The sequence below is a fragment of the Cytobacillus sp. genome (assembly GCF_964223445.1).
Lineage (GTDB): Bacteria > Bacillota > Bacilli > Bacillales > Cytobacillaceae > Cytobacillus.
The window spans coordinates 1-100,354 of record NZ_CAXQGS010000049.1 but is presented as its reverse complement, the minus strand read 5'-3'; the positions used below and the strand labels follow the sequence as shown (position 1 = coordinate 100,354).

Genomic DNA, 100,354 nt, shown 5'->3' with positions numbered 1-100,354 from the left:
GGCAGCCCTGCTTTTGTGACTCTTCCCACACCGATCCCGCCATCTAAATGGATGCCTTCTTTTTTTGCATATGTGACCGTACTTTGAATTCGTGCCTGATGTGTGGCGTCCGGGTCGTCCCCTGCATCCTTGATCGTTTCGCACATGACCCGTCCATCTGACCGATCAAAAGCCGTCACTTTAAAAGTGGCATACTGGCCAACCGGCAGATAAATCGTTACTTCATTGGGCACCTCTCCGGTCACAAGCGCCTGCAGTGCTGCCTTTGTCATGGCTGCGGCACAGGCACCTGTCGTATAGCCGTGCCGCATTTGGGAAGGATCTTTTTTATTTCGCTGCTTTTGCCCGTTCATCCGCCATAATCGAAATGGCATTCAGCGCAGCGACCGTCACTGTACTGCCACCCTTTCTCCCTGCATTCGTTATAAATGGGATTCCTTCAAGCACGGCCAGCTCGGCTTTGGACTCTGCCGCTGATACAAAGCCGACTGGCATGCCAATAATCAAGTCAGGTTTGGCGAGCCCTTCTTTCACTAAACGAATCAATTCCAGGAGCGCTGTTGGCGCATTGCCGATGGCATAGATTCCTCCTTGATGCAGACTCGTTGCTTTTTGCATGGAAATGATCGCACGTGTTGTTCCCTGGGCCTTTGCTTCTTTAGAAACATCTTCATCCGCAATATAACAATGCAGGTCCCCGCCATGCTTTTGGAATCGCTTGCGTCCTGACCCGCTTTCAATCATCTGTACATCTGCCACGACATGACGGCCAGCTAAAATCGATTGAACCCCTGCTTCAATGGCATCTGAAGTAAAAATCATGCTGCGCCCCAGCTCGAAATCAGCCGAGGCATGGATGACGCGCCTAACCACCAGCCACTGCTCATCTGTAAATGGATGCTCGCCCATCTCCTCTTTAATAATCGCGAAGCTGTGGTCATAAATTTTATCCGGATCTACCGTTAATGGTACAAATGTGGTATTAAAGTTCATGTTTGCCATGTGTAAAGTCCTCCCAATTTTTGAGTCACTTCTTCAAAAGAAGTGCAGAAGTTTTCATATACAAGCGGCGGCCGCTTAATCAAAATAACAGGAATCCCCAATTCCAGGGCAGCGGTCATTTTTTCATCCACCGATCCCACTTTGCCGCTTTCTTTTGTAATCATCAGGGTCACTTCATACTGCTCACAAAGAGCTTTGTTTAATGATTCGGAAAAAGGTCCCTGGATCGCAATAATGTCCTTTTGTTTAACGCCAAGCTTTTGGCATTTTTCCATGTTTCCCATGTTTGGAAGCATCCTGCAAACAAGCCGGATCTCATCCCGCATCAGATATTTTGTGAAGATTTCGAGCGTTTTGCTGCCGGTTGTCAGCATGATTGTCCCTTTATGCGATTGAGCCAATTTTGCTGCTTCCTCATAGCTTTCAGCTTCAGTGATGAGCGGTGAGGCAAACTGTTCATTTGGCCTTTCGTAACGTATGTAAGGAATGCTGCAAGCTTTAGCTGCTGACATGGCCGTTTTTGATGCTTCTTCCGCATAGGGATGACTGGCATCAATTACAGTGGTCATCTCCTGCATCTGAATTAATTCAATCATGTCATTTTCAGACAGCCGCCCCACTTTATAAGAAATGCCTTCAGCTTTCAAGCTGTCCGCTGCCGATTCTGTAACAACGGTTGCCAATAAAGGAAAACCTTGATTTTTCAATTGAATGGCTAATGCTCTCGCATCACTTGTGCCTGCTAAAAATAAAATCATGAGATCCTCCTAATCCCCGCATGGAGCCGGCTCTACTTCGATCCTGGAGCTCATATCCTGATAGGTAAAATACTGAATTTTTTTCACGCGCTTAAAATATTTAAAAAGCCGTTCATTTGGATGCGCATTTTCCTTGTATTCTTCGATAATCTCCTTTAATAACGGCACCAGCTGATCGGGCTCAATTCCCTCTGCCACCGGCTGGGCAGCATGGGCGGTCCGGCCAACCGGCTTTGCCCCGATAAATAAATCAAACTTCTTCTTTCGGTAAACAATGCCGATATCATCAAATACGGCCCGATAACAGGCCATACCGCAGCCATTAAAGCCAATATGCAGTTCCTTTGGAAGCTTTAAGCCTCCGAGTTCAGCTGCAATTTCCTCTGCATACGGAATGGATTCTGCCTTCTCCCCGTAGCAAAAATCGCACGCTTTTACATTTAGAACATCACCCACCGGCATGACTGTCAGATCGTGCTGTTTGAGTTTTTCCACAATCGACTGTGGCCGCCCGGTTGGAAGCTTGATTAAGAATCGGTGATCCGGTGTATATTCCATGGTGCCTTTCTCGCCAACAGCTTCTGCCAGTACACGCATTTGGTCAGCTGTAATAAATTTATTGGCAACCCCAGGCGAAACCGCAAATTCAAAAATATCTTCGATTGGCTGCTGCACCAAATGTGTTTGGTCAATCTCCGATTTCGTCACCATCGATAATGCCTTAAAAGCCATATCCAGTGAGCTGTCTGCTTGTTTTTTGCTTTCAATCTGCTCGTAGCCGGCCTGGGCTTCCCCGGTTTCCTGATTTAATGCCCATGGCTCCGCTTCCTTTTTTAAACGCTGATGCGGCTTTAAGGTTTGCTTCTCTTCCCCAAGCGTGTACTTGCGCTGATAGCCTCTCGGCGTAATGATTTTGTTGTCATAAAAGAAAGTGGAGGAATTCCCGATCACAACTGTTGTCAGCATGCCTATATCGTGATCAAGCATTTCCGCCAGTGTCGTCAGAATGACATTCTGATTTTCACGGTAAGCACTTTTCACCAGCCCCACTGGTGTATCAGGAGAACGATATTTTAATAGAATCCTTTGTGCCTCGACAATCTGGCGTGTCCTTCTGCCGCTTTTCGGGTTATATAAAGCAATGACAAAATCCGCCATCCCGGCTGCTTCAATGCGCTTTTCGATCACCGTCCAGGGTGTTAAATGATCGCTCAGACTGATGGTGCAGGAGTCATGCATGACAGGTGCACCCAGTAAGCTCGCACATGAATTAATTGCAGAGATGCCAGGAACAATTTCCACTTCGATTCCTTCTTCTTCCTTCCAGCCCATTTCGATCAGCACTTCATACACTAGGCCGGCCATGCCGTATACACCCGAATCACCGCTCGAAATCACGGAAACAATTTGGCCGGCTTCCGCCCGTTTCACTGCATCCTGCGCACGGGATACCTCTTCAGTCATCCCTGTGCTGACAATGGAACTTGCTGTTACGAATGGCATGATCAGATCAACGTATGTTTTGTAGCCAATAATGCAATCACTCTGCTGCAGCGCATCCACAGCCCGTTTGGTTATATGCTCACGATCGCCCGGACCAAAGCCGACAACAAAGATTTTTCCCTTCTTCATAGACTAGCCTCCAATTAAGAAATGCACATGCGCCTTGCCTGCTGCCGTACTGCTCGAGCAGGAACTCTGCGCCAGACCATTCTCAAAGTTCAATGCTTCTTGCCAAATAAAAAATGCCTGCACTCCTTTTCAAAGGAATACAGGCATATGAAATGACAGTATAAAAATTAGCATACTGAAACTCAAAAACAATTGATCATAATTGTCCCGCCTATACTTCTCCCTCCGAAAAGCAAGTGTCGTTTAAATAAGCAGGTTTCCTGACTTAAGCTTCTTCTTACTCTTACACCTTCCCGATTTCTCAGTGGCATTGTAATTTCATCAGCTCTTACAGTAGCGGGGGCTGTACCAGACTTTCACTGGTTTCCCTTTTACCTCACCAATAGTGAGCACTTATTCAAATTGATATATTAATTTTTTACTAATATAACATATAATGACCAAATTTGACATATTATTTTTTTCTTAATTTTTTAAATGCTATGTTAATGCCTTTGACTTTTAGATATAGGAATTGGTAAAAAGAACTTATATCTGCTATTCAGGAGTTAATTTTTGCTGGGATATAATTCACAAAGTTAGACCAAATAGATGTTGTTTAATTTATTTAAAATGACCGATTGTCCCTTTGACATTATTAAAATCATGCCGTTTATACTGGACCATAGATACAATGCCAAGAATTGGTCCAACCGCTAAACAGGCAAAGACCCATTCCCAGCCAACTAACCTCTGTATAATAGGGATTAAATTTATAGAAAATATAGTGATCAGGAAACCAATGCACATTTGAAAAGTCAGGGCTGTTCCTACATACTCAACTTCTGCAACTTCTGAAACTGCGGCAGAAAACTGTGCAGAATCAGCGATGACAGACATTCCCCAAATGATAGAAAGGAGTAGAGTTAACCAAATATATTGACCAAAAGTAAAGCCAATCAAGATACAGCAAATGGCACTGATACACATAGAAATAATCGTTAGATTTGCTCTTCCAATTTTATCTGAGACTAGCCCGCCTGCTACACAGCCAATCCCCCCTGCAATTCCGATAATAATAAAAGAGGACAATGCAATGAACCAGGGAGGAATCCCTGGAGAATAGCTTGTAAAACTAGCAGTCAAAAAGATAGGAATCCACGTCCACATCGCATACAATTCCCACATATGCCCAAAATAACCGTAGTTCGCAAGCATTACTGGTTTATTCGAAACTACCTTTTTTATTAATTTAAAAGAGAAAGGTAGTTTTTTCGTTGTTACTGGAGCATCTGTTAAAACCCAATTGACAATTACAGCTGCCAGGAGAGCCAATATTGAACTGCAAATAATCACTAATTGCCAATTTAAAGAAGAAGAGAATATAACAATAAAATGTGGCAAAGAGGACCCTAGAGTTAAGGCGGCTATTAAGATACCAACAGCAAGCCCGCGTTTTTTCGGAAACCATTGAGATAATATTTTAACAGCTGTCGGGTATACACCAGCGAGTGATACACCGGTTAATATCCTAAGCATAATACCGAAAAAAGCCTGATCTGCCAATAAAAGCAAGGCATTCAATAGCGCACCCAGAAACGCTGAAACGGCAAGAACCTTTCGGGGATTAAAACGATCTGCTATCCCAAAATATGAACTAACTAATGCACCCATTACAAAGCCAATTGGGACAGAAGCAGACAGCCATGCTTCTGAGCTGGAGCTAAGATTCCATACTTGAATCAGTTCAGGGGCTATAACAGAAGCACTAAACCACAAGCTTAATGCGCATAATTCAGCTAATCCAATCCATCCTAACGCTCTCCATGAACCTGGAATCATAATATCCCTCTTTCAAATAAAGCATAGTATTGGAGCTATATTGAAAATCTGAAACATAACTTTTTTATCCTCTCAACAATATTAAACTGCGTTATACCTGCTCTGTATAGGACGTCACAAAGTCAGCATCTCTTAAATAAATCCATACATTGTCAACCTATTTTATGAAGGTTTTTATATTTTCCTTCCCCCAATCGTACATCATTAAAATAACCGGCATTAAGCTTTGCCCTAATTCTGTTAATGAATATTCCACTCTAGGCGGGACTTCCGGGAAAACTTTCCGATGAACAATCCCATCTTCCTCTAATTCTCTAATCTGAGTTGTCAATACCTTGTGGGTGATTTTTGGAAACAGACGCTTAATTTCACTGAATCGTAAAGTCCCGTCAGTTCCTAAATAGTATATAATCGTTATTTTCCACTTGCCGCTAATAAGGGATAATGTCAATTCTTTTTCACAATTAAATTCTCTATTTTCAATTTTCTTCCTCACTTCGCTCCGCAAGTCATCCATAAAATTCCCTCCACTTCCCTGCAGTCTAAAAGTATCCTTTTAGTAACCTTCTCACAAAAAAGTGCGTTCTTCCATAAAAAAGGATTATTTTTTAGAATATATTCAAGATAGAGAAAATTGAGATTTTGGTTTTTTATAAAATTAGGGTGGAGCATCCTAAAAAACACTCTATCTATACGATAACCAAATCACTATTTAAATAGAATGGAGGATGCAAGAATGGCAGGAAACAGAGCAGTAATCTACAGGGGTGCAGGACGGGTAGCCGTGGAAGATATTAGCTATCCGGATTTGATCCTAAGAGACGGACCCGGAGTAAATCCTTTAAATGTCGGCCGTAAGTGTGAACATGGGGTAATTCTAAAAGTCATTACGACCAATATTTGCGGAAGCGATCAGCATATGGTTCGCGGCCGGACGACTGCTCCTGAGGGACTCGTTCTCGGCCATGAGATCACGGGTGAAGTCATTGAGGTTGGACGGGATGTTGAATTTATCAAAAAAGGAGATCTTGTATCCGTTCCATTTAATATTGCTTGTGGCCGCTGCCGCAGTTGTAAAGAACGCAACACGCATATTTGTGAGAATGTTAACCCGGATCGTCCAGGATCCGCTTATGGTTATGTAGATATGGGCGGATGGGTTGGAGGCCAATCCGAGTATGTAATGGTACCCTATGCAGACTTCCAATTACTGAAATTTCCAGATAAAGAACAAGCCATGGAGAAAATTCTTGACTTAACGATGCTTTCCGATATCTTTCCAACTGGTTATCATGGTGCGGTAAGCGCTGGCGTGAAGCCCGGTTCTACAGTATATGTTGCTGGAGCTGGACCAGTAGGCTTGGCTGCTGCCCATTCTGCTCAACTTCTTGGTGCCTCTGTCGTTATCGTTGGTGACTTGAATAGCGAGCGACTTGCCCAAGCCAGAAGTTTCGGCTGTGAAACGGTTAACCTAAAAGAACATCCAAATCTGGGGGAACAAATTGAACAAATTTTAGGAATTCCAGAAGTGGATTGCGCAATTGACTGTGTAGGCTTTGAAGCCCACGGACATGGTGCTGGAGCAGGTGAAGCTCCAGCAGCTGTATTAAACTCGATAATGGAAGTAACACGTGCCGGAGGACGGCTGGGTATACCAGGTCTATATGTTACTGGTGATCCGGGGGCGATCGATAACGATGCGAAAAGCGGAACATTGAAGGTCCGTTTGGGGCTCGGCTGGGCAAAAGCACATACCTTTGTGACTGGTCAAACACCCGTTATGAACTATCACCGTGACTTAATGATGGCTATTCTAAACGAAAAAGCACAAATCGCCAAAGCTGTAAATGCAACGTTGATTTCATTAGACCAGGCACCAGCAGCATATACCGAATTTGATCAGGGTGCTTCCAAGAAATTTGTTATTGACCCTCACGGGATATTTAATAAATAAAGTCTGTCAGAAGCATTCACTAAAAAATATGAGTGAGCAAATTTTGAGGCAAAAAGTATTCTGTATGTGAATGATCCCGGTAATCTAACCATAAAAGATTAGGAGGTTCATTAAGATGAGCAAAATCACATTAGATTTAGCTAAGCAAATTATTGCAGGTGCTGAAGAAGAAGCAGAAAGAATTGGGGTTTCCATGGTTATCTCCGTAGTGGATGAGGGTGGAAATCTAATTGCTGTTCACCGAATGGATAATGCCTGGTTAGCCAGCATCGAAATTGCCCAAAATAAAGCCTGGACGTCAGTTGCCTTAAAAATGCCTTCTGCAAACTTAGCCGATGCAACGGTTCCTGCAGCTGAGCTTTATGGTTTGAATACAACTAACAATGGACGCCTTGTCGTTTTTGGCGGAGGAATCCCTCTGGTCAATGATGGAAAAGTGGCAGGCGCCGTGGGAGTCAGCGGCAGTACAGTTCCCCATGATATCCAGGTTGCTGAGGCTGCTGTTCAAGTATTTAACAACAAGTTTTCTCAATAATAATTTTCTGGTTAATTGTTATTTCTGTTATCTTTTTGACAAATTAATTTCAAGCATTTAATGGGAATAAGTTATACCACATGTTTTTTAGCCAAATGAACATGTGGTATTTACTTTTTACAGCAAATTCTCATTATCAGATGAGTGCTATGAAATCAACTCGTTTGAAAGTAAGTGTTTATTCGAATAGGTAATTATGAAAACTACAATATCCCTCTATAATTCTAATTAACCGGACAGCCATCATGGCCATCCGGTTAATCCAGGTTTATAGTCACACCGAAACATACAAATGTCTGCGATTGCTCTCATGCACCTATTTCATTATTTGAACTAACTTTATCAGTTTTCCGATTTTTGAAGTAATAGAATAGATAGCTGACAAGCAGGAATCCTATTCCGATAAGCAGTCCTGCCAGCTGAGTTGGGTCAAAGGCCAGGAATACCAGGATAGAGACACAGAATATAATACAAATCAGCGGGATGATTGGGTAGAATGGGACTTTGTATTTTAGATCCTCTGCCTTTCCGCCTGCTTTTAAATATTTACGCCGGAACATGAATTGAGAGAGCGCGATTCCCATCCATGAGATGGTGACAGAAATACCAGCAATGGACATTAATAATACAAACACGGTTTCAGCTGCAAACACGCTTGTGAGTAATGATAAAAGGGAAAATATCATGGTGAATACTAGAGCAGTGAACGGAACCTTCCGTTTTGAGAGTTTTCCAAAAACTCTTGGTGCCATTCCATCATGGGCCATCGCCCAAAGTAAGCGGGTCGAAGCATAAATACAAGAGTTTCCTACTGATAAAATAGCTGTTAAGATAACAAAATTCATGATATCAGGGGCAAATGGAATTCCAGCCAGGTCCATTAAGGTTACAAACGGGCTTTCTAATATCCCGAGCTCCTGTGTTGGAAAAATGGCGGATAATATAATAATAGAAGCAATATAAAAAATGATGATTCTAAAAAGGACATTTCGAATCGCACGAGGAATATTCTTTTGAGGCTCCTCGCTTTCACCGGCCGCAATTCCGATTAATTCTGATCCCTGATAGGAAAAGATGACATTCATCATCGTTACAAACACGATGGCAATTCCAGCAGGGAAAAGGCCTTTAGGAGCTAAATGTTCCATGTATGGCGCCGGCCTGTCCGCCAGTGGTATAATGCCCAGGATGGCACTGAAGCCAATAATAATAAAGAAGATCACAGCTACCACTTTAATGCCGGAAAACCAATATTCCGCTTCAGCAAAGCCTCTTGTTGTTAAGGCATTGAGTGCGAACAAAAGAAGGATGAATATGGCACACCACACCCATACGGAGATATCCGGAAACCAGCGTTTCATCAAAATTCCGGCAGCCGTAAATTCTACTCCAGCTGTTGTGGCTGAACCAATGAAATACATCCAGCCTAACGAGAAACCAGCCGAAGGACTAATGAATTTACTGGCATAAGTCTGGAACGATCCCGTAACAGGCATGTACACAGCAAGCTCCCCCAGGCAAACCATGACAAGATACAAAATGACTCCACCGAATAAATACCCGATTAAAGCCCCTCCTGCACCCGCTTGATTGATCGTGTAGCCGGCATTTAAAAACAATCCGGTCCCGATTACTCCTCCCAAAGAAAGCATAAACAAATGACGGCGCTTCATCGACCGGTTTAATTGATTCTTCTGACCCTCTTGCTCTACCATCTAGATCACATCCCTTAATTAAATTGGCATCAGGCACATTTGGCTTGCGCGAATTGTCCACGTTGAATGGACAAGATCACCATTTTGTCAACTAGCTGCGCCTGACACCATTAGGTCCTTTTTTGCCAGCATTTTGACCATCCCTTCTACAAGGGCAGGTACTTCTTCGAAGGCGCTTTTGATGTGGAGGCGTTCGGTTCGTTTGTGAGCGTCTTTTCCGAATGGGCCTACGTTTAGTACCGGTGCCTGAAGCTGTGTCATTTCATCGAATGGAATGCTGTAGCTGCTGCCCCAAACCGGCGTGTTTTCTTTAAATACGATCCAGCCGTCACCCGTATCCTGATAATTGACATAGCTTAAATCGCTAATTCCATTAAAATAATGAACTTGGTTAACAGGGAGTCCAAACTTTTCAAAGCCTTTTTGTTTTACATATTCAATGCATTCTGTGACCAGCTTATCCTCAGAGGAATTGACTGCCGGATAATAAGGCGGTGCATAAAGCAGAACGATTGCCGGTGTCAGCTCCTGGCACTGAATGATTAAGGCATCAGCAATTCGGATAGATTTCTCCCGGTCATCCCATTCCGCTTTTTTCTGTACCAAGTCTTTGATGCCCGCAACAAAATCTGCACCAAATTTTCGAACGGCATGCTTTTCCAGTTCTTCATAACGCAGCACCCGCACTTCTCCGATGGGAGATACATTCCGTTCACTGCAGATTTCTTTATAGGCTTCGTTGCAGGCGTGAGCGGCATTTAGCGCTACCTTTTCGAATATATCCATGATTTCCCCGGCATTCCGTTTCATTAAAAATACATTGTACAAAGCCGCTGAACGATAAGGTGTTTGTGCGGAATACTCCAGACGAAGATCCTTTTGCTGCAGTGTCACCGGAAGCGGGGTTTGCTCTCCCATTTCCGTTTCCTGCAGTGTTAAATTCCACTCCATTCTTTGTGTTAGAAATGAGGCAATATAAGGCGCTGTAATGCCGCTAAGCGGTTCCCCCACATGCGTTTCTTTTCCATAAAAAAGAGCGGCAGGCATGATTTTGCCAATAGAGCCTGAATACACATAATAGTTCCTGTCACCCGGTTCCTGCGTAAATACCGGCTCCCCGTTCAAGAAAAGCTTATAGGTGAGCTGATGTTTTTCCTTCAATTCTAAAAGTTTCTGAACCGCTGCACGCATACCGGAAGAGTTAACTTCTTCATCCGGAACCGTCAGCAAAATAAGATTAATAGGCCAATGTTCAACAGCAGCTTTTTCTAATAATCCCATATGCATGACAAGCCCCATTTTCATATCCATCGTGCCCCTGCCAAATAAGAACTCTCCCGAGAGAAGATCCTGCCTGGCTTCTTCCGGCAGCTCATCTGCCCTGGAGTGAAGCAATTTCGTCAATTCCTCCGGGAGATGCGCGTACTCCTGAAGATCACCATATTCTTCGGTATTTACTGTATCAAAATGGCTGATTAACACGATCGTTTCCGTGGCATCAGGATGTTTATATAAAGCGGTAACAAACCGACGGCCAAAATCGGCATCATGGAGCCCCAAGTGATCAGGATTCTCCCGAAAATAGGTTAACTCCTTGAGCTTCGCTGTCACTTTAAAAGGAAATTTACGCTCTCCATCCGTAAGTGTCATACTTTTCCAGCTTACTACTTCGCACAATAACCTGCGCAATGCATCTGGGGTTCCCCACCTTAGCTGTGTCATAACTAAACGCTCCTTCTATGCAAAATAAAACGACCCTTTTTCAACTAGTATTAAAAACGAAGTGACAAACAGCTTAATCCCCCATCAAGTTTACGGAACTCAGATGTATCAAGTTCAATCGTCTGGAAGCCGGCTTCATTAATTTTTTGCTTTGTTTGCGGGTATCCGGACGGGATGATGATATAGTCATTGACGCGAATACAGTTTGCTGCATATTCCTCTTCCGGAGGAACAACAATTTTTTGATAGGAATTAAAATCCGGGTGGTCTACAAATTCTCCAGCAACGACAATCGTTTGATTGCCTATATATGCTATTCCGGTTTTCAGGTGGAAGAATTTTTGTAATGGAACGATGGTTGCATTATAGCCTTCGGATTCTAAAATTTGCTTAAGCTGTTCGGCGCCTCCCTGGTTTGTCCGGGCAGAGATCCCAATGTAAAAATGATCTTCGATTTGTAAAATATCGCCGCCATCAAGTGTGCCAGGCGCTTTAATATAGTAGATCTTATCAAAGAAGGATTTGATTGCCGGCTCTATTTCGTGAATTTCGCCATTTCTTTTTTCCGCACCAGGGTTAGAAATAATTGCAAAATCTGCAGTTAAAACAGCTGTATCTTCTACAAAGGTAGAGTCCGGAAATTGATCATTGCTTTGAAGGACAGTTACTTCTGTACCGCATGCTTTAAGTGCTTCAATATAGGCATCATGCTGCTCTAATGCTTTTTCTAAAATAGGTATTCCAAGGTCAGAAGTTGTTAATCCATTGATAAAAGTTGAGCCGGGTCTTTTTACAATTGTGTTATTAAACATTTTTGCAGCTTGTGCTGATTTTGTTGCTGATTCTCTTAACATGTGTTATTCCTCCATCATTTTTCTGATTTGTAAGCTTCGGTTAAATACGTTCTACTGGGCATGTGAGGCATGTTGGTCCTCCAGTGCCTAAATAAGAAATTTCATTACCTTCGTATTCATAGACGGTCGCCCCTGCATCCAATAGTCCCTGTTTGGTTTGAGGATTTCCGGAAACCATGACACAAATGCGCGGTGCAACAGCCAGCACATTACAGCCGAGCCGCCGGTATTCATCGTCCGGTACTTCAACCAGGTGGAAACCGCGTTTCAGAAGCATCTGTCTTAGAAATACGGGCATAAGCCGTGAATACACCACAGCAAGATTTTCATCTACGATGCTTATAAAAGACATAAGGTGAAGACATTCCTCTTCTCCCTGATCATGCGGGAGCGGGACAACTATACATTCATCAACTATCTCTTTTGTCATTTCTTTCATTTGGCGAATCGCCTCATCGTTTGTTCGATAACCGCGTCCAATTAATAAAGTGCGGTCATCCAGCCAAACAAGATCTCCCCCGTCAGCTACAGCATCACCAGTTAATTCTCCCAGAATCGGGATATTTTTTTCCTGTAAAAATTCTTTATAAATTTCTGCTTCAGGCTGACGTAATTTTTTCCCTGATTTTAAAATCATTGCGCCTTTTTTCGTAAATTTAACGGGATCATGGGCATAAAGCGAATCCAGCCCCGCCTTTTCTGAAACCGGCAGAAATTTAATATGGCCGACATGCTTCTTGATTATGGATAGAAACTGTTCGTATTCCTGCTGGGCTTTCAAATAATCCGGCTCGCTGATATAGTTAAACTTTTTCCACTCACTTCTTAAATGCTCCTGACTGATAAAGGCTTCTTTTGGATGCTTTAAAATGACAGTGTTTAGCTTTTTGTACATTGAAGTCACCAATTGGCTTAACCTCCTTTTTCCACATATCGGAATAGGTTTCCTTTGACAGGAAAACTTATAATATGATATTATAGTGATAGATTCTTCATGTCAATATATTTTGAATTTACTGACTAATTTATTTCAATACACTTATGTAAATTAAAAGGAATGGAAGGATAAAAGATGCAGACAATCGATCGCGCCATGCAGGTAATCAAGGTTTTGTCTAAAAATGATACAAGAATGTGGATTTCCATTACAGATTTATCAAAGGAATGCGACTTGCCTGTCAGCACACTTCATCGCCTCCTGCAATCCATGAAGCAGCACGGGCTTATTCAGCAGGACCCAGATTTGAAATTGTATTCCATGGGTAACACCTGGTTAGAATATGGACTTAAAATGTATGACACCTTTGATTTTGTTGGACTGATTCGCCCAGAGATGGAAAAATTAATGCATGAGGTGGAGGAGAGTGTGTATTTCAGCAAGCCTATTGGATTAGAATCACTTGTAGTTGAAAGAATTGATTGTCTCAACAATCCGATTCGAATCAATGATCAGCTGGGGATTCGTATCCCGCTGAATATTGGGGCAGCCAACAAAGTGCTGTTAGCTAATATGCCAAACTCCGAGTCTGTTAAAGTTATTAATTCCTTAGTGCCATCTGAGGAAAGAGATTCGTTTATAAAACTATTGAGCAAAGTTAGAAGGCAGGGCTATGGGGAGAGTCATGGCGAACAAACGCCTGGAACCTCATCTGTCGCTGCGCCTATTTTCGATCACGCCAATGAACTCCTGGGAGCCATAAGCATCGGATATGTTAATTTCAATATCACAGAAGAAAGACAAAACTGCTTAATTGAAAAAGTAATCGAGTACGGTATGCGAATCTGCAATAAATTAGGCAGTAAAAACTGAGGTAATTAAAAAAGAGTGCATTTTAACAACAAGGATTAGGAAGAAAATTGTCCTTAAGTCTAAATAACAATAAAAAAAACGCAAGGTTAAAAATTGCCTTGCGTTTGAAATGTATATTAACCAGCAAATTAGTTACCTGTTCAACCCAAAAACACTTAAGAAAACCATTTCATAGATTCAGACTTTAAATAGTTAGAAATGAAAAAATGCATCCTTCACACTGTACCTTTCTAGTCTCTTGCATATATACTAGTATCCGTTCTGCTATTAAATCCTTTCTCTTTAGAATTCCTTCTAACTCGTACCCTAACTTTTACCTCCCTGCAATTAGTAATCTATATACCATTCCATTGTATAAATAGTTTTTGATGCTACACGAAATGCTCCTTCATATCCTTTTTCCGTTTTACTTACCCTGGTCATATGCATTTTTTGTAAAAAAGTATGGAAAAATATTTATTGTGTCTTCATTGACCTTTGTAATGACAGTTTAATCCTTTCCTGATCAGACAAATTGGATAAAAATTTAATATTAATAAGTAATTGAGGTGACAGTACTTGCCAATGATAAATATGAACAGTGCCAGCCTGTATTATAATGTAAAAGGAAGCGGAACTCCGATTGTTTTTATCCACCCGCCTGTATTGACTTCAGTAAACTTCAAATATCAATTAGAAGAACTCTCAAAAAATTTTCAGATAATTACTTTTGATATACGCGGACACGGAAAAAGCCCATACTCCCCAGAACCAATAACCTATCCACTAATTATTGAGGATATCATTCGACTATTGGACCACCTTAATATAAATAAAGCATTTTTATGCGGATATTCTACTGGCGGATCTATTGTTTTAGAATTCATGCTGACGTTTCCTGAAAGAGCTTTGGGGGGAATATCAATTGGGGCAATGGCCGATGTAAATGACGATTACTTGAGAAAGAAGATTTCTTTAGGAATCAAGCTTTCAAGCAAAGGGGCTATTAACTTATTAGCCTGGTCCATCTCCTGGAATAATTCAAATAATATCAAGCTGTTTAAAAATATGTTTTCAGAAGCAAAAAAAGGGGATTACCGCAACATTGAGCAATATTACCGCTATAGTCTAAAATACAATTGTGTCAATCAGCTTAATGAGATTAAATTGCCTACCTTATTGGTTTATGGTAAGAAGGATAAGCCCTTTCATTCCTATGCAAGGCAATTGCATGAGAAATTGCCACAAAACGAATTATACTTTATCGAGAATGTTGACCACCGTATCCCCACCAAGGCTGCAAAAGAACTTAACCGGCTAATTTTTCAATTTGTAAACGCAAAATGACAGGTATCTATAGATACCTGTCACCATTAACTATTTATTGATAAATATCTCGGGCTTCTCTTTATTTGGCTATCTTTTCATGAGCACGTTCAATAATTACTTCATCTTCCCCACTTCTGAATATATAACAACAAAACCCCCAATTGTAGGACTCCCATAAAAGGCTCTATTCCAACCATCATCTGTATTTATTTTGCTATTATCTATATCATCGTTCTCCTTATTCATTAAATCCCTTCCACCTAGATATTTTCCTTTTTTAAACTAATATTCAACCTTGTTATCAATTATCCTTTTTCAACTCCCTCAATAAAAGAAGTGAAAACGGCTGCCCCGTTTGTAGAGTATGTAACGTGAGACAGACCCCATATATAAATATCTAGTTTCAAAACCAGATTACTTTCTACCCGTTTATGCAAAAGCAACATTTTCTTTTGGATGAATATGGTAAACTGTTATTAAAGGAGGATGGCATGAAGAAGTTTGCTTCTACCTTAATAATAGTTGCTGTGCTATTTGTATTTGATTTGATTGTAAATAAAGATGATGTTCCCATTAACGAGGAAGATAAGAGCAGCCAGATCATGTCTGTTCTAGATTTAGTGAATGATGAATTTGGTTTATTTGGCTATTCAGTAAGTCATGAAGAATCAATTATTTATATTTTTATGGATGCAGCAAAGAGTGAAAAAGAACTAATGGAATATCTAACAAAGCAAGTTGCTAAAGAAGATCTGGCGCAATATAGTTATGACATCGAAAAAAAACCTCTGGAGAAAGTAGAGGCAGAGAATAACTTAGTTAATCTAGAAACTGTTCTATTTGAATATATAGAAAGAAAAAAATATAAAGATATTCAAAAAGTAATTAGTTTTATCGACCCAGAACCAACTGTACAAATTGATATAGCAGAAACGAGTGAAAGATCTATTGAGGAATTTGAAACTGAAATAAAAAATTTTTTAGCCTCTTATGATACCAATACTCCTAAAAATTTTAAATTTAGAATACAAATTGAAAAAGCAGATAATGTGAAAATCCTTCTTTCTAGACAGAAACAATAGCCCTTTTAGCTGCCGCAAGCCAAAATCCCTTTAGGGAAAATCTCTAACAAAGCCATACTTTAAGCACCGAATGCTGCCCTTCCAGTTGAACAAAGTGTGCCGCCTTGTTATACACCATTCATTGTTAAATAGTATCCATAAACTGAACTTAGACAGTGAATTTAGCCTTCAGCCAGCTACTTAAAGGTGCCTAAGAAAGGTGCCTTTTACTATTGTGAGCGCATTTTTTAGAAATGCGCCCTTTTACTGAACATGTAGTGAACTAATTTTTGCTGATGTTATTGAACTATATAACTCGTATATTTCATTGATGCCCCTTTTCATCCTCTAATCATCTTGCCTATACACGTATCCTTCGATTTACATACAATAAAATAGTTTACTAAGGAGGTGACCAATTTGGAGAAATTTATCGCAAAGCTCAGAGGTAAAAACGAAGTGCCTCCTGTAAAAACAGAAGCTTTTGGAGTGGCTAAATTTATCTCTAACAAGCATTGTACAAAAATTAAATTCCATCTAGAAGTAAATGATATTGAAAATTTCGTTCAAGCACATATTCACTTTGGTGCACGTGGTGTCAATGGACCCGTTCTCGTTTTCCTATTTGGGGCTGATTTAATGACTTTAGAAGAACAAAATGGGATAAGCACTCGCCGAGGAATAATTACTGGAATTATTACAGATAAGGATATCGTCGAAAATAATGTAGGTGTTGATGATGTCAATGACTTACTAGAACTTATGCAAAAAGAACAAACGTATGTAAACGCTCATACTGAACAAAATCCTGACGGAGAAATTAGGGGTCAAATTTTCCCTGTTACTTACTAACTGTATGTTTTTTTTAGGCTTTTAATATATGTATTAAAGGTAATGAATATATTAGAAAAAAAGAAGATGATCATCCTGCCTAAAAGATGGATTCTTCATCTTCTTTTCACTTTCAATTTTCTTATTAAGTATAATTTAAGAAAATTGTCCAAATATAAAATAGACCGAACACCTTTAGATAATCGCGCCCTACGCAGCAGTTAGAGTCCCAATAGGCACCCCAAATGCTAGGGATATAGTAAAACCTGTAGTAACTTTGGCCATCGCTTTACCTTTTTTGCCAGGACTTCAGGTTGCACATTAAGCTTTTTTAATGCTAATTCACTTGAATAAAAAAAAGCTGCCACAACGACAGCCCTGATCTTCAACTCTTGCACATTTTACGTGAAGTAATTTACTATACATGCAGAACAAACACTCTGCACATTTTATTCAAGTAATATTGCCTCATCCCCAACACTTACCTCACCACATTGTTCCACCTTTGCCCAAACACCAAACATTGCAGCATGATTAGTTACCAAGGTTTTCAATATTCGAGCATCCTGTTTTAGTTCCTCTTGAGGATTGTTGACCATAATGCACCTTTGAAGTGGGGCAACAATTTTCAGAGTAACACTTTTTCCTATTTGAATTTGTCGATCCACCCATTCATCCTCAAGACAGCCTGTTGCTTCTGTTTCGATTAACAAGTTTGCTCGGAATCGACGAGGGTCTACTATTTCTCCTAAATCCTTACTTAACATTTTTAACGCAGAGGTTGTGATGATACTTATTGGCCCTTCATCGAAATGTGATATTAACTCTTCCTTTGCCAATGTTACTGGAAACCCTAACAACTCACTTAATTCTTTGTTTACCCCATCCTGATCACCTCGATATTCTGTTCCATCGGGCATAGTTAATAGAGGAGTGTTCCCCTCATATCTTGCTTTATAGTTAAATAAACTTTCCATCTGTTGAAAGCGTCGTGTAGTCTTACCACTGCCAAATTTTCCATTCTCATTTTTTATTGCCCATAAACGGTCTCCAAGTATGCCTCGGCTATCAACTAGGGCAGAGGATAAAGACTCCCCCAAAATTGATTTCACAGGAAACCTATTGATTTCTTTGACTCTTCCTATACGATCTTTCTTTTGATTCAAAGTTTATCCCCCTATACTTGACCAAACTGCACGTTAGTATGATTAACTCTCCTGCATTTTATTTTGTATCTCCTTAAACTATTCCTTGTCCTTCACCAACTAACCTGCCCCGTTTGTTCATTGAAAAATGCTGCATCAGCAATACCTAAAAAAATTTCTTATATAACTCACGTCTAAGATGTCCACCCAGGTACGAAAGACTCTGGTGGTTTCACTTTTTTCGAGTCCCATTAACCAAATACTACATCGAGTATTAAAATACACTTCTCTTTCTTTTTTTCCTTTTCCAAACCCGATAACGGATTGTTCTGCCATATTAATTGAGTGCTTATCTAAGTTTACAACTTCTCCTATCCATTGAAACTTCAAATAATAGCCCCTTAAATTCCTTTGTTATCACGTAATTCCACGATGGTTCCTTCTAGTGCTTTTAACTTACATAAGTGACCATTTTCTATATAATTAATGATCTCGTCATTTTTCAAAACAAAATGGGTGTTCAATTCTTTTAATCGTTCAACCTCTTGCTGAAGGTTTTCTACCCATAAACAGAAATGAACAAGTCCTTCACTATTCCTCCACAATCTGGCCCTTAACATAAAGAAAAAGCACAATTCTTGCTTTAGAATCGCGCCTTTAAGGAAGATCGTTTCCTGCTGTACTGGCAGCCACACTCACACCTGAAGTTAAACCTGTAGTATTTCTGCAGCAAAACCATCCGTTTTTTTCTGTCATCTCTTTTTCTAATAGAATTTACACGGCTGAATCGAAAAAGAGGTTGGCATAGGAAATAGAAGCCTTGCCTATCTTTTCTATTATTCTCCCTCATTGTAAATCCATTTTTCTTTTAATCGGCCAAATTCTCCATTGAGCTCCATCTCCTCCATCCATAGATTGACCCAGTTCTGAAATACCGCATCCCCGCGATGCATAAGGTAGCCTTTCTGGCTTTTCGTGAACGTATTGTCCGTCAGAGCCGCATACAGCCTGGAATCCTGGCTTGCGTAGTAGATGGCCTCAATACTGTCGGTAATCATCACGTCTACTTTTCCCTCAGCAACCATGTTAGGAATATCCAGATTGTTTTCGATTACGACAACCTTCGCCTGTGTAATGTTGGCATCCACGAATTTTTGGTTGGTTCCCCCCGGGTTAACTCCGATGGTGACATCTGGCTGGTCAATTGCTTCCAAGCTTGTATATTTCTCTTTATCTTCCTGTCGGATTAAAGGAGCCTTTCCGTCATTAATATAAGGATGTGTTAAGTGTGCTGTTTTTTGCCGATCGGTATTGCGGCTTATCCCGCCAACCGCTAAATCAAACTTATTTTTATGGAGGTCCTCCATTAAGGTTGGCCAGGAAGTTTTAACGAAAGTGATCTTGACCCCAAGGTCTGCTGCCATTAATTTAGCCGCTTCGATATCATAGCCTTCAAACTCTTTTGTTTTCGGATTAAAGTACGTATATGGCTTATAGTCACCAGTTGTACCTACCCGAATCACACCTTTCTTTAAAATACGGTCGAGTCTTGAGCTAATGACGAATGTATTGGCCTTTTTATCTACATACCCTCCTGCAGCCTCGGCCACCTGTTTCACTGATACATAAGGTTTTTCATTTACAGTAACCGTGCTTAACGTTTTTCCGTTTAACTCTAGCTGCTCGGTTTGGCTGTCGGCAAGCGACAGGCTTGTCCCTCCGGTAATCAATAATGCAACAAGTGCAAACACGATGAGTACTTTTTTTTGCAAACTGTTTCCCTCCTATTCAATTGGTTATGTCTATTATCTTTAGGAAGGTACATAAAGTAAATTTATTTTCTGAATTTTCGATAAAACAGTTCGTTTATACGAGGAAAATAGCCCCTATATTTCTTAAACACAAGAACGTTGAAGCCATTGATCCTTTCTTGTGGGTATCATGCTTATGTATTGAGGTCTCGTTCTTCGTTAGGTTAATCGTATTGTGGCCTTGCCGCGAAATTCCTAAGTTATTACGCTGGTCATTATTGTCTCCTGCGACATTTCTCACAGTGGCCAGACCTGGATTTTCAGCAAGCTTTCGCTTCAACGATGGGACATCACCAGAATGGATCGCCTTGACATCTTCGACGACCAGCTCCTCATCTTCAAAAATAAAGTCCCTGTCTAACTCCCCTCGCAAATAATAATATTAAACAGGATTGCTGGCTCTTAACATAAAGAAGGAGCACAATTCTTTTGCTGCAGAATTGCGCTCCTTTTCTGGTATAATCACAAAACGCTAACATTCAAAAAGAAAATATACATAATCCGTAGGTACGCCTCGTTCACCTTGCTGATGCAGCATCGCTGTCACATTTCCGCGATGGTAGGTTCCATGATTCACTACATGGTGAATGAGATCGGCAAGTATGAACTCACAGCGACCATATTTCGGGTGCTCTGTAATGATGATACGTTCTGGATCCTGATTCTCTGCAAAAAAATGGTAAAATTCATTTGAAAGCGAATCATAGAACACTTTAAGTTCATCTATAGACGCTCTTGATGCTTCTGTTTTTCGACGATCAACTTCCCTAACAGTATCGTGGAAGCTGCTTCCTTTCATCGTCTCCAACCAAGTAATGTCTGTTGCATATAGGTGAATCAGCACCTCTGATATCGATGAAAAAACACTATTAACTGTCTCGTTATAAATCCTATCAGGCAGCTGTTTCAAGTGCTGGATCAATTTTTGGTTAGCCCAGACGTGGTAATCGTACATTTTCTTTGCGCGATTATTTTCCATTAGCTCACTCCACCCTCTTCTTAAAATTGAAAATAGTTTTAGAACGATCAGAAAAAATTTAATTTGTTTTCTTTTGATCCGCTTGCTTCCAAATCTACATTACACAATATTCTATATATCCTGATTGAATCCACATTATAACGCCTGAGCAGGAAGTGTCATTTTTTTCACCGCTCCTGGAATCAGTGGCGTATTCAATTGGCTGATCCAGATACCCCAGTCTTAGGTGAGGCCCAGCTCAAGAGGGCACAATTCCAAACCAAGATGATTCGCCCTATTAAAAATCTGAATCGAAGTAGCCCCTTCTGGCAAGCCTAGGTCACGTACAGATAGATCAACGGTCTTCAAAGTAAACGGCATATTTATTGCACTATGTAGGTTTTCCCGTTAGCAGATTTATTTTGATTTATATGAAATAGAACATGTTTATTTAAAGGACTGTCTTTCTTAACTTTCGGGTGATTGAATGTTTTAATAAAATTCATTCCGATTTTTATCATTACGTTTTTCGAAGGCTTATTAACATCGGCAGTAAAACTAAAAACATCTCTAAAACCCAATTCGTTAAATCCATATTGTAAACAGGCTGACGCTCCCTCAGATGCGTATCCTTTTCCCCAAGCCTCTTTTTTCAGTCGCCAGCCAATTTCTATACACGGTGTAAAATCAGCTTTAAATGTTGCTCTATGAAATCCTATAAATCCTATAAACTCTTTATTTTCCTTTACTTCCACGGCATATAATCCAAATCCGCATTCTTTAAATTCAGATACAATTGATTTATAGAACACATTTGTTTCTTCGGCTGATAAGGTTTTAGGAAAATACTTCATAACCTTTTCATCTGCATTTAGTCGACTAAATGGCTCTATGTCTTCTTCCTCCCAGTCGCGTAATTGCAATCTCCATGTTTCTAAATATATCATTATACACCTCCCGAAAGTTTAATTGGTTTAGTTTATTAAATTAGTTGAACTATGCATTAAGAAACTTTTGTTCCAGTTCACACTTCTGACGCAAGTGATGGCGAAAATGCATTCCTACAAGATCGAACCACTCTCTCGCGTTCAGCCAGCCAAAACCTTCATGTTTAATTTTATAATTGAGATTTATAGTATCTACTTTAGATTCCCATTGTCTCAGCCTCTGCATTATCAGATCTAGCCTATTCGTAAGGTCTTCTTTACTATCTGAATTGCTTGGCGGGGTATTTAGTTCGTCCGGTAATTTGATTTTAATTGGCGGGAAATCTCCAATTTTATATAAATGCTCACCAAACTCCGTTTTCCCGAGCTTTTGCTCTTCCTTTGATGCCGCACATGTTTCCACATTGTCAAGATACTCCATAGCAACAAGAATCACATGGTCGTACATTTGACCAATGGACCAAACCCCTTCAGCTGTTATATATCTTAGTTGATCAAGTGAATAGTTTTGCAAATCGTGTTTGTATGTTTCAATTAGTTTTAAATTACTCATTTAATCACTCCTTTACCGCTGTGCTGCCATTAATGTTTTGAAAAAAAGCTTCATAAGCTTTTCGGGGATTCGCAAACCATTCTGCAACTTCATCTGCAATCTTTTGATTTTCTGCGCCCGCTAACAGGATTTGAACAACATGCTGAGGCAATGCCTGAGTCATGGCATTTGTCCATTCTGTTACTTCTTTTACAACTGTTTTTGTTCGATCCCAATATGTCTCGCCAATTCGGATGTCCCAGATTGAATTTTTATATTGAATCAACGTTTCGTACAACTGTTCAGCACAAAAAGAAGAAAGATTACATCCCTGACCAGTAATTGGGTCATTAAGAAAAACACTATCTCCACAACCAATTACTATTTTATTTTTAAAGATTACGTATGGTTTTCTAATTACAGGTTTAATGGCAACATTTAGGAAGGCTTTATCATCGGAAAGAGCAAAGATATCTTGCTGGATACGTTCGTGGATGTCTTGGAAATATTTTTGTGTAATATTTTTCATTTGATTTGTAAATTCTTTTACGTCCTTTATTTCTTTAAATACATCTAACTCTCCGCCTGGAACTGCCATAATGAACAATATGGTAACTGGCCCTTGTTCTGTCATTGCAGGAATCTCAAACATTTCACCTGTCTCAGGCAGAACGGTTACGCTTATACCTGGAGGATCATTTGGCTTTATCCCCAAAAAATAACCAACGATACATTTTCGTTGAGGCACTTGGATAGGAGAAAGCTGCTTTTCAATAGGAAATGGAAAGAGAGGGCCCGATTTTCCAGAACAATCAATCGTTAAATCAAACTCATCTGCCAAACTTTCTATCTGATCTTTATTTACTCTTAAAAGTCGAAAAGAGACACCCTGGTTTTCAAGATCCTTCAAACAGTGTGAAAAGCAGAAACGCTGGTCAACGGATAATGCTGGTTCTTTCAGCTTGCCAACAAATAGTTTTTGATTACCGATCGTCATGTGAATACTTTTAAGAAGAGTTTTATCCTCCCATTTTGGCATTTTAAAGCGATTTTCTCGGGTTCTCGTTGAACCAAAATGTACTTGGGTAGACATAATTCGTCCATTTCGGATCTTTTCCGAAGAATTTGAGTGAATAACAGTCACATCAAATTCTTCTTTCAGAGAATAAGCCAGCTGTAAACCTGCTGTGCCGCTGCCTATAATACAAATTTTCTTCCTCAAGGTTCTCTCCCCTTTGTTATCTGGTAGCCGCGAAGATATTATAATAACATTGGTAATTTTCCGCCTTTTCAGTCTAAAGAATACACATGGTGATGTAAATACGACGATTTATTTATTTTCCATATTATTGATGTCTAAGCAAGTCAAACGATCCCTTTTCCATAATCAGGTCATATTCACAAGGAAAGAGCATATTTCTTGCTCCTGATTGGCCCCAGATTATGGAATAACTCATTACAATAATGCTGATCTAAAAATTAAAAAAGAGCACTTCCTGTTCAAGGTAAGTGCCTGTTTCTTTCATATCTATAATTGAGAATTCTGCACATGATTCTGGTTGAACAAAGCCATTTATTCCCACATATATCCATCTGGGTCTTTTACAAAAACCTGAATACCGTGATCACCGTTTCACTTTGTAAAACTGATGATGAAGCTGGCGAACTTGTTCCGCGAGCTCAGGAACAGGACCGTCAATTGTAGTATCACGAATGACTTCGTGGATCCGAAGGCTGCGAACGCGCGATGCAGCAACCCCCATCTCTTCCAGCCATTGACCTAGCTGTACAGAGGAACTTGCAAAAACGATCCGACCTAATCCAACCCATCCATGGGCCGCAGCACACATAGGGCAATGTTCGCCTGAGGTATATACTGTCGCCTTGCTTTTTTCTTCAGCTGACATGTTCTCGGCTGCCCAACGCGCCAGCGCAAATTCCGGATGTTGGGTATGGTCACCATTTGCAACATGGTTGTGGTCTTCTGCAAGAACCTCACCGCTGGCTGAGACAAGGACGGAGCCAAATGGCTCGTCGCCCTTTTCCAGAGCAATCCTTGCAAGTTCAATACAGCGTCGTAAATGCTTCAAGTCTGTTTCATTTAACATGATTGAATCCTCCTTGTATGCAGCGCAACTCTCCAGTTTTTTAATGTGAATATATGCTCCTGAATGGAAAAGAAGAGCACCCGTCATATTTGTGAGGGGGGCATTAGTCCTTATTCCATTTAAAAGTACACGACACTAATCCATTTCATAATAGCTCATCTCAGCAAGCATTTTCTTTTTAGCGAGAGCCCATGCCTTTTCGTTTTGCTCTGATTTGATATAATACCGAAAAAGCTTAACTTCAAAGTGCTGGATTAGATCCTCGTTTCCGGACTGAATGAAATATGGAAGCACCTTATTTTCAACATAGCCATAATAGGAATCTTCCTCCCCGTTCAGTAATAAAACATGCAGATGAAAAAATAAATAACTTTGGTCGTTTCGTTTTTGGGCGAGGTGCAAACCTTTTTTTGCATCGGATAATAGGTCTTCTTTCGATTTTAAGTTTCCCTTATAACAAATGTCTATGTATAAATCTAACATGGTTAGATATAAGAAATCTTCTTCTTTCAGTAAGGTCAACCCTTTATCAAAATACTCTTTTGCCTCTCGGAAATGTTTTCTTCTAAACAGCTCTTGTCCAAGATTAAAATAGAGTTTAGTTAACCTATCTGCAGATTGAATCTTTTTTGCAGATTGGATTAATTTATCATAATAGCTGCGGGTCTCTTTTAGGCTAAATTGCGATTTGGCGTTTAATTGAAGGATAATAAGCGACTCTGTATCGAGTATGCGTGTGAAATTTAATGTTTCTTGAAAATAGCGCAAAGCTTTTTGAGCATAATAGTAAGCTAAAGTGTTGTCATGAACTGCATGATAGGAAATAGCCAGGTGGTAGTAATATTCTTCGCTCGAATAACTGGAATCAATTTTCTTTAGGACTTCAATTGAATCCTTGTAGTTTCCGATACTAAAATAACAGATTCCCTGGACATGTTTATATAGATTGCTCTCATAAGGTGAAAGGCTGATGTCCAGTTTCTTGATCTTTTGCATCACTTTATGACATTTTTCATTTTCATAAAGAATGAGATAATGACGGGCTAAAAGCAGTGAGTAGTGTACTTGAAAGTCGGGAAAATCCTTTAATAGATTAGCGTCAAGTTCTGCTTTTTTTACTTTCATGTTTTCGGTATCTAACATAACAATAGCATTTTTCCATTCTTCTAATGTTTCTTTAAACCTATTGAAATCCCTTACTTCGTCTTGAAAATTTTTGTTTAATTTTTTAGAAAGAAGTGTAATAATTTCCCCAGAATATTCTGTTATGCCTCGCTCAATTTTACTTAAATGAGTGACAGAACAAACCCCTCTTGAAAGCTGTTCCTGTGTGTATCCTTGTTTTTCTCTGTAGTATTTTAGAAATTTCCCTTCGATCATTTTTTCTCCCCCCTACTGATAGTATAAATAACGAACATAAAGGATGGAATAGTTTATAAGAGGATGAAGAAAGATGGTTATTAAGATCCTTATAATTCTTATAAAAAAAGTAGAGAGACTGAAAAATCAATCAAGTATTCGTCTCGATTTGCTTTCTCAATATTGCACCTAACAAAACAATAGTTTATTGTTGTATTCAGCAATATGGTTTATCAACTTAAACCATTAAACCGATTAATGGAGGTATTTTACTCTAATGAATAAACAGGACCAGCTAAATATGATCAAAGAGGATTTTATTAACTGTCAAAAGGTACTAATGGCAATTGGTGATGAAACACGTCAATCGATCTTGTTAGTTCTAATGGGGACGGATTGTCAAACAGGATTACGTGTGGGTGAAATAACAGAACAAACACATCTTTCTCGACCAGCTGTGTCCCATCATCTTAAGGTTTTACGAGACGCAGGTGTTATTTTAATGCGTAAGGAAGGGACAAAAAACTTTTATTATATTAATGTACGTACAGAATTAGGTTTGTTAAGAACGCTTGTGTTGGATATTGATAAGTTCATGAAGAACTTTTATTGAATTGATGGAATTTATTTGGAGGTATAGGCTATGAGAGCAATGGTCATTGACACGTATGGGAAGGCTCCAATGCGTTTGGCAGAAATACCCGCACCTGAAATTGGTGAATATGAGGTACTCGCAGAAATTCATGCAGCAAGCATCAATCCTGTTGATTTTAAGATACGCGATGGGAAAGTGAAAATGTTAATAAAATATAAAATGCCACTTATCTTAGGGAATGACTTTTCTGGTGTCATTGCAAAGGTTGGCGCAAAAGTGACTCGTTTTAAAGCTGGTGACGAAATTTATGCACGACCACGTAAGAGTAAAATCGGTACTTTTGCTGAATATATCGCTATTCATGAAGATGACATCGCCTTAAAGCCAAAAAATTTAAGCTTTGAAGAAGCAGCATCGATCCCGCTGGTTGGGTTAACCTCCTATCAGGCACTGACAGACATTTTGCAATTACAAAGGGGACAAAAGATTTTAATTCAAGCTGGCGCTGGTGGTGTAGGTACATTTGCTATTCAACTGGCCAAATTAATGGGCGCCACTGTTGCAACGACTGCAAGTGCTGCTGGTGCAGATTTAGTGAAATCTCTTGGTGCAGATGAAATAATAAATTACAAGACAGAAAAGTTTGAAAAGATATTGAAAAACTATGATGCCGTCTTTGATACACTTGGGGGCGAGATACTCGAAAAATCATTCGAAGTGATAAAGAGCGGAGGAAAAATTGTTTCCGTTTCAGGATTACCGAATGCCCGTTTTGGTAAAGAATATGGTTCCGGTTTTTTTAAAACGCTGTTGTTTTCAGCAGCAAGTCATAAACTTACTGCGCTTGAAAAAAAACATAATGTTGAATATACGTTTTTGTTTATGAAGCCAAGTGGAGAGCAATTACGTAAAATCGCAAACCATATCGAGAATGGTAAAATTAAACCTATAATTGATAGAGTCTTTCCTTTTGAAGATGCTCAAAAAGCGATGGAATATGCGGAGTCAGGAAGGGCGAAAGGAAAAATAATAGTAAAAATCAGATAGTTGGCAAACGAAGCCAAAAATATATCCTAACTTTTCCTTTTTTCTTTATAATGATAGTGTAAAAGCTTATTGGCACAGGCTATTATTGCTTGTGTAAATAAGCTCTTACACTGGATATTTTCACTTTAAAAAAACAAAACGACTTTCCAGGATCTAGCTTAAAAGTTGTTATTGAAATAGATTGATAAACTATTTGCTGGTAATTCCAAGAAAAAAAGAGCTGCCAATAATACACTAAAAAAGCTAATCGATTAACGCGGATTAGCTTTTTTTACTGATTGGCATTTCCCTTTTTGAAATATTTTCAGCCTTTTATACAGGGACCTCTAAAGCAGGTAAGGCCTCTTCCAATTCCTCCCTCTTCGATTCCAGCCAGGAAGGCAGCATAAGCCTGCTGCCGAGCTCCTTTAGTGGTTCGTCAACCGTAAATCCTGGAGGGTCTGTCGCGATCTCGAACAAAATGCCGCCTTCTTCATGAAAGTAAAGTGCTTTGAAGTAATTGCGGTCGAGAATTTCAGTTGGATAATAGCCCTTCTCCTGAAGAAGGTTTCTCCACCTCATATGATCCTTTTCATCTTTCGCTCTCCAGGCAATATGATGAACTGTACCTGCACCCATCAGCCCGCGAACAGAAGGGGTAAGTTTTATATCGATCGTATTTCCAAGTTCGGCTTCTGATTTAAATCTTAAGAACCCTTCTTCTTGGCCGATGCCTTCAAGCCCTAATACATTCTCAAGTACTTCAGCCGTTTTATTTGGCTTTGCAGAAATCAGGGTTGCTCCTCCAAATCCTTTAATGGCAGCCTCTGGATGAACGTCTTTCAAAGCCCATGTGTTCAAAGGTCCCTCAGACCGCTCTACCAATTCGATTTCAAGGCCGTCCGGATCCTGGAATTGCAGGTAGGTTTCACCGTAGCGAACCGTTTGTATAAACTTAACGCCAAATTTACTCAGCCGTTTTTTCCAAAATTCAACTGAATGTTCAGGGATCACATAACTGGTCACCCCGACCTGGCCCGTTCCAATCCGTCCTTTTAGCTGCTTCTCCCACGGGAAGAAGGTCATAACCGTCCCAGGATCACCATTTTCATTTCCGAAATACAGATGATAGACTTCCGGCCGGTCAAAATTAATCGTTTTCTTTACCAGCCTAAGTCCCAGTACCCCTGCATAAAAGTCGATATTTCGCTGGGCATCGTTAACCATTGCCGTAATATGATGGATACCTGAAGTGATTTGCAAAATCATTCCCTCCACTTCTTTAAGAGTGACTTAATTCTACTTTGGTCTCTCGATGGAAAACATCTCGCCAACCTTTGCATAATTAATGCCCGCCAAACGGCTCACTGCAGCGAGTCCTCTTGGATCAGGAGGAAGAGCTGCTGCTGTCTTATTTATTGTTTCTACATTCTCCTCATCGACAATATGAACAACAAATTCCTTTGTGCTGATAATATTTCTGGCCGTATCCTTCTGTGTTCCTGCATTTCTTTGAATCGCCAAGGAAATCATTGGGGGATTTGATGTTACGATATTGAAATAACTGAATGGCGCCCCATTCAACACGCCTTCATTTGATATAGTGGTTACAAAAGCAATAGGCCTTGGTATGATGCTTCCTATTAAAAATTTATAATTTTCTCTTTCTCTATTGTCCGCTGGGTCAATTGAAAGCATAGCGGGTCATCACCTCTTTTAAATTTAATCCAATTCCCTGACTGTAAACGGAAGCAGAACACTTTCTATCTTATCCCGTTGCGGCTCATATTGTTCAGGCAGCATTAATTTCCCGCCCATTGTCTCCTGGGATTCATCACGGGCAAACCCCGGAGGATCAGTAGCAATCTCAAATAATATTTCCCCATGCTCCCTAAAATAGATCGCATTAAAGTAGTTTCGATCCCGAACTGGTGTAACCCCATATCCATTATCGGCAACATATTTTTGCCAATCTAATTGGTCCTGATCGTCAATAGCCCTCCAGGCAATATGATGGACGGTTCCCACACCCATTCGCCCCCGTCCAATTGGAGTTAATTTAAGATCGATGATGTTTCCAATATCAGCAGAAGAACGATATCGGATAAAATCTCCTTCCTGACCTAAAACTTCAAGTCCCATAATGTTTTCCAGCAGCTCAGCCGTCTTCTCTGGCTGAGCTGATAAGAGAGTTGCTCCACCGAAGCCTTTTATAGCTGCTTCAGGGGTAACCTCCCCGTAAGTCCAGGAATTTAGTTCCCCTTCTTCTCTTTCAACAATCTCCAAATGAAGTCCATGAGGATCATCAAATTCCAAATATCGCTCTCCGAACCGTTCCATTTTAGTAAAAGGCACCTTGAATTTTTCAAGCCTTTCTTCCCAAAACTTCATGGCACCTGCCGGAACGACATACGAAGTGACTCCAACCTGGCCATCGCCAATTACCCCTTGACGGGCACCTGCCCAAGGAAAGAAAGTAATGATTGTTCCTGGCTTGCCTCCCTCATTTCCAAAGTAAAGGTGATAGGTGCCTGGATCATCAAAATTGACCGTTTGCTTGACTAAACGCAATCCTAACACTCCAGCATAAAAATCTACATTCTCCTGAGGATGGCCAACAATTGCAGTTATATGATGAATCCCCATTGTTTTTTTACCCATATCTTCCACACTCCTTTTAAACTTGGATTTTAATTATATTCTGTAATTAGGACATGCCCTGCTATCAATTCAGTTAATCAATTTATATACAAGCTGGAAAGGAACAAAAATTTTCGAAAGCTTTATTTGAGGTATTTCTAATTCGGGATAGTTTAGAATAAAAAGAAATCCAATGCATATCGGCCAGGGCCAATTAATGCGAGGCCAATGGCAACAGAGAGTAACGTTAAGTTATATTCATATCCATTAGATGTTGCCCATAAACCATTTGGACCATGCACCTTAACGATAGCCATGATCATAGTTCCTGCAATCATTAGTGCTGCAAGAGGAGTTAAAAATCCTAATGCAAACAAGATTCCCCCTATAAGTTCTGCTAATCCTGCAAAAAGAGCCATCATTACTCCCGGCTTCATCCCAATGGATTCAAACCAGCCTCCGGTTCCCTTTAATCCATGACCCCCAAACCATCCAAACAATTTTTGAGCTCCGTGACCAATGAATAATACGCCAATTACAAGCCTAATAATTAATAAACCTAAGTCCATCATTTTTATTTCCTCCTAATTTTTATTATCTCGAATTCGAGATAATATTTTAAAATTTTTTTGCTTTTTCTTATCTTATCGAGAAATTGAACTAATGCCTCAGTTTCTCTGCATTTTATAATCTTACCTTAAATTAATGTTTTTTGTGGTTCCCTTAGTAACTGCTGCGCGCTTTCTGGATAATATATGATTTACCATATGGGCTTTACTTTATGTCTTGCCTGGGCTCTCTTTAATTTTTCTGGAGTTACATCATCTCCTATTGGATCAACGATGGTTGTGTTTAATAGCAGCTCGTCCATTGATCCGCGAAATTCTTGAATATATTGACTGCGCAAATTGATTATTTCTGCATTTTCAATTTGTGTTAAGCCTTCCTTCTTTCTTTTTGCTGCGAGTTCATTTATTCTTTTTAGAATCTCATGCATAAGACTTACTCCTTTCAAGTAATAATCGGAATATATCTCTAAATCAAATATCTTGAATTAAAGATAATATATTTTATTAAATATGTCAACACTCTTCTCTTGATTATTCAGATGGAAATTTATCATCTTTGCGATATTTTGCGTGTTTTTTAATTTAATCTAACGCACTCTTCAATGAGTGCTGGTTTTTATCCCTCCTCTTTTAATGCACATTTTAGGCGAACACTATGAACTTCCATGGTTCCCCGCCTTCCTGATTTGCGCACAATTCCTTCTGCATTAAATTCATTTAAAAGTGCTGTCACTGTTTCACGGATACTGCCCATCATCGATGCTAATTCTTGATGAGTTATGTAAATATTAAGTGCAACCCATTCTTCCGCACTGCCGCTTGACAATCTATCCCCAAACTTCTCTGTAAGTTTATTTAGCAGGAATAAAAGCCGTTTTCTTGTACTGCTATATGCCATATACTCCAGTAACTCTTCGACTTCCTTTAGACGGCTGGAGATTATTTCAAGAAGCTTTAAAGAAATACTTGGATTTTCACGTATTATTTTTTCAAACTGAACTCTATCTATTCTGCAAATAACAGAATCCTCCCATGCCTCAGCATATAAATTTTCAGAACCGGTTGTAAAAGTACCAATCTCTCCAAACACATGCCCCGTTTCTAAAACATCAACTGTAAGCTCTTTGCCGCTTTCAGTTAATCTATACAAACGAACTTGACCCGATTTGATTAAATACAATAACTTTTGATCCATATGAGGAGAACAAAAAACGGTACCTTTCTCCACAACTTTCATAGGTGTGGCCGGTTCATATTTCTTTAATTCCTCCAAGTCCAAATCCTCAAAAATCTGTATTCTCGATAAATACTTAATTTTATCCATATGGCCCTCCCCAAATTCTGCCGAATGTAGTCCAGACTACATACTCACTAAACTTACAAGCCTAGAATGTATATATAGCAGCTACGTCTATTATACAAAAGGAGGAAACTGTGTGGATGTTGTAACTATGATCATTCAAATTATTTTAATTTTTATTTTCGCCATATCCGTTTCAATGAAAGCAGCACGTACCAAGTCAATGGTTAAGCACTGGGGAGAATATCGCTACCCCCTATGGTTCATGCAATTTATTGCATTCCTGGAAATATTGAGCGCAGGCGGATTGATCATTGGATTTTGGCTTCCTGAATTTATCTTGCTTTCAGGATCCCTCATTACTATGCTTATGCTAGGTGCCCTGCACGCTCACTTCTTTCGAGCCAGACATAGACCCATAATGGCATTAAATGCCTTAACCATGCTCATTTTAGCTATTGTAATTACCTTTTTTCAAATTAATAAGTAGTCAAAAATAACCCAGTTTACATTGTCCGGTATCCAGTTTGAAGACTTGAGAACTTAGCACATACCGTTACCATTCCGGGAAGCCTGCTATCCCAAAAATCCATTCTTATAAAACTCCAAACACCGCTGTCCCCTTCTAATTCTAGACGGGGGTCATAAACCTTTAAAAGGAATTTGTGGGGATAATCCTAATGTTCTTTTATAACCCTATAAGCAGAGGCATAGAAACTCCGCCAAAACTGCTGATCGGTCTTAGGCTACTTTTTAGTAGCGGTTACATTCTTGCGGTTCAACTCAAGCTTTTGCTGCATTTTCGGCACCATGTGTTTATTTCTGCAAAGGTTATCTTCTGTAAATTCACTCCGGAAAGGATTGAGGTAAAGATAAATCACCACTTGTCTATATACAAGTTAGTTCAGTGAGATTATCTTACTAACTAATTAGTAAGTTGAAACTACCCTCAGGAACACAGACAATTTTAATTAAAATTAACTATATGGGAAAACTGTAACCATTATTACATTAGGAGTGATTACTGTGAATGCTTTATTGGCATTGAGTCCGTTTATAGATAAATTTCTATTATGGTTTTTACCGTTACCACTAGTATTGGGAGTCCTTTATGGTATGTTAAAATTAGTCTTTCGGAAGTCACTGTGACCTATCATATAGAAGCCTTATCAAATAGTTATTAATAAGAGCAAATTTCAATATTGCATTCATCCTAGCTCCCTCAATAAAAACCCCCTAGCGCTGTCCAAATATATCCTTTTGAATTAATATTACCACCCTTTAAATTATTTCCCTGCAGGTAAATAACTATGAATTTCTAAGAATACACAAGCAATACGGCGTATTCTCTAATGCAGCCTGTATTGGCAATTTTTTAGAAGGCTCCTCGTTAATAGAATACAAGAATAGTTCGTTGACAATTGGTATTGTTAATCTTATACTTCTATATGACTTGAATAATAAAACCTATTTAGGACGTGGATTTTTCTAGAGTAAGCTCTATTTTCGCCACACAACTGTCATCTGACAATTGTGTGGCTTTTTTATGTGAAGAAAGGGGTAAAATAAATGAAAACTTGGCAATATGCACTAATGATTTTTTTAGGTGGATGCTGCTATGGGGCGTTGTCTACATTTGTTAAGCTTGCTTATGCAGCAGGTTATTCGGTGACAGAGGTAACTGGTGGCCAATATCTATTTGGGGCATTCCTTACCTGGGTGCTGGTTCTGTTTACAAAAAAGGGAAAAACAACTTTAAATCAAATTCTCAAACTACTATTATCCGGAATTCCGTTTGGTTTGACTGGTGTGTTTTATTATCAAGCGCTGCAGACGCTAAACGCTTCACTAGCAATCATTTTTTTATTTCAATTTGTATGGATTGGTACGCTTTTCGAGTGGGTCTTTAATAAGAAAAAACCATCGAAAGGGAAAATTACCTCCATTGGTATTCTGATTATCGGCTCGATCCTAGCTGCCGGCTTAATTACAAAGAGTGAAGCTGCTCTATCTTTTCAAGGGTCTGCCTGGGGACTGCTTTCGGCTTTGACGTTTACTACTTTTATATTTCTCAGCAGTTCTGTCGGAAAAGATACTCCCCCTGTCCTGAAAAGTGCTTTTTTATCTACCGGTGGATTAATTGTCGTACTTTTAGTATATCCGCCAATGTTCCTATTTGATTTGCCTGTCTTAATGGGGGTAGCACCGTATGGCTTATTACTCGGCTTGTTTGGTGTTGCTTTACCGCCACTTTTATTTTCAATTGGAATGCCCCATATCGGACCCGGACTTGGCACGATCTTAACTGCTTCGGAGCTTCCAGTAGCTGTAACATTATCTGCCCTTATCTTAGCTGAATTTGTAAGTTTTTCACAATGGCTGGGAGTTGTCATCATATTAATTGGGATAGCAGCCGGCAATTTAAAACCAAAAGATAAAATAGAATCCCTGTCTATACAAACCAAATCCGCTTCGTGATGGGCAGCACCAGCAAGAAGTCTTGTTGGTACTGCCTTGGTTTTATCTTTAGAAAATCCTAGGCTAGACGACCTAGGGGTCCCCTATTCCTTCAAACCTTTCTTTTTTTTATTGCCTCCATTCATAAATTTTCCAAAAACCGGCGACAATAAGCGTAATGCCGAAGATAAACAAATGTGCACTTTGGGCTTACCTTATTAGCCACTTTAATTGATGAAAATATGATCCAGATGGTATTCTCTCATATCTTCTGGAAGGACGAATTCCAAGAATCGCGGACATTAAACAGCTTGTACCTGCTGTAGATGTGCAGATTTGTGATAACCCTTCATTAATCAAACAAAAAGTTTTAAATGGTTACTTCATGCTGACGATTGAGCCAGAACTTAAGCATCTATATCCACAGATATGAAAGATGTATTTAACAGGCTTCCATTACAAATGCAATCCAAGAGGCCGCTCTTTTTGTAAACTAAAAATCCTATCCCCTTTAGCAAGAAAAAAACACAAGAGACAAAGGAATTGAATAACGCGGGAGCAGGAACCCAGTTTTACAGCAGCCAGTTACTAACCGTGAAACGGAGGTGAATCAGATACAGGAGCAGCCAATACCAGACAGATTGAAGATATCCCCATTTCTAGTTTTTTATTTAATTATGTCCATGCAAATTGGCATTGGGGTTCTTGGCTATCAGAGAGTCATCGCAAAGGATGCAGGCTATGATGCCTGGATTTCCATCCTGCTTGCCGGGGGATGCATACATGTCATCATTTGGATGATTTATAAAATTTCCGAAACGGTTGATGGAGATTTTGTGACAGCCCATAAGTACCTTACAGGCAATTTGATCGGCAAGGCAATCAGCTTCCTTTTCATAGGCTACTTTTTTTTGTACGTCTTAGCTATAGTACGAACATTTATCGAGGTCATTCAAGTCTGGATGTTTCCGGAGCTTAGCACATTCTGGTTCTCCTTTGGATTCATGATTCTTTGTACTTATATCATTTTTGGAGGATTCAGAACGGTAGTCGGTACGGCCTTTTTCGGCCTTGTATTGCCGGCTTATCTCCTTCTGACATTTGGCTGGGCCATTAAGTTCTCAAATTTCTATAATCTCCTCCCTATTTGGGATCATTCAGTTAAGGAACTTCTCATCGGTTCCTACAATATGTCGCTTACCTTCATCGGTTTTGAGATTATTCCGTTCTTTTATCCTTTTATAAAAGAACCAAAGAAATCCAAAAAGTGGGCTCACCTTGCTGTTTTCACCACTACCTTGATATATACGATTTTAGCAGTCATTACGTTTGCCTATTATTCAGAAGATCTGCTTGCTAAACAGGTCTGGCCCACTTTGACCATGTGGAAAATTGTTGAAATGCCTTTTGTGGAACGTTTCGAATATATCGGAATTGCAAACTGGAACTTAATTATGCTTCCGAATGTGTGTATTGCCATTTGGATTTGTTCGAGACTTATCAAAAGAATCTTTAATATTAGACAAAAAATCGGAGTTTTTTTTATAGTGGGTGCTTTATTATTATTGATTAACTTTATTAATACGCGCGAAGAGATTAGTCAGCTTAATGAATATTTTGGGAAAGCAGGGTTTGCCTTTACATTCATTTATATCCCCTTGCTCTTTGCCGCCATCATGATTGCCAAGAGGGTAAAAAAGAAGGTAAAAAAGAAATGAAAAGGCTTATCTTAATATGTATGGTTCTGCTGCTTGCCGGATGTATTTTCTTTTGGCTTTAACCGGCAAGCATAATAAATCGCTGAATATATTTGTATTCGCTTAAGCACCTTACTTTTGCAAATATATTTAGTTATTTCGAAATAACAATAGATATTCTTAACTTTATACTTGTGCGTCAGGAAATTTATCCGAAACAAGATTCAAAATGATGTTATGCTCAAGAAGTGCTTTTAAACCACACAGAACAATCGTAAAGCCGCCAGTTGAATCTATCACTTGATTAATTATTTCATCTGGATTTCCTTTAAAACCTGCGTTAATAATGGTGACAAAAGTTCCTTCCGTCCGGGGTGTAAAAATCCACTCCACCGTAGTATCATCATCAAATTTGATGAGAATTCTATTGTTTTGTTCCAATTCTATTACGTCAAGTTCAGCAGAAACTCCATACATCTCCCAATCCCAGCGGAGTCGTTTTCCCGTTTCTAATCTTCCGCTGCTTTTGGTAAACCAGAATTTAGTAGTAATCGAAGGGTCAATAAAAGCATCGAATACCTCCTTAACAGGTTTTCTGATAAGCATTTCTACTTTTGAAATGGATACTTCTTTTAGGTTCGTCATTATGTATACTCCTTTCCAATTGTTCAAATATAAAAAAGTTTACCCAATCAAATCTCAATTTACAAGAAATCTTAAATAGGGGTAATGTTGATATGTTGACATGAGATAAACGAGTCATAAAAAAACGGCCTTGACATTTTCTCAAAGCCGTTTTTCTCCTATACCGTATGTACTAACCTTGATGTCCTTTAGTATAAATTTGAAAGGTTACATCAAATTTATCTTTAATGACCCCGTAAGCAGGACTAAAACTTGTTTCGGATATCGGCATTAGAACTTGTCCGCCATCCTGTAAGGCTTCAGAAACTTGTCGCGCTTTGTCTGCATGGTCAAACGTAATACAAATGGTCACCAGGTTTCCCTCTTGAGCTGGCTGACCTGGGAATGTATCTGAAAACATAATAGCTGACTCTCCAACCCTTATCGTACCGTGTGCTACAAGGTCCTTTGCATCCTCTGGTAAAGGAAAATTCGGGTCAGCAGGCATTTCACCAAAAGTGATCACTCCTAAATTTTCGGCACCAAATACCTTTTCGTAAAATTCAATCGCTTCTCTTGCATTTCCGTTCAGCTGTAAATAAGGTATAAATTGCATGACTTCAGCTCCTCTAATTTTATTGGATATGCACTCCAAATATTATTATAACCAACAAGCTCGTGAATCACACTAAAATTCTGATAATTATAATTATTTAGCAACGTATATTTACAAAGTTTTGTTTCAAATAAGGCCAATCAAAAACATTTACTAAGCGAAAACTGAATAAATCTACACGTTTTACTTTTCCTAATTCAACCAAAACCTTTATCATTTTTTGTGCTACAATGAAGATAAAAATTTTTTGAACCAAAGAAAGAATTAGACTCTAAGCGTCTTAATCCTTTAATCTCAGACATTTACTGTTTTTGAGGCTCCCATAAAAAGCAGTTTGATGACCATGATAATGATAGTAAGTATAATTGATGATCAGCTTTTTCTTCTAGTGTAATTGAAGGAGCGTGGGCGGAAAACATGTACACTGTTCTTACCTATTTTGTTTCCCTTTTTGTCATTGTAATATCAGTATTTACTACACTTTTTATCAAAAATGAACTAGAGCGAATGTTCCGGGAAAAAAATAAAATGATCCCTTTTCATATATGTAATGTGCTTCTCACCTTAATGGTTTCTTTTGCAGCACATGCTGTATTGACGATTTATATCATTGGAGATAAATTCAATTGGTTACGGCAATTGGTAATTCTCATATTCATTATCTTACCAATTTATATTTTAGGGCACTTGGCATTCGAAAAATATAAATCTGTGTATAAAAAATACATACCCGCTGAAAGCGGGAAGATTTTAGTACTTAATGAAAAGTACTTAAAGAAGAAAAAGTGGCCTTCTAAGTTCAAAAATTATAATGACTTTTCTAAGGAAAAATAAGTTAAGGAATTTAAAAAATAGGAGTCTTCCTTCAGTTAAGCAAACTTAAGGAACTTTTTTGGTATTTATTTATGCAGGGATTGGAGCATTTAAAATGAAGAATGAGCATTATTGGGTTTCAAAGCTTGGATTAACTCCTCATCCAGAAGGAGGATATTATAAAAGAACGTTTCAATCAGAGGAATGTACTTCTGATCAAGAATTATCTGTGAATTTTGTGGGAACACGTAATCTCTATACAAGCATTTATTTTTTATTAACGTCCAACGATGTGTCCCACTTTCATCGATTGAAATCAGATGAATTATGGTATTTTCACGCTGGAAGTCCATTAACCATACACATCATCAATGAAAATGGTGAATATGAAGAAATTAAATTAGGAATAAACCTTGATAATGGAGAAGTACCTCAAGCTTTAGTGCCGAAAAATTCAATCTTTGGTTCGTCTGTTATGGAGGCAGATACATTCTCACTAGTAGGCTGCATGGTTTCTCCAGGCTTTGATTTTCAGGATTTTGAACTGTTCACACAAGCAGACCTTATATCCAAATACCCTCAATATAAGGAAATTATTTTAAAATTAGCATATGAAAAGATTCCTGAATAGAGAAATTTGTTTTCTTCCGGTTTACTGCTGCTTGTCTTAATCGGCCATGCTTCCCATCCTTATCAAGACAAGCTCACCAATTATTCTCGAAAATCACCATATTTACATAAAAAAAGAGGGGTATCTCCCCTATTTTTAGTTTTCTTATTTGAGATCTTTTTCGTTATCCTCGTTTAAATCATTTCTAAGGATATTCAAATCCTGCATTGCTTATAGGAATTTAAATTTGCTTCTCTTCAAACTTTAAAAGGGCAAATGGCTCTTTTGACCGAGCTCTATTTCAAGAAGTTTCTTATAAAACTTTCTCACCTTACCATGCAGAATGACTGAATTTGTCCGAATTATATGAGCATATTTTCCGAACCAAGAGAACACTTACTAAAGAAAAAGGACGCTTTCTATACTCAGGAAAAGCGCCCGCTTACTGAATTAGTATAAAGGATCTTAAAAGTCTCTAACGAAATGTTAGTTGCTGAATAGGCGGATTAAAAAACCATTTTCTTCAGCATGAGGCATAAAAAAGGTGATTCCATAACTTGAGGCTACAGCCATAATTACTGTCCAAAGGAATAAACTGGTCAGCATCCAGCCGGTTACCCTCTTTCTTGTCGAACCAAAGCTCATTCCCATAAAAGCGGAAATATGAGATCCAACGAAAAAAGGGCCAATAATAGCTAAGCCAGGTAAGCCATACTTATCAAAAAGTGCCCGTGCGCGTTTGCCTTTTTTCGACTCTTCCATACCTGCAGCTTCAGCTTGCGTCGCCGCAACTTCTTCCACATGCATAATATCTTGCATACGTTTTTTTTGTTTTCGCTTTCTCATCCATTTCTTCACTTGATCCACAAAAACAATTAGCAGAACCACTGTCAGAGCATTCCCTAAAAAGGCAAATATCGCTGTCAGTACTGGAGATAGACCTCCGATGATAGCCAATGGAATCACAGCAACAAGTTCAAATAACGGAATCGCTGCCAGAAGAAATACAAATAGATACGATAAAAGCATATCCTTCATCCTCCCCTTTATTCATATAGTTTTTTTACTTCCGACCAAAAAATAAAATACTGCCCAATGCCAAGTACAGTCAAAGCGATGACAGGGAGCAACTCGACTTCTCTAAACAGGGCAACCGCAACAATGGCTGCCGGAATGGCAAAGTAGTAGTAAATATATACTTTTCGACAAGCCCGATACGTAATATATTGATGCCCTTCATCTTCTTCTTTGAGCTCATAAGGGATGAAGGTAAGAATACGAATCTTCCGGTCTGGGTATTTACGGTTAAAACAAACCATTGTTCCGAAATAGATGATGACAAAAATAGCATAAGCAATAAAAATAATAGTCGTCATGTCATTCCGCTGCTCCAATACGATACTCACCGAATAAATTACCGCAAGCCCAATAAGAAACACACTCATTGTAAAAGGTGAACGCAAAAACCTTTCCATGTTCACTCATCCTCTCCTTCTATCCAAAACACTTCCTCTAAATTGACACGTAATGCTTTAGCAATTTTCAATGCTAACAGCACAGACGGAGCATAGTCACCTTTTTCAATCATGCCAATGGTTTGGCGAGTGGCTCCAACCAATTTACCTAAATCAGATTGAGTAAAATTATGCCTCGCTCTTAATTCCTTCACTTTATTTCTCAGCATATTTAACATCCCCTATTACCGTTTCCTGCTTCTTCATTGTAAAGAATACTTAACATTAGGTCAAGAATATTTGTCATTTTGCCAAGAATTCATACCATTTAACTTAGTTGCTCATAATCCAAAGCCTGTGGTTATGATAGATTCTCAAAAAATTGAGGACTTAAATGTGATTTTCGATGCTATTGGCTTCGTGGATTCTCGACAACATTTTCATTAATCTCCTTTAACCAAACGAAATGATCCATGAAAAGCAAAAAAAAAGAACCTCCAAATTTGTAATGGAAGCCCTCTTGCTCATGATTGTGTTTAAAGTTTCTGTGGAATATAAGGTTTTTAATTCGATGACTTCGCCAACTTGCAACTGTCGGTACATGTTTTCATCAATTATTTATTGAGGCTTATCTAAATATAGGCAGCAAACTGATTAAAGATGTTCGACATGTGATAAGGGATTATTTTTGCTTCTCACCTATTGGTAATTAAACAATAAATTAACGATCCTATTCTTATGCTATTTCTTTTACTGCCTTCGATGCTTCTATCACTTCTGTGCCGGTCCAACTATCGGTAAAGGTTCTCTTTCCTTTTGAAAGAAGGAACATGATCCCATCCATACATAGATAGATTATGTAAATAAAAATAGGTAAATAGAGGTTCTTGTAGTCCATGTCATTTGCTATATGATAAGCAAATAAGAATATAAATAGACCTGCTATTCCGTTTCTTATAAAGCACCATATAAACAATTTAAATTTATTGCTATTTTTTACTATTAAACCGTTAAATCTGTAGCCCCATGGTAAGGTCATTTGGAAATTAGATCCTAGTGATGTGATCATAAACACCAAAACACCCAACAGCAGTATGCCATTCATTATTCGAGTCAGCAATGGATTCCATGTATCTCCGTCACTTGCAACGAAAGGCAAAAAGAGTAAAGAGATGATTGCTGCAATAATAAAAGTTAGGATTGAAAGAATTATAGGGATAATGATTGAAAGAAATAAATCAATTACATACCCAAGTAGCCGTTTTCTTATCTTCACTTTTTCACCTCCCTTTCATATTTTACGATAAGACTCTTTTAAATAAAAAACTTTTCTTTAAAAATGTTATTCAACAATATGGCAAGTTTGTTGGATAAAAGTCATGACGATTTTTCCACTCCCCTTAGGTTCTTAACGTTAATTATGATATAGAAAAAAGTGCCTAACCCCTTATATACCAAGAGATTAGACACATTTAAAACAGGTTTATAAAAGCGTTAAATTTCTCTAGCAGTTGGGGCATGGCCTGCCAGATAACGTGTTAATGCGAGGATCAATGTTTCCTGAGCATATCCAGCGTTGGTTCTTACCAACTCCTTTATTTTGGCTGTCAGGGGACGTATTCTTATTCAACAAAAGCAATTACTTTAAGTACAGGATTTCACAATCATTTTTTACACCCTCGTACATGCAAAAAGACGCCTTCTTATTTAAGAAAAGCGCCCGACTGTTGAACAATGAAACATGCGAAAGATCGCTCTGCAAATACGTTCAAATTTATTTGACTAACACACCCGTTCTGCCATCCATAAGCAGGAAAACACCCGCTTCACCATAGAGAATGAAAAGGGCTTCACACCGTCAATACTGCTTCTGCGGCTGGGCGTGGAAGTCACTGAATTATGGTGCTTTAGGACCAATCAACGCCACCCCAAGAGGATTGCAGCTTTCGCAAGAGAACAATTTGACCGAGATGATACGTATCGTGCATCATGATATTGCTGAGTAAACGCTCAATAGAGTACCTGTTAGCTGCATAGGGAGCTTTTAACTTTTCATCGTCGAGGTCTGCAATGACCGTCTTTAATTTATTCATAACTTCATTAAGACGCTCCACTGTCTGGGCCCACCCAATTTCGTCTTCTGGATCCCCCGGATTTCCAAAGGTTTCTTCATTGTCTTCTGCCTTATGCGGATTCTCAGTTCCCTTAATTCGATGGATTACGTCTTCATTCCAAAATATCAAGTGGTTGACAATCTGCCAAATCGAATTGCTGATTCCCGAACTTGTCCATGCTGCCTCAGCTGCGATGACTCCATGAAGTGCCTGATCCATGGATGCAAACCAATCATTCTCATGGCAATGCATGTCGAGCTGTTCTAAAAACATTTTGGTTACAACCTGCATACAACCAATCTCCTCACTGTTTAGTGTAATCTGTCAAAGTTAAAAGACAAGAAATAATTTGACTATAGTATAAATTCCTCTATTGGGTACATTGGATCATCAACTCACAAACTTTTCCGTTATAGAACAGTTAACGGACGATGCTTTATTAAAACATTGCCTCCTCATAAAATTATCTATTTGGAAATGAGATATTTTTCTTTGAAGATTGGACTAAGCTCACTCCATACATCAAATTTATTACCATCTAAATCATAAAAAACAAAATTTCTTCCTGTGTGTCCTCTATCCTCAATCTCTCCAACTCTAATTTCAATTTGCTTAAAGTCTTTATGAATTGCTTCTAATGCATTTAATCCATTTACTTCGAATGTTAACGAAAAACGCTCATTTCCGTAAATATCGAAGAAATTAGAGCTTTGATTTTCATTAGACTTCACAAGAAAAATGCTTTGATTAGCAAAGTTTAAAATTGCTTTATCTTGATCTTTGTAGCTTAACTCTGCTCCTAATTTATTTACATACCAATCAGAAGAAAGGTCTACATTGGTTACTGGTATATATGTTGTACCAACTCTTAATAATTTCTCGCCCATTTTTTATCTCCTCCCAAATTCCGAAATATTCTAAATTTAATCATTCAACAAAAAACCCTTACTTCCTGCATTAAGTAAGGATTTTATACTGATTTATGCAACTGTTATTCAGCTAACTTCTCAATCGTTAAATAAGAAAGAAACCCAGGGCTGCCATTATGAACAGCACGAAGAGTTATTAATTTCAATTTTGACTGGTTGGGGTGTGCAGCAGGATGAATCAGTCTTCATTGACTCCACATCAGCTTTAGTATAGAAAAATTCCCATTCGTTTCCGTCAGGATCCGTCACCCAAAATTTATCCTGCGTTGCATAGCAGCAAGTAACATCCATTTCTTCACGGGCAAAGAAACCGAGTTTCTCTAATCGTTCTTTGTGCAGGAAAACTTCTTCCCGATTCTCGACCTGAAAACCAAAATGCCCCACCTGGTTTCCTGAAACCTCATCCTTTAAATTTAAGGTGAAATTAAGACCTGGATCTTCCAATAAAAACTTTGCATAATCTTCTTTTAATTTCACTGGTTCAGTATTAAATACCTTTGAGTAGAATTCAATTGATTGATTTAAGTCCATTACATTAATTCCTACATGTACCTTCATACTAATCCCTCCTTTAGGTCCTTATGATTTTTTTATATTAGCAGCAAGAGGACTGTTGTTCATCAGATGTGCCGCAGCAGGAAGGCTGTAAATTGGAAGTGCCGCAGCAGTAGTCTTCCTGTGTCGTTGCCTCCTTGATTTCATTATCACAGCCAGATGACTTTGAAGGTTTGCCAGTAAACTTGTTAATAATTTTCATTTTTAACAGCTCCCTTATTTAGTTTTGACTATAAATCAATTTTTTTTGATTTATAATTAAAGTATATTAGCAATTTTTTCTAAATGCAACCAATTTATCAAAATAATTTGATTAATTCTTTTAAGTGGTTTTTATCAATGGATTCAAATCTAATTAATGAAAGTCCCCACCTTGAATTAAAATTAACATTATGATAATTATCTATTTTACATATTAATCAAACTATTTTGATTTTACCGATTGACATATGAAAATTTTGGATATATGATTAACTCATCAAGAATTTTTGATTAAAGAAAGAGTGATTGCAATGAAATCAGAAATGACAAATCAAAATCAATCGACAGACCAGCTTTTTGAGCATTATGAGGGAAAGTTTAAAGCCATCGCAGATAAAAAGCGGCTTCAAATTATGAATATACTAACCCAGAATGGCTCCATGTGCGTGTGTGATCTCGCTCCACTAATGGAAATGAGCCAATCCAAACTGTCCTATCATTTAAAGATCTTACTGGATGCCAATATCATAAAAAAAGAAACAAAAGGCACCTGGAGTTTTTACGAGCTGAATCAAAAAGAATTAAATCACTTATTATCCTCAGAGTTATGCTGCTTGTTTAAACCTACTTGCTGCTAAATTTTTTTAAAGTATATATCAATTTTTTTTGATTAATAAGGAGGAGTTAAAGATGGATTATTACAATTATGAATTGATCATTAAAACAAAACAGCAGGAAATTGAAAGAATGTCTAATGAGGCATGGAAATTTGCAAACTCAAACGGAGAATCCTTTTTTAGAAAACTTGGCACAAGATTCTCTTCAGTAAAAGAAGTCTCAGAACAAAGCAAACAAAATCAATGTGTTTGCATTTGCGAATGCTAGGATGAATAAGCAAAATGGGCTAATTTAAGGATAAAAAAGTAAAGGAGCTGGTTTTTCACCAAGCTCCTTTACTACAACTAACAGCAGTATCTAATCCAACGTTAATGGCCAGAAATGCCTGAGCTTCACATTCCCCTTTGGCCACATCCATGCCAACTACTGGATTCAATGATTGTCTCTCCCTTTGTTATACTCGCCAATTATATAATTCGAGTGAATTTTTAGGTGGAAATAAGCTATTTAGTTATGTGTATGCTTTTCCCTACATTAAGTTATTACTAACGAACATCCCTAAAAGCCAACCAACGAGTCCGCTTATTAAACCTAAAATAATCATTGCTGACCCTTGCTTATCCCCCTGGTAATCTCGCCTTATTACAACTCCTATGGATATCGGAAAAAACAAGAGCATAGGCGGTATTATATTAAAAGATAATAAAACAACAGATAACCACCCGATTGTTAGGAGTATAGCTTTACCATTTTTTTGTTCATCTTTCATCAACATACCTTATTTCACATCCTGAATTTTACATTTATACCGAATTCCATCATATAGATAGCTTAATAATTATTGTTCTTTGTTTACTTTATTACCTTCTGGAATTAAGAAGTTTTTAATATCCGTTCTTTATTTGCTTCCAAATGACTGATAATTTCTTGAATTTGAGGATCATAGCTGCGAATAGTTTCTTCATTCGATGTGAGGTTTTTCTGAACAAATTCTTTCCATTCCATTTCAAGCTGCTCTACTTTTTTCCCATAGATCTTATCTATTTCATCAGTCAAATTGGGGCGATCATATATTTTCAGAAATTCTCCAATACCATATTGATTAATAAGATAGTTTGAGAATGAAGCAGATTCTATATACCCCAGCCACCTTAAAGAATAGGAGTCTTTATTTAAATTTGAATGGGTGAAAATTTTATCCTTACTCAGCAGCGTTTCCAGAGGAATACTGATTTCTTGGGTCATTAAATATTTCATAATATCGTGAACATCTCCCTGATAATTGGGAAACACTCTTCTATCCGAATAGAAATCCTGCATAAAGATTGCAAGACCTTCCAGTGTGGCATGCCCTTCAGTAGAGCCAAAAAAAACATGGGTAAGTTCGTGAATAAGAGGATAATTTCCTTCTTTTACCCAGTAAAGATGGATGGTGTTACCGTTCGTATAGCTTACCTTCTTATCATCATACAGGTGTAAATATATTATAGAAGGAGAAGACATTGGTGCATTTTCTTTTTGAAGAGCATTGTAAAAACTAAGAGTTTCCTCTTTAATTTGCTTTATGGTAGCTTCAGAAAAACTGCCATTATTGAAAATATTTATTTCAATTTCCCCATCTTGCGTTTTAAATTTCCGAAAATCATTCTCTTGTGAAGAAAGTTCTTTATCGGATACTGGTGAATCTGTTTTATGGCCGCTGCAGCCAGCAAGAACTAACAATATCAAAAATACAAAAGAACCAAGTGTAATATACCTGCTCAACATTCTCCCACCTTCTTTAGAAAAGATAGTTATATGAAATTTCAATCCTAATAATCCCTTATGTAAAAATTCTTTTGTAACTATTTAAACGAACCCTCTTTATTACTTATATTACGGTTTAACTGTTAAATGGTTTCAATATTCCCATAATTCAATTTATTCTTTACCTGCATTCACCCTTTTTACCTGCCCCATGAGTACATTCCTTCGTAAAGAAGAAAGCCGATTATCCTACTTAGAAAAAGGAAAATCGGCTATTTCTTTATAAAATAAGTCTGTTTGTAAAACTTGATAATCGCCTTGGCAAGCCTGGCTGGTGGCAGCCTTTTTGATAATCTGGGCATTCTGAACAGCCTATTTCTTGGCCATGCAAATTAGTCATCTTCAAATAATTTTTCTCCTCGGTGGAGGCGCATGGCAATTTGTGCTGTATGCGGCATTTCTCTAGCAGTTGGGGCATGGCCTGCCAGATAACGTGTTAATGCGAGGATCAATGTTTCCTGTGCATATCCAGCAAACTCGGAATCCTCTTTTTCCCAATGATCATGTTCGACCATTGCTGCTTCATACATTTGAAATGAATGAAACTCTGCATCTTCTCTTAGTAAAGCATGCCCGAGCGTATTGAAGAGTTCACTTTTATCACCGCCGCGTGCCAGGTAATTTACTACCCATCTTGCTGATTCTGCAACCTGTTGTTGTTGATTCATCATCTCCAATAATTCTGAAGGATTCTGCGGTTCAGTTTCCACATCCTTTGGTTGCGGTCTTCTTGCAGACGGTGTATTGAGAAAACGATCAAGATACACACTCATTGCACCATGGAAAACAGCTCGGGTCAATTCAGGTGTAGTAGAGCGGCGTAACGATTCATGTACCGCATGTGCATGTGTAAAAGTATGAAGTACAGTAATCCAATCCCTGAAATCATTTTGTACATGGAAACGGGAAATCCGGTCAGCAGCCGCTAAAGCTACGAGCTGGGCCAAACGGGAAGGAGTGACGCCATTTTTAAGTGCATCCAACATCGTATTTATCGTTTTTATAGGGTCATCTGATAAAATTTGTTCAACCAATACTGTTTCATCGATATCAGCATCGCTTCGTGATGAGACATTAGCAAGGATATCAGGTAATTTCCGGAACGCCTCCATTAATGGTTTGACCAAGTTCACAGGTGATTGCCAGCTATGGGATTCTTCACTGCGGGATATATCACCGATACCAGGTAACAATGATGACAATACATAAGGTCGATGCTCAAAACCGATCTGATTTAAGATCTCGAATGCTTTATTATGAAAATCAAGAGTATGACCTGTATTTACATAAAAATGATCGGTGACCGCTGTCATCATCATGTCAGCAAGCTGTTCGTTCGAGAATCCCAATTCGATCGCGGTCAATAGCACCCGCTCAGCTCCCTGTGAATCGTGCACCTCGACACAATGACGATACCATTCTGATAATTGTTCGAATGATTGGGTATTCTTTTCATTTGATACAGGCAGGGATCCAATTAAAAAACGTGTTCCCATTCCGGAACTTTCCCGTGCAACGTGAACCAGGCCTTGGAACAGCGCTAAAACCTGCCCAGTTTTATCCAATATTGGCAATACATTTGTCATGGCTGTTAAAATCGTTAATCCCGATCCCCATCCGAGCCTCCGATGTGCAGTTCCGAATTCGACGCCGATTTTTGCAATCTCAGTCGCTGGAAAACCAGCTTCCATCAATCCGACAACCGATTTTGCTATGACAAGACTAATATTTTGCTCAAGGCAGTCACGTAATCGCTGCCTCAATTTTTCGATTGTCACCTTACTAAAAGGAACCGGGTGAACCCAAACCTCACCTTCCTTAATCTCGACAGGATAAGTAGGGACATCATCTGCCCATGGATCCAGGGTTCCTCCGCTTTTTATATCAAAGCGGGCATGATGCCAGTGACACGTCAATATCCCATCACATAGGCTTCCTGTATGGAGGGGAAAGCCCATATGCGGACAACGGTTATCCACCGCATAAACTTGTTTTTCGTAAACAAATACGGCAATTGCATGACTTCCACCTTTAATTACCTTTGCACCTTCATCTTCAAGCGTCTTTAATGAACCTGCATAAATCAATTCTGACAATGGTATCACTCTCCCTAATGAATTCATAGAGGATTAACAATAATTGTTATCTATTATTTTATATTATTGATGGAATACAGGAATCCTTCATAGGTGTGGACTTTTTTCATCCAAAAGTCTGAGAATCGACCCAAAGACAAAGGTCTAACTTCGATATGCTCTCGCTTCCAATAGCCATTCATGTATTGATAATCTTATGAATCTGAATCGCTTCCATGTTATTTCAGCTGTTCCCTTTTTTGAGGAAGGGATAAATTTTTGATTTGCCTCCTCTCACAACGACTATGACTGGTAACCTTCAATTCTGAATTTATTACACAGATTATAAGCAATTGTGTAATCTGATATTTTCTTAAAGTAACCTGCCCCGTTAGCTAAAGAAGAGAATTACTTTACTTCTATGGCAAATGCATAATTAGCATCTCCATTAGATGTGTTCTCTTTCTTTTCATCCATCCACCATGCGCCATATGAATAGTAATAAATCCCTTTTTGTGCAGGCGCTGTGAAATGATTGTTACTTATTTTAACTTCCGATTCTTCAGCGTTGCTTATTTGCAGAACATGAATTTTATTTGGTTTTGGTTCATATTCCATAATAAAAGTTACAATATCACCAGGACTTACTTCAATTGGTTCACTGCCTTCCAAAAGCTCGATTGGTCCAGCTTTATCCACACATTCAGCTTGACCTTTCGACGACCAGCAATAAGTTCCAAGTATAGTTTCGAACCTTTCGTTATCCACCTCTATAAAGGCTTTAGGTGGCTTAGGCTCTTCTTGAGTCACACCTTTATTTGTACACCCAGTGATGATTAAACCCAAGAGAACTATAATAAGGTACCTTTTCTTCATGATTGTCTCCTCCTAAAAAAAGAATGCACCAATATCTAAGCAGGCATCTGTTTATCTATTTAGACGATGTTCGTTATGTATTGTTGCATCCAAAACGAATGAATATATAAAAACGCAAACTAAAAGGGCAATTATCCTTTTGAGGACCAATGCCCAATTATCATAATAGGATTGTTTTGTTGGACAAACCTGCCCTTTCGTATTATAAGGTCAACTAGAAATGAAAATATTTCTGGTTGACCATTTTTTATATCGATATATGATCTAACGGCTCCGTTAACCAGAAAAAGTAAAGTGGGGACATAATAAAATAAAAATTATATAAAATTTTGAGCCACTCTTATTGGGAAAAATAGCCATTAATAATATAACCAATTTTCCACATCCTATTTAAATAACAAATATTTGGAGGTATTATCATGGCACAATTAAAAGATATCATGACATCAAATGTTGTTACAGTGAACGAAACACAGAGCGTACAAGAAGCTGCGGCATTAATGAGCCAATATAATATCGGAGCTATCCCTGTAGTAAATAACAGCAAGCAAATAGTTGGGATTGTAACAGATCGTGATATTACCCTTCGTACGACTGCTCAAGGAGAAAATCCTCATACACCGGTCTCTCAAGTTATGACTGCACAGCAAATCGTACAAGGGACACCTGATATGGATGTTCATCAAGCATCAAATTTAATGGCACAGCAGCAAATTCGCCGATTGCCGGTAGTTGAAAATGGACAAATAGTGGGGATGGTAGCTTTAGGGGATTTAGCCGTACAAAATCAATATGCAAACGAAGCAGAACAGGCGTTGCAAAGCATTTCAACTCCTTCTGCACCACAAGAATAGTAAGGAGTTCGTTTGATTTTACGAAATAATATAGCACAGACCTCCACTAGGTCTGTGCTATTAGGTTATATTCAAAACAAAACAAAGAAACTGAGAACTTCCGATAACAGCCGACATCTTCGTTAAGCGCAGGGCCGAGTTATCTTCCCCTTTAAAGAGGAGAAATTATTAACATCTACTTGTAAAATATTGTTTTTATCTACTTCTAGACGTGAATTTCCGTAAATAGTTACCTTTTATACGGACAACGGCATCATGAAAAATTTGGTCATTATACCTAAAATTAAAAACTAATTTAACCATAGTTTTAACAGTTTCAGTTCTATAAGTATTCTGAATCCTCAATTAACGGGAGTATAATACATCGCTTCCTCTGCCTTTCCGTCTTGAAAAATTAAAAGCGGTGTACCATTTGAAATTTTTATCCACCCTGATTAACCTTTATAACTGATATATCCAGTTTCAACTAGTTCTTTAAGTCCCATAAACATTAAGTTCCAACCATGTTCAGACTGATCATGATACTCGCCTAGAACCCTTTCAAGATCTGCTTTTGTCCAGCTTTCTTCTGGAGCAACGTGGATGAGCTGGTTAAAAGTCATTTCACAACCTGTAGGAATTTCTTTTATCTCAACAGTAATTATATCTTCTAACTCACTAAATTGAGGCATCTTAAAAGTAAATACCAATTTTTTTGGAGGATCAATTTCAAGATACTCTCCAACTGCTCGGTAGTCATTTCCCCCTCTATGGTCCACGATCTCCCAACCCCCTCCTACTTTGGGTTCATTCTGTGTGACCTTGTTCGTCCCTTCTAACGTAAATAACCACTTTTTCATCATTAAGGGATTCAACCATGCGTCAAAAACTCTTTCAGGTTTTACATTAAATTCTCTTTTCATTGTTAAAGTTTTAGTTGAGATGTTATTCATAAAATTCTCCTTACTTTGGTTTAGTGTTCTTTCTTTTTGGCTTTCAATAACTCACTTTCCAGAAAATCAAAACGATTGCTCCAATATTTTTCATAAAAATGAAGCCATTCCGTTGCTTCAGATAAGGATTCAGTATTTAAGCGACAAATGTGAGTTCTTCCATTTACACTCCTTTCTACTAAATTTGCTCCCTCAAGAACCTTAATATGCTTTGAAATCCCAGCAAGGGACATATCAAAAGGCTCTGCTAATTCAGAAACTGTCCTTTCTTTTTGCGCCATCATATGAACCATTTCTCTTCTTGTTGAATCAGCTAAAGCATGAAATATTTTATTTAAATTATCATTATTATGGTTAACCATGTAGTTAAATATAGCAGATATAATATTCACATTCAACCATTTGGTTAAATATAAAATCTTTCAACTTATTTTTTCCATAATATAGCCCGATTGTTGAATAATAGTTAAGACGATTCCTTCACTAACCCTTTAATGAATAAAAAAGGCAGCATCAAAAGGGAACTTTGCTCATCGGTTGCAGCTAAATTAAAGGATGCATTAGATTGTTATTAAAATACTTGTAATCCCCATAAAGATAACAGAGGGAGAAAGAAATACTAAAAAGCGTTAATTCATAAAACAAGCGTTAATCCTTCTAGGATCAACGCCTGGTTAATTTATAAATTTTCAGCCAATCTTACCTTCTGTATGTTAAATTTCGTTATTTGATCTCGTTTAAATGTTCTTCCAGACGATTCCAAGTATCTGTAATGCCCTGCAGCATACCCATTTCCATTACGGACTGGAGCGCCTCTGCGGATACATATTCACCACGGTTAATTAATTTTGTTTTGCCGTCGACATCCACAAATTCCAGAGTCACTTCTGTAGATGGCATTTCCTCATTAATAGTCCCTTCAGCATCGGAAAAGTAGTCAGTATAGCTGATGCTCTCCGGCTCGCTAATTTCTTTGTATATCCCCTTGCCCCAGGATTCCATGCCATAGAATTGTCCCTGATTCCGGTCAACACACTTCATGCAATAATGCCATACTCCACCAGGTCTGAAGTCAACGCTGCAAACTGGGAGCTCCCAGCCTCTCGGACCCCACCAATGTTTCAGGTGTTCCGGCTCTTTAAACATTTTAAAGACAAGCTCGCGCGGTGCATCGAATACGCGCTCCAATACCAGCACTCGTTCATCTTCAACTCTTGAAAGCATTGCATTATTTGACATTGTTACTCCTCCATTAGAAGCTGTATTTTTAAAACCGTCTGTAACTCAAGAGACAGATCTTGTTGAGCTTACTCCATTTTTATGTCATCAATTCAAAGGTTTTTTGCCCTGCAATACGTTAAGGTAATCATCCAGCCTATCCATCCTGCCTTCCCATAATCGACGATAGGAATCAAGCCACCTATCCAGTTCTTGAAACGGTTCAGGCCTGATTTTATAAATCCTGCGGTTGGCGATCGGCTGAACCTCCACAAGGCCAGCGTCACAAAGAACGCGAAGATGCTTGGAAGTTTGGGGCTGGTTCAACTCAAGTTTTTTTGCGATATCCCCCACCGGAAGCGCTCCTTCCAGCAGCAGGTCAATGATATCCAGGCGGTTGGGCTCAGCCAGTGCACTGAAAATTTGCCCGTTCATGTTGAATCATCTCCCAGAGTGATTGTGTTCACTTTTCCCATTTCAATAGTAGATCCCACCCCCGCTTCCTTATTGTAACTTTCCTTAAGAATAATATACACCATCAGGAATATTCCTGTAAAGGAATATTATAAAAAATTTTAAAAATAGGCTATAGGGACCCGCCTTCTTCATCAGCAAAAAAAACAATCAGAAAAGCAGGATTATAGTCTTGAATATTTCTTCCTGGAATAGTATGAATAGACATCTTAAATGGTATTCATGTGTTACCTGAATAATTAGGAGGGATTCTTTCTGAAAGCAATCGTGTATCAAAAATATGGTTCTCCAGAAAATCTTAGATTGACAGATATAGAAACACCGGTACCCAAGGATCAAGAGGTACTCGTCAAGGTTCACGCATCGTCTGTGAATTATGGAAACCTTGTCCTTTTAAAAGGAAAACCATTCCTGGCACGCTTTGCCTACGGTCTTCTAAAACCAAAGCACACGATACCAGGTGGTGACATTGCAGGACAAGTGGAAGCAGTGGGAAAAGAAGTCACACAGTTTCATCCAGGCGATAAAGTGTTCGGAGATCTCTCAGGCTGCGGGTGGGGCGGTTTTGCTGAATATGTATCTGTCCCTGAAAAGGCCCTTGCTTTAAAACCAGCTAATATTTCCTTTGAGGAAGCAGCCGCAGTACCTATGGCAGGAGTCACGGCATTACAGGCCCTAAGGGATAAAGGTAATATTCAGGCAGGCCAGAAGGTCTTGATTTATGGGGCCTCAGGCGGTGTGGGAACTTTCGCCGTACAAATTGCCAAATCATTTGGTGCAGAGGTTACCGGCTTATGCAGTACAAGAAATTTAGACATTTTAAATACGCTTGGAGCGGACCATGCCATCGATTATAAAAAGGTGGATTTCACCAAAAGGACAGAGAAATATGACCTTATTCTGGCTGTTAACGGCTATCAGCCAATTTCTGTATATAAGCGTGCTTTAAGATCTAATGGAACTTATGTGCTTGCCGGAGGTTCAGGAGCACAATTTACACAGGCAATGGTCCTGGGTCCGTGGATTTCTTTAACAGGAAATAAAAAAATGAGCAGCATGCTGCAGAGGCAAAACCAGAAAGACCTGATTTATTTGAAAGAACTACTTGAAGCCGGCAAAGTAAGGCCAGTCATTGATCGATCTTTTAAATTAGGTGAAGTGGATAAAGCTTTCAAATACTTTGAAGAAGGTCACGCTCAAGGAAAAGTGATCATTACGATTGCAGAAGCCTAATTGAGAATAATGGCGGGCAAGCTTTAATTTCATCCCTTGAGGCTAACTCCACTAAAGCTTAAAAGTCAAAAATAGCTGCACCCTCTAAAAACCATTCCTGCTTTCCCCATTTTAGATAGTGTGAATAAATGAAAAAAGATGCTTTAAACCTTTCTACCCCGGACTGAAGCACTTGTTTGAGAAAATATTCCCACATATAAATTCCAATAATAAACAAAATAAATAAATCCGAAATAAAAACAGACATTATTCAATCGAAATGGGGTCTGACATTATGGAGATGGAGCATCTGATCCTTGCAGCCATGTGGATTTTTGGCTTTTTAGGCTTCATTATGTTTATTCCGCGAAAAAACTTGCGCCATGGATTGCTGGCATATTTGATGTTTCAGGCGATCATCTGGCTTTGTGATATGCCTGCTTTTGAATTTGGTTTATTAAGTGCGCCAATTCGGGAGTTTCCAAAAGCAACAGATCTCGCTATTACAATCAATTACTTTTTTTATCCTGTACTGTTCTCCATCTACTACGTTAAAAAAAGAGTAAATGGTTCCATGCGGTACCGAGTTTCATACTTTTTGATTTGGGTTTCAGCGGTTACTTTGTACGACATGATCATCGAGTCATATACAGACCTATTAGAATACGGTTCCTTGACCTGGTATGGGATGTGGATGTATATTGCTTTCCTCTTTTTTATAAGTGAAGTTTGCTGTAATTGGTTTTATAAAGACAAAGCTCTGTTTCAGGCAGAACGGCGGGAGACCTCATGAGGATTGAATGGTGGATATTAGTAATGGTATATATGGCAGCGACTGCCATTCTCTTCTTCATTCCGAAAAACAAAATTCGGCTTGCGGTTATGGCTGCCTTATTTAAGCAGTTTATTACGTTTCTGGCAGGTCTGGCTGTCGTGGAGATGGGAATGCTTGAATATCCGATTCGGCTATTCCCTTCCATCAGCCGGACAAGCTTTACGTATGAGTATTATGCCTTTCCGGTTATTTGTGCCGCATTTAATGTATGGTATCCGAATGAACGGAGCCATGTTCTTCAATTCAGTTATTTTGCAGGTTTTGCATCTGTATTGACCTTTATTGAAGTCCTGATCGAAAAATACACCGATCTCATTAACTATATACATTGGGAATGGTATATTACCTGGTTTTCATTATGTCTTTCCTTCTATATCAGCCGCTTATTTTGTAATTGGTTTTTTCAAAAAGCGAATGCTTAATATTTTTGTCATTCTGGCTTACAAAATGGTTATTAAGGGGCTTGTTCTGATATGCAAACATCGTTTGTTGTCTTTTTTATCATGGTTAGCTTATTGTTTGGTGCCTGGAAACGGCTGAATGAATTTTATCCCACCTTATTATTTTGGATTATAGGCGACCTGCTATATGCTTCGCTGCTTCATGACTTCAGGGTTTGGGAATTCCGTCCTGTATGGATTGATCACTATATACTTCCCACACACACCATTATTGCAACAGCCATAGCATTTCTAATCTATCCATCTGTTATTGTGGTGTACTTGGGAAGATTTCCTAAAACCATTTTCAGAAGAATAGGCTGGGTTGTTTTCTGGACTCTGATTTTCGAGGGTATCGAATTAATTGCTTATTTTAATAAAAGCATCATTCATCAGTATGGATGGACACTTGCCTATTCCTTTCTTTTTAACCTTGTGACTTTTTCCTTGCTGCCCATCCATAAATGGAAGCCATGGGCTGCCTGGGTTTTAGCATTTTTAAGCATTCTTCTTTTATGGATCATCTTTCATCCCCCGCTTCCTCACTAAATGAATCCGGCCCGCTGCCCCGGACACATAGGACGCGGGTCCGGATTAAAAGGATGGCGGAGTCACAGAGAAAAGGATAGCAGCTTTTCCATCAAAATTATTTTCCCACTTATGCTTCATATAAGCTGGTATTTTGACACTGTCACCAGCTTCTAGGATGTATTCAGCTTCATCCAGGTACACCTTGATTTTCCCTTCCAATACATAAGCAACCTCCTCCCCTTTATGCTCCAAAAGCTTCTCCGATGAGGAGGTTCCGGATGGGATATTCATGATCGCGGTTGCCAGTGTTCCGGTAAAAGCAGGCGACAATAATTCATAGGAAATGTTTTCAACCACCATATGTTTACGTTCATTGACTCGCACGACTAAATCCTCCGTATTCGTCTCTTCGAGTAAAAAACTGAAGGTCGGAACATCAAGAGCTTTGGCTAAAACCTTCAGGGTTTGAATGGAAGGATTCGCGATCCCCCGTTCAATCTGGCTTAACATGGAAGGTGTAATGTCAGCTATTCTGGCTAATTCTCTGCTGCTATAGCCCTTCTCCTTCCTGAATTTCTCCACTTTTTTGCCAATATCTATATTTTCCATAACCCCGCTCCTCATTTTTTAAAAATATTTGAACAAAAAATCCTCATCGTGTGTTAAATTATATTTAACATTTGTTAAATTGTATTTTAACACATTAGCAGGGAGTGAAGAAAATGAATGATTTCTTTACGTTTTTGGTTCTTTCATTGTTTGTGGTAATGAGTCCAGGGATCGATACAGCCCTTATTACCAAAAGGACGATTGCAGACGGAAGGAAAGATGGCTATAAAATGGGACTTGGGATTACAGCCGGCTCTTTAGTGCATACCTTTGCGGCTGCTTTTGGACTATCAGCCATCTTAATGCAATCTGCTGCTGCATTTGAAATCATTAAATATGCCGGGGCTGTTTATTTGATTTATCTAGGGTTATCTTCATTCATCTCGATGAAAAAGAAGAAAGATGCAGGCATCGAAACTGAGGTTAATTCCGATATGAAAAAGTCTGCTTTTAAACAGGGACTCCTTTCAAATGTTCTCAATCCCAAGGTTGCGATGTTCTTCCTAACTTTTCTGCCGCAATTTGTGAAGACAGGCGAAAATGCATCACAGCAGCTGATCATCATGGGGATTATTTACACATTGCTGAGCATATCCTGGTTTTTCATCTATGTCTACTTTATCAATTACATGCGGGAATGGCTTATGTCCCCGAAAGTTCAAAGGGTTATGGATAAAGCAACAGGGCTTGTTCTAATTGGATTTGGATTAAAGTTAGCGCTGGATAAACAGCATTAAATTGTAAAAAACATTGGATAAGCCCAATGTTTTTTTTACTCCCACGATAAGCTTGTATTCAAATTAGAGAGGAAATGGTAATGGCGAAAGAGCAGCAATGCTTCGGCAATCAATGATAAATTCTCTTTCTGCCGGAACAGCTCCCGGCTGCTGGGAGAAGGTAAATATTGCGCAGCACGATTCTTCTTTAAATCGGACAAAAGAAAACTCAGTAGCCTGAGGGCTTTGACCAGGACCTAAAGCTAAAAATTCCGCAGTACCTTTCAGCATAATCAAAAACTCCTGCCCTTCTCTCGCATTCCTTAGAATACTGCAGGCACATCCCTCACAAGCCAATGGCAGCAGTTCACACCACCAGCATTTTCCTAAACCAAACATACTATCACCTCCTATATAACCATCATATTTCTGAAAATTTATTTGGACAGACCATAGTCCCGATGTTATAAAAATGAATACATTGCCCACCTGAGGATGGATTTCAAATGGAAGTGTTTGGCCTGTACATCTGCTTATCCAAGCAGTACCAGATTTACTGACAAAAAAACTGAAAATAAGCAGTTGATTATTGTCACGTCCATACTGTATGATACATAGTATAAACCATATAGTGTATGTCATATAGTATATCAAGCGAGGTGAGTAAATGAGTACGCTGCTGAATTCGTTAACAACAGAGCTTCGGAGAGGAACACTGACGCTGGCGGTTCTGAGCCAGCTGCGGACACCGCAATACGGGTATTCGCTGGTTCAGTTATTGGAGGACTCCGGCATAAATATTGATCAGAGCACGTTATATCCCTTGCTGCGGCGTCTGGAAAAACAGGAGCTGGTGACCAGCAGCTGGGATCATACTGAGAGCAGGCCGCGTAAGTATTATGTATTGAGTGATCTGGGACTGGAGACTTTTCTGAAATTAAGAGAGGAATGGATCAACAATTCCAAACAGCTATTCGGGCTGTTGAAAGGGGATGAGGAAGATGAATTTTATTGAGGTATATATACAGGAAGTGACCAGGAGGCTGCCTGAAAAGAGCCGTGCGGACATCGCACTCGAGCTGCAGTCAACGATTGGGGATATGCTTCCGGATGATTACAATGAGGAGGATGTTAAGGAGGTCCTTGGTAAATTGGGAAGCCCTGCCGCTTTAGCAGCCGGATACCGGGATCAGCCGATGCATCTCATCGGACCGCGCTATTTTGATGTTTATGTGTCATTATTAAAAATGATCCTGCCGATTGCCGCAGCGATTTCATTGATTTCCGTTGCTGCCGAGTTTATTTTTGACTTTAACCGCGATGATACCATCATCAATGCGGTGCTCGGTTTCATGGGCTATGGAATCTGGAGACTGATTGAAGTGGCGGTTCAGGTATTCTTCTGGCTGACGATTGTGTTCGCGGTTATTGAGAGGATGGATAAAGGAAAAGAGCAGCATCCGTTGTCGCCAAGCTTAAAACCGTGGACTCCGGAAGATTTGAAAAGCATCACGTATATTCCGAAGAAGAAAGCCATTTCTAAGTTTGAGGTTTTTGGAAGCTTAATGTGGACTGCCATTTGGGCAACCCTGTACTTTTATGCAGACCGGCTAATGGGAATCTATAGAGGCGGCGGTGAAGGACTGGAGTTCCAGATTGCCGCAGTAAACCAGGATGTTCTGCTCGGATACTGGCCAATTGTTGTGGTCATCATTGCGCTCGAGGTGGGATTGGCACTCTACAAATTAATCATTGGCCAATGGACGAAAAGGATGGCGATCTTCAATACCGTCCTTGAATTGTTTGCTACCATCGTGTTCATCTTCATTTTACTGAACCCGAATTTGCTCCAGCCTGAATTCACAGCATACATGACCGATTTATTCTCAATCTCAGCCGCACAATTTAAAAACTGGCTGCTTGGCGGCATCATGATTGTATTTATCTTTTATGCTGGAATGAGTATCTTTGATGGGATACGCAAATCAAGAATTCAATAATGTGAAGTCCACAATCAAAATGCCTGTTCTCAAAAAATTGAGAACAGGCATTATTGAATAGATTATAGAATTTTAACATTACCAGAAGAATATGAGTCTGGCTCGCTGCTAATCTCGGTAAAGTGATCAGGTGCCACTCTTGCTTTGATTTTCATGGCAATGATATAAACAAGTGCTGAAGCAATGATGGACTGGACAGCTGGGAGGCCAAAAGAATGTACATATTGAGTATAATAGCCGACAAAAGTTCCTGCTATTAATGCGATGGTCGCCATCCAATTCCATCCTTTATTATCGGTCCATTGCTGTTTTCTGATAAAAAAGAAATCTGCCATCATAACACCGCCAATGGCAGGATAAATTAAAGCCGTCATATAAAGAAAATCCATAAAATAATCGAGTATGCCTGCTAAAGCAATGACAATGGAAATAATCGTACCAGCCAAAGTCAGCAAGGCTCTCCCTTTATTCGAGTTAACATTCAGCATATTAGCCAATGCCAGACCCATACTATAGTTATTTACCAATTGACTCGTCCAAGTGGCTAACCATAAGATGAGGAATCCCCATACCGGAAATCCTAAGTTCATCATGACATTTACAATATCCGCATCGCCAACCCCTATGGACATGATGGCGCCTACATAGAATAGCGGAAAACCAACGGCAATTATGCCCAAGGGAATTAGTATGTTGTCTTTTACTGCAGGCTTCGCATAGCGTGTATAATCTGAGGCAATGACCCATTGTGAAACATTTATGCCAATTACTAAACTGACGGCAGCAAGAAAAGTCATTTGTGGTTCAGGGTTCCAGGATGCTATCTTTTCCCAGCCGATATTTTTTAAAGCATAGAAAATGCCGCCTGCAATTAATAATAATCCTGCAGGGACAGCTAAATAATCTGTCCACTTCATGGAGGAGTATCCAATAATGGATGGAAGGGCAAATAGAAGGCCGGCAATGATGGTTACAATGGCCCAAAGGAACCACTCAGTCTGATAATCTATTCCAAACATCGCTGCTATGGCATTTCCTGCCACAGCTGTCTGGAGTGCCCACCACCCCATTGAAACGATAAATATAGTCAATCCTACAATAAATCGTGCCTGATTGGACCCAAAGCTTGTTCTGGCAATTACTGACGATGAGCGGCCAGTTTTTGCACCGATGTATCCTGCAAGGGCATTACCGATCCATTGAAAAATAAACAAAGCTGCTGCCAGGATCCAGAATAGCTTCCCGAGACCAAAGCTTGCTGTCAATGTTGCACCAACCATTAAAACTGGAATTGTAAATTCAAGTCCCCCAAAAATGATGGCAGGTGATATCCAGTGCTGCCTTTCATTTATAGGCACAGAAGCAAGAGCTTCATCTTTTCCTCCGCTTTTTCTTAAAGACACATCCTGCATCCCTGTCCAACTCCTTATGATTTTATATCGGAATATTCTGTAAAATCTCCTTATAATAAAGACCTTGCCCATGCAAGGTCTTTATGGGGAAAATGGTTAACCAACCAATACCCACACAATTTCACAATCTTCATCACTGTCATTATAGGCAATATGTTCTTGCCCTGCAGGAATAAAGGTTGCATCTCCGCTTGAAACCCGATAGGTTCTTCCCTTCGTTTCTGTTACAATTGAACCTTTTACTATAATCGAATATTCATTTTCTTTATGATTCGAAACTCCTGTTAAAGGGACTCTCTTTCCTGGAGGAATGACAACCGTTCCAACTTTCAAGTCTCCAGCTAATGCTTTTTGTGAGAATACTGTTTTAAGAGGAACTGCGGCATTTGAATCAATCTGGATATTCTCTATATTTAATACGTCCACTTTATTCACCTCTTGTCTGACGTTCTTCTGTTAAACCTTCGACAGCATATGTTTTCTCGTTTACTTTTACCCCAAAGTCCGCTTCTGCCTGCGATGCAGTGATATAGCCATTTTTCACATCTTTGGCTACTTTTTCTGCAGGGCGCTTGAAAGGTTCTCCATATCCGCCGCCTGTGGCAGTGACTAATTTTACGACATCACCTTTATTCAGCGGGTACCTGGGATAGATCCCAAATGGGCCATCGGTTTCACCATTTGCTTTTTCAATATAAACCTTGTTAGCTGAACCTTCTTTGCCCTCATTCATGCCCCAAGGAACAAACTTATTTCGTCCAAATGTTACAGAAACCATTTGATTGTCAGTTAAGGCTTTATATGAACGAATAACACCTGAACCGCCAATATACTCTCCTGCTCCTGCTCCATCCGTATGCAAGCTGTACTCATCTACCATAATTCCATACCTTGTTTCAGCCACTTCAACTGGGACATTATATGTTTCACCATCACCAATGCAGAATTGCCCTCTTGCACCATCCTGACCTTCAGATGCACCCCAGCCGCCAACTGAAGGTTCAACAATTAAAAATGGTTCATCTGTATCCTGATGCAATCCTGATAATACGACCGAACAAACTGATAAAAGGTGACCGGCATTAAGCCTATGTGGAATCACAGGAGCAAGAGCCTTCCAGATCAAATCAGCTCCCGCAAGCATGCTCTCCCAATAGATTGAAACAGGAGCTGGCCGTTCTGCTGAAAGAACTGAACCTTTATCCGTAATAACCTCCAATGGGCGAAACACTCCATCGTTCGCATCTTGAGATGGGTTCGTAATGGCAAGGAAAATCGTTCTTACTGCCGAGACAAGTGCAGTATAAGAACAGTTTACAGGTCCTGGAACCTGAGGATGGCTGCCCCTAAAATCAGCAACAAATTTATCATCAGAGATGGTTACTTTAACTTTGATCTTGAATGGCCCATTTCCAAAGCCATCATCATCAATAAATCCTTCTGCATGAAAAGTGCCCTTTGGCAGTTTGGTTAATTCCTGACGCGCAAGCTGTTCGCCGTGGTCAAGGAGATAATCTACTGATGATAAAAATAATGGCTTCCCATGCTTTTCACATAATTCCTTAACCCGTTTTTCACCTGTTTTAAGGGCTGCAACCTGAGCCCACATATCTCCCAGCGACAATTCCGGGAATCGGACATTCGCTTCAATGATATCGACAATAGCCTGATTGATTTCGCCTTCATTGAAAAGCTTTACACTTGGAAATTGCAAGCCTTCCTGAAATATATCTGTAGCATCGTTGCTGAAGGAACCTGGATCTTTTCCTCCCACCTCAGTCCAATGGGCCTTATTGGCAGAGAAAGCAACAATTTCTCCTTTATAAAATATCGGCATCACCAGTCCCACATCCGAAAGATGGGAACCGCCTCCGCCATATGAATCATTAATGATGATAATATCGCCCTCTTTTAGCTTTCCATCCCCGAATTTCTTGAGTGTTTGCTTTACCATATCTGAAAGCATCCCAATAAATCCTGTAACACCATTCCCTTGTGTCAAAAGCTGGCCCTTCGCATCGGTAAGACCGCTCGCATAATCCAGGACTTCATAAATAATAGGGCTCATTGATGTTTTGGCAAGGGCAATAAACATCTCATCTCCGATGGCAACAAGTGAATCTTTCACAATCTCAAGTGTAAATGGATCTACTTTACTGCGAACAATTTGCGTCATTTATTCCACCCCTGTTTCAATGATTAGATTTCCGTACTCATCTACAGTCAAGGACTGACCTGGATAAATAACCGTAGAAGCAGACTGTTCCTCTACAATGGCTGGCCCGGAAATTTGCATGCCTTTCCCAAATAAACTCCGGTAATATACTTTTGTTTCAACCCAGCCTTCCTCTTCAAAATAGACCGGCCGTGTTTCTTTGTATGCTTCTTGTATGTCGCTGCTTATAGAACTAATTTTTTTCATCTGAGGTTTTAGTACTTTCCCAAAAGCTGTTAAATGCAGATTTACAATTTCTGCTGGTGTACCTTCAAGCTTAAAGGTATAGTGCTGTTCATGAAGATCGCCAAAGCGCTTAACTACTTCTGAGAGGGTTTCCTTAGACCATTTCCCATTCGGAACAGGAACCTTTACAGTATGCTCCTGCCCAAGATATCGAATATCTGCAAATCTCGTAAATAAGACCTTTTCTTCCGAAACGCCCTCTTCCTGATATTGGTTAAGTGCTTGAGCTTCAATTGAATTCCATTCGTTATTCAGCTCAGCAGGATCGAGTTCATTTATTCTTCTGATATATGTCTGGATGTAGTCATGCCTTAAGTCAGTCATGAGCATTCCCCATGCAGAGAACACGGAAGAGGCGACTGGAACAATCACTTTTTTCACACCCAGCTCTTTAGCCAATGCAGGTGCATGCATCGATCCGCCGCCGCCAAAAGCGACCAATGAAAATTCACGGGGATTATGACCTTTTCTTACTGAAATAAGCTTCAATGCATTCAGCATATTGGAGTTTGCAATTCGAATAATCCCTAATGCAGCTTCTTCAACCGTCATTTCAAAATGATCAGCAACCTTCTCTTTAATGGCCGCCTTTACTTTCTCCAAATCTACTTCATAATCGAAATTCTCCGGAGAAAGCCTGCCAGTGAGCAAGTTGGCATCTGTGGTTGTTGGTTCTGTTCCGCCTTGACCATACGCCACAGGACCAGGCAGCGCGCCTGCAGATTGCGGACCAACCTTTAAAGAACCAGCTCCATCGATCCATGCGATTGAACCCCCGCCGTTGCCGATTTCAACGATATCAACAACAGGTACTTTTATTGGATAACCAGCTCTCCGCTCATTTTTTTCAATAAAGTAATCCGTTGAAACCTTTACCTCCCCCTGATTAATCAGAGAACATTTCGCTGTAGTCCCGCCGATATCAAAAGCAATGATATTTTTCTCATTCAATATTTCACCAAGAACTGCAGCACCATAAATCCCTGCTACAGGTCCGGACTCTACCATATTAATAGGGGTTTGTTTTGCACTATTGAAGGTTGTTGTACCTCCGTTTGACTGCATTATGTAATTTTGGCTGTCAGTCTTGTTTTCTACTAATTTATTATGCAGACGGTTTACATAGGTAGCCGCAATGGGCTTAACATATGAATTAAGAACCGTAGTACTGGTCCGTTCATACTCCCGCCATTCCTTAGTCACTTCATACGATGCTGTAACGGCTGCTTCAGGCCATAGCTTTTTTATTAATTCCACTGTCTCGATTTCATGAACAGGATTAACATAAGAGTGTAAGTAGGCGACAGCAATAGCTTCTACTTTTTGTTCCTTGAAATAGGTAATAACAGCTGTTAACTGTTCCTTGTTTAACGGAGAAAGTACCTCACCTTTATAATTCAGGCGCTCCTCTACTTCCTGGCGTAAATAGCGCTCAACAAAAGGCACCGGCTTTTCGTATCGAACATTAAACAAGTCCGGTCGGTTTCCTCTTGCAATTTCAAGAACATCCCGGAATCCCTTTGTAGTAATTAAACCAGTCTTTACGCCTTTTCGTTCTGTAAGTGCATTGATAATGACCGTGGTACCATGGATAAAAGTCTTGATGGCTGTCTGATCGATTTCACTTTTTTCAATAACGTCGATCACTCCCTTTTCAAAATTGGGAGGTGTGGTATGGCTTTTAGCAACCCCAATTTCACCTTCATCATTGACATAAACCAGGTCAGTAAATGTCCCGCCAATATCTGTAGCTACACGCATGATACTCCACCTTTCGTTAAATAAGATATTTATAATCAGCCAATTAAAAAATAACTGGCGTCAAAACGCAAAGTAATCTTGATTCTTCATTTATGGGATTTTCCATCGTGTGAGGGTAAGTGGATGGAAAGTGAATGGAATCACCTTCCCTGACAACATATTCCTTCCCATCTACATGAAAAATAACAAATCCCTTTAATACGTAATAATATTCCTCACCTGGGTGGCCAAATTGCTGTATCTGTTTTTGGTTCGGGGCTAATGTAACCAAGAGCGGTTCAAGGTTTCTGCCTGGAAATTCACCATTTACTCGAACATAAGTAAACTCCGAGCCCTTGATATTAAACGGCTTATGTTCACTGGCCTTTACCATAAAATTCTGATTTGGTTTCTCATCTTCGAAAAACTCAGAAATCTTAACATTAAGTGCATCCGCTATTTTCTTTAAAGAGGTAATAGCTAATGAAGTTGCCCCTCTCTCTACTTGAGAAAGGAAGCTGATTGACAAATCAGTGCGTTCACTTAATTCCTTTAGGGTATAACCATGCTGAAGTCTTAAATCTTTAATTTTCTTATAAATTTCTTCCATAATGAACTCCTTTGAAGCAGAACTGAAAAATTATAGTGTAGATGTAATTTATTTTAGTAATACTGTAATTAATCGTATAATATCATAAAATATTTTAAATTAAAAGAAAATTTAAAATAAATAAATGGTTTTTAGAAATGAACACCTGCTCTTTGCATCCTGAAAGCTAAAGCTGCAAACCTGAAATGAAGAATAAAAAAATCCGGCTTTCATATATGAGAACCGGAATAGATTAACTTTAATATGAAATCCTCATTGTTGAACAAGCTGCCTATTACCCTCTGATACATCTTCTCTTTGCCTGCTGGCTTTGGACCATTGCCAGCAAAAGATGAATATGAGTATAATGTCAATCGCGTCCCCGCCATAATACATGATCATCCCTCCTATTTCCGCCTGATCAGCGGATACACCAGCAGGCGGATGAGCATAAATGTACTTTGAAAGGATCCCATGCCCTGCCAAAGCAAAAACGAATACAAGTGCACGGTACAGAAAAGGAATCCGGTGAGGGATCGGATCAAAATAAATCATTGACACAGTAAATAAATATCCTGCCAGGGATACATGGAAATGAACAATGAGATGAATAAGAATGCTCTCGTGCATAAGCGAGTAAAGAGAGGTTGTATATAATAACCAAAGCCCTCCTATATTAAGGAAGGATGCCATAATGGGATGGGTAAACATCCGCGAAATCCAGCTCTTCAGAACCCTTGAAAGCCTTCTTGCTAAAGGAACACTTAGAGTTCGCAGCAAAAGCGTCATGGGCAACGCAAGTGTCATGAGCAACGGAGCAAGCATACCTAAAAACAAATGAATGAACATATGTGCCGAAAAATCTGTATGGGCACGGTCAGCAAGGGGACCTATTACGGCTGCGACAGCGAAAAAAACGCCAAAAATCCAGCAGACAGTCCTGTATACCGGCCATGGCCTGTGATTTCTGCTGGAGACGAAAACAGCTAGGATGTATAAAAATAAACCCAGCACAAACGGCAATGCCGCGAGTAATTGAGGGATTAGATCAGCTGCAGGAGTTCCGTCAATATGATGAATATGATTATTGTTCATATGGGACAGCCTTTTCAGCTTGTTGTTTCTTGTTTGTACGAATAACAAGGATAAGACCGATTATGATCATGAATGCAGCAATTGCATTCCATATAAGATCGTAGATAAATACATTCTCTACATAACGAATTTGATGTATCCGCATTAATTTGTGCTGGATGGTACCATCATATAACTGGAAACCGCCCGCACCAAGCAGCTTCCCACCCCACCACCTCTTCAAGCACAATGCATTTCGCCGACGAATATCAGCAAAAATAAACAAGCCTCCAATTGTCGCAAACCAACTGAAAGCATGAAAAAGCCCGTCGGAGATAAGTCCAATATCTGTAGTGGATTTGTCATAAAAATGATGCCAGTGCAGCAGCTGATGAAAAATTGTCTCATCTATAAAGGCAGCAAACCCAATGCCAAACAGCACACCAGACCACAGATTGCGGGCTGAGCTGGCAGGATGGTTTGATTTAGCTGAACGATTATGTTCAATAGCCATAACCTTATTCCTCCATTCGTATCCTGACGATATCCCGAGTACACCCATCATTCTATCCAGAATGAGCAAACATTACTCGAATTCATCACCTTCAAAGAGCTATCTGTTTGATAATAAATACCCCCTTTTAAAGTGAAATATCGAACTGTCAGGATTTTATTATAAATTGAAATAATCTTTTTCCTCCTTCAGACTTATTTCCTTATTGGAATCCTAACAAAAGAATAACAGCAGAACATTTTTTCTATGGAGTGACTCATTTTAAATAAAATGACTCTTAAGATTTAAATTACCTAACCAATTCGTACACAGCTCATTTTTTAATTCTAAACTGTTTAAATTTTTAGAAAATAATGCTATAATTAAAAAAACAAAACATAGTTTTATATATAAAACACAAAATTGTTTTTTATATAAATATTTCTAGGAGGGATTACATGTTTATCAAGAAAAGTGGAGCTGTGCTCCTATTAGTTTTAGCCTTATTTTTAGCAGGATGTTCTGGTGGCGGAAACGCTCCGGCAACAACCGAAGCCGGGAAGAAATTGACCGAGATTACTTTTTCTGAACCAGCTAGAATTCTCTCTTTGGCACCTTTTTATGTAGCAGTTGAAAAAGGCTTTTTGAAAGAAGAAGGAATTAAAGCTGAAATTGCCTCTGGTGGCGGTGGTTCACAAGTTATTGCTTCTGTTTTATCAGGACAAGCTCAATTTGCCATCTCTGGACCCAGAAGTATGTTTGTACCATTAGAAAAAGGTGAAGATCTTGTAGCAATTCAATCTTTAAATTCAGCGCTCACCTTTGAAATTGCCCTATCTAATGAATACATAGAAGAAAAGAAAATAAATATGGATGCTCCCCTTAAAGACCGTGTTGCTGCATTAGAAGGTGCAAGCATCGGAACAAATGTAGTAGGCGATTCAGGGGACATTTATACGAGATATTTAATGCAATTACATGGCATTGATCCATCGTCAGTTAAAATGGTCAAATTAGCCGGCACTGGACCTAAAATTGGCGGTATGAAGGAAGGCGTTGTTTCAGGCGGGATCAGTTCACCTCCATTTGCCGCACAAGTCAAGGATGAAGGTGTAGGAGAACTAGTGATTAAAGCGAGTGAAGAGCCCACATATGCGAACATGGTTTGGGAAGTTGTATTTGCAGATCGGGAATATCTTGAAGAAAACCCTGACATAGCAGCTAAAGTAGTGCGGGCTATTGGAAAAGGAATCGAGTTTACCCGTGAAAATCCAAAGGATGCTGCAGAGTCCATAGCTTCCTATTTCGAAGGAACTGACCTTAAGGTTTTGGAAAATTCATTAATAGACTTAAAAGATACCTTCCAGGGTTATGGAGAAATGACTAAAGAATCTTGGGATAATGCTCAAGTTCCTTTGGTTGAATTTGGAGATTTAACTGGAATTACCAAGGAACAGAATACAGAACCTGGGGGTATTTGGACAAACGAATATATAGAGGAAGCATTTCCTAAATAATTCTTAATGAAAAGTGGTGAATATAGTGAGCGGAGCAGCGATTGGACAGGGTTATAAACTATCATCAAATGATCTTGACGTAACTTATGTGAACAATAAAACGGGTGCAGAAGTCATTGCGCTTCAAGATATTAATTTGAATATTAAGGAAGGCGAATTTATTTGTATCGTTGGACCCAGTGGATGTGGTAAAACAACCTTTTTAAATACAGTGGCCGGTCTAATAAAACCAAGCAGAGGTTCCATTTTACTCGATGAAAAAAAAATAAATGGACCGGGCATTGATCGATCTGTTGTCTTTCAAACTCCAAGTCTCTTTCCTTGGCGTACTGTTATTCAGAACGTGCTATATGGCGTGGAGATTCAAAAACGAGTGTCCAGGGAAACTAAGATAAAGGCAAAAGAGTATATTGAGATGGTTGGGCTGAAAGGATTCGAAAATCATTATCCTCATGAGTTATCTGGAGGTATGCAGCAGCGTGTCAATCTTGCAAGAGCATTGACAGTAGAGCCTTCTCTTTTATTACTGGATGAACCATTCTCTGCGCTTGATGCTCAAACACGGGAATTTATGCAGAAAGAGTTACTTCGAATCTGGAATGAAACTAAGAAAACAAGCTTGTTTATTACCCACCAAATAGATGAAGCCGTATATTTGGCAGATCGGGTATTCGTATTTGGAGCAAGACCAGGCAGAGTTGTCGATATAGTGGATGTTACAATTCCAAGACCACGGGATTTAAATATAAAACGCGATCCTGAATTTTTAAAGCAAATAGATTATATTTGGTCTTTGATAGAAAAAGAATCTACTAAACAAGGTTTTCATTAAAGGGAAAGGAGCGGGCCATGGCAAACACTGAAATTACTCAGGAAACAAGGAAGCTCATAAAGGAAAAGCCAAAAGTTTTAAGAAAGAAAGACTTTACTATCGTGATAAGTGTCTTCTCGGTTGCTTTATTTATATTAGGGTGGGAATTAGTTTCGAAAAAAGAATGGATTGATCCACTGTTTGTCAGTTCTCCTTCCGAGATATTTCAAGCTGCTGTTGTAATGGTGCAGGAACCTGCATTTTGGAGCAATATGGGCGTAAGCGGCTATGAGTTTGCAATAGGCTTTGTTTTCGCCGTCCTTATCGGGATACCTATTGGTGTACTTTCGGGCTGGAATAAAATTTTTAATGCCATTGTAAACCCTTTTATTTCCGGATTATACGTTACACCAAAAGTAGCTTTATTACCTGTAATCGTTATTGCATTAGGAATTGGGGTTGAATCCAAAATGCTGATTGTCTTTTTGATGGCATTCTTCCCAATTGTTTTAAATGCACAAAAAGCAATGCAAACACTGGATCAAAACTTGATAAAAGCCGCTCGCACCTTTACAGCCAGCGAGTTTCAAGTTTTTAAAACGATTGCTTTGCCTTCGACTGTTCCGTTTTTATTAGCAGGTATCCGTTTGGGTATTGGTCAAGGTTTGATCGGGGTAGTAGTCGGTGAATTATTTGCTTCATCTGCAGGTATTGGTTTTCAATTAACCATTGATGGCCAGAATTTACAAACAGCCAGAATGTTCGTTGGGATATTTGTTATTACGATAACTGGTCTTATCCTTTCTGGATTAGTTGGATTATTAGAGAAACATTTTTCTTCATGGCGGCCGCAAAATGATTAACTCTGAGTTATAAACTATGCCCCTCTCAAATTTGAGAAGGGCTTTTTAGTGACTTAATTACAATATAAATCTACTATATCCGCAGCTTGATGCTTTTACAAATCAAAAATAATCCCCATCATTGAGTAAATAATAACCGTCGAAAACAGGACTGTCATATGAACAAGCTAAAAGATAAACAGTGATTTTGCCCATTTTTCCGGGTCCATCCGTTTATAGCCGTACACACTGAGCGCCAGCCAGGCAATTCCCAAAAGCAGGGCCACCAGCATAAGGCCAATGCTTAAGGAGCCTAACAGGAAACTGATTCCGATCAAAACATTCAATCTGGATATAGGGTCTCTTATCCCCTTTTGCATATTGGTTTGTTAGGAATAATCCTGACTGACCAAATATATAAATGAAGTAAATATATTATTATTGGTGGGATAATAAAATGAGGTATGTTTTTGACCAGGGGGAAATTCTAGATGAATCTAAGGTTTCAGTTAGCATAAGAAATAAAGGTCTAAATTATGGATTAGGATGCTTCGAGGGAATTAGGGCTTACTGGAATGAATATCAAAAACAATTATTCATTTTTCGAATTTGGGATCATTATAAACGCTTAAATGAATCTGGAAATTCTCTACATATACAAGTTCCTTATACACCAATACAATTAATTAAATGGACAATCCAGTTATTAAGACAAAATAATGTCCGGGAGGATGTATATATACGGCCTATGTGCTTTAAGGGGGCAAATACACTGCGTCCTGATTTAACAGATCCTTTTAATAGGGTTACAATTTATTGCACAGCATTTGAATATAAACCTAAGCCGGCCTTAAAGGTTTGTGTTTCTTCATGGAGCCGTACAGGTAATAATATGATTCCGCCTCAGGCAAAATCAACGGGAAATTATTTGAATTCTGGATTGGCAACTACGGATGCACTTTTAAATGGTTTTGATGAAGCTATATTTTTAACGGATGAAGGAAATGTAAGTGAGGGGCCAGGAGAAAATATTTTCATCGTGAAAAATAACAGGTTAATTACCCCGCCAATATCCGATAATATACTCGCAGGGATTACGCGGGATACTGTCATTCAAATTGCTAAAAATCACTTATTTCTCTCAGTTTCTGAACACAGTCTGTCAAGAACGGAACTATACTCTGCTGATGAAGTGTTTTTCACTGGCACAGCAATAGAAATCAAACCTATAATTAATATTGATCATAGGAAAATAGGAAAAGGGATTGAAGGGGATTTGACTAAAAAAATTCGCTTTCATTATGAAAATATTGTGAGAGGAAACAATCCCCATTATTTAAGCTATTGTACACCGGTGTATTAACACTTAAAATCTTTAGTATTTCGCTTAATTTTATTAGAATATCATTTAAGTAATGGATATTTTGGAAGTTCCCTTCTCGTCAAAATAAGGGTGCAAACCTTTCTTAAGCTTGATTCATTAGATAGTCCTGTTTTATAAGTCACCCTTTCTACCCTGATAAAACCACAAGAAAAAGCGTTAATCTTAACGATTAACGCTTTTCAATAATCTAAATCCATTCAATTGACAACCTTTTCTATGGAGTCTATAGCCATTATTCCCCATAAAAATCTAAAAGTTATAAATCAAAAATAATCCCCATAATCGAGTAAATAATAACCGTTGAAAACAGGACTGTCATATGAACAAGCGAAAAGATAAACAGTGATTTTGCCCATTTTTCCGGGTCCATCCGTTTATAGCCGTACACACTGAGCGCCAGCCAGGCAATTCCCAAAAGCAGGGCAACCAGCATAAGGCCAATACTTAAGGAGCCTAACAGAAAACTGATTCCGATCAAAATGATTAAATATATATTCGTCTGGATATATGTTCTTCTGACACCCTTTACAACTGGCAGCATCGGAACGTTTGCCGCTTTATATTCATCATGCTTCCGAATGGCAATCGCATAGAAGTGCGGCATTTGCCAAATGACAGTGATGATAAATAGGCCAAGGATCGCAGGATGCGTGATATCCGGATGGATGGCAGCCCAGCCAATCAGCGGCGGCATCGCACCGGAAATGCTTCCGATCTCCGTATTGTAAATGGTTCTTCGCTTGCTCCACATCGTATATGGGACCACATAAAAAAATAGCCCCAAAAACCCGAGGAAGCCCGCTAAAGGAGTCGTGAAGGCAAGAGCGAGAATTCCAAAAACAGACATGAAGGCACCAAGCCACAAAACCTGTTTTGGCTTGATTTCCCCTGTGACAGTTGGTCTGCTTTGGGTCCGCTTCATAATCGAATCGATGTCACGGTCATATAAATTATTAAAAGCCCCGGCTGCCCCCATTACCAGGCTTGAGCCAATAAAGGCCAGTAAAATCTCAGGCAGCTTCTCCAGAAGGCCGAAGTCGTAGGTATATAAGGCCAATGTTAATCCTGCAAACATCGGGATCAGGTTAGATTTGATAATCCCTGTCTTGACTGTCAGTGCGAGGATCTTTGATAATGGCCGTCCCTGCATTTTCAGGGTTGCTTCCTCTTTCATGATCGATCTATTCCCCTTTTACTAATTATCTCTCATCTCTATCTAAAAAAATACTAATTAGATTAACAGTATACACTTATTATAACAGGAGTTGCCACATAATGATTTCTGAAAAATCACTGTGCTGAAATGCTGATGGCAAATTGAAAAGAGAACCTTGCTCAGATGCATAGTTCTCTTTGTCCATTCTACCATTATTCACATTGTAAAGGGGATTATAATCGTGACAGCTTTGTATCACTTTACTGGATACGCAGTCTAAAAAATAATTCCCCCCTCGCCTGCTGCAATTTCTTCACGTTCTGCCTTCTGCATATAACTTTCTTTTTCAAAGGTATGGATATACCTGCTTAATTTATAATAGCCAATATCATTGACAGTATAGAAAACAACTGTAGGTTTTCCATTTTGATAGAAGAAATGAGGATGCAGGATATCGGGAATTTCATTCAGTTCATCCCATGGGTGAATGAAATTCAAGTAATCTTCTATGCTGGAATCTGTATCTGCATCGTCTATTTCAGAAAGCATTTCTTCCTTGTAATCATCCGTAAACGGCAATATCCGATCCTGACCCCAGGAACAGCCATGCCACATTGCACCAAATTCATGAAGCTCATGCCATGCAATCGCCGCCTGCAGATAAGATAATGGAGACCTGTCACCATCAATCGCACCCAAAAAATCATCCAGGGCTATTTCAGGCTTAGGCGGACTAAGAAACATTTCATCTAAACGGTCACAGTTGTCAGGATGAGGAAATTTCTCTGAAGCTGGGATCGCCCAGACAATGCCATTGCCATTTCCTCCTCTGAAATATTGATAGCCTCTTAGTTTGTATTCTTTCTTTATCATTAATTGAGAGAAGCCATGAATAATATCTTCTGGATTTTCAGCCGAAATGCTCCAGCCGTCTGTTGGTTCAATTCGGTCATCTGCAGAATTCACAAGCAGATTAGGTCTAGCCGCTGAGGCTGTGAAAATGGTCAGGTTTTTCATGTATGATTATCTCCCTTTAATTTGTCTTTCTTTGTTTATCATTATAAAATATAGGCCTATTAAATTTTCGGATGGGTGGAACAGGAAAACTAAAACACCTGCCCTTTTGTCCTGTACGGTACATGAAGGTCAGGTGTTTATTTTGGAAAAAATTATTTTTGATGAAGAAGCGAAGAAGAATTTATGGAGAGGTTCATTGATTGTTCAATTAATAAATCTGCCTGGAGTGTTCAGAAATCATTTTGTCATAATATGCAAGGTCATGCTTCGTAGCCACGGATGCATTAATATCAGTAATCTGTTCAATTGCCTGGTCAGCCTTTGCATCAATAACAGACAATTTTTCATTCGCTTCGGTTATGTTCACATTTGCAGCAGCTACACTGCGAATCAATTGCTGTATTAGGTCTTCATGCCTTTTAAGGTCTGCTGTAAGCCTTTTGTCCATAGAAATAACTTTATTATCTAATGATTCAAGCTTATTCAGGATTAAATTAAGAGTTTTATCCAATTCTATCACCTCCCTTAAGACAAATTATATCAGGTTTACTGGAAATGTGTCGAAGCTTCGCATGAATACCTGAATCTAAATTGGTGTCTCCTGGATTTTAAATGGGGAGGTGATATACTGACTGGGTACAAATAATCGTATTCATTATTTTAAAATTAGTGGAAGCATATTATTCGGATGACCGCGCAGAGGTTAGCAGGAAATACTCGTAATCTTCAACCTTAAGCTCTTCCCTGTTAATCCTGGTTTCTTCCTTCACCTTTCCCTCTCCAGCAGACTCCATACCCGGCCTTATATATCTGTCTGTCAAGAAGAGGGTGATGAGAAGGGCAAAAATGATCAGCAAATTTCTTTTCATAATTGTTTAGACCCCTTGCAATGTTAAATTTTTACTTTTGATTAATTCGCACATCCCTTTAAAACAGCTATCCGGCAGTTAAAGAAATTGAAGGATTGCTAAAGCTCTAAAAAACCCCTCTTAATTTACTAAGAAGGGTTTTTCAACAGTTCCATTGGGTTATTCAATTCAATTTTCCAAGGGTTTTCACAGAGTATTGGTCCAAATTTTGTTTTTACCAGCATGGTGGCCGAACCATTTGCATATTCCAATAAAGAAAACGAACCTGCGGGCGTTTCAGCCTGTATATCAACTCTTGAAGGGCAGCTCTTCATTGCATCCATTATTTCTGCTGCTGTATGAATAAAGATCGGATCAGGAGCACGTAGGATAATATCAAGATCGCTCTCCGCTGTTACAGTCACATTTCCGGTGGCCAGTTCAAACCCGGCACTTCCCCCTGGCCCCCATACCAGTTTATGTTTTGCCAATATCTCACTTGCTATTGTAAGAGATACGAATACAGGTGATGGCTTCTTATCCCAAAGAGTGCTTTCAATTAAATCCTCAGGCTTGATTTGGTAAATGAACGCATCATCTGGTATAAAGGCACCGAATCTTTCATTCCTTGCCCTCCCCCTAATCCCAACAGCGATCTGCTCTTTCGGAGCATGCGCCCTCCGTACAACCACATATGGTGCCACGTTCAGTGCTTGAATCGCCCAGTCCGGTATTGGTGAGTGGCTTATGAGATGCTTTGCGTCAATCTTCAATAAGTCATGCGGCTCGATCACCATTGGTCCGCCAGCATCTTTCTGACTAAAATGGAAGCGGATCTTCCTCCTTCTTTGGCATAATCCGAGGAAAGCCTGCCGCTCAAATCACGCGGACTATTTTTTATATCCTCAATGGCTGCCTGAATCCTGTTAAAGATTACATCACGGTCAGCTTCCCCTGGTGCGTCAGCATTTATATCGGAAATTAGTCCATGGAGCGCACCCAATTTTTCAAATGACCGGATATCATAAGCCATTGACGGCACTTTTTTTGTTGCTTCTTCAAGCTCTTCAATGGTTCTCTGCGTGATTCTTGCAGCTGATTTCTTGGACATAACATGGACATTGACGCCTTCATCATCCAAGGCGATTAATCGGTTCGCCTGCAATCCATGAGATAAAAAGGCACCTGAAATAGCCTTTCCTGGAATAAAAGCAATGACCGGATGGCCTGCCAATCTTGCTGTTGCATAGGCATCAACAGCTGCAGCACATGCCTGATGGATTCCCAAAAGCTCTTCACGGTACCCATAGGCCTGGCTTGGAACATCAACGACCGCTACAATTGCGCGTTTTTCTTCTTTATATTGATCTTCTTCGATCGCGTCACGGACATGCTTGGCGATCATCCATCCCTGCTCCAGGCCAAATTCACCAGAGCGGGCTCGAGGGAATCGGCTTGATTCATCCGGGACAACTGCCAGGAAACGAACTGATTCATTGTTGATTTTTGAATCGGAACATAAAACCGAAGGAACTGCACTGATGTTTTTGCTGCCGGCAGACAAAAGGTTAAACCATCTATGTCCCCTGCTTTTGATTTTTACAACATGATTCTTATTTTCTCTATCATAATCCTCTAAATGATAATAGTCAGATTCTGCCCACAAATCCTGCACTTTCTGAGGAGTGAGCACGGCTGAAGTATTGATAGAGCGAAGAAAAGAAAGATATTTTTCAACCTGTGAGCTTCTTGGCTTTTCCACAGGTCCCCGCAGGATCTCAGACAATATTGCTTTTCTGAAAGAGGCGATGTCATCCTCGGCCTCAATATCGGCAAATCCGGAAGCCACCCTTTGTCTGCCTCCAATCGTACTCCAAATCTGCTGGCGGTCAGTTGAATCAAACTCCTGTATCCCCGCTTCCTGCTCGATTACCTCTGGCCCATTTAATCCAAGCCGTCCTTCACGGGTAATGATTAACGTGCTGCATAATCCTGCGTTAATAGACATCCCGCCAAATGCGCCAATTTTCCCAGGAATGACTCCAATAACAGGCACGTATTCCCTTAATGCCACGATCGCCGCGCCTATTTCGGCAATGGATAAGAGTCCGTAGTTGGCTTCCTGGAGTCTGACACCCCCTGTATCAAAGATAAAAATGGGGTAGATGGTATGACCGGACTTATTTTCATCAAGTGCCCTTTCTAAAGCACCAGCTATCTTCGCACCGGAAACTTCTCCAATACCGCCTCCCTGAAAGCTGCTTTCTATGGAAATGACGAGTGCTGGCTTTCCCTCAATCTTACCTTTGCCGATCACAACCCCATCATCACTTTGGGGAACAATTCCCTGAGGTTCCAGATGTGGGGATTCAAGACCTTCAAATGGTCCCACTAGCTCCCTGAATGTGCCTTCATCCATAAGCACTCTTGCCCGCTCTCTGCCTCCGCACTCTACAAAGCTATTTTTTAATGTATCCAGCATTTCTGCCCACCTCCAATGCCTGTGAGAGCCTCAATGAGACAACGCCCGGAGTTGCCCCAAAATCATTGATTTTAATGTCTGCTGAAATAGCATGATGGCTGAAAAACCGTTCTAATACCTTTTCCCATATTTGATTGAAGCCGGTTGTACCAGTCCGGACTGTTACATCTGCATATCCCTGGTCGGATGGCTCCATTAAAATCTCCAGGTCGCCTGATCCTACAACTCCCACATGGGCATTTGATTCAAGCATTTGAGTTGCTGGAAAGCGAAAGTTCAATTTCTCCATTCGGCAGCTCTCCTTCTGCTAAATTTGTAAAGCTTCTAATCTCTTAGACTCGCTTTTCGCATTCTGATCCAGGTAATCCAGGAAAATGGCAGCGGCAAGCAAATCAGCGCTTCCGCCCGGTGATACATTCATGCTGCATAACAATTGATCCAATTGTTCTAACAGCTGCCATCCTTTGTCGGCAGAAACTCCTCCTGCCCTGACGATTTCCTTTGCATGAGCCTTTGTGATTTCGAGGGCTTCCGCGCCTCCCCTATGCAAAATACATGTGTCATTTAGCTCTGCCATCAGTGCGATCAGTACATTTAGCCTGCAATAATCCTCACTCAGACCTCTTTCTCTTGATTCATTAAGAACTGGCAGAGCAATCTTTCTAATATGGGGAAAGCCTTGCTCGGCCTCTCCTCTTGCTCCATCCACTCCAAACCTTGCTTTAACCCGGCTGCCATTTGTTTTATCAGGTAGCAGGTTACGATCTTCATATAGAGCAATCTTTCCTGCCTGAACAGCTACCTCTTTGCCTGGGCTTTCTCCCAGGTCCATTGCAGCACTTGAAACCAGGAGGCCTAATGCCCATATTGCTCCTTTATGGGTATTTACGCCACCCGTGGCCAGGAACATCTCCTGTTCACCCCGTCTGCCAATCATGGCGATCTCTTCGCGCAGCTCCTGAGAAGGGGTCCGATTAAAGCTTGTTTCAGCTATTTTCCTGAATGTATCTTCAAGTGCAATAGCTGACCGGATCAATGTGCTTAAAGACATATCTCTATGCGAGCCTGAGCTTTTCTTATCAACCAGTCCTGGTTTTGGCGTGAGCTCAGCCTCTTCAATGAGTGATTGTACGGCCAGCTTTCCAAGATATAGGCTGTAAGATTCTAAGTCTTTCATTGTTCCCTTCAGCCTCCTTTTACCAGCTTCTGAATTTGGCAGGCGGTTCATATAACCCTTCCGACCATTCCACAAGCTCCTCTACATTTTTGGCAGCCAGCAGGGATCGTTTTGCATCGGTTCTTCTAATGCCGAGATCCTCAGGAAGAGCGATTAACCCTTCTCTTCTTAATTTTTCCGTCGCCTTTATATCATGCTTCAGGCCAATTGGGGTCACACCGGCAATGGCTGCGATGGCCTGTCTCCGCTCCTCCATGCTGTCCGTTTTATATAGATAGGCAATGCCCTCTTCGGTGACTATATGTGTCACATCCTGCCCATAAATCATGACAGGTGCTGTTTCAAGGCCTATATCTGCTTTAGCGCCAACAGCATCCAGCGATTCAACAAATACAGGTTTATTTCCGTTTTGGAAGGTTTCTACTACCTGAACAACCAATTTTCTTCCGCGTGCAAGCGGGTCATTGTCCGTCATCATGTCAAGCCATGCCTGAGAAGAATGGCGCCTTCCTCCCGGATCATGTCCCATGTTCGGCGCTCCCCCAAATCCGGCGAGGCGCCCTCTCGTTACGGTTGAAGAATTCCCTGCTTCGTCAATCTGCAGGCTGGAGCCTACAAATAGATCAACTGCATACTGTCCTGCAAGCTGGCAAAGTGTCCGGTTTGAGCGCAAGCTTCCATCATGCCCGGTAAAAAACACATCACGCCGGGCAGCAACGTATTTTTCCATGCCTACTTCTCCGCCAAAACAATGGACACTCTCTACCCATCCGCTTTCAATAGCAGGGATGAGTGTAGGATGAGGATTCAATGCCCAGTGCCTGCAAATTTTCCCCTTCAGGCCTAAGGATTCACCGTAGGTAGGGAGAAGCAGTTCAATCGCGGCAGTATTATAGCCAATCCCGTGATTCAGAGATTTTACTCCGTGCTTTTCATAGATTCCCCTTATGACCATCATGGCCTGCAGAATCTGAATATCAGTAATATGGCGAGGGTCCCGTGTAAATAGCGGCTCAAGCTGATAAGGCTTGTCAGCAACAACGACAAAATCAATCCAGGAGCCTGGAATGTCTACGCGAGGCAATTCATCAGTCAGTTCATTCACCTGTGCAATGACAATTCCGCTGCTGAAGCCTGCTGCTTCAACAAGAGTCGGTGTTTCCTCCGTATTGGGACCTGTATATAAGTTGCCTTCTGAATCAGCTTTATCCGCAGCGACTAAAGCCACTGAAGGAATCAAATCAATGAAGAGCCTTCCATATAACTCTACATATGTATGAATCTCTCCCATTGTCAGCTTCCCATCTTCAAGCATTTGCGCCATCCTGAGACTTTGCGGGCCGGCATATGAGAAGTCCACTTTGCTGGCAATGCCGTACTCAAATATATCGAGATGTTCAGGTCGGGAAATGCTGGACATGATCATATGCAAATCGAATAATTTTTTCGGGTCAGCCTGAGCAAGAGCAGCTGAAAGAAAGGATGCCTGTTTTTGATTGTTTCCTTCAAGCACCACCCGATCCCCCGGCATAATCAGTGTTTCGAGAGCCTCGACAATTTGGCTGGTTGGAATAATTCGATTGCTGGTGATGCCCTTCATTCCCTCTAATCGTTTTTGCTTGGCTTCAAGACGTGTATTCCACGATCGCTGTTTGGCAGCCTGCATGATAAATTCCCCTCTCTATAAAAATATTTTAAGAACAAAATCTCTTTGCCAGGAAAAGACAATTATCTAACCCGTTTTCATCCACTGAGACTGATCGGGCACCAGGCAGTGTTCTTTTATTTAAAGTGGTCAGGACATTCCCTGGAGGCATTTCAATTAAAAGCCTTGTGCCATGCTAACAAAGCAAGGAGCTGATTTCATACCAGCGGACTGGATTCGAAACATTATAAGCGAGGTCTTCTCGAATTTGCTCCGAATCCCGTAATAGCCTTGCTGTCCGATTTGCGGCATATGGGATAAACGGGGCCCGGATAGGGACAGAAGCAAGCTTGTCATATAAGGAATCACCGACTGAATTCAGCAAAGGACAATGTGATGGCACACTTACATTCAGAAGCTCGGCCGTTCTTGCACCGCATTGACCGGCTTGATCAAGAACCTTTTTGATGGCTGGAATGGAGCCGGAAATGGTTACTTGATCTGCTGCATTAATATTCGAGGGATATACCGGGTTCTCTACTGAAGAAATGGCTGCAGCGATTTCCTTTACAGTAATGGCATCAAAACCTGTAATCACTCCCATCCCATAGCCAGATGGAAAAGCCTGCTCCATCAGCTCTCCTCTTAGCTTTACAATCTCCAAAGCATCGGTAAAATCCATCGCCCCGCACATAACGGCAGCTCCAAAGGCTCCGGCTGAATGGCCTGCAGCAAAATCCGGCTTCACCCCTTCTGCTTTAAATGCTTTTGATACAGCCACTGACGCAATAAGCAAAGACAATTGAACTGAAACAGTGGACTTTAAGGCTTTGGCAGTATCAAGATCCAAGACATTTTCACCGATTACTTCTCTTGCTTCCTGCAGTACTTCAAGAGCGGCTGGATGGTCTGGCAGGCTATGCAGCATACCATTCTTTTGGGAGCCCTGGCCGGGAAATACGAATGCAAGCTTCATTTCATTTCCTCCCGCTTGCCCATCTTTCGTTTCATGCTGGCTATTACATCCTGATTATGCCTTGTCAGCAAATCTGCTGCCTCTTCTAATTTCTCCTCCTTTAAAAGACCAATTAACAATTCATGTTCACGTACTGACTTTTCAATATTCCCCTGGCTGGCAAATGAAAGGCTCTGTATTCTCAGTAATGGCCATCCAAGCCGGGAATACATGGTCTTAATCGTTTCACTTTGACTCATTTCTACAAGAGCAGTATGAAACGAGTGGTTCAGCTGCGTGTATTGATGAACATTCGTAACATCGGCCATCTGGTCAAAAAGTTCTTTCATTTTTTTCAGCCTATCCTGATCGATTCCGTTTCTGCTGATTCTATCCATAGCCATTGACTCCAGCATTATCCGAATTTCCAGCAAATCATAAATTTCGTTTTCCGTATAATCCTTAACAATGGCTCCTTTTCGGGGTATCCTTTCCACAAGCCCTTCAATCGAAAGCAAGTAAATGGCCTCTCTAACTGGTGCACGGCTTGTTCCATACTCTTCAGCATAAATATGCTCAATCAATTTATCACCAGGAACCAGCTCTCCCTTTATAATTTGGTCGGTGATATGCTCTGCTATATGATTTGATAATGCATTTTGATTAAATTTATCCGCTTTCATGACACTGTCTCCTTCAGTGTAAAAATATTTGGTCGACTGTCGATTTTAATTATAACGTTACATTTTCAATAATTCAATATTTTAAGAAAATTGTAAAAATTAATTGACTTATTCTTTTCATTCGTTTTATTATGAGTTCTAGGAATACAGTCGACTGTAGATTACAAAAATGCAAACGCTTTCTTTACTTCAAACAATTTATACGACCCCTAAGTCCAGTCATATTATTGGTCTCATTTGCCGTTCTGTTCCTTAGCCCAAAGCAAAAAATTAAAAGGAGAGATGAAATGGTTATTTACGGGGTTGCTTTGTTATCTATCTGCTTATTATCGGGTGTATTTTTCGGAGATCTTCTTGGAAATTTTCTTGGGATCGACGCCAATGTCGGCGGTGTAGGCATTGCTATGCTGATGTTAATACTTCTGGTTGAATACTTAAAGAAGAAAGATAGATTAAAGACTCCGACCCAGGAAGGGGTATCGTTCTGGAGTGCCATGTATATTCCCATCGTTATCGCAATGTCGGCACAGCAAAATGTGGTCGCTGCTCTGGATGGAGGACCTCTTGCCCTAACCGCGGGAGTAGCTGCAGTCGTCATCAGCTGGGCTGTTGTACCTCTTTTAAGCAAAGGCGGCAATGCAAACGAAACGCTGGAAAGTGAAATGACTGGAGGGGATCAGCGTGTTAGAAACATTAGGTAATGCTCTTACAGACAATGGTCTCATCGTTGCTTTTACTGTCGTAGGGCTGACAATGCTAGTTTCTTATTACCTCTCTGATAAACTAACAAAAGGCAGAATACACGGTTCAGCAATCGCCATAGCTCTTGGATTGGTGCTCGCCTATATTGGCGGAGTGGTAACCGGCGGTGAAAAAGGCCTTTCGGACATCGGCATTTTCGCTGGAATCGGATTGATGGGCGGAGGCATGCTCCGTGACTTTGCCATTGTGGCCACTGCCTTTGGCGCCAATTTCAGTGAAATCAAAAAAGCCGGTGTAAATGGCGTTGTTTCCCTCTTTTTGGGTGTTGTCCTCTCCTTTGTAATCGGAGTCGGAATTGCCCTGGCGTTTGGATATACTGACGCGGTCAGCCTTACAACAATTGGTGCCGGAACTGCAACGTACATAGTTGGGCCAGTAACAGGAACGGCGATTGGAGCCAGCTCTGAAGTGATCACTCTCAGTATAGCAGCGGGTTTAGTAAAATCCATTCTTACGATGATCGGAACTCCTTTTGTCGCAAAGTATATTGGCCTTAATAACCCTCGCACGGCCATGGTTTACGGTGGTCTAATGGGAACGACAAGCGGAGTAGCCGGCGGACTGGCTGCAACTGATCCAAAACTGGTGCCTTATGGAGCGGTTACGGCAACCTTTTACACGGGACTGGGCTGTCTGATGGCACCATCTGTTTTATTTTTAATGACAAAAGCTGTGTTCGGTTAAGTTGCATCAAATCAGAAAAAGCGGCATTGTACTAACGGGTTCTGTTTTGAAGTACAAACTTCTAATAAACAAACAAAAATGTCGAGCTGTTCGTGACTAAAAAACAATCTTATTTGCAAAAAAATGGTCAGTGGCTGATGTGCCTCTGACCGGTTTTTTAATAAAAGTTTATTCCGATAAATCCTACCTTAGTTATACATAAAGACTTATAGTTGAATATTGTATAAATGAAGTGATAATAAGTCATTATTTCTTACGTTTTCGTTCTAAAAATATAGGTGCTATATTTAGTAAGATAGAAACAATTGTCAAAAACCATAATGCTCTTGCCGTACCAGGTACTACATCCGATATAGCCGCCCAATCTTCCACTTTTACCCACCGAGATAAATAACTGTAATCTGCACAAAGTGTTAATGCTGTAAAGGATAATCCCATCGCCATAGCAAGCTTATAATCCTTTCCTGCTGTATACAAATAAAGATTTATAAAAGTTACTACTATTGCAATAACACCAAATATTACCCACATAACTATTCCTCCATATATTTAATTTATGATGAATGTTTTTCTAAAATAGATTTTAAATTCTTCAGTTTAGTTATCCATTGTGAATTCCAACTCCCGTCCGCCTAATAACCTAATTTTAACATTTAAACTCATTTTCCTTATTAAAGATTACTGCCCGTTAATTGAAGATTCTGTTCTTTTCGTTTTTATCACACATATTGCCCTTGGTTCTCTAATATTTGTCACTTAAAGTGTATAGGAAACCGCACAACATAATTAGAAGAACAGAAAGTTCTGTCACCAGCATTTTTGGTTACATTTTGTAATACAAAACAAGTAGAATTATTGGCGAAAACACCGTTAAATCAAGAAAAAATGAGTGACAAAATCGATGCGAATTGACGCTCATTTTGATGTGTTATATTTAGTTTTGTACTCGAAAACAGAACCCGTTAGCATTGTGCCGCTTTTTCTGCTGTTATGTGCGCCTGCCCCCAGTTTATCGGAACAGGCTCTGCTTTTACTTATCCTTCTTCCTAGTGATAATATAATTCCGCTTTCCTTTCTCAACCGAGTAGGTATCCCTAGTCCTTTCCATAATAAAGCTGAAGGTGTTTACCGTGCGTTTGGATATTCTTGATTCCAGCTTCTCTGTCCGATCATATTTGTAAGAAAGATCCTTTTCAGCAGCGTTCAGCTTAAAACAATGTCCGCCGCTCACATAAACGTTAGAAAGATCCTTATCTTCAGGCATGATAGCTTCTACATGATGGAGAGCAAACCACACACACTCCTCCTGCCCCGGCGAAGTATGTGGAAACCAATACATGTCGACCTCTCCTGGAATTCGTACAGGCACAGCCTTACATTGGCCAAGTATAGCTCTCGAACCGCTGATGGCACCATTCAGGTCAAAACCATAATATTTAAGGCTTTCATCAATAATCTCGATTGGTTTCACATCTACCTTAAACGTATAATCACCCTCCAAAATCAGACTGTGGCATTCTCCATTATCATTAAACTCCGCTCTGATCGATTTCGTTTCAGGCACAATAATATAACTGCTTATTTGTGTTGCTTCCATCGTTAGTAACAGCCTCCCTTTAATTTAACTATTTAAAAAATGAAATTTAAGGAGTATACTAACTTATGAGTTGGTATACTCCTTCTCACTGAGACTCTCAGGCTATCGTCTGCCAGGACCCGCCTGAGGGTTTTTTATTTTGCTTACAAATTACTCACCTCCTTTGAGACTCCAGCCCAATACGAAATCTCATTTAAATTTCTCCAGGTAAAACTAATTCCCTCTCAACTGTTCCTTGAAGTCTCTGCCACTCCCTCTGCTTCCGCCACATAAAAAAGCGCTTTCAAAATAGCATTGGACAGCTGCACGACTGGGACCTTTGCACCAAATCAATATAATCCCATAGTCCTGGAAGATGCACCAATATTTGTAATACCACCTTCCCGAGCTCTATTATAGGCATTTTGTCTGATTATTGTAAATTATTTTTTAAATATACCAAAATATTGTTATTGCCCCTGGATCGATTTTGTTTACTCACACTGTTTCCAAACTATTGACAGGAGAGGGAAGAATAAATATAATATACACTTTAAATTAAAGGACCTAAAATATGTGTTCTATTTGTGATTTAAGTCACAAATAACTCGCCCCCTCCCTCTTTTTAGCCATTATCTGAAAAATCAGGAGTAAACAAAGAAAATTTATTTTCTAATTTCGAATATTTTGTGACAAACATTCATGAAGCAAGCTGCGTACGGAAAGTGCCTGCAGATGGTCCGGATTATTGACTTATGAAATCAAAAAAAGCGTACCTTATCTTTTAAAAGGCACGCCAACTTCATTTATATTTAAGATTCTCCCCCTGTCTCTTCCATCGCATCCGGATAAACAATCTCATCAAACACCTCGCCTGTCGATGTATCCTTAACCAAAATCTTCACTTCGTATTTCTCTGGATCCACCCCATTGAATAGCTGATAAAACATTCCCGTTAGGCCGAGTCCAAACACGGCAAATCCATCAACGCTGTTTTCATAAGCTTCTCTTTCCACTTCTAAAGTAAACTCTGAGTAGTCCTTGTTATGAGAAACTTCTTTTACAGATGGATAATCTTCGCCATTCTTCGTATCCTCAATGGTTTTTTGCAGCTCAGTTTCCATCTCCTTCATCATTTCCTTATGCTTACCCTTAGACATTTCATAAGTGACTGAGCCATCATCATTCCTGGTGACTTTAATGCCTTCCTTTTCGGCTTCTGCAATGGAGCTATCCAGATCTTCTCCTTCGAACATGGCAGCTGGCAGCGTTACCTCTACATTTATCAGACCTTTATCCACTTGGACTGACTCGTTTTCATCTTCATTCTTCTTATCAGCTTCCTTTGACGTTTCCTCCGTTCCTGTATCCTTTGTTTCCTCACTGCTGCAGCCAGCGATGAATAGAAATGCTGATAATATCACTAGGCCGAAAAAGTACTTGCTTCTCATAAATTTTTCCCCCTGTTATTGAATTTCACATGTTGACTACCAGTTAGCTGGTATAGATACATCGTAGCAGGGAGGGCTCTCAAAAAATCGGAATGGTCATAAATAATAGTTATGTTCATAAATAGTAAGTTTCACGTTGATGGAAACATATCAGATATTTTTGCTTTATAGAGCATAAACATCAGTATCGAGTAAGAAAAGAGGGGTAGCCATGTCCTTTATCGGATTTGAACTGATAGCCAAAAGAGCATGGACGATTTTGCCTGGCCACACTTTCTCAATGTCCATTCTATGGAACAAAAAAAAGATCCCTTCATCTATTGGAAGAGACATCTATCATGAACCGGGACTGATTCTCCCTGATAAAAGAATTGCAGCTACAGGAAGGATTCATCATCTGTCTGATCATACAATAAATCACTATGAACCCATACAAACAGCACCATGTAAGCTTATTCGCCGGCCTGACTTCCCTCTGGATGATCTTAAAATTGAACTACTTGCACCGAAGAAGAAAGGGATTATGGAACCATTTCATCAAACAGCTGTTCTTTTCTTATGGCGCGAGGAAAACCATCTTTTAAGCAAAACAGAGCTCCACCTGGATTCCCAATCAATTGTATGGAACCCTCCAGATCAATATTTTATCGATCTATCTTTTTTACTGAGTAAAATTTAGATCTAATAAACAATCCTTAAGGCCATTTTTTCACCTTCACTCCGATTAAACTAATATCGGTGTTAAGAAATAAACAATTAAAAATGCTGTCAATATACGCATAACGATTCCCAATGCAGCTGCTCCCAATGCTTCTTTTTCACTGAGGTCAGAATTAGCTGCCCATATAACCGGGATTTGACCAAAGATTGTTGACAGGGGTAATCCCGATGACGCCAGCACAAAAGATCCAATCACCAGGCGCGGATCCAACGAACCCGCAACTTCTGATAACTGGGCCATTGCAAGCGCAGGACTAGCCAATATTGAAAGAATACCAGTTTCCGGGTGAATATTTAGAGCTAACAATACTGTCGACAAGCCGGACTCAAATTTTGACCAAATTCCGATGTAGTCCAAAACACCAATAGCAGCAAACACGACAGCGGCAGCCGGTATAATGAGAAGGAATAAAAGCTCTGCTCCCTCCCTGGCTGCATTAAATAGAGTCGGTAAAAAGCCAGTCTTTGGCGTAAATTGAGGCAGCTTTGCAATTTGGACAGCTCTCGTATCCCGGTAAATAGTTTTAGATAGAAGAAACGGAACAACAATGACAGGCATGAAAACAGCCAGCACAACCACTACAAAGGCATTGGCCCCTACAGCCGTTAAAGCAACCATGCCTAACATAAATGTAGCAAAAGACTGCTGGGATTGAACCATGGTTGCTACCGCTATTTTTTGCTCTGCTTTTGTTGCTCCCGAACGGATCAAGATCGGTCCGGCAATTTTTCCTGCTGCATTAATATCACCAAGAATGTTATATATACTTGGAATGATAACCGCTGAATTCACTTTCATCAGCTTTGTAACAGGAATGAATATTCGAATTAAGGCGTCCGTAAACCCCAGCCTTTCAAGTACCCGGCCTAAAATGACACTGACAATAATGGAAACTCCTACCGTGCCGGTTAAAAATATTTCAACGATAACCGGGAAAACCTGATCGACAATGGAAGTAAATAACCCGGCTAATGTACCTGGAGAGATTAACAATACCAGCAGTGAGATGATGACTAAACCAAGACCTACTACTTCAATTTGTGTCCATTTTCTCGTTAAAGGAATCGGGACACTGCTCTCTTCTATTTCTAAATTTTCTTGTACTAAGGATTTAACCTCGCTCATCTACCTTCACTCCTTTTTTATAGTGTATGGACAGCCGTTTTTTTCAATAGATACCCCTCAGCCATTTCTTCTGCATATTTCTTTAAATGAGGTGATCCCATTTCATTTAGGGATATGCTTGTCACACGTTCCCGGAAAACAACAACTTCAACATCAGGCAGCAGTCTGTCTAAGGCATAAGCTAAAGGCAAACCATTTTCGAGTATTTCTAACACATGGCAGTTGCCAATCATAAAATTAACTCCTAACTCCTTAGCCGTTTCAATCAGGGGATGTCCATCATAAACCCGGCTAATGGAAGCGAGAACAGTGTCAGCCTCAGGGTGTTCTTTGATGACTTGCCGCAAATGATCAGGCGAAAATCCCGTATGCGGAAAAATGTGCACTATATTGTTCACAGGGCTGGTTTCTTCACCAATAACAATTCTCCCGCGCGTCACCGTACTTGTTTCAATCAGAGATGAAGCAGTGCGAAGTTCCTTTTCAGTATGTAATAGATCTTCTTCATTCTGCAGACCCATATATTTATCTAACCGGGTTAAAATATCTCCGAGAGTGTTCACCTCTGGGAATACTTTTCCTACATATAAAATATTTCCGTGTAGTCCTCCATAAGAAACCTCTGTCCGGTATACCTGATGGCCGTGCAAAAATGGGATGCCAGGATGTAATCCATGGAAAGCTTCATGTAATTCAAATGCAGCTACATTATACAAATCCAGATAGTTTTTCAAAATAACACCGCCCGAATTAGCCGCTTCAGCTATCGGATGATGAGCAACAATGGCATCGACACCAGTAGCGCCGGCAAGTTCGATACATCCTTCTGTCATTGTCATAGCAACTGCAATTTTTTTAACTTGTTTTTTCATTTCACCATAGACAAGACCAGGCGTTTCAATGATCTCTTTTCCGGGAATGTTGGAAGACTTCATGATGACAAAGGGATGCTCACCTCTTGTAATATCATTTAGAGATTTAATCACTCTTCCTCCTGTAAGGTCATCCAGCGCATTCAATACATCTTCTACTGTTTTCATAATGTTGTTGCCTCCTCTATTTTTTTTATAAAAAAAACCGTCAGCACAAATCAAACAGACGCTAGTCTGAAAGATTGTACTGACGGTTTTTATGCACTCTTAAGAGTTCAATGGACCAGTCATCACTATTTAGTTACCTGGAAATATAGGCACTTGTATCCCGATCCAGGGTAATGATAGTACCTGAAAGTTCAGTAACGGGATCATAGTCTTTTAAAATAGAAAGTACCTTCATCCCATATTTTTCTTCCAGGACATTCCTTAAATGTTCCTTATAACTGTCTATGATGGCAATGTCGGTCATTCGGGTTACAAAGCGATTAATCTCGTCCAAATGTTTAAGAGATGGAATTCTCTTGTGATAGGCGAAAATTAATATCTTATCCCCCAAAAAGTCGATTCGCTGACTTTTGACACCAATGTTAAACAAAAGAAGGTTGATATTGTTGTAGTCCTTAATTAGTTCCTGTTTAAATGGGCCAGCAGTCCAACTCATTTACTCACACCATCTTTTTGAAATTTCAGAATCATTTGATAAATAGAATTTAACATAGTTAATATTATCTGTAAAGTGTTTATATTAAAAATATATTTTACTAGATATAATTTGCACCATTAAGAATCTTCCTTCAGAAAAAACTCATTCCGCAATTATTTCCAGATTTTTATTTGCATGCTTCATAAGAGCTTTTCCCCTGATTACAACCATCTCTATACTTTCTAAGTTACTCAGGCACTCAAGCGGATTTTCCTTAAGCAAAATCAGATTCGCCCTGTATCCCTCTTTTATTTGCCCAACGTCACTCCCTAAAATTTTCCCGGCATTTACAGTAGCTGATTTTAGAACCTCTTTCGCATCAGAAATCATCTCATACATGGTATACAATTCATCCAGCAGCGCCCGGTGAGAAGTACATGGGGAACCGGCATCTGAACCGGCTCCAATTAAGATATTCCGGTTAATAATAGGATTTGAATGCATTCCGATGAATGCTGACAATTTTCTCTGCTTTGTCTCGTGCATATGAAGGAATTCCTTCCTGTGTATACCGGTGACAGTGATGTACTGTCCAATTTGGAATCCCCCATGGTTAAATATACAAATCAATCTCCCTGCAAATCCCTTTAACTTCCTGAACAAAACGATTTCGCTGCCGAACAAAATAAGTACAAGCAAATATAAATATTTCCGGTGTGGTATTTTTATGATAAACTCCTTTAACTTTTGCCAAACCCGGAAAGGGATGAAAAGGAAAGGTGTTGTCATATTCATATCTGCTAGAGTAAGAAAACATCAACCGATTTAACGTACCAGATACCTTTTTCAGCAATTCATTTAACCGTTTTTCATTATGATTCTCCTTTTCATGTAGTTTCTTGACCTTACTCATTAACACTTCTAGAGACCCATAAATTGGGGCGAAATCAAATTCTTTGTCGCTCAGTGAGTCAATTTGCTCCAGGATATTTCTGCTAGAACTCAAAAATTCATCAAGCCGGATTGGCAATACTCCACAGTTTGAAAGTTTATTAACAAGACTGCTATGAATTTTCGTATCCCGTACCAGCAAGTCAAAATCAACTTTGTCAAACAAATCTTTCTCTGTATGCCACCACCAATTGCCCCCTGGTGTTTGATAGATTTTATTCTCACTGGCAGGTTCATACTTAAACATAATGTGAATGGGGATATTAGGTCCCCAAAAGGACTGGTCTGCACCACGCGGAAGGTAGGTTAATTGTTCTGGTTTTTTCCCTGTATAAGTTTTGATAATTTCTTTAAGCAGGTGCTTATCTTCCATGGAAGTGGATCTTGGAAAAATCGCCTCATTTCCTTTTGAACCTGGAAAGTCCACATTAATATGAGCAACACACCTTTCATTTAGGTCCTCCCAGAAATGATCACAGTACCATGCCGATCCAGCATATCTGCCATTGGAGTGACCAGGCCACCAGGCAAATTTTATTCCTCTCTTTAACCTGGAATTACTAATACTGAACAGTCTGGCAAGTTCGAGTAATAAGGCATTTCCTACAGCATTATCAGTGGCTCCTTTATGCCAGGAATCATAATGGCTAGAAATTAAAAGAAACTCTTCCTCTTCGCCCTTTATGGTGCCAACTGGTAAACTAACAGTCTTAATACCTTCTTTTAAACCTGTTTTTATGGTTACGTTAATTTCTTTGTCAGCCAATTCCTCTAAGAGCCTAATACCGTCATGATAATTGACTCCGACAACTGGAAGCTTTGTTAGTTGGTCCATATTTTCAATCGTGGGAGTCCCCCAAATGGTTCCTACGGTTTCTTCATGAATGGCCTCTTCTTCTGATGGCCAAATATGTATTAAACCTAAAGCTCCAGCCTTTTCAATTTGCATAACATAATCCTCAAGGTAGTTCCAGCTAATAACTATTTTTCCTTTGAAATCTACAATACATGATTCTCCTTTTCTATCACTTGATTTATCATACACAAGCTTAGAAGTTATGCCATTAGGGCAATTCCTGCTAAAGGATCTGGCCTTGGCCCTTAATGTATAAGGAATTTGCGAATTCACCAATACTTCACCATAATGTGGATCACTGAAATATCCATCAAACTGATAACGTTCATAGGAGACTCCATATTGTTTAAGTTGATTGATAATGTAGGTAACCGCTTCTTCTGCCTCGGGTTCACCGGAAAGCCGTTCCAGCTCAGAAAGGAATTTTACATGTTTCTCCAATTCACTTTTATCAACTAGATGAGATACATTCATACCCGGTTTTTCCAATCTTCTCACTCCTGCCCATTCAGTAATAAAAACAACAAAACTCCTGCAAAAGCTATTTTTCGCAGGAGGAATATAAAGTCTTGATAGGTAACTTAGGGATAAGGAAGCTGAACGTGAATATTAACCAGACAATTGTAACTTAAACATTCTACTGCTAAGATGTCGATTGCCTGATACCAGCTCCGTGCCTTTAATAACTTATTCCATGAGCAATTAATACAAATACAGCTCCGATGGAAAACCAGATTAGGAAAAGCGGCCACATGAATCGGATCCAGCGGTTATATTTGATTTTTGAGACCGCCAAGCTTCCCATTAACATGGCAGATGTCGGCAGCATGATATTGGATAGTCCATCACCCAGTTGAAAGATAAGGACCGTTGTTTGTCTTGTAATATTGATAAGGTCTGATAAAGGAACTAAGACAGGCATGGTTGTAGCCGCTTGACCTGTTCCTGAGGTAATAAAAATATTTAATATATTTTGAAACGTGTACATCCCAAGAACTTGAACAGATGCTGGCAGCTGACCGATCGTTGAGGCAAGTCCGTTCACCACAGAATCAATGACATAACCTTGCTCTAAAACAACGACAACCCCTTTTGCGATACCTACAATAAACGCACCGAATGTAATGGCACTTGCACCTTTAACAAACTCTCCTGCAATTTTACTAGGTCCGTATTTTGAAAGAAAACCAACAATAATTCCTAGACTCAAGAAAAATGCTGCTAATTCTTCCATCCACCATCCCTGGCTGGAAACACCCCAAATTAGAACACCAAACCCTGCTATTACTGAGAGTATTGTTAAAATATGAGTCACTTTTACTGATGGTAAAGCTGATAAATCTATTTCACCGCGATTTTCCTCTATTTCTAAATCATAAACAAGACTTGCAGTCGGATCCTTTTTAACCTTTTTTGCATAACGAATGATATACAAACTCGTTGAAAATAACAATGCCACTAATAGAATGGCACGAAGCCACATACCCGAAAACATAGGAAGTTCCGCAATGGCTTGGGCTATCCCTACATTAAATGGATTCAATAATCCTGCTGTAAAACCTGAAGCAGCTCCTAGCATAACCATCGCTGTTCCAGTAATGGCATCATATCCCAGCGATCTAGCAATTACAATTCCGATCGGTACAAAAGCCATAACCTCCGCAGACATCCCCATTGTAAATCCACCAACAGAGAAAAGAATAAGGAATATTGGAATAATAATTAGACCTTTATTCACAAAAGCCTTTCCTACCCGAGCTGCGACAGCTTCTATCGTTCCGGTTGAATTAATAATTTGAAATACCCCGCCAATTATAAAAATAAAGAATACAACATCTGCAGCACCTACTAAACCATGAACAATCGCTAAGGGTATATCTAAGATACTAACCGGGCTTTGCTCAACAGATTTAAAGGTATTTTCAACAACAAGCGTTTGACCAGTTGCTTCATCCTTGACCCGCTCAAATTCCCCAGCTGGCAGCAGGTATGTTAATAAGGCTGCAAAGAATATAAAGAATATAATGATGACAAACGTGTGAGGCATTTTAAAAAAATTCCTTTTTTTCACTTGATTAGTTTCCATTCCAGGAGTAGGCTTCATTTATCAAATCCCCTTTCTCATAATTTTAGATAATTTAGCATCCTTATTCTTTTTCCATTCATCAAATTCGTTTCTGATTTCTTGTAATTTTGCAGGATTAAGACAAATATCATACGCTGTCATAGCTAACGCTTTTGCTGCCTTATTTAAGCCGGACATCCCATATTCTGATGCTGCGGCTTCCACAAATTCAGGAGTGTGTGTTGCAGCAGTATCCGTTATTTTTATATAAGGATGAATCGTTGCCGTTACTTGTCCAACATTACCAATGTCAGAGGAGCCAATTCCTCCCTTTTCAGGAGGATCGCTTACCAATTCACCTAGCTCTTCAAGATTTTTCTTAAAAATAGAAGCCAATGCCTTGTTGTTATTTCTTTCTGCATAAATTAAACCCTCAGAAATCTCTAATCTAGCCCCAACAGCTTCGGTTGAATATCGTGCAGCTGCACAAACTTTTTCTCTAACAACATGTAACGACTCGACGTTTTCAGCTCTTAATAAAAACTCTGCTTCACAATACGCTGGCACAACATTTGTTGCTTCACCTCCCTTGGTAATAATTCCATGTATTCTAACGTCATCCTTAAAAAATTGACGTAAGGAATTTACCGCAACAAAGGTATGGATAACTGCATCCAGTGCACTGATCCCTTTTTCAGGAGAAGCAGAGGCGTGTGCTGCTTTCCCATAGAATTTAAAAGTAACGTCAACACATGCGAGTCCCCCTCGTAATACCATTGTCTTACCGTGAGGGTGGCACATCATCGCTACATCGACATCATCAAATATCCCATGTTCGACCATTAGAATCTTCCCCCCTCCTTCTTCTTCAGCAGGTGTTCCGATGACAATAATTTTCCCTTTGAGATTTGGGTGTGCGTCCTTTAGGGCTAACGCAGCCCCCACTGCAGCAGTACCGATAATATTATGGCCGCATCCATGTCCCAGCCCGGCTAATGCATCATATTCTGCTAAAATAGCAATGGTTGGTCCTCCTTTTTGCCCCTCCCATGTTGCTCGAAAGGAAGTTTCCAAGTTGGCAAGTCCTCTTTCAATAGAAAAACCCGATTTTTCCAGTGGTTCAACTAACCAATTCATTGCTTTATATTCTTGAAAACTAGTTTCTGGATTTGAATGAATTTTTAATGATAATTCCCGAAGCTCTGTGTCTCTCTTATCTATTGCATGCAAGATTGCATTCTTACCTTTGACCGAAATATCATTCATAAAGTACACCCCTCTATTTTTTCAGAATATTATAACTTATATTTTTTAATGTTACACACAGACATACCATAAGTAAAATTAATCTTTTTTTAGATCACCCAAAAAATTTTTTTGGATAGTAGTGAGTACTTTATATCTTATTTCAAAAAGAAAAGACTAGAAGAGCAACACTAACTGTGCCTTCTAGTCTTTTTTGATATAATATAAGGCTTTAATGGATTCAACAAATTTGAAGATAGCCGCTAGCTGCAGAGAGGATTCACGGTACAAAAGCCAGGTTCGTTTCTTCATCTTTTGCCCATTTTTATAAGCTAAATCATAACAGAAGAGATGATCATGATCATGATTATGGATAAATGCTTGAGGAACAATGGAAAAGCCCAGCCCCATCTTAACCATTTCTTTACATGTCTCATAGCTATCTACCAGCATAGTAGTATTTGGAGATGTTTCATACCGTTCATTCCACCAGCTCGATATATTTTCCACATCAGACAGTTCCTTGGAATTCTTGTACTTAATTAATACGAAAGGTTCTTTTCGGTTGATAAATGGAAGTGAGGGAAGGTCCTCTATATTGATTTCCTGCTTTGTTATTAAACAAATACTTTCTTCATCTAAAAGATAAGACTTATCAGACCAATTATAGTCTCCCCTAACAATCGCAACATCGATTTCACCATCATTCAGTAAGCCCATCATCTCTTTACTGAATCCTGAATCCACATTTAAATGAACATTCGGATAATTCGCTGTATATTCTTTTAAAATGGGCGGCAAGTTATATTGGCAAAAATGACTGCTGACTCCAATTCTCAAATTACCTTTTACTTCATCCCCCATATTCAATAAGTAATCTTTTGCCTCTCTAAAGTCCGAAAGATATTTATTTGCATAGGAAACTAAATACTCCCCTGCCGGTGTGAATTTTACCCTTTTTCCATTTTTGGATATTATCTCTACCTGGAATTCCCTCTCCAACTGTCTTAATCGATACGTAAGAGCAGGCTGTGTCATATACACTCGCTCTGCTGCCTTTGTCAGATTTAATTCTTCATAAAGATATTGTAAAATTAGACAATCCTTTTCTTGCATTTCCTCCCCCTCTTTAATAAACATAAGATTCTTTTTTTCATTTATACTTTTTTGGATAATCGACATAAATAAATTCACTTGCTTAAGACCTAAATATCGTTAGAAACATTATAAACTATTATTATACTAACCAGTAGTTCCCGCACCCACAATCCATACATCTGCCTCCGGGTTTTCCGCACACTAGTCACCCGGATTACTAGTCATTATACAGCTGTGGGGTGCACCTCCTATTTAAGAACAATCAATCGATGTTCACCGAATGAAATACCCCACAAGAATCGAACCGGCACTATATACCAGCAGCAAAGCCATTATCACATTAAACTGACTTCTATACTTCGCCAGGAAGGATTGAAAAATCGATCCAAAAACACTCCAGCAAAAGGTGCTTAGGAAACCAACAAATGCAAGGAAAATGGAAAAGAATATCAGGCTCGTATGTGAGGTATAGTATGGAAGGATAAAGGTTGATATAACTGTAACCCCATATAAGATCCCCTTTGGATTAATGAATTGTAAAAGCATCCCGATTAAAAAGCCGTTTTGCTTTCCATCATTATTGTTTTGATTATCCGATTTACTGGTCATGATTTTAAGGGCCAAAAACAGCATATAAATGACTCCAATAATGGTCATGATCAATTCAATCTTTGGAATGAATTGATGAAGCAATAGATTAAAATAGCTGCTAAGTATCATAATGACAAAGAACCCAGCGCTTACCCCCAAACAAAATCGTAACGTATTTCTTAAACCGAACCGGTTAGCGAATACCATGGCCATAATATTGTTTGGACCTGGCGTAAAGCTGGTAACAAAAACATATAAGAAAAAAGATAATAAAGACACAGCTGCCTTCCTCCTTTGCGTGTATGTTATAATGTACAAAAAGACAATATAACGATTTACTACATATTGTATATTACGGACGTTATATTGTACAGATGAAAGGAATGCAGGTATGGAAGAAATTCATTTAATTCTTGCTAAAAACTTAAAAGCATATCGAGAAAATAAAAAATTAAGTTTAGAGAAGGTGGCCGAATTAACGGGAGTAAGTAAAACGATGATCGGCCAAATTGAACGGGGCGAATCAAGCCCTACGATCACAACCATTTGGAAGATTGCAAATGGTCTAAAGATCTCTTTTACCTCTCTGATAAACCATCCTCAGCCGGATACTCAAGTTGTTTTAAAGAAGGAAATTCAGACATTATCGGAGGATAATGGCAGGTACCGGGTATATCCTTACTTTCCTTTCGAAAACGATAAGCGATTTGAAGTGTATACCGTCGAAATCGACAAAGGAGGATACCTTAGTGCTGAACCTCATATCGAGGGAACCGAAGAGTTGATCGTGGTCTTTGATGGGGAAATAACCATACGGGTAAATAACGATGAATTTACGTTAGAAAGCGGTGACTCCATCAGATTCAAAGCGGATCGGCACCATACCTATCATAATTCAGGGAAATCTTTGGCACGTGTCAATATGATCTTATTTTATCCGGCAGAATAAAAGCATTCCTATGATTGGCGTAAATTTAACTGAAAGCTTAAATTGACAAACCCTTCCGCACAAAAAGCAGCCTCCCGGGGCTGCTTTCCTCGGTTAATGTTCCCCACAGCATATCATCAACCGTCTTGATAAAGAAAAGCTTACTAGTTTGCTTATCGTTGTGTAAGTGACATTATAATCGGTTGGATGTAAGGTCCTGCCATTTACCAATATAAATTTATTAATTTCAAACTAAACCTTCGCCGTATATAAAAGATAACAATATTCAATTTTTCAGTCCATTGACACTCCTAATCTTCCCGGATTTTTGGTATATTGACAGATGAGAATATTTGGAAGGGGAGAAAAGAATGAATGAACTAGTGTTTAAACAGTTTGAGAAGACAAGAGGTTATTTTATTAAAAAGATCGAGTCAGTTTCAAAGGATGTAGCAAGTATACAGCCAGACGGTTTTAACAACACGATCCATTGGCATATTGGCCATGTATTAACGGTCTGTGAACAGTTTATGTTCGGCTTTCCCCGCAAAACGACCCAAATCCCTGCAAACTATATTGAATTATTTGGGAACGGTACAAAGCCGGCTGATTGGAAAGGTGATATACCTGAAGCAGATGAGCTCATTATACAGCTGAAGGATCAATTGGCCCGAATTCAGCAAATTCCAGCTGAACGGTTAAATGAAAAGCTGGATAAACCATTTTTGGGACTTGAAACCTTTGGTGAATTAGCCGAATTTGCGTTGTTTCATGAGGCAAACCATTTGGGGCATATTCAAGCGATGGAACGGGTTATTCATCATACAGGAGTAAAGAACTAAAATAGGAAAGATCATTTTATTTTAGTCTTAAAAGTTACAAAGGATGCCCATCGATATTACGAACAGCACCATTGGGCATCCTTTCTTATCTAAATCTAGTCTCTCGTCCCCAGAACATCTGTATTTGGCGTTTCATACCCCAACTGGCGGGCCATCGCCATAATCTGTCCTTTGTGATGGTATTCGTGAGTGACAGTATGCATGATCAGTTTTCGAGGAGTCATTGAAATCTCCTCAGTTGATTCTCTCCAAGGAATAGGCTGCACGATTGATTGATCCATTTTTTGAGAAAAAGACTCAAGAACTTCATACACATAAGCATCTGCTTGTTCAAAAAGTGTCCTGATTTCCTCGATACCGATTGTCGGAATGTTTTCTCTAGGCGTGATAGGCTTCTTCGTTTTTAATAAAACAAATGATCCTAGCCAGCCATGATAACAATTCGCTACATGTACAAGTGTGTCACGCACACTCTGCCAGCCGAATCCAATTTCACACGTAAAATCTTTTGGATCCATTTTACTGCAAAAGTCCAAAAGCACTTCCCGATTCTCTTTGACCCATTCGTATTCCCTCCGCTCCATTGTATCCGTCCTCCTTTCTTTCTACTCTTTACTTTGCCTGGAACCCTGGACTTTTCGAATATAGATGATCTGTCCAATATGATAAGTGTTATGTCTGCACAAATTTGATAACGCCCCCCTGAGGGACAGGCACTCATTACCGCTCCTTTTCCTTAAAAAACAATTGTTTTGTTTTCATGAACAATAATCCGGTCTTCTAAATGCCATTTAACCGCTCTGGCAAGAACACTCCGTTCAATAGAACGTCCGCTCTTTTTTAGATCATCTATATGATCCCTGTGGTCAACACGCTTGATATCTTGTTCAATGATTGGTCCTTCGTCAAGATCGTTTGTAACATAATGAGACGTTGCCCCAATTATTTTTACCCCGCGCTGATAGGCTCGATCATATGGCCTCGCACCAACAAATGCAGGAAGGAAAGAGTGATGAATATTAATGATTTTGAATGGATGAGCCCCAACAAAGGCTGGCGTCAAAATTTGCATATATCTTGCTAAGATGATTAAGTCAATATCAAATTCTTTTAAAAGCTGAAGCTGTCTTTCTTCAACTTCCTCTCTATTTTCTTTACTTGCTGGTATGTAAAAGAATGGAATATGCATGGATTCTGCAATCTGTCTTGCTTCCTCGTGATTGCTCACAATAAGAGCGATGTCGGTAAGCAAATCACCACTTTGCCATTCCCATAACAGCTCACGTAAACAATGAAGTTCTTTTGATACGAAAATAGCTGTCTTCTTCAATTCATAAACAAATGCTAATTTCCATTCCATTGAAAATGTTTCTGCGATTTCCTTAAATTGACTCTTCAACTCTTCTTCCTTCGACTGTAAACCAGGACATTCAAACTCGATCCGTATAAAAAAGGTTCCACCCTCTGGATTTGTCGAGTATTGACTCGATTCAATAATATTAGCATCATGCTGAAACAGAAACTTGGATACAGCAGCCACAATGCCCGGCTGATCAGGACAATTGATAAGCAGCCGCCCCCTGTTTTTTTGACTTTCTCTAAATACTTGAAGTTGATCTTGAATAGATGAATTCATATGAATCTCCTTTTTTAATTTTAATAACTATAATAGACTTATTGTTCTGGATTTAAAAGCATATTTTTTTATAAAGTTATTTATTTGGGTTTAAAAGGAAAGTAATTAACCTTTAATTGATAAAGACGGTTTTCACTTCATAAGGATATTACACTAGTCAATTACCTAACAGCCTATGACATGAATGGTGGTTTAAACATTTATGGGGTACAGCTGTGAACTGTACCCCATCATTAAGACCACTCAATCATTTACCGAATGATATTCCCCACAAGAATCGACCCGGCACTATATACCAGCAATAAAGCCATTATCACATTAAACTGACTTCTTAAAACACTATAGAGCAGTATTACAAAATGGTAGTCGCTGCTACACCCTGGTATATGCAATAATTGATATACTTCCGCCTTATCGCCTGTCGCGTTCTCCTAAATTTATTCCAATCCCCATATAGATAACCGAAATTAACAGCATTAATGAAACCGGCAGCATGATCTCACTCCAGCCTGCACCAAAAAGAGCAGCATCCATCATCGCTTCAAGTGCATAACCCATAGGGAACAGGTCAGCAATAAAAGTGAAAACCGGATTATCCATTACACCCGGCGGTACATACACACCGCTGATAATCGGGATAATCGGAATAACAGATGGATAAACCATATTGAACTTTTCCGGCGTTTTGGTAAAGCCGGCAACCAGCATAGCCAAGCTTACACTGCTAAATGTAAACACGGCGGCAATCGTCAGAATAAGG

The 100,354-nt window shown here is 39.5% G+C and carries 110 protein-coding genes, 1 pseudogene and 1 riboswitch; of the genes and pseudogenes, 32 read left to right on the top strand and 79 right to left on the bottom strand.

From position 1 onward, the window contains the following. The 6 genes from ACEQ1T_RS08280 to ACEQ1T_RS08255 all read right to left on the bottom strand — a co-directional run. Nucleotides 1-353, bottom strand: a 353-nt coding sequence (locus ACEQ1T_RS08280; protein WP_370222424.1) for a cobalt-precorrin-5B (C(1))-methyltransferase, incomplete at its 3' end; no start/stop codon positions are given. Then, nucleotides 328-1,002, bottom strand: a complete 675-nt coding sequence (locus ACEQ1T_RS08275) for a precorrin-8X methylmutase (protein ID WP_370222422.1) — start codon at nucleotides 1,000-1,002, stop codon at nucleotides 328-330. The genes ACEQ1T_RS08275 and ACEQ1T_RS08280, both read right to left, overlap by 26 nt. Continuing rightward, entirely contained in the window at nucleotides 990-1,760 is a 771-nt protein-coding gene (gene cobK / locus ACEQ1T_RS08270) for a precorrin-6A reductase (protein WP_370222421.1), read from the bottom strand. Before cobK ends, ACEQ1T_RS08275 begins: the two co-directional genes overlap by 13 nt. 9 nt (nucleotides 1,761-1,769) lie before the next feature. Then, nucleotides 1,770-3,392, bottom strand: coding sequence for a precorrin-3B C(17)-methyltransferase (cobJ, locus tag ACEQ1T_RS08265; protein ID WP_370222420.1), 1,623 nt, complete (start codon nucleotides 3,390-3,392; stop codon nucleotides 1,770-1,772). A gap of 232 nt (nucleotides 3,393-3,624) precedes the next feature. Next, nucleotides 3,625-3,804, bottom strand: a riboswitch (cobalamin riboswitch). Nucleotides 3,805-3,995: 191 nt separating this feature from the next. Then, nucleotides 3,996-5,213, bottom strand: a complete 1,218-nt coding sequence (locus ACEQ1T_RS08260) for an MFS transporter (RefSeq protein ID WP_370222419.1) — start codon at nucleotides 5,211-5,213, stop codon at nucleotides 3,996-3,998. Between the two features lie 157 nt (nucleotides 5,214-5,370). Next, on the bottom strand, nucleotides 5,371-5,730 hold the full coding sequence (locus ACEQ1T_RS08255) for a helix-turn-helix domain-containing protein (RefSeq protein WP_009334102.1): 360 nt from the start codon (nucleotides 5,728-5,730) through the stop codon (nucleotides 5,371-5,373). A gap of 219 nt (nucleotides 5,731-5,949) precedes the next feature. Between ACEQ1T_RS08255 and fdhA the strand changes: the two genes are divergently transcribed. Both fdhA and ACEQ1T_RS08245 read left to right on the top strand, forming a co-directional pair. Beyond that, the gene (gene fdhA / locus ACEQ1T_RS08250; RefSeq protein WP_252244972.1) at nucleotides 5,950-7,167 is read left to right on the top strand and encodes a formaldehyde dehydrogenase, glutathione-independent; all 1,218 of its coding nucleotides are present in this window, start codon (nucleotides 5,950-5,952) and stop codon (nucleotides 7,165-7,167) included. Between the two features lie 115 nt (nucleotides 7,168-7,282). Next, nucleotides 7,283-7,702: a heme-binding protein gene (locus tag ACEQ1T_RS08245; RefSeq protein WP_370222417.1), complete on the top strand. Its 420-nt coding sequence runs from the start codon at nucleotides 7,283-7,285 to the stop codon at nucleotides 7,700-7,702. 308 nt (nucleotides 7,703-8,010) lie between these two features. Here ACEQ1T_RS08245 and ACEQ1T_RS08240 read toward each other — a convergent pair whose 3' ends face one another. The 4 genes from ACEQ1T_RS08240 to ACEQ1T_RS08225 form a co-directional block, all read right to left on the bottom strand. Continuing rightward, nucleotides 8,011-9,417, bottom strand: coding sequence for an amino acid permease (locus ACEQ1T_RS08240; RefSeq protein WP_370222416.1), 1,407 nt, complete (start codon nucleotides 9,415-9,417; stop codon nucleotides 8,011-8,013). Nucleotides 9,418-9,504: 87 nt separating this feature from the next. After that, complete coding sequence (locus ACEQ1T_RS08235) at nucleotides 9,505-11,139, bottom strand: M20 family metallopeptidase (RefSeq protein ID WP_370222415.1); 1,635 nt, start codon at nucleotides 11,137-11,139, stop codon at nucleotides 9,505-9,507. 50 nt (nucleotides 11,140-11,189) lie between these two features. Then, nucleotides 11,190-11,993, bottom strand: coding sequence for a dimethylarginine dimethylaminohydrolase family protein (locus tag ACEQ1T_RS08230; RefSeq protein ID WP_370222413.1), 804 nt, complete (start codon nucleotides 11,991-11,993; stop codon nucleotides 11,190-11,192). 40 nt (nucleotides 11,994-12,033) lie between these two features. After that, nucleotides 12,034-12,888 (bottom strand): dimethylarginine dimethylaminohydrolase family protein, encoded by an 855-nt coding sequence (locus ACEQ1T_RS08225; protein WP_370222427.1) that lies wholly within the window; start codon nucleotides 12,886-12,888, stop codon nucleotides 12,034-12,036. A gap of 177 nt (nucleotides 12,889-13,065) precedes the next feature. On the opposite strand from ACEQ1T_RS08225, the gene ACEQ1T_RS08220 reads away from it, so the two are divergent. From ACEQ1T_RS08220 to ACEQ1T_RS08205, 4 genes are all read left to right on the top strand, one after another. Further along, entirely contained in the window at nucleotides 13,066-13,803 is a 738-nt protein-coding gene (locus tag ACEQ1T_RS08220; protein WP_197205412.1) for an IclR family transcriptional regulator, read from the top strand. 558 nt (nucleotides 13,804-14,361) lie between these two features. Beyond that, nucleotides 14,362-15,129, top strand: a complete 768-nt coding sequence (locus ACEQ1T_RS08215) for an alpha/beta fold hydrolase (protein WP_370222412.1) — start codon at nucleotides 14,362-14,364, stop codon at nucleotides 15,127-15,129. A 473-nt stretch (nucleotides 15,130-15,602) separates the two neighbouring features. Beyond that, nucleotides 15,603-16,193, top strand: a complete 591-nt coding sequence (locus ACEQ1T_RS08210) for a hypothetical protein (protein WP_370222411.1) — start codon at nucleotides 15,603-15,605, stop codon at nucleotides 16,191-16,193. A 390-nt stretch (nucleotides 16,194-16,583) separates the two neighbouring features. Next, the gene (locus tag ACEQ1T_RS08205; RefSeq protein ID WP_370222410.1) at nucleotides 16,584-17,024 is read left to right on the top strand and encodes a CHRD domain-containing protein; all 441 of its coding nucleotides are present in this window, start codon (nucleotides 16,584-16,586) and stop codon (nucleotides 17,022-17,024) included. Between the two features lie 428 nt (nucleotides 17,025-17,452). Here the strand turns inward: ACEQ1T_RS08205 and ACEQ1T_RS08200 are convergent, their stop codons facing one another. From ACEQ1T_RS08200 to ACEQ1T_RS08160, 9 genes are all read right to left on the bottom strand, one after another. Continuing rightward, nucleotides 17,453-18,169, bottom strand: coding sequence for an MOSC domain-containing protein (locus ACEQ1T_RS08200; RefSeq protein ID WP_370222408.1), 717 nt, complete (start codon nucleotides 18,167-18,169; stop codon nucleotides 17,453-17,455). Between the two features lie 380 nt (nucleotides 18,170-18,549). Then, complete coding sequence (locus ACEQ1T_RS08195; RefSeq protein WP_370222407.1) at nucleotides 18,550-18,843, bottom strand: hypothetical protein; 294 nt, start codon at nucleotides 18,841-18,843, stop codon at nucleotides 18,550-18,552. Between the two features lie 141 nt (nucleotides 18,844-18,984). Further along, nucleotides 18,985-19,920, bottom strand: coding sequence for a transporter substrate-binding domain-containing protein (locus ACEQ1T_RS08190; protein ID WP_370222406.1), 936 nt, complete (start codon nucleotides 19,918-19,920; stop codon nucleotides 18,985-18,987). Between the two features lie 511 nt (nucleotides 19,921-20,431). Next, on the bottom strand, nucleotides 20,432-20,938 hold the full coding sequence (locus ACEQ1T_RS08185; RefSeq protein WP_206844300.1) for a DinB family protein: 507 nt from the start codon (nucleotides 20,936-20,938) through the stop codon (nucleotides 20,432-20,434). 362 nt (nucleotides 20,939-21,300) lie between these two features. After that, nucleotides 21,301-21,864 (bottom strand): GNAT family N-acetyltransferase, encoded by a 564-nt coding sequence (locus tag ACEQ1T_RS08180; protein ID WP_370222405.1) that lies wholly within the window; start codon nucleotides 21,862-21,864, stop codon nucleotides 21,301-21,303. Between the two features lie 49 nt (nucleotides 21,865-21,913). After that, nucleotides 21,914-22,417 (bottom strand): DinB family protein, encoded by a 504-nt coding sequence (locus tag ACEQ1T_RS08175; protein ID WP_206844293.1) that lies wholly within the window; start codon nucleotides 22,415-22,417, stop codon nucleotides 21,914-21,916. Nucleotides 22,418-22,421: 4 nt separating this feature from the next. Continuing rightward, nucleotides 22,422-23,618 (bottom strand): styrene monooxygenase/indole monooxygenase family protein, encoded by a 1,197-nt coding sequence (locus ACEQ1T_RS08170; protein ID WP_206844291.1) that lies wholly within the window; start codon nucleotides 23,616-23,618, stop codon nucleotides 22,422-22,424. 403 nt (nucleotides 23,619-24,021) lie between these two features. Beyond that, nucleotides 24,022-24,504, bottom strand: a complete 483-nt coding sequence (locus ACEQ1T_RS08165; protein ID WP_370222403.1) for a nucleoside deaminase — start codon at nucleotides 24,502-24,504, stop codon at nucleotides 24,022-24,024. 135 nt (nucleotides 24,505-24,639) lie between these two features. Next, nucleotides 24,640-25,884 carry a helix-turn-helix domain-containing protein gene (locus ACEQ1T_RS08160; protein ID WP_370222402.1) on the bottom strand — a complete coding sequence of 415 codons (1,245 nt, stop codon included), beginning with the start codon at nucleotides 25,882-25,884 and terminating at the stop codon, nucleotides 24,640-24,642. Between the two features lie 256 nt (nucleotides 25,885-26,140). Between ACEQ1T_RS08160 and ACEQ1T_RS08155 the strand changes: the two genes are divergently transcribed. Continuing rightward, nucleotides 26,141-26,476 carry an ArsR/SmtB family transcription factor gene (locus tag ACEQ1T_RS08155; RefSeq protein WP_370222401.1) on the top strand — a complete coding sequence of 112 codons (336 nt, stop codon included), beginning with the start codon at nucleotides 26,141-26,143 and terminating at the stop codon, nucleotides 26,474-26,476. Between the two features lie 30 nt (nucleotides 26,477-26,506). Then, the gene (locus tag ACEQ1T_RS08150; RefSeq protein WP_370222400.1) at nucleotides 26,507-27,505 is read left to right on the top strand and encodes an NADP-dependent oxidoreductase; all 999 of its coding nucleotides are present in this window, start codon (nucleotides 26,507-26,509) and stop codon (nucleotides 27,503-27,505) included. Nucleotides 27,506-27,817: 312 nt separating this feature from the next. On the opposite strand, the gene ACEQ1T_RS08145 is transcribed toward ACEQ1T_RS08150, so the two are convergent. The 6 genes from ACEQ1T_RS08145 to ACEQ1T_RS08120 form a co-directional block, all read right to left on the bottom strand. Further along, nucleotides 27,818-28,753 (bottom strand): ring-cleaving dioxygenase, encoded by a 936-nt coding sequence (locus ACEQ1T_RS08145; RefSeq protein ID WP_370222398.1) that lies wholly within the window; start codon nucleotides 28,751-28,753, stop codon nucleotides 27,818-27,820. Between the two features lie 30 nt (nucleotides 28,754-28,783). Beyond that, nucleotides 28,784-29,182: a flavin reductase family protein gene (locus tag ACEQ1T_RS08140; protein WP_370222397.1), complete on the bottom strand. Its 399-nt coding sequence runs from the start codon at nucleotides 29,180-29,182 to the stop codon at nucleotides 28,784-28,786. Between the two features lie 24 nt (nucleotides 29,183-29,206). Then, complete coding sequence (locus ACEQ1T_RS08135) at nucleotides 29,207-30,145, bottom strand: ring-cleaving dioxygenase (protein WP_206844269.1); 939 nt, start codon at nucleotides 30,143-30,145, stop codon at nucleotides 29,207-29,209. A 152-nt stretch (nucleotides 30,146-30,297) separates the two neighbouring features. Beyond that, entirely contained in the window at nucleotides 30,298-30,696 is a 399-nt protein-coding gene (locus tag ACEQ1T_RS08130; RefSeq protein WP_370222396.1) for a DoxX family protein, read from the bottom strand. A gap of 188 nt (nucleotides 30,697-30,884) precedes the next feature. Next, the gene (locus ACEQ1T_RS08125) at nucleotides 30,885-31,121 is read right to left on the bottom strand and encodes a DUF896 domain-containing protein (protein ID WP_370222395.1); all 237 of its coding nucleotides are present in this window, start codon (nucleotides 31,119-31,121) and stop codon (nucleotides 30,885-30,887) included. A 188-nt stretch (nucleotides 31,122-31,309) separates the two neighbouring features. Next, nucleotides 31,310-32,017: a Crp/Fnr family transcriptional regulator gene (locus ACEQ1T_RS08120; RefSeq protein WP_370222393.1), complete on the bottom strand. Its 708-nt coding sequence runs from the start codon at nucleotides 32,015-32,017 to the stop codon at nucleotides 31,310-31,312. 112 nt (nucleotides 32,018-32,129) lie between these two features. Here ACEQ1T_RS08120 and ACEQ1T_RS08115 point away from each other — a divergent pair, with 112 nt between their 5' ends. The 3 genes from ACEQ1T_RS08115 to ACEQ1T_RS08105 all read left to right on the top strand — a co-directional run bounded on the left by ACEQ1T_RS08115 (nucleotide 32,130) and on the right by ACEQ1T_RS08105 (nucleotide 36,168). Next, the gene (locus tag ACEQ1T_RS08115; RefSeq protein ID WP_370222391.1) at nucleotides 32,130-32,483 is read left to right on the top strand and encodes a DoxX family protein; all 354 of its coding nucleotides are present in this window, start codon (nucleotides 32,130-32,132) and stop codon (nucleotides 32,481-32,483) included. A 1,079-nt stretch (nucleotides 32,484-33,562) separates the two neighbouring features. Beyond that, entirely contained in the window at nucleotides 33,563-34,471 is a 909-nt protein-coding gene (locus ACEQ1T_RS08110) for a DMT family transporter (protein ID WP_370222389.1), read from the top strand. Nucleotides 34,472-35,064: 593 nt separating this feature from the next. Beyond that, on the top strand, nucleotides 35,065-36,168 hold the full coding sequence (locus tag ACEQ1T_RS08105; RefSeq protein ID WP_206844558.1) for a GerAB/ArcD/ProY family transporter: 1,104 nt from the start codon (nucleotides 35,065-35,067) through the stop codon (nucleotides 36,166-36,168). A 165-nt stretch (nucleotides 36,169-36,333) separates the two neighbouring features. Here the strand turns inward: ACEQ1T_RS08105 and ACEQ1T_RS08100 are convergent, their stop codons facing one another. Together ACEQ1T_RS08100 and ACEQ1T_RS08095 are read right to left on the bottom strand one after the other, a co-directional pair. Then, nucleotides 36,334-36,792 (bottom strand): SRPBCC family protein, encoded by a 459-nt coding sequence (locus ACEQ1T_RS08100; RefSeq protein WP_370222387.1) that lies wholly within the window; start codon nucleotides 36,790-36,792, stop codon nucleotides 36,334-36,336. Between the two features lie 172 nt (nucleotides 36,793-36,964). Continuing rightward, complete coding sequence (locus ACEQ1T_RS08095) at nucleotides 36,965-37,387, bottom strand: VOC family protein (RefSeq protein ID WP_370222385.1); 423 nt, start codon at nucleotides 37,385-37,387, stop codon at nucleotides 36,965-36,967. Between the two features lie 417 nt (nucleotides 37,388-37,804). On the opposite strand from ACEQ1T_RS08095, the gene ACEQ1T_RS08090 reads away from it, so the two are divergent. Further along, nucleotides 37,805-38,221 (top strand): hypothetical protein, encoded by a 417-nt coding sequence (locus tag ACEQ1T_RS08090; RefSeq protein WP_206844246.1) that lies wholly within the window; start codon nucleotides 37,805-37,807, stop codon nucleotides 38,219-38,221. A gap of 94 nt (nucleotides 38,222-38,315) precedes the next feature. Beyond that, entirely contained in the window at nucleotides 38,316-38,831 is a 516-nt protein-coding gene (locus ACEQ1T_RS08085) for a cupin domain-containing protein (protein WP_370222383.1), read from the top strand. A 465-nt stretch (nucleotides 38,832-39,296) separates the two neighbouring features. On the opposite strand, the gene ACEQ1T_RS08080 is transcribed toward ACEQ1T_RS08085, so the two are convergent. The 8 genes from ACEQ1T_RS08080 to ACEQ1T_RS08045 all read right to left on the bottom strand — a co-directional run bounded on the left by ACEQ1T_RS08080 (nucleotide 39,297) and on the right by ACEQ1T_RS08045 (nucleotide 44,064). Beyond that, nucleotides 39,297-39,839 (bottom strand): small multi-drug export protein, encoded by a 543-nt coding sequence (locus tag ACEQ1T_RS08080; protein WP_244671285.1) that lies wholly within the window; start codon nucleotides 39,837-39,839, stop codon nucleotides 39,297-39,299. A 17-nt stretch (nucleotides 39,840-39,856) separates the two neighbouring features. Next, nucleotides 39,857-40,285 carry a hypothetical protein gene (locus ACEQ1T_RS08075; protein WP_206844240.1) on the bottom strand — a complete coding sequence of 143 codons (429 nt, stop codon included), beginning with the start codon at nucleotides 40,283-40,285 and terminating at the stop codon, nucleotides 39,857-39,859. Between the two features lie 2 nt (nucleotides 40,286-40,287). Further along, the gene (locus ACEQ1T_RS08070; RefSeq protein WP_206844237.1) at nucleotides 40,288-40,494 is read right to left on the bottom strand and encodes a helix-turn-helix transcriptional regulator; all 207 of its coding nucleotides are present in this window, start codon (nucleotides 40,492-40,494) and stop codon (nucleotides 40,288-40,290) included. A 506-nt stretch (nucleotides 40,495-41,000) separates the two neighbouring features. Next, on the bottom strand, nucleotides 41,001-41,540 hold the full coding sequence (locus ACEQ1T_RS08065; protein WP_370222381.1) for a hypothetical protein: 540 nt from the start codon (nucleotides 41,538-41,540) through the stop codon (nucleotides 41,001-41,003). Between the two features lie 631 nt (nucleotides 41,541-42,171). Then, complete coding sequence (locus tag ACEQ1T_RS08060; protein WP_370222379.1) at nucleotides 42,172-42,669, bottom strand: DinB family protein; 498 nt, start codon at nucleotides 42,667-42,669, stop codon at nucleotides 42,172-42,174. 176 nt (nucleotides 42,670-42,845) lie between these two features. Next, entirely contained in the window at nucleotides 42,846-43,265 is a 420-nt protein-coding gene (locus ACEQ1T_RS08055) for a VOC family protein (protein ID WP_370222377.1), read from the bottom strand. A gap of 156 nt (nucleotides 43,266-43,421) precedes the next feature. Further along, on the bottom strand, nucleotides 43,422-43,865 hold the full coding sequence (locus tag ACEQ1T_RS08050) for an ArsI/CadI family heavy metal resistance metalloenzyme (protein WP_370222375.1): 444 nt from the start codon (nucleotides 43,863-43,865) through the stop codon (nucleotides 43,422-43,424). 37 nt (nucleotides 43,866-43,902) lie between these two features. Next, a complete protein-coding gene (locus ACEQ1T_RS08045; RefSeq protein WP_370222373.1) occupies nucleotides 43,903-44,064 on the bottom strand; it encodes a hypothetical protein in 162 nt (53 codons plus the stop codon). Between the two features lie 310 nt (nucleotides 44,065-44,374). Here ACEQ1T_RS08045 and ACEQ1T_RS08040 point away from each other — a divergent pair, with 310 nt between their 5' ends. Together ACEQ1T_RS08040 and ACEQ1T_RS08035 are read left to right on the top strand one after the other, a co-directional pair. Next, nucleotides 44,375-44,701, top strand: coding sequence for an ArsR/SmtB family transcription factor (locus ACEQ1T_RS08040; protein WP_370222371.1), 327 nt, complete (start codon nucleotides 44,375-44,377; stop codon nucleotides 44,699-44,701). A gap of 52 nt (nucleotides 44,702-44,753) precedes the next feature. Further along, nucleotides 44,754-44,948: a hypothetical protein gene (locus tag ACEQ1T_RS08035; protein ID WP_370222370.1), complete on the top strand. Its 195-nt coding sequence runs from the start codon at nucleotides 44,754-44,756 to the stop codon at nucleotides 44,946-44,948. Between the two features lie 262 nt (nucleotides 44,949-45,210). Here ACEQ1T_RS08035 and ACEQ1T_RS08030 read toward each other — a convergent pair whose 3' ends face one another. The 4 genes from ACEQ1T_RS08030 to ACEQ1T_RS08015 form a co-directional block, all read right to left on the bottom strand. Beyond that, nucleotides 45,211-45,456: a hypothetical protein gene (locus tag ACEQ1T_RS08030; protein ID WP_370222368.1), complete on the bottom strand. Its 246-nt coding sequence runs from the start codon at nucleotides 45,454-45,456 to the stop codon at nucleotides 45,211-45,213. Nucleotides 45,457-45,554: 98 nt separating this feature from the next. Then, nucleotides 45,555-46,490 (bottom strand): hypothetical protein, encoded by a 936-nt coding sequence (locus tag ACEQ1T_RS08025; RefSeq protein WP_370222366.1) that lies wholly within the window; start codon nucleotides 46,488-46,490, stop codon nucleotides 45,555-45,557. A 329-nt stretch (nucleotides 46,491-46,819) separates the two neighbouring features. Beyond that, nucleotides 46,820-48,583: a Rieske (2Fe-2S) protein gene (locus ACEQ1T_RS08020; RefSeq protein WP_370222364.1), complete on the bottom strand. Its 1,764-nt coding sequence runs from the start codon at nucleotides 48,581-48,583 to the stop codon at nucleotides 46,820-46,822. Between the two features lie 387 nt (nucleotides 48,584-48,970). Beyond that, nucleotides 48,971-49,438, bottom strand: coding sequence for a hypothetical protein (locus ACEQ1T_RS08015; RefSeq protein ID WP_370222362.1), 468 nt, complete (start codon nucleotides 49,436-49,438; stop codon nucleotides 48,971-48,973). Between the two features lie 419 nt (nucleotides 49,439-49,857). Between ACEQ1T_RS08015 and ACEQ1T_RS08010 the strand changes: the two genes are divergently transcribed. Continuing rightward, the gene (locus ACEQ1T_RS08010; RefSeq protein WP_206844211.1) at nucleotides 49,858-50,292 is read left to right on the top strand and encodes a CBS domain-containing protein; all 435 of its coding nucleotides are present in this window, start codon (nucleotides 49,858-49,860) and stop codon (nucleotides 50,290-50,292) included. Between the two features lie 434 nt (nucleotides 50,293-50,726). On the opposite strand, the gene ACEQ1T_RS08005 is transcribed toward ACEQ1T_RS08010, so the two are convergent. The 4 genes from ACEQ1T_RS08005 to ACEQ1T_RS07990 form a co-directional block, all read right to left on the bottom strand. Beyond that, entirely contained in the window at nucleotides 50,727-51,224 is a 498-nt protein-coding gene (locus tag ACEQ1T_RS08005; protein WP_370222360.1) for an SRPBCC domain-containing protein, read from the bottom strand. A 20-nt stretch (nucleotides 51,225-51,244) separates the two neighbouring features. Further along, on the bottom strand, nucleotides 51,245-51,616 hold the full coding sequence (locus ACEQ1T_RS08000; RefSeq protein ID WP_370222359.1) for an ArsR/SmtB family transcription factor: 372 nt from the start codon (nucleotides 51,614-51,616) through the stop codon (nucleotides 51,245-51,247). Nucleotides 51,617-51,947: 331 nt separating this feature from the next. Further along, nucleotides 51,948-52,463: an SRPBCC domain-containing protein gene (locus tag ACEQ1T_RS07995; RefSeq protein WP_019382113.1), complete on the bottom strand. Its 516-nt coding sequence runs from the start codon at nucleotides 52,461-52,463 to the stop codon at nucleotides 51,948-51,950. An 87-nt stretch (nucleotides 52,464-52,550) separates the two neighbouring features. Continuing rightward, on the bottom strand, nucleotides 52,551-52,877 hold the full coding sequence (locus tag ACEQ1T_RS07990) for a helix-turn-helix transcriptional regulator (RefSeq protein WP_048008571.1): 327 nt from the start codon (nucleotides 52,875-52,877) through the stop codon (nucleotides 52,551-52,553). A gap of 294 nt (nucleotides 52,878-53,171) precedes the next feature. Between ACEQ1T_RS07990 and ACEQ1T_RS07985 the strand changes: the two genes are divergently transcribed. The 4 genes from ACEQ1T_RS07985 to ACEQ1T_RS07970 all read left to right on the top strand — a co-directional run bounded on the left by ACEQ1T_RS07985 (nucleotide 53,172) and on the right by ACEQ1T_RS07970 (nucleotide 55,952). Beyond that, complete coding sequence (locus ACEQ1T_RS07985; protein ID WP_370222425.1) at nucleotides 53,172-54,149, top strand: NAD(P)-dependent alcohol dehydrogenase; 978 nt, start codon at nucleotides 53,172-53,174, stop codon at nucleotides 54,147-54,149. A gap of 274 nt (nucleotides 54,150-54,423) precedes the next feature. Further along, nucleotides 54,424-54,921 carry a CBO0543 family protein gene (locus ACEQ1T_RS07980; protein WP_370222357.1) on the top strand — a complete coding sequence of 166 codons (498 nt, stop codon included), beginning with the start codon at nucleotides 54,424-54,426 and terminating at the stop codon, nucleotides 54,919-54,921. Then, nucleotides 54,918-55,385, top strand: coding sequence for a CBO0543 family protein (locus ACEQ1T_RS07975; RefSeq protein ID WP_370222356.1), 468 nt, complete (start codon nucleotides 54,918-54,920; stop codon nucleotides 55,383-55,385). Before ACEQ1T_RS07980 ends, ACEQ1T_RS07975 begins: the two co-directional genes overlap by 4 nt. 51 nt (nucleotides 55,386-55,436) lie before the next feature. Next, a complete protein-coding gene (locus ACEQ1T_RS07970; RefSeq protein WP_370222355.1) occupies nucleotides 55,437-55,952 on the top strand; it encodes a CBO0543 family protein in 516 nt (171 codons plus the stop codon). Between the two features lie 45 nt (nucleotides 55,953-55,997). On the opposite strand, the gene ACEQ1T_RS07965 is transcribed toward ACEQ1T_RS07970, so the two are convergent. Next, nucleotides 55,998-56,543 carry a helix-turn-helix domain-containing protein gene (locus ACEQ1T_RS07965; protein ID WP_370222353.1) on the bottom strand — a complete coding sequence of 182 codons (546 nt, stop codon included), beginning with the start codon at nucleotides 56,541-56,543 and terminating at the stop codon, nucleotides 55,998-56,000. Between the two features lie 113 nt (nucleotides 56,544-56,656). Between ACEQ1T_RS07965 and ACEQ1T_RS07960 the strand changes: the two genes are divergently transcribed. Beyond that, nucleotides 56,657-57,280, top strand: a complete 624-nt coding sequence (locus tag ACEQ1T_RS07960; RefSeq protein ID WP_370222352.1) for a LysE family translocator — start codon at nucleotides 56,657-56,659, stop codon at nucleotides 57,278-57,280. Nucleotides 57,281-57,343: 63 nt separating this feature from the next. On the opposite strand, the gene ACEQ1T_RS07955 is transcribed toward ACEQ1T_RS07960, so the two are convergent. Next, the gene (locus ACEQ1T_RS07955) at nucleotides 57,344-57,658 is read right to left on the bottom strand and encodes a hypothetical protein (protein WP_370222351.1); all 315 of its coding nucleotides are present in this window, start codon (nucleotides 57,656-57,658) and stop codon (nucleotides 57,344-57,346) included. Nucleotides 57,659-57,926: 268 nt separating this feature from the next. Between ACEQ1T_RS07955 and ACEQ1T_RS07950 the strand changes: the two genes are divergently transcribed. Both ACEQ1T_RS07950 and ACEQ1T_RS07945 read left to right on the top strand, forming a co-directional pair. After that, nucleotides 57,927-58,274, top strand: coding sequence for a PadR family transcriptional regulator (locus ACEQ1T_RS07950; RefSeq protein ID WP_370222349.1), 348 nt, complete (start codon nucleotides 57,927-57,929; stop codon nucleotides 58,272-58,274). After that, entirely contained in the window at nucleotides 58,261-59,259 is a 999-nt protein-coding gene (locus ACEQ1T_RS07945; RefSeq protein WP_370222348.1) for a hypothetical protein, read from the top strand. Before ACEQ1T_RS07950 ends, ACEQ1T_RS07945 begins: the two co-directional genes overlap by 14 nt. Nucleotides 59,260-59,321: 62 nt before the next feature. Here the strand turns inward: ACEQ1T_RS07945 and ACEQ1T_RS07940 are convergent, their stop codons facing one another. The 7 genes from ACEQ1T_RS07940 to ACEQ1T_RS07910 all read right to left on the bottom strand — a co-directional run bounded on the left by ACEQ1T_RS07940 (nucleotide 59,322) and on the right by ACEQ1T_RS07910 (nucleotide 67,049). Beyond that, the gene (locus tag ACEQ1T_RS07940; protein WP_370222347.1) at nucleotides 59,322-60,671 is read right to left on the bottom strand and encodes a cytosine permease; all 1,350 of its coding nucleotides are present in this window, start codon (nucleotides 60,669-60,671) and stop codon (nucleotides 59,322-59,324) included. A gap of 96 nt (nucleotides 60,672-60,767) precedes the next feature. Beyond that, nucleotides 60,768-61,097, bottom strand: a complete 330-nt coding sequence (locus ACEQ1T_RS07935; RefSeq protein WP_312886280.1) for a cupin domain-containing protein — start codon at nucleotides 61,095-61,097, stop codon at nucleotides 60,768-60,770. 1 nt (nucleotide 61,098) lies between these two features. Next, a complete protein-coding gene (locus tag ACEQ1T_RS07930) occupies nucleotides 61,099-62,847 on the bottom strand; it encodes a hydantoinase B/oxoprolinase family protein (protein WP_370222345.1) in 1,749 nt (582 codons plus the stop codon). Beyond that, complete coding sequence (locus tag ACEQ1T_RS07925; protein WP_370222344.1) at nucleotides 62,848-64,893, bottom strand: hydantoinase/oxoprolinase family protein; 2,046 nt, start codon at nucleotides 64,891-64,893, stop codon at nucleotides 62,848-62,850. Between the two features lie 43 nt (nucleotides 64,894-64,936). Next, nucleotides 64,937-65,482, bottom strand: a complete 546-nt coding sequence (locus ACEQ1T_RS07920; RefSeq protein WP_370222343.1) for a helix-turn-helix domain-containing protein — start codon at nucleotides 65,480-65,482, stop codon at nucleotides 64,937-64,939. A gap of 252 nt (nucleotides 65,483-65,734) precedes the next feature. Beyond that, a complete protein-coding gene (locus ACEQ1T_RS07915) occupies nucleotides 65,735-66,556 on the bottom strand; it encodes a cytochrome c oxidase assembly protein (RefSeq protein ID WP_370222342.1) in 822 nt (273 codons plus the stop codon). After that, nucleotides 66,546-67,049 (bottom strand): DUF2243 domain-containing protein, encoded by a 504-nt coding sequence (locus ACEQ1T_RS07910; RefSeq protein WP_370222340.1) that lies wholly within the window; start codon nucleotides 67,047-67,049, stop codon nucleotides 66,546-66,548. Before ACEQ1T_RS07910 ends, ACEQ1T_RS07915 begins: the two co-directional genes overlap by 11 nt. A 437-nt stretch (nucleotides 67,050-67,486) precedes the next feature. On the opposite strand from ACEQ1T_RS07910, the gene ACEQ1T_RS07905 reads away from it, so the two are divergent. Genes ACEQ1T_RS07905 through ACEQ1T_RS07895 form a run of 3 tightly spaced genes read left to right on the top strand, consistent with a single transcriptional unit; the run spans nucleotide 67,487 to nucleotide 70,219 of the window. Continuing rightward, nucleotides 67,487-68,545: an ABC transporter substrate-binding protein gene (locus ACEQ1T_RS07905; protein ID WP_370222339.1), complete on the top strand. Its 1,059-nt coding sequence runs from the start codon at nucleotides 67,487-67,489 to the stop codon at nucleotides 68,543-68,545. Between the two features lie 25 nt (nucleotides 68,546-68,570). After that, the gene (locus tag ACEQ1T_RS07900; RefSeq protein WP_206844099.1) at nucleotides 68,571-69,377 is read left to right on the top strand and encodes an ABC transporter ATP-binding protein; all 807 of its coding nucleotides are present in this window, start codon (nucleotides 68,571-68,573) and stop codon (nucleotides 69,375-69,377) included. Nucleotides 69,378-69,394: 17 nt separating this feature from the next. After that, the gene (locus ACEQ1T_RS07895; protein WP_370222338.1) at nucleotides 69,395-70,219 is read left to right on the top strand and encodes an ABC transporter permease; all 825 of its coding nucleotides are present in this window, start codon (nucleotides 69,395-69,397) and stop codon (nucleotides 70,217-70,219) included. Between the two features lie 95 nt (nucleotides 70,220-70,314). Here ACEQ1T_RS07895 and ACEQ1T_RS07890 read toward each other — a convergent pair. Then, nucleotides 70,315-70,545 (bottom strand): annotated as a pseudogene (locus ACEQ1T_RS07890) (protoheme IX farnesyltransferase); the annotation flags it as partial. A 110-nt stretch (nucleotides 70,546-70,655) separates the two neighbouring features. Here ACEQ1T_RS07890 and ACEQ1T_RS07885 point away from each other — a divergent pair. Next, complete coding sequence (locus tag ACEQ1T_RS07885; protein WP_206844543.1) at nucleotides 70,656-71,561, top strand: branched-chain amino acid transaminase; 906 nt, start codon at nucleotides 70,656-70,658, stop codon at nucleotides 71,559-71,561. 277 nt (nucleotides 71,562-71,838) lie between these two features. On the opposite strand, the gene cyoE is transcribed toward ACEQ1T_RS07885, so the two are convergent. From cyoE to ACEQ1T_RS07830, 11 genes are all read right to left on the bottom strand, one after another. Then, the gene (cyoE, locus tag ACEQ1T_RS07880) at nucleotides 71,839-72,756 is read right to left on the bottom strand and encodes a heme o synthase (protein ID WP_206844094.1); all 918 of its coding nucleotides are present in this window, start codon (nucleotides 72,754-72,756) and stop codon (nucleotides 71,839-71,841) included. Between the two features lie 258 nt (nucleotides 72,757-73,014). Next, nucleotides 73,015-73,755 carry a hypothetical protein gene (locus ACEQ1T_RS07875; RefSeq protein WP_370222336.1) on the bottom strand — a complete coding sequence of 247 codons (741 nt, stop codon included), beginning with the start codon at nucleotides 73,753-73,755 and terminating at the stop codon, nucleotides 73,015-73,017. Nucleotides 73,756-73,963: 208 nt separating this feature from the next. Next, entirely contained in the window at nucleotides 73,964-74,266 is a 303-nt protein-coding gene (locus ACEQ1T_RS07870) for a hypothetical protein (RefSeq protein ID WP_370222335.1), read from the bottom strand. Nucleotides 74,267-74,435: 169 nt separating this feature from the next. Further along, on the bottom strand, nucleotides 74,436-74,624 hold the full coding sequence (locus ACEQ1T_RS07865) for a hypothetical protein (protein WP_370222334.1): 189 nt from the start codon (nucleotides 74,622-74,624) through the stop codon (nucleotides 74,436-74,438). Between the two features lie 128 nt (nucleotides 74,625-74,752). Then, entirely contained in the window at nucleotides 74,753-75,400 is a 648-nt protein-coding gene (locus ACEQ1T_RS07860; protein ID WP_370222333.1) for a malonate decarboxylase holo-ACP synthase, read from the bottom strand. Next, the gene (gene mdcD / locus ACEQ1T_RS07855; RefSeq protein ID WP_370222331.1) at nucleotides 75,394-77,085 is read right to left on the bottom strand and encodes a biotin-independent malonate decarboxylase subunit beta; all 1,692 of its coding nucleotides are present in this window, start codon (nucleotides 77,083-77,085) and stop codon (nucleotides 75,394-75,396) included. The genes ACEQ1T_RS07860 and mdcD overlap by 7 nt, the downstream gene beginning before the upstream one ends. Then, nucleotides 77,063-77,374 (bottom strand): malonate decarboxylase subunit delta, encoded by a 312-nt coding sequence (locus ACEQ1T_RS07850; protein WP_370222330.1) that lies wholly within the window; start codon nucleotides 77,372-77,374, stop codon nucleotides 77,063-77,065. Before ACEQ1T_RS07850 ends, mdcD begins: the two co-directional genes overlap by 23 nt. 18 nt (nucleotides 77,375-77,392) lie before the next feature. Beyond that, the gene (locus ACEQ1T_RS07845) at nucleotides 77,393-78,262 is read right to left on the bottom strand and encodes a triphosphoribosyl-dephospho-CoA synthase (RefSeq protein ID WP_370222329.1); all 870 of its coding nucleotides are present in this window, start codon (nucleotides 78,260-78,262) and stop codon (nucleotides 77,393-77,395) included. 19 nt (nucleotides 78,263-78,281) lie between these two features. Continuing rightward, nucleotides 78,282-79,928, bottom strand: coding sequence for a malonate decarboxylase subunit alpha (gene mdcA / locus ACEQ1T_RS07840; RefSeq protein ID WP_206844078.1), 1,647 nt, complete (start codon nucleotides 79,926-79,928; stop codon nucleotides 78,282-78,284). 175 nt (nucleotides 79,929-80,103) lie between these two features. Beyond that, nucleotides 80,104-80,883, bottom strand: coding sequence for an ACP S-malonyltransferase (locus ACEQ1T_RS07835; RefSeq protein WP_370222327.1), 780 nt, complete (start codon nucleotides 80,881-80,883; stop codon nucleotides 80,104-80,106). Then, complete coding sequence (locus ACEQ1T_RS07830; RefSeq protein WP_370222326.1) at nucleotides 80,880-81,545, bottom strand: GntR family transcriptional regulator; 666 nt, start codon at nucleotides 81,543-81,545, stop codon at nucleotides 80,880-80,882. Before ACEQ1T_RS07830 ends, ACEQ1T_RS07835 begins: the two co-directional genes overlap by 4 nt. Nucleotides 81,546-81,832: 287 nt before the next feature. Here ACEQ1T_RS07830 and madL point away from each other — a divergent pair, with 287 nt between their 5' ends. Both madL and madM read left to right on the top strand, forming a co-directional pair. Further along, the gene (gene madL / locus ACEQ1T_RS07825) at nucleotides 81,833-82,246 is read left to right on the top strand and encodes a malonate transporter subunit MadL (protein ID WP_206844073.1); all 414 of its coding nucleotides are present in this window, start codon (nucleotides 81,833-81,835) and stop codon (nucleotides 82,244-82,246) included. Next, nucleotides 82,227-82,991: a malonate transporter subunit MadM gene (gene madM, locus ACEQ1T_RS07820; RefSeq protein WP_206844071.1), complete on the top strand. Its 765-nt coding sequence runs from the start codon at nucleotides 82,227-82,229 to the stop codon at nucleotides 82,989-82,991. Before madL ends, madM begins: the two co-directional genes overlap by 20 nt. Before the next feature lie 246 nt (nucleotides 82,992-83,237). On the opposite strand, the gene ACEQ1T_RS07815 is transcribed toward madM, so the two are convergent. The 3 genes from ACEQ1T_RS07815 to ACEQ1T_RS07805 all read right to left on the bottom strand — a co-directional run bounded on the left by ACEQ1T_RS07815 (nucleotide 83,238) and on the right by ACEQ1T_RS07805 (nucleotide 86,018). After that, nucleotides 83,238-83,522 carry a hypothetical protein gene (locus ACEQ1T_RS07815; protein ID WP_370222325.1) on the bottom strand — a complete coding sequence of 95 codons (285 nt, stop codon included), beginning with the start codon at nucleotides 83,520-83,522 and terminating at the stop codon, nucleotides 83,238-83,240. 499 nt (nucleotides 83,523-84,021) lie between these two features. Then, the gene (locus ACEQ1T_RS07810) at nucleotides 84,022-84,588 is read right to left on the bottom strand and encodes a competence protein ComK (protein ID WP_370222323.1); all 567 of its coding nucleotides are present in this window, start codon (nucleotides 84,586-84,588) and stop codon (nucleotides 84,022-84,024) included. Nucleotides 84,589-85,379: 791 nt separating this feature from the next. Next, the gene (locus tag ACEQ1T_RS07805; RefSeq protein ID WP_370222322.1) at nucleotides 85,380-86,018 is read right to left on the bottom strand and encodes a hypothetical protein; all 639 of its coding nucleotides are present in this window, start codon (nucleotides 86,016-86,018) and stop codon (nucleotides 85,380-85,382) included. A gap of 211 nt (nucleotides 86,019-86,229) precedes the next feature. Here ACEQ1T_RS07805 and ACEQ1T_RS07800 point away from each other — a divergent pair, with 211 nt between their 5' ends. Then, entirely contained in the window at nucleotides 86,230-86,697 is a 468-nt protein-coding gene (locus ACEQ1T_RS07800; protein ID WP_370222321.1) for a hypothetical protein, read from the top strand. 45 nt (nucleotides 86,698-86,742) lie between these two features. On the opposite strand, the gene ACEQ1T_RS07795 is transcribed toward ACEQ1T_RS07800, so the two are convergent. From ACEQ1T_RS07795 to ACEQ1T_RS07755, 9 genes are all read right to left on the bottom strand, one after another. Continuing rightward, on the bottom strand, nucleotides 86,743-87,864 hold the full coding sequence (locus ACEQ1T_RS07795; protein ID WP_370222320.1) for a hypothetical protein: 1,122 nt from the start codon (nucleotides 87,862-87,864) through the stop codon (nucleotides 86,743-86,745). A 17-nt stretch (nucleotides 87,865-87,881) separates the two neighbouring features. Continuing rightward, nucleotides 87,882-88,904: a Nif3-like dinuclear metal center hexameric protein gene (locus ACEQ1T_RS07790; RefSeq protein ID WP_370222318.1), complete on the bottom strand. Its 1,023-nt coding sequence runs from the start codon at nucleotides 88,902-88,904 to the stop codon at nucleotides 87,882-87,884. 133 nt (nucleotides 88,905-89,037) lie between these two features. Next, on the bottom strand, nucleotides 89,038-89,400 hold the full coding sequence (locus tag ACEQ1T_RS07785) for a Na-translocating system protein MpsC family protein (RefSeq protein WP_009333910.1): 363 nt from the start codon (nucleotides 89,398-89,400) through the stop codon (nucleotides 89,038-89,040). A 144-nt stretch (nucleotides 89,401-89,544) separates the two neighbouring features. Then, the gene (locus ACEQ1T_RS07780) at nucleotides 89,545-89,928 is read right to left on the bottom strand and encodes an amidohydrolase family protein (RefSeq protein WP_370222317.1); all 384 of its coding nucleotides are present in this window, start codon (nucleotides 89,926-89,928) and stop codon (nucleotides 89,545-89,547) included. Nucleotides 89,929-89,995: 67 nt separating this feature from the next. Continuing rightward, nucleotides 89,996-91,678, bottom strand: coding sequence for a M28 family peptidase (locus ACEQ1T_RS07775; RefSeq protein ID WP_370222316.1), 1,683 nt, complete (start codon nucleotides 91,676-91,678; stop codon nucleotides 89,996-89,998). 190 nt (nucleotides 91,679-91,868) lie between these two features. Next, nucleotides 91,869-93,293 (bottom strand): YfcC family protein, encoded by a 1,425-nt coding sequence (locus ACEQ1T_RS07770; RefSeq protein WP_370222314.1) that lies wholly within the window; start codon nucleotides 93,291-93,293, stop codon nucleotides 91,869-91,871. A gap of 3 nt (nucleotides 93,294-93,296) precedes the next feature. Beyond that, the gene (locus tag ACEQ1T_RS07765; RefSeq protein WP_370222313.1) at nucleotides 93,297-94,520 is read right to left on the bottom strand and encodes a M20 family metallopeptidase; all 1,224 of its coding nucleotides are present in this window, start codon (nucleotides 94,518-94,520) and stop codon (nucleotides 93,297-93,299) included. A gap of 183 nt (nucleotides 94,521-94,703) precedes the next feature. Then, nucleotides 94,704-95,615: a LysR family transcriptional regulator gene (locus tag ACEQ1T_RS07760; protein WP_144539257.1), complete on the bottom strand. Its 912-nt coding sequence runs from the start codon at nucleotides 95,613-95,615 to the stop codon at nucleotides 94,704-94,706. Nucleotides 95,616-95,870: 255 nt separating this feature from the next. Next, nucleotides 95,871-96,467, bottom strand: a complete 597-nt coding sequence (locus tag ACEQ1T_RS07755) for a LysE family transporter (protein ID WP_370222312.1) — start codon at nucleotides 96,465-96,467, stop codon at nucleotides 95,871-95,873. 112 nt (nucleotides 96,468-96,579) lie between these two features. On the opposite strand from ACEQ1T_RS07755, the gene ACEQ1T_RS07750 reads away from it, so the two are divergent. Together ACEQ1T_RS07750 and ACEQ1T_RS07745 are read left to right on the top strand one after the other, a co-directional pair. Beyond that, nucleotides 96,580-97,137 (top strand): helix-turn-helix domain-containing protein, encoded by a 558-nt coding sequence (locus ACEQ1T_RS07750; protein WP_370222311.1) that lies wholly within the window; start codon nucleotides 96,580-96,582, stop codon nucleotides 97,135-97,137. 350 nt (nucleotides 97,138-97,487) lie between these two features. After that, on the top strand, nucleotides 97,488-97,958 hold the full coding sequence (locus ACEQ1T_RS07745) for a DinB family protein (protein ID WP_370222309.1): 471 nt from the start codon (nucleotides 97,488-97,490) through the stop codon (nucleotides 97,956-97,958). 95 nt (nucleotides 97,959-98,053) lie between these two features. Here the strand turns inward: ACEQ1T_RS07745 and ACEQ1T_RS07740 are convergent, their stop codons facing one another. From ACEQ1T_RS07740 to ACEQ1T_RS07730, 3 genes are all read right to left on the bottom strand, one after another. After that, nucleotides 98,054-98,542, bottom strand: coding sequence for a DinB family protein (locus tag ACEQ1T_RS07740; protein ID WP_370222308.1), 489 nt, complete (start codon nucleotides 98,540-98,542; stop codon nucleotides 98,054-98,056). A gap of 152 nt (nucleotides 98,543-98,694) precedes the next feature. Then, complete coding sequence (purU, locus tag ACEQ1T_RS07735; protein ID WP_370222307.1) at nucleotides 98,695-99,594, bottom strand: formyltetrahydrofolate deformylase; 900 nt, start codon at nucleotides 99,592-99,594, stop codon at nucleotides 98,695-98,697. 411 nt (nucleotides 99,595-100,005) lie between these two features. Next, nucleotides 100,006-100,354, bottom strand: a 349-nt coding sequence (locus tag ACEQ1T_RS07730) for an ABC transporter permease (protein WP_370222306.1), incomplete at its 5' end; no start/stop codon positions are given.

Bases quoted from the DNA above. Each gene is read 5' to 3' on its own strand.
- ACEQ1T_RS08275 (WP_370222422.1), bottom strand. From the start codon at position 1,002: ATGGCAAACATGAACTTTAATACCACATTTGTACCATTAACGGTAGAT.
- cobK (WP_370222421.1), bottom strand. From the start codon at position 1,760: ATGATTTTATTTTTAGCAGGCACAAGTGATGCGAGAGCATTAGCCATT.
- cobJ (WP_370222420.1), bottom strand. From the start codon at position 3,392: ATGAAGAAGGGAAAAATCTTTGTTGTCGGCTTTGGTCCGGGCGATCGT.
- ACEQ1T_RS08260 (WP_370222419.1), bottom strand. From the start codon at position 5,213: ATGATTCCAGGTTCATGGAGAGCGTTAGGATGGATTGGATTAGCTGAA.
- ACEQ1T_RS08255 (WP_009334102.1), bottom strand. From the start codon at position 5,730: ATGGATGACTTGCGGAGCGAAGTGAGGAAGAAAATTGAAAATAGAGAA.
- fdhA (WP_252244972.1), top strand. From the start codon at position 5,950: ATGGCAGGAAACAGAGCAGTAATCTACAGGGGTGCAGGACGGGTAGCC.
- ACEQ1T_RS08245 (WP_370222417.1), top strand. From the start codon at position 7,283: ATGAGCAAAATCACATTAGATTTAGCTAAGCAAATTATTGCAGGTGCT.
- ACEQ1T_RS08240 (WP_370222416.1), bottom strand. From the start codon at position 9,417: ATGGTAGAGCAAGAGGGTCAGAAGAATCAATTAAACCGGTCGATGAAG.
- ACEQ1T_RS08235 (WP_370222415.1), bottom strand. From the start codon at position 11,139: ATGACACAGCTAAGGTGGGGAACCCCAGATGCATTGCGCAGGTTATTG.
- ACEQ1T_RS08230 (WP_370222413.1), bottom strand. From the start codon at position 11,993: ATGTTAAGAGAATCAGCAACAAAATCAGCACAAGCTGCAAAAATGTTT.
- ACEQ1T_RS08225 (WP_370222427.1), bottom strand. From the start codon at position 12,888: ATGTACAAAAAGCTAAACACTGTCATTTTAAAGCATCCAAAAGAAGCC.
- ACEQ1T_RS08220 (WP_197205412.1), top strand. From the start codon at position 13,066: ATGCAGACAATCGATCGCGCCATGCAGGTAATCAAGGTTTTGTCTAAA.
- ACEQ1T_RS08210 (WP_370222411.1), top strand. From the start codon at position 15,603: ATGAAGAAGTTTGCTTCTACCTTAATAATAGTTGCTGTGCTATTTGTA.
- ACEQ1T_RS08185 (WP_206844300.1), bottom strand. From the start codon at position 20,938: ATGGAAAATAATCGCGCAAAGAAAATGTACGATTACCACGTCTGGGCT.
- ACEQ1T_RS08180 (WP_370222405.1), bottom strand. From the start codon at position 21,864: ATGATATATTTAGAAACATGGAGATTGCAATTACGCGACTGGGAGGAA.
- ACEQ1T_RS08175 (WP_206844293.1), bottom strand. From the start codon at position 22,417: ATGAGTAATTTAAAACTAATTGAAACATACAAACACGATTTGCAAAAC.
- ACEQ1T_RS08165 (WP_370222403.1), bottom strand. From the start codon at position 24,504: ATGTTAAATGAAACAGACTTGAAGCATTTACGACGCTGTATTGAACTT.
- ACEQ1T_RS08160 (WP_370222402.1), bottom strand. From the start codon at position 25,884: ATGATCGAAGGGAAATTTCTAAAATACTACAGAGAAAAACAAGGATAC.
- ACEQ1T_RS08155 (WP_370222401.1), top strand. From the start codon at position 26,141: ATGAATAAACAGGACCAGCTAAATATGATCAAAGAGGATTTTATTAAC.
- ACEQ1T_RS08150 (WP_370222400.1), top strand. From the start codon at position 26,507: ATGAGAGCAATGGTCATTGACACGTATGGGAAGGCTCCAATGCGTTTG.
- ACEQ1T_RS08145 (WP_370222398.1), bottom strand. From the start codon at position 28,753: ATGATTTTGCAAATCACTTCAGGTATCCATCATATTACGGCAATGGTT.
- ACEQ1T_RS08140 (WP_370222397.1), bottom strand. From the start codon at position 29,182: ATGCTTTCAATTGACCCAGCGGACAATAGAGAAAGAGAAAATTATAAA.
- ACEQ1T_RS08135 (WP_206844269.1), bottom strand. From the start codon at position 30,145: ATGGGTAAAAAAACAATGGGGATTCATCATATAACTGCAATTGTTGGC.
- ACEQ1T_RS08130 (WP_370222396.1), bottom strand. From the start codon at position 30,696: ATGATGGACTTAGGTTTATTAATTATTAGGCTTGTAATTGGCGTATTA.
- ACEQ1T_RS08125 (WP_370222395.1), bottom strand. From the start codon at position 31,121: ATGCATGAGATTCTAAAAAGAATAAATGAACTCGCAGCAAAAAGAAAG.
- ACEQ1T_RS08120 (WP_370222393.1), bottom strand. From the start codon at position 32,017: ATGGATAAAATTAAGTATTTATCGAGAATACAGATTTTTGAGGATTTG.
- ACEQ1T_RS08110 (WP_370222389.1), top strand. From the start codon at position 33,563: ATGAAAACTTGGCAATATGCACTAATGATTTTTTTAGGTGGATGCTGC.
- ACEQ1T_RS08100 (WP_370222387.1), bottom strand. From the start codon at position 36,792: ATGACGAACCTAAAAGAAGTATCCATTTCAAAAGTAGAAATGCTTATC.
- ACEQ1T_RS08095 (WP_370222385.1), bottom strand. From the start codon at position 37,387: ATGCAATTTATACCTTATTTACAGCTGAACGGAAATGCAAGAGAAGCG.
- ACEQ1T_RS08090 (WP_206844246.1), top strand. From the start codon at position 37,805: ATGTACACTGTTCTTACCTATTTTGTTTCCCTTTTTGTCATTGTAATA.
- ACEQ1T_RS08085 (WP_370222383.1), top strand. From the start codon at position 38,316: ATGAAGAATGAGCATTATTGGGTTTCAAAGCTTGGATTAACTCCTCAT.
- ACEQ1T_RS08080 (WP_244671285.1), bottom strand. From the start codon at position 39,839: ATGCTTTTATCGTATCTATTTGTATTTCTTCTGGCAGCGATTCCGTTA.
- ACEQ1T_RS08075 (WP_206844240.1), bottom strand. From the start codon at position 40,285: ATGGAAAGGTTTTTGCGTTCACCTTTTACAATGAGTGTGTTTCTTATT.
- ACEQ1T_RS08070 (WP_206844237.1), bottom strand. From the start codon at position 40,494: ATGCTGAGAAATAAAGTGAAGGAATTAAGAGCGAGGCATAATTTTACT.
- ACEQ1T_RS08060 (WP_370222379.1), bottom strand. From the start codon at position 42,669: ATGCAGGTTGTAACCAAAATGTTTTTAGAACAGCTCGACATGCATTGC.
- ACEQ1T_RS08055 (WP_370222377.1), bottom strand. From the start codon at position 43,265: ATGGGCGAGAAATTATTAAGAGTTGGTACAACATATATACCAGTAACC.
- ACEQ1T_RS08050 (WP_370222375.1), bottom strand. From the start codon at position 43,865: ATGAAGGTACATGTAGGAATTAATGTAATGGACTTAAATCAATCAATT.
- ACEQ1T_RS08045 (WP_370222373.1), bottom strand. From the start codon at position 44,064: ATGAAAATTATTAACAAGTTTACTGGCAAACCTTCAAAGTCATCTGGC.
- ACEQ1T_RS08040 (WP_370222371.1), top strand. From the start codon at position 44,375: ATGAAATCAGAAATGACAAATCAAAATCAATCGACAGACCAGCTTTTT.
- ACEQ1T_RS08035 (WP_370222370.1), top strand. From the start codon at position 44,754: ATGGATTATTACAATTATGAATTGATCATTAAAACAAAACAGCAGGAA.
- ACEQ1T_RS08030 (WP_370222368.1), bottom strand. From the start codon at position 45,456: ATGTTGATGAAAGATGAACAAAAAAATGGTAAAGCTATACTCCTAACA.
- ACEQ1T_RS08015 (WP_370222362.1), bottom strand. From the start codon at position 49,438: ATGAAGAAAAGGTACCTTATTATAGTTCTCTTGGGTTTAATCATCACT.
- ACEQ1T_RS08010 (WP_206844211.1), top strand. From the start codon at position 49,858: ATGGCACAATTAAAAGATATCATGACATCAAATGTTGTTACAGTGAAC.
- ACEQ1T_RS08005 (WP_370222360.1), bottom strand. From the start codon at position 51,224: ATGAATAACATCTCAACTAAAACTTTAACAATGAAAAGAGAATTTAAT.
- ACEQ1T_RS07995 (WP_019382113.1), bottom strand. From the start codon at position 52,463: ATGTCAAATAATGCAATGCTTTCAAGAGTTGAAGATGAACGAGTGCTG.
- ACEQ1T_RS07990 (WP_048008571.1), bottom strand. From the start codon at position 52,877: ATGAACGGGCAAATTTTCAGTGCACTGGCTGAGCCCAACCGCCTGGAT.
- ACEQ1T_RS07980 (WP_370222357.1), top strand. From the start codon at position 54,424: ATGGAGATGGAGCATCTGATCCTTGCAGCCATGTGGATTTTTGGCTTT.
- ACEQ1T_RS07975 (WP_370222356.1), top strand. From the start codon at position 54,918: ATGAGGATTGAATGGTGGATATTAGTAATGGTATATATGGCAGCGACT.
- ACEQ1T_RS07970 (WP_370222355.1), top strand. From the start codon at position 55,437: ATGCAAACATCGTTTGTTGTCTTTTTTATCATGGTTAGCTTATTGTTT.
- ACEQ1T_RS07965 (WP_370222353.1), bottom strand. From the start codon at position 56,543: ATGGAAAATATAGATATTGGCAAAAAAGTGGAGAAATTCAGGAAGGAG.
- ACEQ1T_RS07960 (WP_370222352.1), top strand. From the start codon at position 56,657: ATGAATGATTTCTTTACGTTTTTGGTTCTTTCATTGTTTGTGGTAATG.
- ACEQ1T_RS07955 (WP_370222351.1), bottom strand. From the start codon at position 57,658: ATGTTTGGTTTAGGAAAATGCTGGTGGTGTGAACTGCTGCCATTGGCT.
- ACEQ1T_RS07950 (WP_370222349.1), top strand. From the start codon at position 57,927: ATGAGTACGCTGCTGAATTCGTTAACAACAGAGCTTCGGAGAGGAACA.
- ACEQ1T_RS07945 (WP_370222348.1), top strand. From the start codon at position 58,261: ATGAATTTTATTGAGGTATATATACAGGAAGTGACCAGGAGGCTGCCT.
- ACEQ1T_RS07940 (WP_370222347.1), bottom strand. From the start codon at position 60,671: ATGCAGGATGTGTCTTTAAGAAAAAGCGGAGGAAAAGATGAAGCTCTT.
- ACEQ1T_RS07930 (WP_370222345.1), bottom strand. From the start codon at position 62,847: ATGACGCAAATTGTTCGCAGTAAAGTAGATCCATTTACACTTGAGATT.
- ACEQ1T_RS07925 (WP_370222344.1), bottom strand. From the start codon at position 64,893: ATGCGTGTAGCTACAGATATTGGCGGGACATTTACTGACCTGGTTTAT.
- ACEQ1T_RS07920 (WP_370222343.1), bottom strand. From the start codon at position 65,482: ATGGAAGAAATTTATAAGAAAATTAAAGATTTAAGACTTCAGCATGGT.
- ACEQ1T_RS07915 (WP_370222342.1), bottom strand. From the start codon at position 66,556: ATGAACAATAATCATATTCATCATATTGACGGAACTCCTGCAGCTGAT.
- ACEQ1T_RS07910 (WP_370222340.1), bottom strand. From the start codon at position 67,049: ATGGCTATTGAACATAATCGTTCAGCTAAATCAAACCATCCTGCCAGC.
- ACEQ1T_RS07905 (WP_370222339.1), top strand. From the start codon at position 67,487: ATGTTTATCAAGAAAAGTGGAGCTGTGCTCCTATTAGTTTTAGCCTTA.
- ACEQ1T_RS07895 (WP_370222338.1), top strand. From the start codon at position 69,395: ATGGCAAACACTGAAATTACTCAGGAAACAAGGAAGCTCATAAAGGAA.
- ACEQ1T_RS07885 (WP_206844543.1), top strand. From the start codon at position 70,656: ATGAGGTATGTTTTTGACCAGGGGGAAATTCTAGATGAATCTAAGGTT.
- cyoE (WP_206844094.1), bottom strand. From the start codon at position 72,756: ATGAAAGAGGAAGCAACCCTGAAAATGCAGGGACGGCCATTATCAAAG.
- ACEQ1T_RS07875 (WP_370222336.1), bottom strand. From the start codon at position 73,755: ATGAAAAACCTGACCATTTTCACAGCCTCAGCGGCTAGACCTAATCTG.
- ACEQ1T_RS07865 (WP_370222334.1), bottom strand. From the start codon at position 74,624: ATGAAAAGAAATTTGCTGATCATTTTTGCCCTTCTCATCACCCTCTTC.
- ACEQ1T_RS07860 (WP_370222333.1), bottom strand. From the start codon at position 75,400: ATGGTGATCGAGCCGCATGACTTATTGAAGATTGACGCAAAGCATCTC.
- mdcD (WP_370222331.1), bottom strand. From the start codon at position 77,085: ATGCTGGATACATTAAAAAATAGCTTTGTAGAGTGCGGAGGCAGAGAG.
- ACEQ1T_RS07850 (WP_370222330.1), bottom strand. From the start codon at position 77,374: ATGGAGAAATTGAACTTTCGCTTTCCAGCAACTCAAATGCTTGAATCA.
- ACEQ1T_RS07845 (WP_370222329.1), bottom strand. From the start codon at position 78,262: ATGAAAGACTTAGAATCTTACAGCCTATATCTTGGAAAGCTGGCCGTA.
- mdcA (WP_206844078.1), bottom strand. From the start codon at position 79,928: ATGCAGGCTGCCAAACAGCGATCGTGGAATACACGTCTTGAAGCCAAG.
- ACEQ1T_RS07835 (WP_370222327.1), bottom strand. From the start codon at position 80,883: ATGAAGCTTGCATTCGTATTTCCCGGCCAGGGCTCCCAAAAGAATGGT.
- ACEQ1T_RS07830 (WP_370222326.1), bottom strand. From the start codon at position 81,545: ATGAAAGCGGATAAATTTAATCAAAATGCATTATCAAATCATATAGCA.
- madL (WP_206844073.1), top strand. From the start codon at position 81,833: ATGGTTATTTACGGGGTTGCTTTGTTATCTATCTGCTTATTATCGGGT.
- ACEQ1T_RS07815 (WP_370222325.1), bottom strand. From the start codon at position 83,522: ATGTGGGTAATATTTGGTGTTATTGCAATAGTAGTAACTTTTATAAAT.
- ACEQ1T_RS07810 (WP_370222323.1), bottom strand. From the start codon at position 84,588: ATGGAAGCAACACAAATAAGCAGTTATATTATTGTGCCTGAAACGAAA.
- ACEQ1T_RS07805 (WP_370222322.1), bottom strand. From the start codon at position 86,018: ATGAGAAGCAAGTACTTTTTCGGCCTAGTGATATTATCAGCATTTCTA.
- ACEQ1T_RS07800 (WP_370222321.1), top strand. From the start codon at position 86,230: ATGTCCTTTATCGGATTTGAACTGATAGCCAAAAGAGCATGGACGATT.
- ACEQ1T_RS07795 (WP_370222320.1), bottom strand. From the start codon at position 87,864: ATGAGCGAGGTTAAATCCTTAGTACAAGAAAATTTAGAAATAGAAGAG.
- ACEQ1T_RS07790 (WP_370222318.1), bottom strand. From the start codon at position 88,904: ATGAAAACAGTAGAAGATGTATTGAATGCGCTGGATGACCTTACAGGA.
- ACEQ1T_RS07785 (WP_009333910.1), bottom strand. From the start codon at position 89,400: ATGAGTTGGACTGCTGGCCCATTTAAACAGGAACTAATTAAGGACTAC.
- ACEQ1T_RS07780 (WP_370222317.1), bottom strand. From the start codon at position 89,928: ATGCACGAGACAAAGCAGAGAAAATTGTCAGCATTCATCGGAATGCAT.
- ACEQ1T_RS07770 (WP_370222314.1), bottom strand. From the start codon at position 93,293: ATGAAGCCTACTCCTGGAATGGAAACTAATCAAGTGAAAAAAAGGAAT.
- ACEQ1T_RS07765 (WP_370222313.1), bottom strand. From the start codon at position 94,520: ATGAATGATATTTCGGTCAAAGGTAAGAATGCAATCTTGCATGCAATA.
- ACEQ1T_RS07760 (WP_144539257.1), bottom strand. From the start codon at position 95,615: ATGCAAGAAAAGGATTGTCTAATTTTACAATATCTTTATGAAGAATTA.
- ACEQ1T_RS07750 (WP_370222311.1), top strand. From the start codon at position 96,580: ATGGAAGAAATTCATTTAATTCTTGCTAAAAACTTAAAAGCATATCGA.
- ACEQ1T_RS07745 (WP_370222309.1), top strand. From the start codon at position 97,488: ATGAATGAACTAGTGTTTAAACAGTTTGAGAAGACAAGAGGTTATTTT.
- ACEQ1T_RS07740 (WP_370222308.1), bottom strand. From the start codon at position 98,542: ATGGAGCGGAGGGAATACGAATGGGTCAAAGAGAATCGGGAAGTGCTT.
- purU (WP_370222307.1), bottom strand. From the start codon at position 99,594: ATGAATTCATCTATTCAAGATCAACTTCAAGTATTTAGAGAAAGTCAA.